Annotated in this window: 107 protein-coding genes, 3 pseudogenes and 1 riboswitch (1 of these 111 cut by a window edge); of the genes and pseudogenes, 52 read left to right on the top strand and 58 right to left on the bottom strand. The window is 72.9% G+C overall.

What is annotated here, in order from left to right:
* The 5 genes from ftsR to IEZ08_RS19555 form a co-directional block, all read left to right on the top strand.
* Positions 1-445, top strand: partial view of a transcriptional regulator FtsR gene (gene ftsR / locus IEZ08_RS19575; RefSeq protein ID WP_229803295.1) — the 3' portion only. The gene continues 206 nt to the left of window position 1, outside the view; the window shows 445 of its 651 coding nt (coding positions 207-651); its start codon lies off the left edge, out of view; its stop codon occupies positions 443-445.
* A gap of 83 nt (positions 446-528) precedes the next feature.
* Complete coding sequence (locus IEZ08_RS19570; RefSeq protein ID WP_141703955.1) at positions 529-1,008, top strand: bifunctional nuclease family protein; 480 nt, start codon at positions 529-531, stop codon at positions 1,006-1,008.
* A 144-nt stretch (positions 1,009-1,152) separates the two neighbouring features.
* Entirely contained in the window at positions 1,153-1,773 is a 621-nt protein-coding gene (locus IEZ08_RS19565) for a MerR family transcriptional regulator (protein ID WP_068923481.1), read from the top strand.
* Positions 1,774-1,788: 15 nt separating this feature from the next.
* Positions 1,789-1,880, top strand: a riboswitch (glycine riboswitch).
* Between the two features lie 157 nt (positions 1,881-2,037).
* Positions 2,038-4,893 (top strand): aminomethyl-transferring glycine dehydrogenase, encoded by a 2,856-nt coding sequence (gcvP, locus tag IEZ08_RS19560; protein ID WP_068923482.1) that lies wholly within the window; start codon positions 2,038-2,040, stop codon positions 4,891-4,893.
* Between the two features lie 117 nt (positions 4,894-5,010).
* Entirely contained in the window at positions 5,011-5,793 is a 783-nt protein-coding gene (locus IEZ08_RS19555) for a YfgM family protein (RefSeq protein WP_068923483.1), read from the top strand.
* A 30-nt stretch (positions 5,794-5,823) separates the two neighbouring features.
* On the opposite strand, the gene IEZ08_RS19550 is transcribed toward IEZ08_RS19555, so the two are convergent.
* Positions 5,824-6,222, bottom strand: coding sequence for a hypothetical protein (locus IEZ08_RS19550; protein WP_084780083.1), 399 nt, complete (start codon positions 6,220-6,222; stop codon positions 5,824-5,826).
* A gap of 80 nt (positions 6,223-6,302) precedes the next feature.
* On the opposite strand from IEZ08_RS19550, the gene IEZ08_RS19545 reads away from it, so the two are divergent.
* The gene (locus IEZ08_RS19545; RefSeq protein WP_068923484.1) at positions 6,303-6,923 is read left to right on the top strand and encodes an alpha/beta hydrolase family protein; all 621 of its coding nucleotides are present in this window, start codon (positions 6,303-6,305) and stop codon (positions 6,921-6,923) included.
* Positions 6,924-6,971: 48 nt separating this feature from the next.
* Here IEZ08_RS19545 and IEZ08_RS19540 read toward each other — a convergent pair whose 3' ends face one another.
* Entirely contained in the window at positions 6,972-7,163 is a 192-nt protein-coding gene (locus IEZ08_RS19540) for a DUF5999 family protein (RefSeq protein WP_068923485.1), read from the bottom strand.
* A gap of 749 nt (positions 7,164-7,912) precedes the next feature.
* On the bottom strand, positions 7,913-8,497 hold the full coding sequence (locus IEZ08_RS19535) for a TetR/AcrR family transcriptional regulator C-terminal domain-containing protein (protein WP_068923486.1): 585 nt from the start codon (positions 8,495-8,497) through the stop codon (positions 7,913-7,915).
* Positions 8,498-8,670: 173 nt separating this feature from the next.
* On the opposite strand from IEZ08_RS19535, the gene IEZ08_RS19530 reads away from it, so the two are divergent.
* From IEZ08_RS19530 to IEZ08_RS19520, 3 genes are all read left to right on the top strand, one after another.
* The gene (locus IEZ08_RS19530; RefSeq protein WP_068923487.1) at positions 8,671-9,069 is read left to right on the top strand and encodes a hypothetical protein; all 399 of its coding nucleotides are present in this window, start codon (positions 8,671-8,673) and stop codon (positions 9,067-9,069) included.
* A gap of 207 nt (positions 9,070-9,276) precedes the next feature.
* A complete protein-coding gene (locus tag IEZ08_RS19525) occupies positions 9,277-9,645 on the top strand; it encodes a hypothetical protein (protein ID WP_068923488.1) in 369 nt (122 codons plus the stop codon).
* Between the two features lie 178 nt (positions 9,646-9,823).
* Positions 9,824-10,600 carry a nuclease-related domain-containing protein gene (locus tag IEZ08_RS19520; RefSeq protein ID WP_068923489.1) on the top strand — a complete coding sequence of 259 codons (777 nt, stop codon included), beginning with the start codon at positions 9,824-9,826 and terminating at the stop codon, positions 10,598-10,600.
* 68 nt (positions 10,601-10,668) lie between these two features.
* Here IEZ08_RS19520 and IEZ08_RS39635 read toward each other — a convergent pair whose 3' ends face one another.
* The 3 genes from IEZ08_RS39635 to IEZ08_RS19505 all read right to left on the bottom strand — a co-directional run bounded on the left by IEZ08_RS39635 (position 10,669) and on the right by IEZ08_RS19505 (position 13,954).
* Positions 10,669-12,093, bottom strand: coding sequence for an RNA polymerase sigma factor (locus IEZ08_RS39635; RefSeq protein WP_068923490.1), 1,425 nt, complete (start codon positions 12,091-12,093; stop codon positions 10,669-10,671).
* A 260-nt stretch (positions 12,094-12,353) separates the two neighbouring features.
* Complete coding sequence (locus IEZ08_RS19510; protein ID WP_141703957.1) at positions 12,354-12,698, bottom strand: hypothetical protein; 345 nt, start codon at positions 12,696-12,698, stop codon at positions 12,354-12,356.
* 50 nt (positions 12,699-12,748) lie between these two features.
* Complete coding sequence (locus tag IEZ08_RS19505) at positions 12,749-13,954, bottom strand: AMP-binding protein (protein ID WP_084780084.1); 1,206 nt, start codon at positions 13,952-13,954, stop codon at positions 12,749-12,751.
* A 78-nt stretch (positions 13,955-14,032) separates the two neighbouring features.
* On the opposite strand from IEZ08_RS19505, the gene IEZ08_RS19500 reads away from it, so the two are divergent.
* Together IEZ08_RS19500 and menD are read left to right on the top strand one after the other, a co-directional pair.
* Entirely contained in the window at positions 14,033-14,962 is a 930-nt protein-coding gene (locus tag IEZ08_RS19500; RefSeq protein WP_373294366.1) for an o-succinylbenzoate synthase, read from the top strand.
* A complete protein-coding gene (gene menD, locus IEZ08_RS19495; protein WP_189242632.1) occupies positions 14,959-16,614 on the top strand; it encodes a 2-succinyl-5-enolpyruvyl-6-hydroxy-3-cyclohexene-1-carboxylic-acid synthase in 1,656 nt (551 codons plus the stop codon). The genes IEZ08_RS19500 and menD overlap by 4 nt, the downstream gene beginning before the upstream one ends.
* Positions 16,615-16,682: 68 nt before the next feature.
* On the opposite strand, the gene IEZ08_RS19490 is transcribed toward menD, so the two are convergent.
* The 4 genes from IEZ08_RS19490 to IEZ08_RS19475 all read right to left on the bottom strand — a co-directional run bounded on the left by IEZ08_RS19490 (position 16,683) and on the right by IEZ08_RS19475 (position 19,772).
* Positions 16,683-17,903, bottom strand: coding sequence for a cupin domain-containing protein (locus IEZ08_RS19490; protein WP_189242631.1), 1,221 nt, complete (start codon positions 17,901-17,903; stop codon positions 16,683-16,685).
* A 22-nt stretch (positions 17,904-17,925) separates the two neighbouring features.
* Positions 17,926-18,249 (bottom strand): hypothetical protein, encoded by a 324-nt coding sequence (locus IEZ08_RS19485; protein WP_068923494.1) that lies wholly within the window; start codon positions 18,247-18,249, stop codon positions 17,926-17,928.
* A 102-nt stretch (positions 18,250-18,351) separates the two neighbouring features.
* Positions 18,352-19,089 (bottom strand): ABC transporter permease subunit, encoded by a 738-nt coding sequence (locus IEZ08_RS19480; RefSeq protein ID WP_189242630.1) that lies wholly within the window; start codon positions 19,087-19,089, stop codon positions 18,352-18,354.
* Positions 19,086-19,772: an ABC transporter ATP-binding protein gene (locus tag IEZ08_RS19475; protein ID WP_189242629.1), complete on the bottom strand. Its 687-nt coding sequence runs from the start codon at positions 19,770-19,772 to the stop codon at positions 19,086-19,088. The genes IEZ08_RS19480 and IEZ08_RS19475 overlap by 4 nt, the downstream gene beginning before the upstream one ends.
* Before the next feature lie 87 nt (positions 19,773-19,859).
* On the opposite strand from IEZ08_RS19475, the gene IEZ08_RS19470 reads away from it, so the two are divergent.
* The 3 genes from IEZ08_RS19470 to IEZ08_RS19460 all read left to right on the top strand — a co-directional run bounded on the left by IEZ08_RS19470 (position 19,860) and on the right by IEZ08_RS19460 (position 22,302).
* On the top strand, positions 19,860-21,068 hold the full coding sequence (locus tag IEZ08_RS19470) for a sensor histidine kinase (protein ID WP_189242628.1): 1,209 nt from the start codon (positions 19,860-19,862) through the stop codon (positions 21,066-21,068).
* Entirely contained in the window at positions 21,065-21,805 is a 741-nt protein-coding gene (locus IEZ08_RS19465; RefSeq protein ID WP_229803293.1) for a response regulator transcription factor, read from the top strand. Before IEZ08_RS19470 ends, IEZ08_RS19465 begins: the two co-directional genes overlap by 4 nt.
* Before the next feature lie 263 nt (positions 21,806-22,068).
* Positions 22,069-22,302, top strand: a complete 234-nt coding sequence (locus tag IEZ08_RS19460; RefSeq protein WP_189242627.1) for a hypothetical protein — start codon at positions 22,069-22,071, stop codon at positions 22,300-22,302.
* Between the two features lie 273 nt (positions 22,303-22,575).
* Here IEZ08_RS19460 and IEZ08_RS19455 read toward each other — a convergent pair whose 3' ends face one another.
* The 4 genes from IEZ08_RS19455 to IEZ08_RS19440 all read right to left on the bottom strand — a co-directional run bounded on the left by IEZ08_RS19455 (position 22,576) and on the right by IEZ08_RS19440 (position 26,668).
* The gene (locus IEZ08_RS19455) at positions 22,576-22,977 is read right to left on the bottom strand and encodes an Hpt domain-containing protein (protein WP_189242626.1); all 402 of its coding nucleotides are present in this window, start codon (positions 22,975-22,977) and stop codon (positions 22,576-22,578) included.
* Positions 22,978-23,083: 106 nt separating this feature from the next.
* Complete coding sequence (locus tag IEZ08_RS19450) at positions 23,084-24,292, bottom strand: response regulator (protein ID WP_189242625.1); 1,209 nt, start codon at positions 24,290-24,292, stop codon at positions 23,084-23,086.
* 89 nt (positions 24,293-24,381) lie between these two features.
* Positions 24,382-25,122 (bottom strand): GntR family transcriptional regulator, encoded by a 741-nt coding sequence (locus IEZ08_RS19445; RefSeq protein WP_068923499.1) that lies wholly within the window; start codon positions 25,120-25,122, stop codon positions 24,382-24,384.
* Positions 25,123-25,357: 235 nt separating this feature from the next.
* Complete coding sequence (locus IEZ08_RS19440) at positions 25,358-26,668, bottom strand: phytase (RefSeq protein WP_189242624.1); 1,311 nt, start codon at positions 26,666-26,668, stop codon at positions 25,358-25,360.
* Between the two features lie 246 nt (positions 26,669-26,914).
* Between IEZ08_RS19440 and IEZ08_RS19435 the strand changes: the two genes are divergently transcribed.
* From IEZ08_RS19435 to IEZ08_RS19425, 3 genes are all read left to right on the top strand, one after another.
* The gene (locus IEZ08_RS19435; protein WP_189242623.1) at positions 26,915-27,910 is read left to right on the top strand and encodes a sugar ABC transporter substrate-binding protein; all 996 of its coding nucleotides are present in this window, start codon (positions 26,915-26,917) and stop codon (positions 27,908-27,910) included.
* A gap of 64 nt (positions 27,911-27,974) precedes the next feature.
* Positions 27,975-29,021 (top strand): ABC transporter permease, encoded by a 1,047-nt coding sequence (locus IEZ08_RS19430; protein WP_189242622.1) that lies wholly within the window; start codon positions 27,975-27,977, stop codon positions 29,019-29,021.
* Positions 29,018-29,887 carry an ATP-binding cassette domain-containing protein gene (locus tag IEZ08_RS19425; RefSeq protein WP_189242621.1) on the top strand — a complete coding sequence of 290 codons (870 nt, stop codon included), beginning with the start codon at positions 29,018-29,020 and terminating at the stop codon, positions 29,885-29,887. The genes IEZ08_RS19430 and IEZ08_RS19425 overlap by 4 nt, the downstream gene beginning before the upstream one ends.
* 14 nt (positions 29,888-29,901) lie before the next feature.
* On the opposite strand, the gene IEZ08_RS19420 is transcribed toward IEZ08_RS19425, so the two are convergent.
* Entirely contained in the window at positions 29,902-30,633 is a 732-nt protein-coding gene (locus IEZ08_RS19420; RefSeq protein ID WP_189242620.1) for a PIG-L deacetylase family protein, read from the bottom strand.
* A gap of 183 nt (positions 30,634-30,816) precedes the next feature.
* Between IEZ08_RS19420 and IEZ08_RS19415 the strand changes: the two genes are divergently transcribed.
* The gene (locus IEZ08_RS19415) at positions 30,817-31,623 is read left to right on the top strand and encodes an anti-sigma factor (protein WP_189242619.1); all 807 of its coding nucleotides are present in this window, start codon (positions 30,817-30,819) and stop codon (positions 31,621-31,623) included.
* Between the two features lie 102 nt (positions 31,624-31,725).
* On the top strand, positions 31,726-32,358 hold the full coding sequence (locus IEZ08_RS19410) for a YigZ family protein (protein WP_189242618.1): 633 nt from the start codon (positions 31,726-31,728) through the stop codon (positions 32,356-32,358).
* Between the two features lie 51 nt (positions 32,359-32,409).
* On the opposite strand, the gene IEZ08_RS19405 is transcribed toward IEZ08_RS19410, so the two are convergent.
* Complete coding sequence (locus tag IEZ08_RS19405) at positions 32,410-33,510, bottom strand: winged helix DNA-binding domain-containing protein (RefSeq protein WP_068923506.1); 1,101 nt, start codon at positions 33,508-33,510, stop codon at positions 32,410-32,412.
* Between the two features lie 513 nt (positions 33,511-34,023).
* Between IEZ08_RS19405 and IEZ08_RS19400 the strand changes: the two genes are divergently transcribed.
* Entirely contained in the window at positions 34,024-34,662 is a 639-nt protein-coding gene (locus IEZ08_RS19400; protein ID WP_189242617.1) for a DedA family protein, read from the top strand.
* A gap of 76 nt (positions 34,663-34,738) precedes the next feature.
* On the opposite strand, the gene IEZ08_RS19395 is transcribed toward IEZ08_RS19400, so the two are convergent.
* Positions 34,739-35,329 (bottom strand): sugar O-acetyltransferase, encoded by a 591-nt coding sequence (locus IEZ08_RS19395; protein ID WP_084780087.1) that lies wholly within the window; start codon positions 35,327-35,329, stop codon positions 34,739-34,741.
* A 188-nt stretch (positions 35,330-35,517) separates the two neighbouring features.
* On the opposite strand from IEZ08_RS19395, the gene IEZ08_RS19390 reads away from it, so the two are divergent.
* Positions 35,518-36,672, top strand: a complete 1,155-nt coding sequence (locus IEZ08_RS19390) for a serine hydrolase domain-containing protein (protein WP_189242616.1) — start codon at positions 35,518-35,520, stop codon at positions 36,670-36,672.
* 2 nt (positions 36,673-36,674) lie between these two features.
* Here IEZ08_RS19390 and IEZ08_RS19385 read toward each other — a convergent pair whose 3' ends face one another.
* Positions 36,675-37,904, bottom strand: a complete 1,230-nt coding sequence (locus tag IEZ08_RS19385; RefSeq protein ID WP_068923509.1) for an isochorismate synthase — start codon at positions 37,902-37,904, stop codon at positions 36,675-36,677.
* Positions 37,905-38,101: 197 nt separating this feature from the next.
* Between IEZ08_RS19385 and IEZ08_RS19380 the strand changes: the two genes are divergently transcribed.
* Positions 38,102-38,941: a GDSL-type esterase/lipase family protein gene (locus tag IEZ08_RS19380; protein WP_229803291.1), complete on the top strand. Its 840-nt coding sequence runs from the start codon at positions 38,102-38,104 to the stop codon at positions 38,939-38,941.
* 7 nt (positions 38,942-38,948) lie between these two features.
* Here the strand turns inward: IEZ08_RS19380 and IEZ08_RS19375 are convergent, their stop codons facing one another.
* Positions 38,949-39,245 carry an MEDS domain-containing protein gene (locus IEZ08_RS19375; RefSeq protein ID WP_229803305.1) on the bottom strand — a complete coding sequence of 99 codons (297 nt, stop codon included), beginning with the start codon at positions 39,243-39,245 and terminating at the stop codon, positions 38,949-38,951.
* Between the two features lie 127 nt (positions 39,246-39,372).
* Here IEZ08_RS19375 and IEZ08_RS19370 point away from each other — a divergent pair, with 127 nt between their 5' ends.
* Positions 39,373-39,792, top strand: coding sequence for a YciI family protein (locus IEZ08_RS19370; protein WP_068923511.1), 420 nt, complete (start codon positions 39,373-39,375; stop codon positions 39,790-39,792).
* Positions 39,793-39,827: 35 nt separating this feature from the next.
* Positions 39,828-41,114 carry an RNA polymerase sigma factor gene (locus IEZ08_RS19365; protein WP_068923512.1) on the top strand — a complete coding sequence of 429 codons (1,287 nt, stop codon included), beginning with the start codon at positions 39,828-39,830 and terminating at the stop codon, positions 41,112-41,114.
* Positions 41,115-41,129: 15 nt separating this feature from the next.
* Here the strand turns inward: IEZ08_RS19365 and IEZ08_RS19360 are convergent, their stop codons facing one another.
* Complete coding sequence (locus IEZ08_RS19360; protein WP_189242615.1) at positions 41,130-41,915, bottom strand: alpha/beta fold hydrolase; 786 nt, start codon at positions 41,913-41,915, stop codon at positions 41,130-41,132.
* Between the two features lie 97 nt (positions 41,916-42,012).
* On the opposite strand from IEZ08_RS19360, the gene IEZ08_RS19355 reads away from it, so the two are divergent.
* On the top strand, positions 42,013-42,969 hold the full coding sequence (locus IEZ08_RS19355; RefSeq protein ID WP_068923514.1) for a helix-turn-helix transcriptional regulator: 957 nt from the start codon (positions 42,013-42,015) through the stop codon (positions 42,967-42,969).
* On the opposite strand, the gene IEZ08_RS19350 is transcribed toward IEZ08_RS19355, so the two are convergent.
* From IEZ08_RS19350 to IEZ08_RS19340, 3 genes are all read right to left on the bottom strand, one after another.
* A complete protein-coding gene (locus IEZ08_RS19350) occupies positions 42,917-44,593 on the bottom strand; it encodes a PH domain-containing protein (RefSeq protein WP_189242614.1) in 1,677 nt (558 codons plus the stop codon). The genes IEZ08_RS19355 and IEZ08_RS19350 overlap by 53 nt on opposite strands.
* Entirely contained in the window at positions 44,590-45,123 is a 534-nt protein-coding gene (locus tag IEZ08_RS19345; RefSeq protein WP_229803289.1) for a PH domain-containing protein, read from the bottom strand. Before IEZ08_RS19345 ends, IEZ08_RS19350 begins: the two co-directional genes overlap by 4 nt.
* Positions 45,124-45,316: 193 nt before the next feature.
* A complete protein-coding gene (locus IEZ08_RS19340) occupies positions 45,317-48,469 on the bottom strand; it encodes a S41 family peptidase (protein ID WP_229803287.1) in 3,153 nt (1,050 codons plus the stop codon).
* A 521-nt stretch (positions 48,470-48,990) separates the two neighbouring features.
* Between IEZ08_RS19340 and IEZ08_RS19335 the strand changes: the two genes are divergently transcribed.
* Entirely contained in the window at positions 48,991-49,275 is a 285-nt protein-coding gene (locus tag IEZ08_RS19335) for a DUF3040 domain-containing protein (protein ID WP_068923518.1), read from the top strand.
* Positions 49,276-49,375: 100 nt separating this feature from the next.
* On the opposite strand, the gene IEZ08_RS19330 is transcribed toward IEZ08_RS19335, so the two are convergent.
* The 5 genes from IEZ08_RS19330 to IEZ08_RS19310 form a co-directional block, all read right to left on the bottom strand.
* Positions 49,376-49,927 carry a general stress protein gene (locus IEZ08_RS19330; protein WP_203863455.1) on the bottom strand — a complete coding sequence of 184 codons (552 nt, stop codon included), beginning with the start codon at positions 49,925-49,927 and terminating at the stop codon, positions 49,376-49,378.
* A 223-nt stretch (positions 49,928-50,150) separates the two neighbouring features.
* Positions 50,151-51,791 (bottom strand): penicillin-binding transpeptidase domain-containing protein, encoded by a 1,641-nt coding sequence (locus IEZ08_RS19325; RefSeq protein WP_229803285.1) that lies wholly within the window; start codon positions 51,789-51,791, stop codon positions 50,151-50,153.
* Between the two features lie 243 nt (positions 51,792-52,034).
* Positions 52,035-52,685: a lysophospholipid acyltransferase family protein gene (locus IEZ08_RS19320; RefSeq protein WP_084780089.1), complete on the bottom strand. Its 651-nt coding sequence runs from the start codon at positions 52,683-52,685 to the stop codon at positions 52,035-52,037.
* Positions 52,686-53,197: 512 nt separating this feature from the next.
* On the bottom strand, positions 53,198-56,194 hold the full coding sequence (locus IEZ08_RS19315) for a poly(A) polymerase (RefSeq protein ID WP_203863456.1): 2,997 nt from the start codon (positions 56,192-56,194) through the stop codon (positions 53,198-53,200).
* Entirely contained in the window at positions 56,191-57,969 is a 1,779-nt protein-coding gene (locus tag IEZ08_RS19310; protein WP_189242612.1) for an RNA ligase family protein, read from the bottom strand. Before IEZ08_RS19310 ends, IEZ08_RS19315 begins: the two co-directional genes overlap by 4 nt.
* A 256-nt stretch (positions 57,970-58,225) precedes the next feature.
* Between IEZ08_RS19310 and IEZ08_RS19305 the strand changes: the two genes are divergently transcribed.
* The 4 genes and pseudogenes from IEZ08_RS19305 (at position 58,226) to IEZ08_RS19290 (ending at position 61,145) form a co-directional block, all read left to right on the top strand.
* Positions 58,226-58,579: a YciI family protein gene (locus tag IEZ08_RS19305; protein WP_068923521.1), complete on the top strand. Its 354-nt coding sequence runs from the start codon at positions 58,226-58,228 to the stop codon at positions 58,577-58,579.
* Positions 58,504-59,412: pseudogene (locus IEZ08_RS19300) on the top strand (RNA polymerase sigma factor); the annotation flags it as partial. The gene IEZ08_RS19305 and the pseudogene IEZ08_RS19300, both read left to right, overlap by 76 nt.
* 494 nt (positions 59,413-59,906) lie before the next feature.
* Positions 59,907-60,500: a helix-turn-helix domain-containing protein gene (locus tag IEZ08_RS19295; protein ID WP_068923523.1), complete on the top strand. Its 594-nt coding sequence runs from the start codon at positions 59,907-59,909 to the stop codon at positions 60,498-60,500.
* Between the two features lie 90 nt (positions 60,501-60,590).
* Complete coding sequence (locus tag IEZ08_RS19290; protein WP_229803284.1) at positions 60,591-61,145, top strand: GNAT family N-acetyltransferase; 555 nt, start codon at positions 60,591-60,593, stop codon at positions 61,143-61,145.
* Positions 61,146-61,200: 55 nt separating this feature from the next.
* Here the strand turns inward: IEZ08_RS19290 and IEZ08_RS19285 are convergent, their stop codons facing one another.
* The 5 genes from IEZ08_RS19285 to IEZ08_RS19265 form a co-directional block, all read right to left on the bottom strand.
* Positions 61,201-61,665, bottom strand: coding sequence for a pyridoxamine 5'-phosphate oxidase family protein (locus tag IEZ08_RS19285; RefSeq protein WP_068923524.1), 465 nt, complete (start codon positions 61,663-61,665; stop codon positions 61,201-61,203).
* Positions 61,666-61,784: 119 nt separating this feature from the next.
* Positions 61,785-63,041 carry an RNA polymerase sigma factor gene (locus IEZ08_RS19280; protein WP_189242611.1) on the bottom strand — a complete coding sequence of 419 codons (1,257 nt, stop codon included), beginning with the start codon at positions 63,039-63,041 and terminating at the stop codon, positions 61,785-61,787.
* A gap of 8 nt (positions 63,042-63,049) precedes the next feature.
* Complete coding sequence (locus IEZ08_RS19275; RefSeq protein ID WP_068923526.1) at positions 63,050-63,394, bottom strand: YciI family protein; 345 nt, start codon at positions 63,392-63,394, stop codon at positions 63,050-63,052.
* A 6-nt stretch (positions 63,395-63,400) separates the two neighbouring features.
* A complete protein-coding gene (locus tag IEZ08_RS19270) occupies positions 63,401-63,742 on the bottom strand; it encodes a YciI family protein (RefSeq protein WP_068923527.1) in 342 nt (113 codons plus the stop codon).
* A 136-nt stretch (positions 63,743-63,878) separates the two neighbouring features.
* Entirely contained in the window at positions 63,879-64,724 is an 846-nt protein-coding gene (locus IEZ08_RS19265; protein ID WP_189242610.1) for an NAD(P)H-binding protein, read from the bottom strand.
* 77 nt (positions 64,725-64,801) lie between these two features.
* Between IEZ08_RS19265 and IEZ08_RS19260 the strand changes: the two genes are divergently transcribed.
* The gene (locus IEZ08_RS19260; protein WP_068923529.1) at positions 64,802-65,398 is read left to right on the top strand and encodes a TetR/AcrR family transcriptional regulator; all 597 of its coding nucleotides are present in this window, start codon (positions 64,802-64,804) and stop codon (positions 65,396-65,398) included.
* 48 nt (positions 65,399-65,446) lie between these two features.
* Here the strand turns inward: IEZ08_RS19260 and IEZ08_RS40280 are convergent, their stop codons facing one another.
* Complete coding sequence (locus tag IEZ08_RS40280; protein ID WP_068923530.1) at positions 65,447-66,421, bottom strand: tyrosine-type recombinase/integrase; 975 nt, start codon at positions 66,419-66,421, stop codon at positions 65,447-65,449.
* Between the two features lie 166 nt (positions 66,422-66,587).
* Here IEZ08_RS40280 and IEZ08_RS19250 point away from each other — a divergent pair, with 166 nt between their 5' ends.
* From IEZ08_RS19250 to IEZ08_RS19235, 4 genes are all read left to right on the top strand, one after another.
* Positions 66,588-67,229 (top strand): LysE family translocator, encoded by a 642-nt coding sequence (locus IEZ08_RS19250; RefSeq protein WP_189242609.1) that lies wholly within the window; start codon positions 66,588-66,590, stop codon positions 67,227-67,229.
* Positions 67,230-67,387: 158 nt separating this feature from the next.
* Complete coding sequence (locus IEZ08_RS19245; RefSeq protein WP_068923531.1) at positions 67,388-67,750, top strand: STAS domain-containing protein; 363 nt, start codon at positions 67,388-67,390, stop codon at positions 67,748-67,750.
* A gap of 25 nt (positions 67,751-67,775) precedes the next feature.
* Complete coding sequence (locus IEZ08_RS19240) at positions 67,776-68,174, top strand: ATP-binding protein (RefSeq protein WP_068923532.1); 399 nt, start codon at positions 67,776-67,778, stop codon at positions 68,172-68,174.
* A 128-nt stretch (positions 68,175-68,302) separates the two neighbouring features.
* Positions 68,303-69,169 carry an SGNH/GDSL hydrolase family protein gene (locus IEZ08_RS19235; RefSeq protein ID WP_068923533.1) on the top strand — a complete coding sequence of 289 codons (867 nt, stop codon included), beginning with the start codon at positions 68,303-68,305 and terminating at the stop codon, positions 69,167-69,169.
* Positions 69,170-69,263: 94 nt separating this feature from the next.
* Here the strand turns inward: IEZ08_RS19235 and IEZ08_RS19230 are convergent, their stop codons facing one another.
* From IEZ08_RS19230 to IEZ08_RS19210, 5 genes are all read right to left on the bottom strand, one after another.
* Positions 69,264-70,019: a hypothetical protein gene (locus IEZ08_RS19230; protein WP_068923534.1), complete on the bottom strand. Its 756-nt coding sequence runs from the start codon at positions 70,017-70,019 to the stop codon at positions 69,264-69,266.
* 30 nt (positions 70,020-70,049) lie between these two features.
* Positions 70,050-71,855 (bottom strand): ABC transporter ATP-binding protein, encoded by a 1,806-nt coding sequence (locus tag IEZ08_RS19225; protein ID WP_084780090.1) that lies wholly within the window; start codon positions 71,853-71,855, stop codon positions 70,050-70,052.
* Positions 71,852-73,600, bottom strand: a complete 1,749-nt coding sequence (locus IEZ08_RS19220; protein WP_068923535.1) for an ABC transporter ATP-binding protein — start codon at positions 73,598-73,600, stop codon at positions 71,852-71,854. The genes IEZ08_RS19225 and IEZ08_RS19220 overlap by 4 nt, the downstream gene beginning before the upstream one ends.
* 308 nt (positions 73,601-73,908) lie before the next feature.
* Positions 73,909-74,622 (bottom strand): response regulator, encoded by a 714-nt coding sequence (locus IEZ08_RS19215; RefSeq protein ID WP_068923536.1) that lies wholly within the window; start codon positions 74,620-74,622, stop codon positions 73,909-73,911.
* Complete coding sequence (locus IEZ08_RS19210) at positions 74,619-76,064, bottom strand: sensor histidine kinase (RefSeq protein WP_203863457.1); 1,446 nt, start codon at positions 76,062-76,064, stop codon at positions 74,619-74,621. Before IEZ08_RS19210 ends, IEZ08_RS19215 begins: the two co-directional genes overlap by 4 nt.
* 136 nt (positions 76,065-76,200) lie before the next feature.
* Here IEZ08_RS19210 and IEZ08_RS19205 point away from each other — a divergent pair, with 136 nt between their 5' ends.
* The 4 genes from IEZ08_RS19205 to IEZ08_RS19190 all read left to right on the top strand — a co-directional run bounded on the left by IEZ08_RS19205 (position 76,201) and on the right by IEZ08_RS19190 (position 82,435).
* Positions 76,201-77,172, top strand: coding sequence for an ATP-binding cassette domain-containing protein (locus tag IEZ08_RS19205; RefSeq protein WP_189242608.1), 972 nt, complete (start codon positions 76,201-76,203; stop codon positions 77,170-77,172).
* Positions 77,169-78,734 (top strand): ABC transporter permease subunit, encoded by a 1,566-nt coding sequence (locus tag IEZ08_RS19200; RefSeq protein WP_068923538.1) that lies wholly within the window; start codon positions 77,169-77,171, stop codon positions 78,732-78,734. The genes IEZ08_RS19205 and IEZ08_RS19200 overlap by 4 nt, the downstream gene beginning before the upstream one ends.
* Before the next feature lie 113 nt (positions 78,735-78,847).
* Positions 78,848-79,870, top strand: a complete 1,023-nt coding sequence (locus IEZ08_RS19195) for a YihY/virulence factor BrkB family protein (protein ID WP_229803282.1) — start codon at positions 78,848-78,850, stop codon at positions 79,868-79,870.
* 84 nt (positions 79,871-79,954) lie between these two features.
* Positions 79,955-82,435 carry a PAS domain S-box protein gene (locus IEZ08_RS19190; RefSeq protein ID WP_068923539.1) on the top strand — a complete coding sequence of 827 codons (2,481 nt, stop codon included), beginning with the start codon at positions 79,955-79,957 and terminating at the stop codon, positions 82,433-82,435.
* 65 nt (positions 82,436-82,500) lie between these two features.
* On the opposite strand, the gene IEZ08_RS19185 is transcribed toward IEZ08_RS19190, so the two are convergent.
* Positions 82,501-83,142, bottom strand: a complete 642-nt coding sequence (locus IEZ08_RS19185) for a class I SAM-dependent methyltransferase (RefSeq protein ID WP_068923540.1) — start codon at positions 83,140-83,142, stop codon at positions 82,501-82,503.
* A 155-nt stretch (positions 83,143-83,297) separates the two neighbouring features.
* On the opposite strand from IEZ08_RS19185, the gene IEZ08_RS19180 reads away from it, so the two are divergent.
* Positions 83,298-84,083, top strand: a complete 786-nt coding sequence (locus IEZ08_RS19180) for a Clp protease N-terminal domain-containing protein (protein WP_189242607.1) — start codon at positions 83,298-83,300, stop codon at positions 84,081-84,083.
* 67 nt (positions 84,084-84,150) lie between these two features.
* Here IEZ08_RS19180 and IEZ08_RS19175 read toward each other — a convergent pair whose 3' ends face one another.
* A complete protein-coding gene (locus IEZ08_RS19175) occupies positions 84,151-84,912 on the bottom strand; it encodes a pirin family protein (RefSeq protein ID WP_068923542.1) in 762 nt (253 codons plus the stop codon).
* 155 nt (positions 84,913-85,067) lie between these two features.
* Here IEZ08_RS19175 and IEZ08_RS19170 point away from each other — a divergent pair, with 155 nt between their 5' ends.
* The gene (locus IEZ08_RS19170) at positions 85,068-85,535 is read left to right on the top strand and encodes a MarR family winged helix-turn-helix transcriptional regulator (protein WP_189242606.1); all 468 of its coding nucleotides are present in this window, start codon (positions 85,068-85,070) and stop codon (positions 85,533-85,535) included.
* Here the strand turns inward: IEZ08_RS19170 and IEZ08_RS19165 are convergent.
* From IEZ08_RS19165 to IEZ08_RS19150, 4 genes are all read right to left on the bottom strand, one after another.
* Positions 85,456-86,331 carry a cytochrome c oxidase assembly protein gene (locus tag IEZ08_RS19165; protein ID WP_229803280.1) on the bottom strand — a complete coding sequence of 292 codons (876 nt, stop codon included), beginning with the start codon at positions 86,329-86,331 and terminating at the stop codon, positions 85,456-85,458. The genes IEZ08_RS19170 and IEZ08_RS19165 overlap by 80 nt on opposite strands.
* Before the next feature lie 5 nt (positions 86,332-86,336).
* Positions 86,337-86,864, bottom strand: coding sequence for a DUF2243 domain-containing protein (locus IEZ08_RS19160; protein WP_068923545.1), 528 nt, complete (start codon positions 86,862-86,864; stop codon positions 86,337-86,339).
* 186 nt (positions 86,865-87,050) lie between these two features.
* Complete coding sequence (locus IEZ08_RS19155) at positions 87,051-89,213, bottom strand: MMPL family transporter (RefSeq protein WP_189242605.1); 2,163 nt, start codon at positions 89,211-89,213, stop codon at positions 87,051-87,053.
* 177 nt (positions 89,214-89,390) lie between these two features.
* A complete protein-coding gene (locus IEZ08_RS19150) occupies positions 89,391-89,960 on the bottom strand; it encodes a TetR/AcrR family transcriptional regulator (protein WP_068923547.1) in 570 nt (189 codons plus the stop codon).
* Between the two features lie 250 nt (positions 89,961-90,210).
* Here IEZ08_RS19150 and fabG point away from each other — a divergent pair, with 250 nt between their 5' ends.
* Positions 90,211-90,972, top strand: a complete 762-nt coding sequence (gene fabG, locus IEZ08_RS19145) for a 3-oxoacyl-ACP reductase FabG (protein ID WP_068923548.1) — start codon at positions 90,211-90,213, stop codon at positions 90,970-90,972.
* A gap of 57 nt (positions 90,973-91,029) precedes the next feature.
* On the opposite strand, the gene IEZ08_RS19140 is transcribed toward fabG, so the two are convergent.
* Positions 91,030-91,983 (bottom strand): adenylate/guanylate cyclase domain-containing protein, encoded by a 954-nt coding sequence (locus IEZ08_RS19140; protein ID WP_068923549.1) that lies wholly within the window; start codon positions 91,981-91,983, stop codon positions 91,030-91,032.
* 189 nt (positions 91,984-92,172) lie between these two features.
* Here IEZ08_RS19140 and IEZ08_RS19135 point away from each other — a divergent pair, with 189 nt between their 5' ends.
* The gene (locus tag IEZ08_RS19135) at positions 92,173-92,781 is read left to right on the top strand and encodes a phosphoribosylanthranilate isomerase (protein WP_068923550.1); all 609 of its coding nucleotides are present in this window, start codon (positions 92,173-92,175) and stop codon (positions 92,779-92,781) included.
* Between the two features lie 17 nt (positions 92,782-92,798).
* On the opposite strand, the gene IEZ08_RS19130 is transcribed toward IEZ08_RS19135, so the two are convergent.
* The gene (locus tag IEZ08_RS19130) at positions 92,799-93,425 is read right to left on the bottom strand and encodes an NUDIX hydrolase (protein ID WP_189242604.1); all 627 of its coding nucleotides are present in this window, start codon (positions 93,423-93,425) and stop codon (positions 92,799-92,801) included.
* 126 nt (positions 93,426-93,551) lie between these two features.
* The gene (locus IEZ08_RS19125; protein WP_189242603.1) at positions 93,552-96,338 is read right to left on the bottom strand and encodes an AfsR/SARP family transcriptional regulator; all 2,787 of its coding nucleotides are present in this window, start codon (positions 96,336-96,338) and stop codon (positions 93,552-93,554) included.
* Between the two features lie 85 nt (positions 96,339-96,423).
* Between IEZ08_RS19125 and IEZ08_RS19120 the strand changes: the two genes are divergently transcribed.
* Both IEZ08_RS19120 and IEZ08_RS19115 read left to right on the top strand, forming a co-directional pair.
* On the top strand, positions 96,424-96,876 hold the full coding sequence (locus tag IEZ08_RS19120) for a carboxymuconolactone decarboxylase family protein (protein ID WP_068923553.1): 453 nt from the start codon (positions 96,424-96,426) through the stop codon (positions 96,874-96,876).
* A gap of 17 nt (positions 96,877-96,893) precedes the next feature.
* Complete coding sequence (locus tag IEZ08_RS19115; RefSeq protein WP_068928804.1) at positions 96,894-97,184, top strand: hypothetical protein; 291 nt, start codon at positions 96,894-96,896, stop codon at positions 97,182-97,184.
* 70 nt (positions 97,185-97,254) lie between these two features.
* Here IEZ08_RS19115 and IEZ08_RS19110 read toward each other — a convergent pair whose 3' ends face one another.
* The 4 genes from IEZ08_RS19110 to IEZ08_RS19095 form a co-directional block, all read right to left on the bottom strand.
* On the bottom strand, positions 97,255-97,782 hold the full coding sequence (locus IEZ08_RS19110) for a pyridoxamine 5'-phosphate oxidase family protein (RefSeq protein ID WP_068923554.1): 528 nt from the start codon (positions 97,780-97,782) through the stop codon (positions 97,255-97,257).
* Between the two features lie 283 nt (positions 97,783-98,065).
* Entirely contained in the window at positions 98,066-98,563 is a 498-nt protein-coding gene (locus tag IEZ08_RS19105; RefSeq protein ID WP_068923555.1) for a hypothetical protein, read from the bottom strand.
* A gap of 394 nt (positions 98,564-98,957) precedes the next feature.
* Positions 98,958-99,395, bottom strand: a complete 438-nt coding sequence (locus IEZ08_RS19100) for an RNA polymerase sigma factor (RefSeq protein WP_084780094.1) — start codon at positions 99,393-99,395, stop codon at positions 98,958-98,960.
* A gap of 122 nt (positions 99,396-99,517) precedes the next feature.
* The gene (locus IEZ08_RS19095; RefSeq protein WP_068923556.1) at positions 99,518-100,474 is read right to left on the bottom strand and encodes a GlxA family transcriptional regulator; all 957 of its coding nucleotides are present in this window, start codon (positions 100,472-100,474) and stop codon (positions 99,518-99,520) included.
* A gap of 71 nt (positions 100,475-100,545) precedes the next feature.
* On the opposite strand from IEZ08_RS19095, the gene IEZ08_RS19090 reads away from it, so the two are divergent.
* The gene (locus IEZ08_RS19090) at positions 100,546-101,199 is read left to right on the top strand and encodes an HD domain-containing protein (protein ID WP_068923557.1); all 654 of its coding nucleotides are present in this window, start codon (positions 100,546-100,548) and stop codon (positions 101,197-101,199) included.
* A gap of 52 nt (positions 101,200-101,251) precedes the next feature.
* Here the strand turns inward: IEZ08_RS19090 and IEZ08_RS19085 are convergent, their stop codons facing one another.
* Positions 101,252-101,773 (bottom strand): 2'-5' RNA ligase family protein, encoded by a 522-nt coding sequence (locus tag IEZ08_RS19085; protein WP_068923558.1) that lies wholly within the window; start codon positions 101,771-101,773, stop codon positions 101,252-101,254.
* Between the two features lie 484 nt (positions 101,774-102,257).
* Here IEZ08_RS19085 and IEZ08_RS19080 point away from each other — a divergent pair, with 484 nt between their 5' ends.
* Positions 102,258-102,614, top strand: a complete 357-nt coding sequence (locus IEZ08_RS19080; RefSeq protein WP_203863458.1) for a hypothetical protein — start codon at positions 102,258-102,260, stop codon at positions 102,612-102,614.
* Between the two features lie 80 nt (positions 102,615-102,694).
* Entirely contained in the window at positions 102,695-103,894 is a 1,200-nt protein-coding gene (locus tag IEZ08_RS19075; RefSeq protein ID WP_176728493.1) for an ABC transporter substrate-binding protein, read from the top strand.
* Positions 103,895-104,203: 309 nt separating this feature from the next.
* On the opposite strand, the gene IEZ08_RS19070 is transcribed toward IEZ08_RS19075, so the two are convergent.
* The gene (locus tag IEZ08_RS19070) at positions 104,204-104,578 is read right to left on the bottom strand and encodes a hypothetical protein (protein WP_068923561.1); all 375 of its coding nucleotides are present in this window, start codon (positions 104,576-104,578) and stop codon (positions 104,204-104,206) included.
* 340 nt (positions 104,579-104,918) lie between these two features.
* Between IEZ08_RS19070 and IEZ08_RS19065 the strand changes: the two genes are divergently transcribed.
* Entirely contained in the window at positions 104,919-105,062 is a 144-nt protein-coding gene (locus IEZ08_RS19065) for a hypothetical protein (protein WP_176728494.1), read from the top strand.
* A gap of 56 nt (positions 105,063-105,118) precedes the next feature.
* On the opposite strand, the gene IEZ08_RS19060 is transcribed toward IEZ08_RS19065, so the two are convergent.
* Positions 105,119-105,460, bottom strand: a complete 342-nt coding sequence (locus IEZ08_RS19060) for an STAS domain-containing protein (RefSeq protein ID WP_189242601.1) — start codon at positions 105,458-105,460, stop codon at positions 105,119-105,121.
* A 295-nt stretch (positions 105,461-105,755) separates the two neighbouring features.
* Between IEZ08_RS19060 and IEZ08_RS19055 the strand changes: the two genes are divergently transcribed.
* Positions 105,756-105,881: a hypothetical protein gene (locus IEZ08_RS19055; protein ID WP_084780095.1), complete on the top strand. Its 126-nt coding sequence runs from the start codon at positions 105,756-105,758 to the stop codon at positions 105,879-105,881.
* The gene (locus tag IEZ08_RS19050; protein ID WP_189242600.1) at positions 105,878-106,141 is read left to right on the top strand and encodes a sensor histidine kinase; all 264 of its coding nucleotides are present in this window, start codon (positions 105,878-105,880) and stop codon (positions 106,139-106,141) included. The genes IEZ08_RS19055 and IEZ08_RS19050 overlap by 4 nt, the downstream gene beginning before the upstream one ends.
* A 144-nt stretch (positions 106,142-106,285) precedes the next feature.
* Here the strand turns inward: IEZ08_RS19050 and IEZ08_RS19045 are convergent, their stop codons facing one another.
* The 3 genes and pseudogenes from IEZ08_RS19045 to IEZ08_RS19030 all read right to left on the bottom strand — a co-directional run bounded on the left by IEZ08_RS19045 (position 106,286) and on the right by IEZ08_RS19030 (position 111,483).
* Positions 106,286-106,669, bottom strand: coding sequence for a sensor histidine kinase (locus tag IEZ08_RS19045; protein WP_229803278.1), 384 nt, complete (start codon positions 106,667-106,669; stop codon positions 106,286-106,288).
* Between the two features lie 52 nt (positions 106,670-106,721).
* Positions 106,722-107,077, bottom strand: a pseudogene (locus IEZ08_RS40640) (transposase domain-containing protein); the annotation flags it as partial.
* A gap of 218 nt (positions 107,078-107,295) precedes the next feature.
* The gene (locus tag IEZ08_RS19030) at positions 107,296-111,483 is read right to left on the bottom strand and encodes a PAS domain-containing hybrid sensor histidine kinase/response regulator family protein (protein ID WP_189242599.1); all 4,188 of its coding nucleotides are present in this window, start codon (positions 111,481-111,483) and stop codon (positions 107,296-107,298) included.
* Between the two features lie 100 nt (positions 111,484-111,583).
* Between IEZ08_RS19030 and IEZ08_RS19025 the strand changes: the two are divergent.
* Positions 111,584-111,766 (top strand): annotated as a pseudogene (locus tag IEZ08_RS19025) (IS256 family transposase); the annotation flags it as partial.

The following is a 111,766-nucleotide window of genomic DNA, read 5'->3' as shown; positions in this document are numbered from 1 at the left end:
AGATCGGCTGGAGGCGGCCGACCGCGAGGAGCGGCCGGTCGCCCGGCCGCGCGCCCTGCCTGCGGATCCGACCCCGGAGGTCCGGCTCAGCCGGGAGGAGCTCCTGGCCGCCGCCGAGATCGACGAGGAGACCCTGGCCGAGCTCGAGGACTACGGCCTGCTCTCCGCGGTGGCCCGCCACTACGACGCCGAGGCGCTGGCCGTGGCCCGCAGCGTCGGCGCCCTGGCGGCCTTCGGCCTGCGCGCCCGTCACCTGCGGGCGGTCAAGGCGGCGGCGGAGCGGGAGGCCGGGCTGGTGGAGCAGGCCGTCGCCCCCCTGCTGCGCCGTCGCGCCCCGGGCGCCATCGATCGGGCCGACGAGACCGCGAGGGAGATATCCGGCCTCCTGCTGGACCTGCACGCGTCCCTGCTCCGCTCCGGTGTGCGTGAGATTCTGGGCAGGTGAGAGGACCTGGCGGGGCGTCGGCCGTCCCCCGGGTGTTACGTTGAAGGAACCGGTCGGAACCCAGCGAAAAGACGGAGCAGCCCGTGTTGCAGATGGAGGTCGTGGGCGTTCGGGTCGAGATGCCCTCCAACCAGCCGATCGTCCTGCTCAAAGAGACGCAAGGGGAACGCTACCTGCCCATCTGGATCGGCATGACTGAGGCGACCGCGATTGCCATGGCGCAGGCGGAGGAGCCGCCCCCCCGGCCGCTCACCCATGATTTGTTCCGGGACGTGCTCGACGCGCTCGGAGTGGGGCTGCGCACGGTGAACATCGTCGCGCTCCGGGAGGGCATCTTCTTCGCGGACCTGGTGTTCTCCAACGGGGTCGAGGTGAGCGCCCGTCCCTCGGACTCGATCGCCTTGGCACTGCGCACCGGTGCGCGTATCTTCGCCAGTGAGGACGTGGTCCGCGAGGCCGGAGTGATCATTCCGGACGACCAGGAGGGCCAGGAAGACGAGGTGGAGAAGTTCAGGGAGTTCCTTGACCAGATCTCACCGGAGGACTTCGGCCGCGCGGGGTAGGAATTTCGGTGCATTTACGCTTCACGACGCGCCGAGTGGGGTCGTTGACTGAGGTGAGTCCCAGTCTTACGGTGCGAGTGAACCTATGGCCGTGTGCAAACCCCCAGATCAGGCCATGGGATGAGAGAAAGCCGGAGGTCCGCAGTGGCGGTCAGCAGCGGCGAAGGAAAGGCGGCCGGCCAGGATGATCCGGTGCGGCGCCGGTCGGCGCGCCAGCGTGCCGGAGAAGAGGGTCTGCTGTTCGAGGGACAGGCGGTGAACCTGCCCGCCGACGTCGGCTATCGAGGCCCTACGGCCTGTGCCGCTGCCGGGATCACCTACCGGCAACTGGACTATTGGGCACGGACCGGCCTGGTGGAGCCCACGGTGAGGGCTGCGCACGGCTCGGGCTCCCAGCGACTGTACGGCTTCCGCGACATCCTGGTGCTGAAAGTCGTCAAGCGCCTGCTCGACACGGGCGTCTCCCTGCAGCAGATCCGCATCGCCGTCCATCACCTGCGCTCCCGCGGGGTCGCCGACCTCGCCCAGATCACTCTGATGAGCGATGGCGTCAGCGTCTACGAGTGCACCTCGCCCGATGAGGTCATCGACCTCCTGCAGGGCGGCCAGGGCGTGTTCGGCATCGCGCTGGGCCGGGTGTGGCAGGAGGTGGAGGGCTCCCTGGCGGAGCTCCCCAGTGAGCGCGCGGAGACCGGCGACGACCCTTTAGCCGGGCACCACGCCGATGAACTGGCCCGCCGCCGCAGGGCGCGCCGTACGGGGTAAAGTAAATCTCGCTGACGACCCTGTGCGGGAGAGACCCCGGCACGACCGGGGCGCCGAAGGAGCAACCTCCCCGGAATCTCTCAGGCACCCTGTACCGCACGGACGAGGCGACTCTGGAAAGCAGGTGCGCCCGCCAGGCGTGTCTCACCGACGGTGAAAGCCGCCCTTCGCGGGGCAGGTGAAACTCTCAGGTCGTGATGACAGAGGGGGAGACGGCACACGCCTGCGCCCAGCGCCGGTCTCCACCGCCTCGGGAGGCTTTCCATGACTGATCTGTCGCCCCTCAGCGAACTCGCTTCTCCGCCGTTCGCCACCCGCCACATCGGCCCCGACGCCGACGCCCGGTCCCGCATGCTGGAGGCGGTCGGCTTCGGCTCCGTCTCCGACCTCATCGCGGTCGCCGTGCCCGAGTCCATCCGGGCCAAGGACCCGCTCGCCCTGCACGACGCGGCGAGCGAGACCGAGGCGATCGGGGAGCTGCGCGCTCTGGCCGCCCGCAACACCGTGCTCACCTCGATGATCGGTCTCGGCTACCACGACACGATCACCCCCGCGGTCATCCGCCGCAACCTGCTGGAGAACCCCGGCTGGTACACCGCCTACACCCCCTACCAGCCGGAGATCTCCCAGGGCCGGCTGGAGGCCCTGCTCAACTTCCAGACCGTCGTGTCCGACCTGACCGGTCTCGACGTCGCCGGCGCGTCCCTGCTGGACGAGGCCACCGCCGCCGCCGAGGCGATGACCCTGGCCCGCCGCGCGGGCAAGGCGGCCTCCAACGTGTTCGTCGTGGACGCCGACGCCCTGCCGCAGACCAAGGCCGTGCTGCGCACCCGCGCCGAGCCGCTCGGCATCGAGCTGGCCGAGAGCGACCTGTCCGGCGAGCTGCCCGAGTGCTTCGGCGTCCTGGTGCAGTACCCCGGCGCGAGCGGCCGCCTGCGCGACGTCCGCGCCCTCGTCGCCGCGGCCCGCGAGCGCGGGGCCCTCGTGGTGGCCGCGGCCGACCTGCTCGCCCTCACCCTGCTGGCCTCTCCCGGTGAGCTGGGGGCCGACATCGCGGTCGGCTCCACGCAGCGCTTCGGCGTCCCGCTCGGCTTCGGCGGCCCGCACGCGGCCTACATGGCGGTCCGCGAGGGTCTGCAGCGGCAGATGCCGGGCCGCCTGGTCGGGGTCTCCCAGGACGCCGACGGGCGCCCCGCCTACCGGCTGGCGCTGCAGACCCGCGAGCAGCACATCCGCCGCGAGAAGGCGACCAGCAACATCTGCACCGCCCAGGTGCTGCTCGCCGTCATCGCGGGCATGTACGCCGTCTACCACGGACCCGAGGGCCTGCGCCGGATCGCCCAGCGGGTGCACCGGCACGCCGTCGTGCTCGCCGAGGCCCTGCGCCACGGCGGCGTCGAGGTCGTGCACGAGTCCTTCTTCGACACCGTGCTCGCCCGGGTGCCCGGCCGCGCCGCCCGGATCGTCGCGGCCGCCCGCGACAACGGCGTGAACCTCCGCCTGGTCGACGCCGACCACGTGGGCGTCTCCTGCGACGAGAAGACCGAGCTGCTCCACCTGGAGCAGGTCCTGGCCGCCTTCGAGGTCAGCGGCGCCGTCCTGACCGACCTGGACGCCGCCGCGCACGACGCGCTCCCCGCCGAGCTGCTGCGCACCGGTGACTACCTGACCCACCCGGTCTTCCACGACCACCGCTCCGAGACCGCGATGCTGCGCTACCTGCGCCGCCTGCAGGACAAGGACATCGCGCTCGACAGGTCGATGATCCCGCTGGGCTCCTGCACCATGAAGCTCAACGCGACCACCGAGATGGAGCCGATCACCTGGCCGGAGTTCGCCGGGCTGCACCCGTACGCGCCCGAGGACCAGGCCGAGGGCTTCATCGAGCTGATCGAGGGGCTGGAGGGCTGGCTGGCCGAGGTCACCGGCTACGACGCCGTCTCGATCCAGCCCAACGCGGGCTCCCAGGGCGAGTTCGCCGGCCTGCTGGCCATCCGCGCCTACCACCGGGACCGGGGCCAGGGCGAGCGCGACGTCTGCCTGATCCCGTCCTCGGCGCACGGCACCAACGCCGCCAGCGCCGTCATGGCGGGCATGAAGGTCGTCGTCGTCGCCTGCGACGACAACGGCAACGTCGACCTCGCCGACCTCGCCGCCAAGATCGACAAGCACCGCGACCGGCTCTCCGCGATCATGGTGACCTACCCGTCCACGCACGGCGTGTACGAGGAGACCATCACCCAGATCTGCGAGATGGTCCACGAGGCGGGCGGCCAGGTCTACGTCGACGGCGCCAACCTCAACGCGCTGGTCGGCCTGGCCAAGCTGGGCGAGTTCGGGGCCGACGTCTCCCACCTGAACCTGCACAAGACCTTCTGCATCCCGCACGGCGGCGGCGGCCCCGGCGTCGGCCCGGTCGCGGTCCGCGCCCACCTGGCCGGCTACCTGCCGGGCCACCCGCTCCGCGAGGGCACCGCGGTCGGCCCGGTCTCGGCCGCGCCGTACGGTTCGGCGGGCATCCTGCCCATCTCCTGGGCCTACATCCGGATGATGGGCGGCGAGGGCCTCAGGGCCGCCACCGAGCAGGCCATCCTGTCGGCCAACTACCTGGCCCGCAGGCTCGCCCCGCACTACCCGGTCCTCTACACCGGCCGCGACGGCCTGGTCGCCCACGAGTGCATCATCGACCTGCGCCAGATCACCAAGGAGACCGGCGTCACCGTGGACGACGTGGCCAAGCGCCTCATCGACTACGGCTTCCACGCGCCGACCATGTCCTTCCCGGTGGCCGGCACGCTGATGATCGAGCCGACCGAGAGCGAGGACCTGGCCGAGCTCGACCGGTTCTGCGACGCGATGATCGCGATCCGGGAGGAGATAGCGAAGGTCGCCTCGGGCGCCTACGACAGGGCGGACAACCCGCTGCGCAACGCGCCGCACACCGCCGACTGCGTCGTGGCCGACGAGTGGTCCCACCCCTACACCCGCACCGAGGCCGCCTACCCGGTGCCCTCGCTGCGCGAGGGCAAGTACTGGTCGCCGGTGCGCCGGATCGACCAGGCCTACGGCGACCGCAACCTCGTGTGCTCCTGCCCGCCCCTGGCGGCCTACGAGGACTGATCCCGCCGCCGGGGCGCGGCCGGGGACGGGCCGCGCATCCGAAGGCGAATGCAGGGGGACGAACACCGCCCCGAGTCGTTAGGCTCGGGGCGATTCCTTACCCGGGGAGGACCCTGCATGCCTGAGGTGGACACGCGTCCCCTGGAGACCGCGCGCCGGCTCGCCGAGGACGGCGACCTGGACGGCGCCGCGACGATCCTCGCGGAACTGGCGGCCGACGCCGAGGGGCCCGATCGCGCCCAGGCCGCGGTGGGCCTGGCGGCGGTGCTCCAGGAGCGAGGAGATGTACCGGGCGCGCGGGCGGCCGCGCGGACCGCGCTGGCGACCGGGCACCCCGAGTTCGCCCCCCAGGCGGCGTGCCTGCTCGCCCGGAGCTTCGAGGCGGAGGACCGGCCCGACCAGGCCCGCGCGGCCTGGCAGGCCGCGCTCGGCCTGGGGAACCCGGCCTACGTGCCGGTGGCGCACCTGGCGCTCGCGCGCCTGGCCGCGGGGGAGGAGGAGGCGCGTGAGGCCCTGCGGGCCGCCCTGGCCACCGGCGACCCCGAGATCGCCCCCCAGGCGGCTCTGTGGCTGGCCGAACTCCTGCTGGCGGACGGAGAGGCCGGGCAGGCGGCTCAGGCGCTCCTGGAGGCTCTGGAGATCCCCGAGGCGGTCGACGGGCCGCGCCTGCGGGTGCTGCTCGGCATCGCGCATCTGGAGCTGGCGTGCGCGGAGTTCACCGCGGCGGTGGAGGACGGCGGGGACGCCGAGACCAGCGCCCTGGCCATCGAGCTCCTGGCCCGCACGCTCCCGTTGCGCGGGCGCGACGAGGACGCCGAGCGGGTGTGGCGCTACGGGCTCGACCACGCCGACGAGCAACTCGCCGCGGAGGTGCGCCTGCGCCTCGACCGCGACATCTGACCGCGACGTCTGACCGGGCCGGGCGGGCCGTCAGTCGCGGTGGTCGCGGTGGCGCAGGTTGCCGAGCGCGTGGGCGATGTTGACCACCGCGATGCCGCCCCAGGCGATCAGGAGCCCCGCGAGACCGCCCTCGGCCGCGGCGATGCCGGTCAGCGGAACGCCGATGCCCAGCGAGCCCAGGGCGATCGGGATCGAGGGGTTGGCGCGCTGCTTCTGCTTCTTGTAGTACTGCTGAGGGGGATAGGAGTAGTCCGGGTAGTGCGGCGCGACCCCGGCGGACTGGACCTCGGCGCGCACACGCGCGGCGATGGTCGCGTCGAGACGCTCGGCGAACGACTCCACCAGCGCGGATTCGTACTCCGGGCCGAGGTCGCGGCGGGCGTCGATGGTGGCGCGCATGTCCTGGCGGATGTCGTTGTAATCCTGCACGCCCCCAGTCTGCATCCGGGGAGCGCGGCCGGGCATCGGCCAACCGGAGGATATTCGTCTCCACCCTGTACGGTCGCCCCATGGAGCTCACGACGCCGCACGGCCCGGCCCTGGTAGAGGTCGACGGGGTGCCGGACCCCCGGTTCCTGCTGGTCCTCACGCACGGTTCGGCCGGGGGAGTGGACGCGCCGGACCTGCTGGCCGTACGGGACGCCGTGCTGAAGATCGGCGGTGTGGTCGCCAGGGTGACGCAGCCGTTCCGGCTGCGGGGGGCGCGGGCGCCCGGATCGGCCGTCAAACAGGACGAGGCGTGGACGGCGGCGGTGGAGGAGATCCGCCGCGGTCACCCCGGGCTGCCGCTCGCGCAGGGCGGGCGGAGCAACGGGGCCAGGGTCGCCTGCCGTACGGCTCGCGCGGTCGGGGCCGAGGCGGTCGTCGCCCTGGCCTTCCCGCTGCACCCGCCGAGGAAGCCGGAGCGCTCGCGGGCGCCGGAACTGCGGGCGGCGGGGACGGAGGTGCTGGTGGTCAACGGGGATCGCGACCCCTTCGGCGTGCCCGAGGCGGCCGACGCCGCACGTCTGGTGGTGCTGGCGGGTGAGGGGCACGATCTGAACCGGGATCCCGCCCGGGTCGGCGAGGTCGTCGCGGACTGGCTGGGGGAGAGGATGCGGCGGAAGGGAACGCGGCCGGGTCCGGCGTGACACCGCGGGGCCGGGCAGCGCCGGCCGCGGTGTCGCCGGCTCCGGTGCTCAGACAGCCTCGGCCAGGGGCCGGTGCGGCTCGATGACGCCACCGTCGGGCAACAGCTCGCCGGTGTCCTCGAACAGCACCACACCGTTGCAGAGCAGGCTCCAGCCCTGCTCGGGGTGGGAAGCCATGGTTCTGGCGGCCTCGCGGTCCCGTGCCTCGGCGGGCGGACAGGACGGCTCGTGCGGGCACATCGGCGTGCCTCCGGATCTCGTATCGGCTCGCCGGGGTCGGCATCAGGCGTTCGGCGGGCACCGTCACCGATGGGACCCCGTTCCCACGCATGACGGGGGACGAGCATCTGGGTTGACATATGGCCGTGCGCGTCTCGAACGGGGTGAGGCGCACACGATGGACAGATCAAGTGTGCGATGGGTCACGCCCGGGCGACATAGTCAGTTAGGACCGTTTCAGAACCACTGGAGGGGTGGCCCGTCAAGACCCGTTCGGGGGGGTGACCTGTAACACATCTGCCCTCTCCCCACAGACTGCCCTATCGCGACATAACAGGCCAAGTGCGACACACCGTAATTCGGTAAATGATCGATTACCAGTTCCTTGTGGACTGCGGTCAGAGTGGGAGGGGAGGTGGAACGGTCCGCCGTGCTACGGAGCCGGGAGGGCGGAGGTGTCCGCGGCCGACGGAATGCGGGGAAGGCAAAGCCGATGTCACAATACATTATCAGCCAATTACTCCGGGTAGTACGGTAGACGGTAGTGCGATCCGTCGCTGCGCCGGACGGACCCCGGCCCGCCCTCCCTACCCCCGAAGAGCAGGATGACGCCGCAGCGGCCCCCTACGGCGCGAGCACACCGCGCGAACCACTTCTCCGGCACGGGCGCCCCGCTCCCCGGCGCGACAGGGGGGCGAGCCCGGTCCCGCGCCGCGCCGGGCGTTCAGCCGCCGAGGCCGGCGGTGTTCGGGTCCCGAGGCCGGCGGTGTTCAGGTCCCGAGGCCGGCCAGCAGGGCGTTCAGGCCGCGCTCGAAGTCGGCGTCCGACGCGGTGCTGCCGCCGCCCCGCGACGGGGGCCGCCAGGGTTCGTCGTCGTCACCGGGCGGTTCGGCCCAGCCCGACTGCTGGACCTCCACCGCGACGGCGCCCAGGACGTAGGCCCGCAGCGCCCGGACGGCCTCCGGCGCGTTCTCCAGCCCGCCCTCGGCGAGTTGCTCCGTCTGCTCCCTGATGGCCATCGCGGCCCGGCCCTTGGGCTGCTTGGTGAGGGCCAGCGCCAGCACCCCGGGGTGCTCCCGCAGCGCCTCCCGGCTCGCCCGGCACCACGCTCGCGCGGTCTCCTGCCAGCTGTCGGCGGGTTCGGCGTGGACGGCGGTGACGTGCTCGGCCAGGGCGTCCATGAGCGCGTCCTTGCCGCGGGGCAGGTGATGGTAGATGGCCATGGCCTCCACCTGGAGGGCGTCACCCAGCCGGCGCATCGTCAGCCGCCGCAGCCCCTGGCTGTCGGCGATGTGCAGGGCCGCCTCGATGATGCGCTCCCGGGAGAGCGGGATCGGAGGTCGCTTGGCAGGCATGGGCGATCATCCTGCCAGGTGATGCCTTACTGTGTAAAGGGAGGCGCGCCGACGTGACACGACCCGCCCGCGGGGCCCGGGACGGCCTGAGTGCGTGGGGCGGACGCCGACGGCGTAGGCTGCGCAATGATGTGCGCCGGGATGTCCGGCGCCGGGGTGAGAAAGGGCAGACGATGGCGTTTTTCCGACCGCGGGTGAGCCGTGAGGCGGAGGTCCGTTACCACGCTGACCGGGAGGTCGGGAAGAGCTTCCCCGAGCTCCTGGAGAAGGCGCGGGCGGCGGAGGCCGAGCTGCGCCGGTTGCAGTCCCTCCCGGCCTCCACCGGTGAGCTGCGGGCGGCGGGCCTGGTCCTGGACCGGGCGATCACCGAGGCGCTGCGCGCCGCCGAGGCCTGCCGGCGCGCCGCCTTCGGCGTCAAGGCATACGACGACCGGATCCGCCGCCGCAAGGCCAGGGCGACTCCGACGGGCGCCATGTGGACCACCGAGGTCGAGCGCCTGCGCACCCTGCGCGAGCAGAACCGGCTCACCGGCATCCCCAAGGACATCCTCCCCATCGGCACCGCCCACTGAGCCCCGCTCTCCACCGATCTCCGCTCTCCACCGATCTCCGCTCTCCGCTGAGGTCTGCTCTCCGGCCCCGGCACGCCGTGCCGGGGCCGAGTGCTGTGCGCGGTATCCCTCCGGGGTGAGGACCGCCCGCATCCATGACGAAGAGTGTCCAATCCTTTACTCCAGGTGAGACCATGGCTTCTCCTGGTCACGGAGAGGAGTTCATCTGTGGAGGACAGGGTCGTGGTGGCCGCCGTGCTGACGGGCACGTTGCTGGCCAGTGCATCGGCTCACGCGGAGACGGGCCGGGCCCCCTGGATCGGCGGGCTCGACGGCGTCGGGGAAGTGGAGATCAGCGGCGACCGCGAGAATGTGACGCTGTGTGACCACTCGACCGACGATCGCAGGGTGGCGGTGCAGTATCGCACGACGATGGGCCGGGTGGTCGTCGTGCAGGCCGGACCTGGCCGGGGGTGCGTGGAGGACTCGGTCGTCGTCGGCTCGATCGAGCGGGCGAAGTTCTGCTACGGACTCGGCGGCGCCGACCTCGGCGATCCGGCCGCCTCGCGCTGGTGCGACGAGCCGGAGAACATCTGACGCCCCACGTGTGACCCCGATGGATACCCATTGTACTTGCCGTGTCACGATATGGAGTTAATGAGGGGTGATCGCCGGAGGGGGCCGGACACGCACGGTGTGTGCGGAGAGTTCGGGCCGGTGACGCCCGATCCAGTCGCTCGCACGGCCGTGCGGCCGCTCCGGGGGGAGTCCGGCGATGATCAACTCATCGATGCTGACATCGGGGATCAGATTCAAAAACCGCTACAGAGAGTCACAGGACCTGGGGTGGCGGGGGCGCCTGGCCCTGCGCGCGGCGGCCACGGTGGTCGCCTTCGCGGCGTTGGCGCTGGTCTGGGACTGGCACGCCGGTCTCGTCGCCGCGGGGCTCGCCGCCCCGGCCGACGTGGTGTACCGCCGCTGCATGGACCTGCCGGCGGTGATCCGGCGCGGAGGGCTGTCCGGGGAGCGGGCTACCGCCCGGATGCTGCGTCCCCTGCTCCACCGCGGCTACGTGGTGCTGCACGACCGCGCCCTGCCGTGTTCGGGGAAGCGCGTCGACCATCTGGTGATCGGCCCGCGAGGGATCTACGTGGTGGAGTCCAGGCGCTGGCGCCGGTGCGTCCGGGTCGCCGTAGGCCGGGGCCGGTTGTGGATCGGGCGCAACCCCGCCGACCGCGAGGTCCGGGCGGTGGCCGCCGCGGCGCGGGAGGTCGCCGAGGCTCTGAGCGGCGAGTACGGCCGCCGGGTGGAGGCGGTGCCGCTGCTGGCGGTCCACGGGGCGCGACTGCCCCGCTGGGGCGCGATCAGGGCGTCGGGCGTCCTGCTGATGCGCGCGCCGAGGGTACGCCCCTGGATCACCGGCCAGGCCGTACGGCTCGACACGGACCAGATCGTCGCCCTGGGCGAGGCCGCCGAACGGCTGCTGCCGCCGTACGCCGGGGACGGGGGATGCCTGGCCGCGGCCGGAGGCGGGGGCCGTACGGGCGAGTAGGCGGCGGACGTCCTCCGGGGCCGGACGGGCCGGCTCGTGTCAGCCGGTCCGTCCGGGCCCGGGTGGCCTCAGCTGGCCCAGTCGAGCAGCGGGCGGGTGTTGCTCGGGTGGCGCAGCTTGGACAGGGACTCCTTCTCCAGCTGGCGGATGCGCTCGCGGGTCAGGCCGAGGTGCTTGCCGATCTCGTCGAGCGTGTGGGGCTTGCCGTCCACGAGGCCGAAGCGCAGCGCCATGATCCGGGCCTCCCGCGGGGAGAGGTTGCCGAGCACGCCGCGCAGCTGCTCGCCCAGCAGCTGGCGGTCCACGACCTCCGAGGCCTCCAGGGAGTCGACGTCCTCGATGAGGTCGCCGATGGTGGTCTCGCCGTCCTCGCCGATGGTGGCGTTCAGGCTGATCGGCTGGCGGCTGGTGCGCAGGAGCTCCTCGATCTGGTCGGGAGTCTTGTCCAGCTCGACCGCCAGCTCCTCGGGCGTGGGCTCGCGGCCGAGACGCTGGTGCATGTCGCGCTCCACGCGCGACAGCTTGGAGAGCATCTCCAGCACGTGCACGGGCAGCCGGATGGTGCGGGCGGAGTCGGCGAAGCCGCGCTGGATGGCCTGCCGGATCCACCACATGGCGTAGGTGGAGAACTTGTAGCCCTTGGTGTAGTCGAACTTCTCCACCGCGCGGATCAGCCCGAGGTTGCCCTCCTGGACCACGTCGAGCAGGGCCATGCCCCGGTCGGTGTACTTCTTGGCGACGGAGACCACGAGCCGGAGGTTGGCCTCGAGCATGTGGTCCTTGGCGCGGCGGCCGTCCTCGGCGATCCACTCCAGCTCGTCGCGGACGTCGGCCGGGAGGCCGGGCTCGGACTCCAGCTTGTGCTCGGCGTACAGGCCGGCCTCGATCCGCTTGGCCAGCTCGACCTCCTGGGCCGCGGTGAGCAGTGTCCGGCGGCCGATGGACTTGAGGTAGGTGTGCACCGAGTCACCCATGGCCGAGGACTGGTCGTCCAGGTCGGTGGAGGCTTCGGCCTCCAGCTCGGCCTGGTCGGGGGCGGCCCACTCCTCGCCGTCCAGCTCCACCTCGGCGTCGAGGAGGTCGGCGGGCAGGTCGGCCGGCTCGCCGTCCGGGGTGACCGCCCCGGCCTTGTCCTCGGCGGCCCTGCCCTTGGCGGGCGCCTCGGCCGCGGAGGCGGCCTTGCGGGCCGTGCCCTTGCGCGCGGTGCTCGTGGTGCTCTTGGCGGCGGGCTTGCGGGTGGCGGTCTTCTTGGCGGCGGTCTGCTTGGTGGCGGCGGCGAGCGTGGGCTCGTTCTCGGCGGCCAGGCTCACCCCCGCCTCGGTGAGCTCGCGCAGGATCGACCTGCCCTCGACGGGGCTGATGCCCGCCTCGGCGAAGGCGTGACGCAACTCTGCGAGAGAAAGGTGACCCTGAACTCGCCCTCGCTCAAGAAGCTGGTCGAGGGTCGTCGGGGCCTCAGGGTGAGATGAGGTCGCGGCGGCGATTTGGGGCATGAGGACACCTCCTCCATCACGGAGTCGTCGTTTACAGGTTGTCGGATTGGATTGGGTGGGGCGGCTGGGGAGCCGCTCGGCGCACCAGTACCAATAACCCCGTCAGAGGTCTTTCTGTTCCCGACTTGACGCGGAAAATATGATGGGTGGATCGGCCGCGTACCGATCCACCCGCCGATGAGCCCGCGGCCCGCCCGCGATCACCCCCGCGATCACCCCGGTGGGCTCCCGCGCGCCGCGGGGCCGCCCACCGGTCCCCGTCAGTTCCCGCTGCCGGGCTTCACGTCCACCGGGCCCTCGGGCATGGGCATCGGCTCGGCCTCCTCCATCCGGTCGTCGGTCCAGTAACGGGCGACGTCGTCGGGGTCGGGGTTGACGTCCTTGGTGACCACGTAGTCCTCCGCCGTCGGGGTCTCCTCCGGGGACGGAGGCGCGGCCGGAGGGGCCTGGTCCCGGGCGGCGGGGTCATTCGGTTCGATCGCTGGCACGGGCTTGCCGTCCTTCTCGAGCCTGCCCGCCGAGGCGGCCGCCGAGACGGACACGCCGCCGATGAGGATCACGGCGACGGCTCCGGCGGAGGCCCACATCTTGCGGGTTGGATTCATCAGGCCCGTCCTTCCTGGCTCGGTTACCTCTATGACGTGCTCAGGCGCCGTCATGGTTCCCGTATACGACCATAACGGAGGGCCGCCAGATCTGGCTTGCCGTTGGCCAAAAGTGGTATTTCGGTCACAAGGACCAGCTCGGCGGGGGCGGCGTAGGCGGGCAGCCGCTCCTTGACGAAGGCCCGCAGCTCGGCCAGGGAGGGCGGGTCGGGGGAGACGACGACGGCGACCACCCGCTCGCCCCACTCCGGATCCGGCCGGCCCACCACGACGGCGTCGGCCACCGCGGGGTGCCCGGCGACCACCTCGGCCACCGCCGCCGCGACGACCTTCTGCCCGCCGGTGTTGATGACGTCGTCGGCCCGGCCCAGCACGCGCAGCCGGTCGCCGTCGAAGGCGCCGAGGTCTGAGGTGACGAACCAGCCGTCCTCGCGGGCCGCGGCGGTGAGGTCGGGGCGGAGCCGGTAGCCGGAGAACAGCACGGGGCCGGCGATGCGGATCCGGCCGTCGTCCCCGATCTTCAGATCTACTTTGTAAAGGGGGTGGCCGTCGTAAACACACCCGCCGCAGGTCTCGCTCATGCCGTACGTGGTGACGACCCGGGCACCGGCCGCGCGGGCCGCCGCGAGCAGGTCAGGGGGAGCGGCGGCCCCGCCGAGCAGGATCGTGCGGAACGCCGACAGGTCCGCCGAGACGGCCAGGAGCCGGCGGAGCTGGGTCGGGACCAGGGAGACGTGGGATGCGCCGGAACCGAGCACCGCCTCCGGCGAGAAACCGTCGTGGATGATCGGCTCGGTCCCGCCCAGCAGGGACCTGACCAGCACCTGCAGGCCCGAGACGTGCGAGGGGGGCAGGCAGCAGAGCCAGCGCTCGCCGGGCCGGGCCGCCAGGCGCTCCAAGGACGCCGCGGCCGAGGCGCGCAGGGCGGCGGCCGACAGCTGCACGCCCTTGGGGACGCCGGTCGTGCCGCTGGTGGCGATGACCACGGCCACCTCGGCGGGGACGCCGACGCCGCCGGCCTGCCGTACCCCGTCCAGGCGGGTGGGGCGCAGGGCCTCCAGAGTCGCCCGGAGCGCGGGGGCGGGCAGGCCGGGGGAGAGGGGCAGGACGGCGGGGCCGTCGCCGTCGAGCGCCGCGGCGACCGCGCGGAACAGCTCGGGACCGGGCGGCAGCGTGAGGGCCTGCAGCTCCCGCTCCCCGGGGGACGAACCGGCCGGTGGCGCGGAAGGCGACTCCGCGTGCACGGGGGCAATCATCACAGTCGTAAGGTTAGTCCGGGCAATGCGGACAGCAGCCGGGGGCTGCCCCGGCGTGACGGAAGGGCGATAACGATCGTGGCGGTCGGCGCGCTCCGGGTCTTCCGGATCCCGATGCGGACGCGTTTCCGCGGGCAGACCGTGCGCGAGGGCATCCTGCTCCACGGCCCCGCGGGCTGGGGGGAGTTCTCCCCGTTCCCCGAGTACGGCCCCGCCGAGTGCGCGCGCTGGCGGGCCTGCGCGGAGGAGGCCGCCTTCACCGGCTGGCCCGCGCCGCTGCGCGACCGGATCCCGGTCAACGCCATCGTGCCGGCCGTCGGCCCCGAGCAGGCCCACGCGATGGTACGGCGGGCCCGCTGCGAAACGGTCAAGGTCAAGGTCGCCGAGCGGGGCCAGGCGTTCGCCGAGGACATGGCCCGGGTGGAGGCCGTACGCGACGCGCTCGGACCGGGCGGCCGGATCCGGGTGGACGCCAACGGCGCCTGGGACGTCGCCACCGCGGTGGCCCGGATCACCGAGCTCGGCCGCTTCGGCCTGGAGTACGTCGAGCAGCCCTGCGCCACCCTGGAGGAACTGGCCCGCGTCCGCAGGAAGGTCGAGGTCCCGGTCGCGGCCGACGAGTCGATCCGCCGCGCCGAGGACCCGCTGAAGGTCAGGGCCGCCGGGGCCGCCGACATCGCGGTGGTCAAGGTCCAGCCGCTCGGCGGGGTCGCCGCCGCGCTGCGCGTGGTGGAGGCGTGCGGGCTGCCCGCAGTGGTCTCCAGCGCCGTGGAGACCTCCGTCGGCCTGGCGGCCGGGGTGGCGCTGGCCGCCGCCCTGCCCGAACTGCCCTACGCCTGCGGCCTGGGGACCCTGTCGCTGCTGGAGGGGGACGTGGTGACCGACCCGCTCGTCCCCGTCGACGGGGTGCTCCCGGTGCGGCGTCCCACCGTGGACGAGGCCGCTTTGGCACGCTATGAGGTGGAGTCGCCCGCCTGGGTGCGACGCCTGGAGGAGGCAAGCCCGTGAATCCCGCGACCGCGCTCGCGACCGTGCTCATCGACGAGCTGGTGCGCTGCGGCCTCACGGAGGTGGTGCTCGCGCCCGGCTCGCGCTCGGCTCCCCTGGCTCTGGCCGCGCACGCCGACAGCCGGGTCCGGCTGCACGTGCGCATCGACGAGCGCTCGGCGTCCTTCCTCGCGCTGGGCCTGGCCCGGCGCGGTGAGCGCCCGGTCGCCCTGATCTGCACCTCGGGCACCGCGGCGGCCAACTTCCACCCGGCCGTCCTGGAGGCGCACGAGTCGGGGGTGCCGCTGCTGGTGCTCACCGCCGACCGGCCGCCCGAGCTGCGTCATACCGGCGCCAACCAGACGGTGGACCAGATCAAGATGTACGGCACCGCGGTGCGCTGGTTCAACGAGGTCGGCGTCCCCGAGGAGCGGCCCGGCCAGGTGGCCTACTGGCGCTCCCTGGCCTGCCGCGCCTACCAGCGCTCGCTCGGCCCGGCCGATCCCGGCCCGGTCCACCTGAACCTCGCCTTCCGTGAGCCGCTGATCCCCGACGGGGACGCCTCCTGGTGCGAGCCGCTGGACGGCGGCCCGGGCGGGCCGTGGGTGCGCGCCCGGGTGGCGCCGCCCGCGGTCGCGCTGCACCTGCCGCCCACCCGGCGGGGCGTGCTGGTGGTCGGCGACGGCGCTCCCAACGTGCGCAGGTACGTGGCGGCGGCGGGCATGGCCGGCTGGCCGGTCCTGTCGGAGCCGCACGGCGGCGCCCGCTACGGCGACCACGCGATGTCGGCCTACCACTTCCTGCTGGGCACGCCGGAGTTCGCCGACGCGCACCGCCCCGAGGTGGTCGTCACCCTGGGCCGCCCCGGCCTGTCCAAGCCCCTGCTGGCCTGGCTCGGGCACGCGGCCGAGCACATCGTGGTCACCCCGGACCTGACCCGCTGGCCCGACCCCACCCGCTCGGCGACGCAGGTGGCGCAGGCCGTGGAGATCCCGATCGCCGCCGGGGACGACGAATGGCTGCACTCCTGGCGCCGCGCCGACGCCGCGGCCAGGGAGGCGATCGACGAGGTGATGGACGCTTCGGGGCTCAGCGAGCCCAGGCTCGCCCGCGACCTGGTCGACGCGCTGCCCAACGGGTCGCTGCTGATCTCCGGCTCCTCCATGCCGATCCGCGACCTGGACCAGGCGATGCGTCCCCGGCGGGGCCTGCGGGTCATGGCCAACCGGGGCGCCGCCGGGATCGACGGGACGGTCTCGACGGCGATGGGCGCGGCGCTGGCCCACCACGGCCCGTCGTTCGCGCTGATGGGGGACCTGACGTTCCTGCACGACCAGAACGGGCTGGTCCTCGGTCCCCGCGAGCCCCGTCCGGACCTGTGCCTGGTCGTGGTGAACAACGACGGCGGCGGGATCTTCTCGCTGCTGCCGCAGGCGTCGCTGCGGGACCCGTTCGAACGGGTCTTCGGCACCGCCCACGGGGTGGACCTGGCCTACGCGGCCGCGGCGACCGGCACGCCGTACACGTTCGTGGGCGATCCGGACCAGCTGCCCAAGGCGCTGCGCGGGGAGGGGGTGCGGATCGTGGAGGTCCGCACCGACCGCGAGGCCAACGCCGCCCTGCACGCGGCCATGCGCGAGGCGGCGCGGGCCGCGGTCCTCGGCGCCGTGTAGCCCCGGGGACGCGGGGCGGCGCGGGCCGTCGCGGTGCACCCGGCGCCTCACCGGCGGGGACGAGCCGATCAGGCCGGGACGAGGGGGTCGGCGAACTCCAGCAGCCCCTCCCGGATCAACCGTTTGATCAACACCAGTTTCCCGCTGTCGTCGATCCCGGCGGGAAGCTGGGCGGCGCAGACGGCGGCGCCGTTGCACAGGACGCGCAGCGGCGCTTCGGTGAACGAGGGGAGGGTGAGCGCCGTGCGCCCGAAAGACAGCATGACGCGATCACCGGACCGGCTCAGGTCGACCTCGACCGGCTGCTTCAGCCGGACCGGGGTCGTCAGCGTGACCTGCTCGGCGTGCGTGAGCTGTGCCAGCAGCCCGCGTAGCGGCACGCCGCCCGTCCGATCGACCGTGGCGACCTGGCGGTGGAGGGCGCGACGGGCGCGTCCGGCGTCGACCAGCCGCGCCGCCAGCATCGTCAGGGTCTCGGCGAGCCGCTCCTCGTCGAGGGCGGCGCGTCCCAGCTGCGGGGCCACCGTCCGCCGGAAATCGACGTCGTCGCGTTCCAGTTCGTCCAGCACCCGGTGCAGCAGCCAGGACCAGGGATAGGGAGTGATGCCGAGGGTCAGGTGCACCGACGCGGCATCGGTCGCGATCCCCTGGTGGACGAAGCCCCGGGGGATGTACAGCAGCTCGGCCGAGCGCAGCGGGACCTCGGTGACGGGACCGGCCGGGGCGGCGCCGTGGTCGTGCATCGCGGGGGTGGGCAGCTGCACCGGCGGCGGCTGGACGCGCCAGCTCTTGGCGCCGGCGAGCTGCAGGAGGATCACGTCGTGGGTGTCGAAGTGGGTGGGGAAGCCCTGGGCGTCGGCCGGCGTGAGGTAGGCGTTGGCGTGCACACGCACCCCGAAGAACGCCGACAGCTCATCACACAGCCCGCCCACCGCGGGCAGGGCCTCGTGGACCCGGTTCAGCGTGATCGACGCGCCGTGGCGGTACAGCGTCAGCACGCGTTCCACATCGATCTGCACGAGCGGTTGCCCCGCAGTGGACCGCAGGTAGTCGCCCGGCGTCAGGACACGCCCGTCCCGGGTCAGGCACAGGGCGTCGGAGCGGTGGGAGCCGGTGGCGTAGGTGACGGTGAGCAGCTCGTCCAGATCCTCGACCGACACCAGCGCGGGCAGCAGCTCACGCAGGGCGGGATTGTCGGCGCGGCGGATGTGCAGGTAGTCCTGTTCCCAGAAGCGGGAGAAGAACGTCTGCGGGTCGTGCGGATACAGCAGTTTCTTCAGGATGCTCATGCCCTGGCACCTGCTCGCCGGGTCAGCCGAAAGGGCTGAGGTCGCCGACGTCGACGCCGTGCGGGGTGAGGGGATTCCAGTCGGCGCCCGCTCCCCGGTTGCCGTGGTTGCCGAACGGCGGCAGCATCTCCTGGTCACCCATGATCTTGTACATGACCGTCATCGCCTGATGCATCGTCCTGAGCGTGTCCACCGGGACGGTGACCTGCTCGGACCCCTCCGCCTCGCGGGTGCCGTCCACCAGTTCCCGGGCCTGGCGCAGGGCGCCGAAGAAGAAGTCGGTGTTGTCCCTGAAATAGTTCTGGATCTCTTCTTTGCTGAGAGACCGCTCTTCTCTGTCAGACATGATCGCTCCCCTGGACGGACCGCATGGTTACCGTGGGTGCCCTTTCGAGCACATTAACCGAGACGGGATGCCGCGTCGATGCCCAATTCCGGAGAAGAAGGGTCAGGTGATGTCACGGCGGAGGGTGATCAGGCGGGCGGCGAGGACGGCGGCCAGCACGTAGGCGGCGAACAGCGGCCCGCCCGCCCACGCGGGCAGCAGCTCGGCGTTCTCCATGCTCACCCCGGCCAGTGCGCGGGCCGCGCCGGTCGGCAGCCAGCGGCCCAGGCCGGGCAGGAGCATCGTGAGCAGGTAGTCGGCGTACATGAACCAGATCAGGGCCACGGCGACCGCCGCCGTCTGGTTGCGGATGAGCGCGCCGAGGCCGACGCCGAGCAGGCCGTACCCGGTGACGGAGAGAACCGCGCCGAGCAGGACGCCCGGCACGCCCGGCGCCATGACGGGATGCCCGCCCAGGTGCAGCAGCAGCGCCCCGGCCGCGACGGTGGCCAGCGCCGAGACGGCCCCGACGGCCAGTCCTGCGATCCCGTACGCGGCCAGCTTGGCGTTGACCACCCGGCCGCGGTCCGGGGTCAGGAGGAACCGCCAGGTGATCGTCTGGTGGCGGAACTCCCCGGCCGTGCCGAGGATCCCCAGGAGGAGGGTGAAGACGTAGGCCTGCTGGGCCATGGCGTAGACGTTGCGCACCCGGTCCTCGGCGGGCATCCCGCCCTCCAGCCCCATCAGGGCGACCCCGAGCCCCGCCCAGAGCACGCAGGTCACCGGGGCCAGGGCGGCGAGGACCCGGACGGTACGGCTCGCGCGGGCCCTGATCAGTTCGGCGTGGACGAGACGCTTCACCGGGTCGCCTCCAGGTACAGCTCCTCCAAGTCGGAGCCGGAGGCCAGCGGGCCGGTGAAGACCATCCGCCCCTCCGAGATGATGATCACGTGGTCGGCGATCTGCTGGATCTCCGTGAGCACGTGGGTGGAGACCAGGACCGTACGGCCCTGCAGGGCGTAGGCCCGCAGGAATCCGCGCAGCCAGTGGGCGCCCGCCGGATCGAGGCCGTTGGCGGGCTCGTCGAGGATGAGCACGGCCGGGTCGCCGAGGAGCGCGGTGGCCAGGGCGAGACGCTGGCGCATGCCCAGGGAGAACCCGCCCGCTCTGCGGCCGGCCGCGCCGGTGAGGTCCACCTGGTCCAGGACGTGGCCGACGCGGTCCGCGGCGAGCCCGGCGGCGGTGCGCAGGATCTCCAGATGGGTGCGGGCGGTCAGGCCGGGATGGAAGGCCGCGGCCTCCAGCACCGCGCCGACCTCGCAGACCGGGTCGGCGAGGTCCCGGTACGGTCTGCCGCCGATGAGGGCCGCTCCCGAAGTGGGGGTGACCAGGCCGAGGAGCATGCGCAGCGTGGTGGTCTTCCCCGCGCCGTTGGGGCCGAGGAAGGCCGTGACCGTGCCGGGTTCGACGGTGAACGACAGGTCGTCCACGGCCGGTACGGTCCCGAACGACTTGCTGAGACGGGTGGCGGTGATGGCTGACATGCCCTCGACGGTGCCGGATCGGGCCGGGGCGGTTCATGACCCCCGGGGCGGACGTCTCCGTCTCCGGCCGGGGCGGGACCGCCGCCGGTGAGGGTGGAGACGATCTCCACCCACGGGTCCATGGCGGAGCCGTTCGGGCGGCGCTACCGTGCGGCCGTGGCCTTCTTCCGTCGCCCCCTCGTGCGCTGGACCTTCGTGGTGCTGCTCACGGGACAGATGCTCTACGGGACGGGGTTCGCGACCGTGGCGGCGGCGGCGCGGTGGGGATGGCCCGGCGCCGCGGCGGTCGCGGCGGCCGGCGCGGCGGCGGCCGCCTGCTGCCTGCTGGCGCTGGCGCGGGAGGGGGAACGGCGCAACGCGGCGCTGCTCGGCCTCACCCTGCTGGGCGGGCTGGCCCTGAACGCGGCCGAGGCCTACAGCGGCATGGCGTTCCTCTACATCGCCGTCTACGCGCTGCCGTTCCGGACCGGGCCGCCGCCGGCGGTGGCGCTGATCGTCTCGGGCGTCGCGGCCTTCGCGACGGCGTCCCCGCTGTCCGGCCTGGCGGGCTGGGAGCTGGTGGGCAACCTCCTGGGCCTCGGGTACGCGGCGATCCTGGCCTTTCTGATCCGGCAGCTCGTGGTGACCCGGGAGCGGAGCGCGGAGGCCGCCGAGGCCCGTGCGCGGGAGGCCGTGCTCGCCGAGCGGACCCGGCTGGCCCGTGAGGTGCACGACATCCTGGCGCACTCCCAGTCGGCGCAGATCGTGTACCTGGAGGGCGCGCGGCTGCTGCTGGAACGGGGACGGGACCGGGCCGCGGCGCTGGACCGGGTCAACCGCGCCGCGGCATTGGCGAGGACGAGCCTGGAGGAGACCCGCCGGGCGCTCGACGCGCTGCGCGGGCAGGAGCTGTCGCTGGCCGAACGGCTGGAGCGGCTCGCGGTCGAGTACCGATCGGTGACCGGGGCTGCCTGCACCGTCTCGGTCGCGGGAGACCCGGGACCGCTGGAGGCCGAGGCCCGCCTGGCGGTGGCGCGGACGGCGCAGGAGGCGCTGACGAACACGCGCAAGCACGCTCCCGGCGCGCCGGTCACGGTGGACCTGCGTCTTGGCGGGGACTGGTGCGAGCTGGAGGTGCGCGACACCGGAGGAGCGGCGGGGCGGCCGTCGCCGGCGGGGTCCGGATACGGCCTGGTGGGCATGCGGGAACGGGCCGAGCTGATCGGCGGCTCGCTGACGGCCGGACCCTCCGGGGAGGGGTTCGGGGTGCTGCTGCGGGTGCCCGTACGGCGTGCCGGGGAGGACGGGGCGACGTGAGCGGGCGGGGCGAGGACGGCAGGCGGGGCGAGGACGGCAGGCGGGGCGAGGACGGCAGGCGGGAGCGCCGCGTGCGGGTGGTGGTCGCCGACGACCAGACCGTGGTGCGGGAGGGGCTGGTGCTCCTGCTGGGCCTGCTGCCCGGCGTCGAGGTGGTGGGCGTGGCGGCCGACGGGGAGGAGGCGGTCAGGGCCGCCGAGGCGGCCCGGCCGGATGTGGTGCTGATGGACCTGCGCATGCCCCGGGTGGACGGGGTGGAGGCGACCGGGTGGATCCGTTCCTCCTGCCCGGAGGTCCAGGTCCTCGTGCTGACGACCTACTCCGACGACGAGTCGGTGTTCGCCGCGATCAGGGCCGGGGCGCGCGGCTACCTGACCAAGGACACCGACGCCGAGGGGCTCGCCTTCGCGCTGTCGGCGGTGGCGGAGGGCAGGACCCAGTTCGACCCCGAGGTGCAGCGCAGGCTCGCGGAGGCCGCGACGGGGGCCGCGACGGGGGCCGTGACGGGCCCGCGGCGGGCCTCGCGGCTGCCGGACGGGCTGACTCCGCGGGAGGCGGAGGTGCTGCGGCTGATCGCGGCCGGCCGGTCCAACGGGGAGATCGCCGGGGAGCTGTTCATCTCGGAGGCGACGGTCAAGACGCACATCAACAACCTGTTCGCCAAGGCGGGCCTGCGCGACCGGGCCCAGGCGGTCACCTACGCCTTCCGGAACGGGCTCACGCCGGACGAGAGCTGACCGCCCGCGCGCACTCGCCCGCCCGCGCGCACTCGCCCGCCCGCGCGCACTCGCCCGCCCGCGCGCACTCGCCCGCCCGCGCGCACTCGCCCGCTCGATCGGCAGGGCGGAGATGAAGGGCGACTATCGGCTGACTTTGCCGGGATATGAGGGTTCTCGAGGGTCGGCAACCTTTCTGCACCTTTAGTGCACTTTGGCCGCTACGTCCGAGCGGCTCACTGGAGGAAGAACGAGATGTTCCGCCTCCGCAAAGGATCTCCGCCATGACTCTCACCGCCACTCTCAGCCTCGTCCTCCGGGTTCTGGTCAACGTCCTGGGCCTGCCCGTGGTCGCCGGAGTGATCCTGACCCTCGGCGGTGCGACCGGCACCACGACCGACCTCGGGGTCCAGGCCGAGACGGCGCCCACGGTGACGGTCGAGGACCTGCTGCGGCTCACCGAGAAGGAAGTCGTCGAGAAGGTGAAGTCCAAGAACGGCGCCAAGTCCCGCGCGTGACCCGCTTCCCGCCCCGGGGGAACCGTGGACCGGCGGGAACCGTGGACCGGCGGGAACCGTGGACCAGCGGACATGGTGAACAGGGATGAACCGACCGGCCTGACCGGCGTGTGGCGGACACGCGGGAACAGTCGCCGGGATCGGGCAGACCCTTGAGCCTGCTCGGCATGACGAGCCCTACGTCAGAAGACCGGCCAGTCCATCCGGCGGATGCCGGGACCGAGCCGCGGCTCCGGGGCGGACCGCCCGGGTGCGTCCCGACGGGCTCCGCCGTCAGGCGGGCCGGGGAACGATCGGCAGACCCGAACGGAGGTCGCCGAGGACCTCGGTGAAGCGGTCGCCCGCCTCGGCCAGGGCCGACCTCAGCAGGCCGGGATGGCCGAGCGCCTCGCCGAGCCGTCCCGCGTCGGCCAGGCGCTCGGCCTCGGCGCACAGGCCGGCCACGCCGCTCACCCCGAGGTTGGCCGCGGCGCCCTTCAACGCGTGCGCCCGGTGGGCCGCCACGGCGGAGTCCCCGGCGGCGATGGCCGCGTCGAGATCGGCCAGCATGACCGGTGCGCGCTCCAGGAACGAGGCGACCAGCCGCTCGATGAAGGCGATCTCGCGCTCGTCGCCGTCCACCAGCAGGTCCGCGATGCGCGCGCGGATGCCCGGCGCGGTGCCGCGGGCGGTCACCGGGGGCTCCCGGGCAGGAGGGCGCCGCCACCGGTCACGGGTGCGGCGGGGAGGTGGGGGAGGGCGCCGCCACCGGTCACGGGTGCGGCTGGCAGGCGGGGCGGCCTCACGCCGCCACCGCCGGCGCGGCCGGGTCCGGGACGACGGCCCAGACCGGCTCGACCAGTTCCACGATGTGCTTGTAGTTGGTCAGCCGGTCCAGGAGCATCTCGGTGACCGTGATCCCCCGGCCGATGAGCACCAGGCCGTTGACGGCCACGATGTCCTCGGCGATGCGCATGCCGACCTCCAGCTCGCCGACGCGGAAGGCGCGCGCCTCCTCCTGCTCCGTGGTGATCCCGCGGATCCGGCGGAGCGCGGCCAGCGCCGCGACCTCGTGGTCGCCCTGACCCCCCATGGCGACGATGGCGTTCTCCGCGGTCACACCGCGGCTGATGAAGCTCTCGAACTCGATCGCCGCGCGCAGCACGCCGACGGCCATCGTCACCATCGGCTTGTCGACCGCCACCAGGGTGTGCTGCCCGCCGGCGGGCCGGAGCCCGCGGACGATCTCGACGACGTCCTCGAGCATCGGCACCTCACCGAGCAGCCGGGCCGCGATGCCGGGCATGGCGTCGATCATCCTCTGCTCGTCGTCCGGCAGCGGGAGCCCCCGGTCCAGCTTCTCCAGCACGCTGGGGGGCAGGGTCACGGCGCCCAGCTGGGAGGCCATGGCCGCGACCTCGATCTCCCAGACGTTGTCCAGGCCGAGTTCCCGGCAGAGCGCGCCGACCAGGTCGCGGATGCGCCCCGCGCGGGCGAACGCCTGCGGGCTGGCCAGCTCCAGACAGCCGAAGAGCGCCTGCAGGCTGGTACGGAGGGTCTTGTCCAGGATCTCACGCTCGGCCGCCACCAGCCGGTGCTGCTCCATCGCGTCGCGGACGGTGTCGCGGAGCTCCCGGGTGGGGCACGGCTTGCACAGGAAGCGGAAGACCTGCCCGGTGTTGATCGCGGAGATGGCGGAGGCGAGGTCGCCCTGGGCGGTGTGCAGGATGCGGGTGACGCCGGGATGCTTGAGCCGTACGTGACCGAGCAGTTCGATGCCGTCCATGTCCGGCATGCGCATGTCGCTGATGACGACGGCGAAGGGGCCCTGCCGGTCGAGCGCCTCCAGGGCGCCGTGCCCGTCGGTGGCGGTGACGACACGGTAGTCCGTGCCCAGCTGGTGGCCGAGCGTCTCCAGCACGGTCGGCTCGTCGTCCACCAGCAGGATGGAGGGCGTCTCGCTGGTGAACACCGAGCGACGACGCCACAGTTCGTTCAACTCGTTCGACATTGGTGGTCCCGTCCTCTGCGTCTGCCTTTCCGTCGGCTCCGCCGCGCGGCTTCTGAGGACAACCACGGGACCGTTTGAGGGCGGGCGGATCAGCGCTCGATGAGGGTGACCTCGAGGGAGTAGTGCGAGGCGCGGTAGATGTGGGAACCGTGCTCCACGGCCCGGCCCTGGTCGTCGTAGGCGGTGCGGACCATGGTGAGCAGCGGCGCGCCGCGCCGCTCGTCCAGGAGACGGGCCTCGACCGCGGTGGCCGCCCGGGCGCCTATCCGCTGGTTGGCCACGCGCATCCGCACCCCGGCCGAGCGGAGCAGTTCGTACAGCCCGCGCTCGGACAGGTTCTCGGCGGTCAGCGGCGCCAGGCCCGCGGGCAGCCAGTTGTGCAGCAGCGCCAGCGGCTCGCCCGCCGCGTAGCGGATGCGCTCCATGCGCAGCACCTCGGCGCCGGGTTCGAGGCCGAGAACGGCGGCGACCTCCTCCTGCGCCGGTACGGCCTCCAGCGCGAGCACCCGGGTGACGGGCTCCTGCCCGGCGCGGCGCAGGTCGTCGTAGAGGCTGGTGAGCTCCACCGATCGCTTGACCTGGCCGTGGACGACCTGGGTGCCGACGCCGCGCTTGCGGACCAGCAGGCCCTTGTCCACGAGGTACTGGATCGCCTGGCGGATGGTCGGCCGGGACAGGCCCAGCCGGTCGGCGAGCATGATCTCGTTGTCCAGCCGGGATCCGGGCGGCAGGTCACCGCTCCGGATCGCCTCGGAGATCTGCTCGGCCACCTGGAAGTACAGTGGCACGGGGCTGGACCGATCCAGATCGATGGCGAGCTTGGCGGTCATCGGCCCCTCCCGGTGGATGCGCTCCGTAGCGAGGTTAGCGGACATCAGAATGTCATGACAAACGTGCCACGCCTGAGTGTCCGTTCCGCGGGACGGCCGGGAACCCGCGGGACGGCCGGGAACCCGCGGGACGGCCGGGAATCCGCGGCGCGGCCTGAGACGGGCCCGCCCCGCGCGGGCCGCCGGCGGCCGTGCCGCGGGCGCCGCGCGGGACGGGCGGAAAGAGCGGTGGAGATCAGCGGCGGGGGTTCCAGCCCCTGGTGTCGACGGCCAGATCGTGCAGGTCGGCGACGTCGTCCCACTCGACGAACTTGAAGTTGGTGTTCTCCCGGTCGCCGTCGGCGGGGAGGTTGGCGCCGTCGTGGACGACCAGGATGCCCTCGTCGAAGTCCTCGCCGAGCGGCACGTTCAGCACCATCGCCCCGTCGCTGTGCTCGGCGGCGTCGATGCCGTCGTCGGCGCCGACGCGGAACCGCCCGAGGTGGGCGTTGGAGCCCTCGCGGCGGTAGACCGAGAAGGTGCTGTCGCCCTGGCTGGAGGCGAGCAGGTAGCCCTTGCCGTCCCTGCGGTAGTAGATGGTCAGGCCCTCGGCGTCGGCCGTCAGGTTCTCGCCGCCGAAGCCCGGGTCCTCGCCGAAGGTGCACTCCTCCGTCTCGGCGTCGTAGGTGCCCGGCACGCCGTACCCGCGGACCTTGTCCATCAGCACCGGCGTGCCGGTCAGGTCGGCACGCATCTTCCAGATGCCCACCGTCTCCTGCGCGGCGTAGAGCACGTCCCGCTCGACGTCGACGACCATGCCCTCGACCTGCGGGAGCTCGTCCGGCTCCAGGCACGGGCTCCAGGTGGTCCCGCCGGGCAGGGTGAAGGAGGCGGGCAGGCTGATCTGGCGGACCTTGTCGTAACCGATCTTCCCGTCTGCGGCGGCCTTGAGCTTCAGCAGCGCGACGGTGGTCCTGTGCCGCTGGCTGACCAGGACGTAGGTGCCGGTGGAGTCCTTCCAGGCGGCCAGGCCGTAGGCGGTCTCGGCGTCGTTGACCTGCTCCTGGGTGGTGTTGAAGACGAACGGCGCCGCCGGGTCGGTGACGTCGGTCAGCGGGGCGCGGCCGGCCGCGGCGAGCGAGGCGTCGACGGCGTAGAAGCGGATCTGGTCGCGGCCCCGGTCGGAGACGACGGCCAGGTCCCTGCCGCCGAAGCCGTAGACGATGTCGGCGTTGTTGAAGCGGCCGGGCTCGTCGTCCTCGCCGGGAGCGGCGGGGGCCGGTATGTGCTGGACCTGGGCGCCCTTGAGATCATAGGCGTACAGGCCGCCCTCCTTGGCGGTGGCGATCACCAGGCTCCGGCCCGGCCTTCCCGGGTGGACCCAGATCGCCGGGTCGTCGCCGTTGGCGTTGCCTCCCGCCGCGTCGTCGAAGAGGGCGGGGGTCTCGACCTCCGGGTGGACGGTGGGGACGTCCGCGGCGTGCGCCGCGGGCTGGACGGTCGCGGCCAGGCAGCCGGCCAGGCACGCGGCCAGGGTGGTCAGGACGGGACGGGACAGGGGACGCATGGCGCCTCCACGGTGGGGGTCGGGATGATCGGTGCCCGATCATCGTGATGTCACGTTAACGAGCGGTTAATGACTGAGCAATAGAACATACGGATGTCATGACATAGCGATGAATGCTGAGCTTGTGGCCGGCGGGGAGCGCGACCATAGGTCCTAATGTCACGACAAACTGTTGACACAGAGGTAATGCCGCGGTTACAAACCAGGGACGGGGGGTCCAGTGGAGCGACGCCCGGGAGGCTACCGATGAAGCGGACGACAGGGCTGGTCGTGGCGGCCATGCTGGGATTCGCGGCCCTGGGCGGCTGCTCGGGCGCCGAGGGAGGTCAGCAGACCGCGGGCGCCACCACCGGCGCGGCCACCGCGCCCGCCCCGGCGGGCGGAGGGGCGAACTTCGCCGTCATCACCCACGCCGCCGCGGGCGACGCCTTCTGGGACGTGGTCAAGAACGGCGCCGAGGCCGCCGGGAAGCGGTACGGCGTCTCGGTGAGCTACCAGGGCGACGGCGACCCGGCCCGGCAGTCCCAGCTCATCGACCAGGCCGTCAGCCAGCGGGTCGACGGGATCGTGGTCTCCATGGCCAACCCGGACGCGCTGAAGGAGTCCGTCGCCAAGGCCGTGACCGCCAAGATCCCCGTGATCACCATCAACTCGGGCGGTGACAGGTCCAAGGAGTTCGGCGCCATCACCCACGTCGGCCAGTCCGAGGACGTGGCCGGGCGGGGAGCCGGCGAGCAGCTCAAGGCCGCGGGCGTCAGGAAACTGCTGTGCGTCATCCACGAGGCCGGCAACGTGGGCCTGGACCAGCGTTGCAACGGCGCCACCGAGGGGCTCGGCGGTGGCGTCGAGCGGCTCCAGGTGGACGTGGGCAACCTCGCCGACGCCACCTCCAAGATCACCGCCAGGCTCCAGTCCGACACCTCGATCGACGGCGTGCTCACCCTGAACCCGGCCGTCGCCGTCGCCGCCCGCGACGCCATCGCCGACGCGGGCTCGAAGGCCAGGCTCGGCACGTTCGACCTCTCGGGCGACGTGGTCTCCGCCATCCAGAACGACGAGATCCTGTTCGCCGTGGACCAGCAGCAGTACCTCCAGGGCTGGCTGCCGGTCACCTTCCTCACCCTCTACAAGCAGAACCTCAACACCGTCGGCGGCGGCCTTCCGGTGAACACCGGCCCCGGCTTCGTCACCAAGGACAACGCCGAGCAGGTGGCCAGGCTCGCCGAGAGCGGCACCCGGTGACCGAGGGACCGTACGGCGCGGCGGGAGAGCGCCAGGCGGCCGGGAACGGCGCGGGGAGCGGGGCATGACCGTCAAGACCGCCGGGCCCGGGGCCGACGAGCGCCTCGCCTCCACCGGCCTGGCCCGCAGGCTGCTGATCCGGCCCGAGCTGGGCGCGGTGGTCGGGGCGGTCGTGGTGTTCGCGTTCTTCGCCGGCCAGTCGGAGACGTTCCGCTCCGTCGACGGCGTGGCCAACTGGCTGGACCCGGCCTCCACGCTCGGCATCATGGCCGTCGCCATCGCCCTGCTGATGATCGGCGGCGAGTTCGACCTGTCGGCGGGGGTGCTCACCGGGACCACCGGCCTGATCACGGTCATCCTCGCCACCCGGTACGGCTTCTCGATCTGGACGGCGATGCTCGTCGCGCTCGCCGTCGCGCTGCTGGTGGGGTTCCTCAACGGGTTGATCGTGGTCCGCACCACGTTGCCGAGCTTCATCGTCACCCTCGGCACGTTCCTGATGCTGCAGGGGATCAACCTGGGCGTCACCAAGGCCCTCACCGGGACCGTCCAGGTGAGCGGGCTGCGCAGGGCCGAGGGGTACGAACAGGCGCGGGCCGTGCTGGCCGGGACGTTCTCACTCGGCGGCGCCGACTTCCGGGTGGCCATCCTGTGGTGGCTGGGCGTCACCGCGCTGGCCACCTGGGTGCTCATGCGCACCCGGCCGGGAAACTGGATCTTCGCGGTGGGCGGCGACGACCGGGCCGCGCGGGCGGTCGGGGTGCCCGCCGAGCGCACCAAGATCGCGCTGTTCATGACGACCGCCGGGGCCGCCTGGCTGGTCGGCTCGATCCTGGCGCTGCGCTTCACCTCGGTGCAGGCGAACGCGGGGCTGGGCCAGGAGTTCGTCTACATCATCGCGGCGGTCATCGGCGGCTGCCTGCTCACCGGCGGGTACGGCTCCGCGATCGGCGCGGCCGTCGGCGCCCTGATCTTCGGCATGGCGGACAAGGGCATCGTCTTCCTCGGCTGGGACGCCGACTGGTTCCGGTTCTTCCTGGGGGCGATGCTGCTGCTGGCCACCCTCGCCAACCGGCTGGTCCGCCGCTACGCGGAGGAGGTGCGGCATTGACCGGGACGGGCGAGCCGCCGGCCGGTGCGGACAGGACGCCGTCCGGGGCGGGCGCGGGCCCCGGGGCGGACGGGGCCGTACCGCTGCTGGAGACCCGCGGGTGCGGGAAGACGTTCGGCGGGGTGATCGCGCTGCGCGACGTCTCGACGCGGGTGCGCGCGGGGGAGGTCACCTGCGTACTCGGCGACAACGGCGCGGGCAAGTCCACGCTCATCAAGATCCTGGCGGGGGTGCACCCGCCCGACTCGGGGGAGTACCTGGTCGACGGCGCCCCCGCGGCCTTCACCAGTCCCCGCGACGCCCTGGACCGGGGCATCGCCACCGTCTACCAGGACCTGGCGATGATCCCGCTGATGTCGGTCTGGCGGAACTTCTTCCTCGGCTCCGAGCCGTCGCGCGGCTGGGGCCCGTTCCGCCGCTTCGACGTGGCCGAGGCCAGACGGACGGTCCGCCGGGAGCTGCGCTCCATGGGCATCGACATCCGCGACGTGGACCAGCCCGTGGGCACCCTGTCCGGCGGGGAGCGCCAGTCCGTGGCCATCGCCCGCGCGGTGTACTTCGGCGCCCGCGTGCTCATCCTCGACGAGCCGACCTCCGCGCTGGGCGTCAAGCAGGCCGGGGTGGTGCTGCGCTACATCGCCCAGGCCCGCGACCGCGGTCTGGGCGTGGTGTTCATCACGCACAACCCGCACCACGCCTACCCGGTCGGCGACCGCTTCCTGCTGCTCAACCGGGGCGGCAGCATGGGGGAGTACGGCAAGGCGGAGGTGACCCGTCAGGAGCTCATCTCGCTGATGGCCGGGGGAGCGGAGCTGGAGCAGCTCGCCCACGAGCTGAGCCGTGAGGAGCCGCCCGTGAAGCCGTGAGGAGCCGCCCGGGGTCAGCGGGGGAACAGCTCGAAGCTGACGGCCGGGCGGCCGCCGAAGCGGTCGGCGGCCGTGGAGGTGACCTGGTCGATGAAGGCGCGGCAGTAGCTCTCCGGGTCCTCGTCGGTGAGCGCCTCGATGTAGGTGCGGTGTTCCAGCAGGGACAGCACGGCGCGCTCGATGCCGCCGCTCACCTCCACGGCGTGGGTCGGGTGCGGGGACCCGCTCACGGCCACCCAGCGCACGCCGTTCCACGGGGAGAGACCGCGGTCGCCCAGCTCGGGGAAGATCCACCGGTTGCCCGCGTCGGCGGCGGCGTCCAGGACCGCCCGGCCCACCGCCCGGTGGTCGGGGGTGTTCCAGAAGGTCCCGCCCCAGGTGTCGTGGTGGTTGATGGTCAGCACCAGCTCCGGCCGGTGGCGCCGGATCGCCGCGGCGAGGTCCCGGCGCAGCGCCGGGCCGTACTGGATCACCCCGTCCTGGTGGTCGAGGAACTCCACCGACGTCACCCCGACCACCGCGGCGCTCGCCCGCTGCTCCCGCTCGCGCACCTTGGCCGCCCTCGCGGGGTCGAGGGTGTCGATCCCGGCCTCGCCGCGGGTGACCAGCAGGTAGGAGATCTCGCGGCGCTCGTCGGTCCAGCCGGCGATCGCCGCGGCGGTGCCGTACTCCAGGTCGTCGGGGTGGGCCACGATCGCCAGGGCCCGCTGCCAGTCGGTGGGCATCGTCTCGAGTCGCGCGGTCATATCGGGGCTCCTCAGGAAATCTACAGTGTAAAGGCGATGGGTTGACGGACCCCATCCGATCAACGATGGAAACCAATCATGCGACAGGAAAAGGCGGAAATCACGATGCCGCCACAGGTTGATCCACCCGCTGATCGGCTCCGAAGTACGGGTATCGGCCCGTGTCGGCGGAGAGGAGGCCCCATGAGATCGCAGCAGGAGCCGTGGCACGCTCTGGCGGGGGCATACACGCTCGACGCCGTCGACGAGGCCGAGCGGCTGGGCTTCGAGGATCACCTGGGCCGCTGTCCCGAATGTGCGTGGGAGGTGCGGGAACTGGCCGAGGCGGCGGCACGGCTCGGGGAGGGCCTGGCCCAGGCGCCCCCGCCCCGGATACGGCGGCGGGTGATGGAGGGGGTCCGCCGGCCCGGCGGGCGCTTCCGGGCCCCCATGTCCCTCGTGTCCCCCGTGTCCCCCGTGTCCCCCGTGTCCCCCGTGTCCCCCGTGCCGGCCGTCCCCCGCAGCCGGCCGGCGCGGAAGGCGGGGAGGTGGACGCAGGTGACGAGAGGGCTCGCGGCGGCGAGCCTGGCCGCCGCGGTGGTGCTCGGGGTCGTCACGGTCCGCACGCAGGATCTGCTGGAGCGGTCGCGGGAGGACACCCGGCGGATCGCCTCCGTGCTGGCGGCGCCGGACGCCCGGTCGGTCACGGGCACGGCGGAGGGCGGCGGCGGTGGCGGGGCGGTGGTCTCCCGCGAGCAGGGCAGGTTGGTGTTCGTCCCCTCCGGGCTGGAGGAACTGCCGGAGGGCCGGACGTACCAGCTGTGGCGGATCGGTTCCTCGGGGATCACCTCGGCGGGGCTGCTGCGGCCCGGCGAGTCGGGGGAGTCGCCGCCCGTGGTCGTCGAGGGGATCGGCGGGACCGAGTCGATGGGGGTGACGGTCGAGCCCGCGGGAGGGTCGTGGCAGCCGACCTCCACGCCGCTGCTCCTGCTGGAGCTGCCGGCCTCGTGAACCGGCCTCCGCGGACGCGACCCGTGAGGTGCCTCGTGGGCGCGGCCGCGGGATCCGGCCCGCCCCGGTCGTGGCCGTACGGCCCGCCGGTACCCTTCGGGGGTGGCAGAGCCGTACCTGACGCTGGAAGAGCGGATCGAGCACGAGATCGAGATCAAGGGATCGCGGTTCATCTGCGTCCTGGCCCCCGTCTCCTCGGAGGAGGCCGCTCGCGCGGTCGTGGCGGGGCGCAGGGAGCTTCACGCCGACGCCACGCACAACTGCTCCGCCTACGTGATCGGCGGGGACCGGAGGGTCCAGCGCTCCGACGACGACGGCGAGCCCGGCGGCACGGCGGGGGCGCCGATGCTGGAGACGCTGCTGCGGCGGGGGATGAGCGATGTGGCGGCGGTGGTGACGCGCTACTTCGGCGGGGTGAAACTGGGCGCGGGCGGGTTGGTGCGCGCCTACGGCGGCGCGGTCGCCAAGACGCTGGACCTGGCGGCCACGGTGACGATGGTGCCCGCGAGAGTGATGACGGTGACCGTGGACCACGTGCTGGCCGGGCGTCTGGAGAACAGCCTGCGGGCCTCGCCGTACGAGGTCGGGAAGGTCGCGTACGGCGCGCGCGTCGGCCTGGAGGTGCTGGTGCGCGAGCCGGAGCTGGAGGCGTTCTCCGCCTGGGTGGCCACCCTGACGGCCGGCCGGGCCGCCGTGGAGCCGGGGGCGGCGGTCCACCTCAGGGAGTCCCGCTGAGCCCCGGGCGTCCCGGGAGGGCCGGCGGGAGCCCGGGGGAGCCGCGCCCGGTCACGGCAGGGCGACGTACAGACCGGGGATCGCCGCGGCGACCTCGTCGGGGAAGGACTCGAACGGCGCCGTCGCGATCGTCCGCTTCGCGCCGCGGCCGGTGTGCTTCCAGGTGCCCAGGACGCGGCCGTCGCCGATGACCGTCGGCTGGAAGACGCCGTTGCCGCCGGGGACGATACGGCCGGCGAACTCGGCGGGCAGGACGGCGCCGCGGTCCTGGTAGCCCAGGATGAACTCGTCGAACCCGGGGAGCAGGAAGACGCCCCGCGCCCGGTCGCGGCAGGCGGCGAGCAGGGCGGGCGCCCTGGGGTCCATGAGGTGCTCGACGCCGTCGACGTCGAGGCGGGCGAGGTGGGGCCGGGCGAGCGCGAGCCCGGTCCGGACGTCGGCCGCCAGCAGGCCGGTCCACCGGGTGAAGTCCTTGACGGTGGCCGGGCCGTGGCCGGTGAAGTAGCGCAGGGCCAGCTCGCCGAGGGCCTCCTCGCGCTCGGGGCGGCGGGGGTGCGGGATCCACTCCTCGGCGAGCACGAGCAGGTGCTCGCCGTCGCGGACCGGCCCGAAACAGAGCACCCCGGCCTGGGCCAGGTAGCCGAGCATGTGATAGCCGCGCTGCCCCGTCGTCTCCAGGCCGCCCTCCCGCCACGCGGCGAGCAGGTCGTCGCGCCGGAGCCGGTTCCCGCCCGCCAGCGCCTCCGCGGCCAGCAGGCGGGCCCGCTCCAGCGTCGCGGCGTCCAGCCCGAGCTGGTCGCGGCGGGCGGCGAACGAGGCCAGCATCCGCGGTGCGGTGAGGTCCAGGATCCAGAGCAGGTCCTCGGCCGCGACGAAGTGGAGGGTGCCCCGCATCGGCCAGGATTTGACGATCTCGCCGGCGTCGAGTGCGGCCTCGACGGCCTGGCGGGTGCCCGCGGCGGTGCGCAGCGCGACCGAGGTGAGCGCCCCGCCGTGGTCCTGCGCCTGCACCGCGGTCAGCCGCCGGACGACCTCGGCGGGGGTGGGCAGGCCGGGGCCGGCGATGTGCTGGGCGGCGAGTCTGAGCAGGGCCACCTCGTGCGGGGTCGCCGTGGGTGCCCCCTCGGCGGGCGGGGCGGTTCTCTGGGGCATGGTTCCTCCTGGCGTGCGCCGGATGTACAGAGTAGATCGTCCGGCGGGCAGGGGGCGATCTTGTTCTCCGCCCGTCCCCGGAGTTCTCTCCCGGCTGTCCCTGCGGGCTTTCCAGCCGTCGTGGAGTCTGCTGCGGATGATCGACAGCTCGGGGCCTCGGCGGGGAGGGCGGTCCGGGAAGCCTCCGGGCCGGATCTTGGGGCGGTCGACCGAAACTATGAGATGGGTCACAGTCGGCTGCGGTCGTGTGACGGTATCGATCGGCGGAGGCGGTCGCCAGCGGTGACGGCCCGGCCCGGTGGATTTCCCCGGAATACTCTCTCGCTACGGATGATCAATCCTTGACCTGCGGAAATGTCGGTGTTTGAGGGATGGCCGGGCGGGTTCGCCCGCCGGAGTGGCCGTACGGGCCGCCACTGGGGTTTTCCGCACCCCGCGCGCTGGGGGCTCCGCCAGGAGAGAATGGCGGCACGCCTCATGCGCGGCGTATCCCGATGTCCCTAGCCTTGAGGCATGAGTTCATCGACTGTCGACGGGGTCGCCGGGTGGGCGATCAGCATCATGGAGACCCTGGGGGCGCCCGGGGCCGGAATCGCGATCGCCCTGGAGAACCTGTTCCCTCCGCTGCCCAGCGAGGTGATCCTGCCGCTGGCCGGGTTCACCGCCAGCAAGGGGAACATGACCCTGTTCGACGCCGTGCTCTGGACCACCCTCGGTTCGGTGATCGGCGCGCTGGTGCTCTACGGGGTCGGCGCGCTGCTCGGCCGGGAACGCGTGATCCTCATCGCCTCCAAGCTGCCGCTGATCAATATCTCCGACATCGAGAAGACCGAGGCGTGGTTCGCCAGGCACGGGAAGAAGACGGTCTTCTTCGGGCGGATGATCCCTATCTTCCGCAGTCTGATCTCGATCCCCGCGGGGGTCGAGCGCATGCCGATCTCGATCTTCACCATCCTCACCCTGGCGGGCAGCCTCATCTGGAACACGGCCTTCATCATGGCCGGATACGCCCTCGGTGAGAACTACCACCTGATCGAGCAGTACATGGGGATCGTCTCCAAGGCCGTGCTGGGCATCGTCCTGCTCGCCATTGTGATCTTCATCTGGGTCCGGCTGATGGACCGGCGCAAGGGCAAGCACCACGCCCGCTGACGGCGCGAGCCGCGAGGGCTCCGGCGGGCCCCGCCCCGGGATCGTCTCGATCCGGGGCGGGGCCGATCGATGGAGGTCAGGGGCGGTAGCCGGTCCTGTCGGCCTCGGTGATCGCACGCAGCACCCGGGCGGGAGAGCCGACGGCGACGACGCCGGGCGGGAGTGAGCGGGTGACCACGCTGCCGGACCCGACGACCGTGTTGTCGCCGATCGTCACCCCCTGGTTGATGGTGACGCCGCCGCCGATCCACACGTGGTTCCCGATCGTCACCGGCTTGGCGTAGCAGGCGCCCGCCGCGCGCTCGGCCGCGTCGAGGGCGTGGTTCGTGGTGTAGATCCCGACGCGGGGCCCGAAGAGCACGTGGTCGCCGATGGTGATGCCGCCGCCGTCGAGCATGACGCAGTCGAAGTTGGCGTAGAAGTGGTCGCCGATGCTGATGTTGAAGCCGAACTCGCAGCGGAAGGTCGGCTCGAAGTAGCAGTCACGCCCGGCATCGCGCAGCAGGCGGCGCAGGATCGCCTCGCGCTCGTGCTGCGGTCGCCCGAAGCTGTCGTTGTACTCGGTGGTCAGGAGCACGGTGCGTCGCCGCGCCTGGACCAGTTCGTCGGTGAGGTCGTTGTACATCCGCCCCGACAGGATGTGGGCGCGCTGGTCCTCAAGCGTCACTGCGTGGTCCTTGCCTCGTCGTCTGTGCGGCGTCGTCGCCGGGGCGGGCACCCCGGTCGCCCGAGAGAACTGGATACCACGGCACCCGGCGGCTGTTTTCACCGCATAGCCCCTTATGTGCGAACACTTTCCCCTTCTCTACAAACCGACTAGTCGGTACGGTAAGGCGAACGGCAAGGAGGCGGATCATGGTGACCATCCACGGCGACTGCGACGACCGTTTCGACGGCGTCCGCAAGGCGTTCGAAGAGAACTTCTCCACCCGCGGCGAGCTCGGCGCGGCGGTCGCGGTGACGGTGGACGGCACGACCGTCGCCGACCTGTGGGGCGGGCACGCCGACGAGGCGCGCACCCGGCCGTGGGAGCGTGACACCCTGGTCAACGCCTGGTCCACCACCAAGGGGATCGTCGCGCTCTGCGCCCACATGCTGGCCGGCCGGGGCCTGCTCGACCTCGACGCGCCCGTCGCCTCCTACTGGCCGGAGTTCGCCGCCGCGGGCAAGCAGGACCTGCCGGTGCGCTGGCTGCTCTCGCACCGGGCCGGCCTGTCCGGTCCCCGTGAGCCGACCACCGGCGACGACCTGCTCGACTGGGAGCTGATGACCTCGCGGCTGGCCGCCATGGAGCCGTGGTGGGAGCCGGGCAGCCGGTCCGGCTACCACGCGCTGACGTACGGATACCTGGTCGGAGAGGTGATCCGGCGCGTCGACGGCCGGACCGTCGGGCACTTCCTGCGCGAGGAGGTCACCGGCCCGCTGGGCCTCGACTTCGCCGTCGGGCTGCCGGAGTCGCAGGACGGCCGGGTCGCCGAGCTGGCCCAGGAGCCCCCGCCCGCCGGGAGCGAGCAGGCGGAGATCTACGCCCGGATGCATCCGGCCGCGATCGCGGCCCTGGCCAACCCGCTCTTCGGCGCGCAGGGGGCCAACGCCCCGGCCTGGCGGCGTGCCGAGGTCCCGGCCGCCAACGGGCACGGCACGGCACGGGCGGTGGCCGCGCTGTACGGGATCATGGCGTGCGGCGGGAGCTGGGACGGCCGCCGGCTGCTGTCGGCGGAGGCGGTCGAGCGCGCCCGGCAGGGCCAGGGCTCCTGCGTCGACCTCGTGCTCGGCGCGGGCTTCGGCGGGGAGACCGAGATCGCACTGGGCTACTGGCTGAGCGGGGCCCGCGCCTCCTACGGGCCCAACCCCCGGGCGTTCGGGCACGACGGCTACGGCGGCTCGTTCGGGCTGGCCGACCCCGAGGCAGGGGTCTCGATCGGCTACGTGATGAACCGCATGGGCTCACTGATCGCCGACGACCCCCGGAAGATGGCGCTGATCGAGGCGGTCTACGCCGCCCTGTGACGTCAGCCCTCCAGGGCGTACTGCATGACGCGGAGCTTGGCCTGGGCCTCGGCCAGTTCCGAGGCCGGGTTGGAGCCGGCCATGATGCCGCAGCCGGCGAACAGCCGGGCGCGGGTGCCGGTGATCTGGGCGCAGCGCAGGGCGATGCCCCACTCGCCGTCGCCCCGGGCGTCGATCCAGCCGACCGGCCCGGCGTATCCGGCCCGGTCCATGCCCTCCAGCTCGCGGATGACCTCCAGGGCGGTGGCCGTGGGCGTGCCGCCCACGGCGGCCGTGGGATGCATGGCCGCCACCACATCCAGCACCGAGGCGCCGGCGGCCAGACGGCCGGTGACCGGGCTGGCCAGGTGCTGGACGTTGGGGAGCACGAGCAGTTCGGGCTCCTCGGGCACCTTCAGCTCGGAGCAGAGCGGGGTGAGGGCCTCGCGGACCGACTCCACCGCGCAGGCGTGCTCCTGCCGGTCCTTCTCCGAGGCGAACAGCGCCGCGCCGCGGGCCAGGTCGTCGGAGGCGTCGGTGCCCCGGGGGGCCGTCCCGGCCAGGACCAGGGACTCGATCGTCTCGCCGGTCCGGCGGACCAGCAGCTCCGGGGTGGCGCCGACCAGGCCCGCGCAGGAGAAGGTGTAGCACTCGGGGAAACGCTGGGCCAGGCGGGACAGGAGCAGCCGGACGTCGATGGGCCGCTCGGCGACGGCGGTCAGGTCACGGGCCAGGACGGCCTTCGCCAGGCGGCCGGAGCGGATCAGCCGTACGGCGCGGGCCACCGCGTGCTCCCACTCGGGGGCGGTCAGGCTGCCGTCGCCGTAGCGGATCCTGCCGGGGTCGTCGAACGGGAGGACCGGGTCGAGGAGATCCTCGCCGACGGTGGTCAGCCATGCCTGGCCGTCGCGGCGGACGAGGACGGCCCGGGGGACGACGAGCACGGAGCCGGGGGAGGCCGGGTCGAAGGTGAAGGAACCGAAGGCGACCGGGCCGGAGCCGGGTGCGCGCACCTCGTCCTCGACGTCGGTCTCGCCGAAGGTGGCCGAGAGCCAGTCGTGGGCCCACTCGAAGCGCCCGGGGCCCGGGGGCACCGTCACCCGCGCGGCCTCACCCCACGCCACCAGCCCCTCACCGTGCCTGATCCAGGCGTAGGGAGCCGATCCGGGAAGACGTGAGACCAAGTCGCCGGGGTCGCCGACGAGGGTGGTCTTCGCCACGAGAGGACGGGTCGATCCGAGCGCGACTCTCACCTACACCACTCTATGCGGAAACTGAACGTGTTCGAGAAGCGCCCCTGGGCAAGCATGCGCACCGACGGCTGTCAAGGAAACCAAAGCAGTTGGTCAACCTTCGGCGCGTCTCTGTACTGCGGTGATACATCCAGACCAGAAGTGATCTCATGACCGGAGGCCCGATGACCCGCAGGACTGTGACCACACTCACAACGGTGACGGCCTTCCTGTCTGTCACGGCCGTCTCGGCGGGCCCGGCGGCGGCCGTCCCCGAGCGGCCGTGGCGGCCCGCGGTCATGGCGGCGCTGGGAGACTCGATCAGCGCCGGGTTCAACGCCTGCGGCTGGTACGTCTCCTGCACCTCCCGCTCCTGGTCGGCGGGGGACCATACCGACGTGCGCAGCCACTATCTGCGGCTGCGGGCCGCGGACGGGGCCATCGAGGGCAACAACGTCAATCTCGCCGTCCCCGGGGCGACGAGCGCCAATCTGGCAGGTCAGATGCGGCAGGCGGTCGCGCGGCGGGCCGACTACGTGACGATCCTGATCGGCGCCCAGGACGCCTGCGTGCCGGAGGAGCGGAGGATGACGCCGGTCGAGGTCTACCAGCGGCGGGTGGCCGAGGCACTCCGGCTGTTCCGCCAGGGGCGGCCCGCCGGACGGGTGTTCGTGGCCAGCATTCCCGACATCAAGCGGCTGTGGCAGGTGGGCAAGGACGATCCGATCGCGCGCGGGTTCTGGTCGGTCGCCCGGATCTGCCCGACCATGCTGGCCAGGCCCACCTCCACGACCGAGGCCGACCGGGCCCGCCGGGACCGGGTGCGCGCCCGGGTGGCCGCCTACAACGCGGCCCTGGCCCGGGTCTGCGCCGACTACGGCCCGGCCTGCCGCTTCGACGGCAACGCCGTGTTCGGCTACCGGTTCACGCTGGACCACGTGAGCCGGTGGGACTACTTCCACCCCAACGCCGACGGTCAGAGGCTGATCGCCGCGCAGACCTTCGCCGCGGTCGACGACTGGGTCGGCGCGCCCGCCACGGAGCCGGCGGAGCCCTGACCGGCCGTCATGAGGGGAGGACCTCCGAGTCGGCGACCAGGCCGGTCGTCTGATCCCAGCCCATCTCCCCGCCGACCCGGAACCCGGCGAACCCCGCCGACAGGCTGCGGCCGATCTCATCCCGCAGCGCAGTGATCATCGCGTCGGGATCGAACCGGCCGGACACCAGGCAGCCGTCGTCGGCCGACCGGATGTCCAGCCGCCCCGCCGCGGTGGCCTCCGCGACGTCGACGCCGCTGTCCCGCAGCCACCGCCGCACCCGGTCGCCCGCGGGACCGTCGGTGAAGGTGAGGGACGAAAACACGATCAACTACGCTGCCGGAGATCCTCGAAAAAAGAATCGGCGGTCGTGTTGATCCGCGCCGCTCCCGTTCGACCTAGGGATGAGAGGGCCCGGGAGACGGGCCCGGACAGTCCAGGAGACAGAGATCATGAAGTACATGCTGATCTGGCGCGCCACCGACGAGGCCCTCGCGGGGATGGCGGACGTCGACTTCGGCAAGATGCTCGAGACCGTCGGCAGGTTCAACGACGAGCTGATCCGGGCCGGTGTGCTGGTCGCCGCGGAGGGGCTGGAGGACCCCTCGGAGAGTGTCGTCGTGGACTACTCCTCCGAGCCGCCTGTGGTCACCGACGGCCCGTACGGTGAGACCAAGGAACTGTTCAACGGGTTCTACATCCTCAACGTGTCCTCGAAGGAGGAGGCCGTCGAGTGGGCCAAGCGGGCGCCGCTCACCGGTCCGGGCTTCAAGACCGAGATCCGCCGGATCCCCACGATCGACGAGTTCCCGCAGGACAACGAGTGGATCCAGAAGGAGCGGGCGTGGCGCGAGGCCACCGGCCAGCTCTGAGCGGACCGACGGGAACCGACGGAGGCTGACCGGGCATGGCCGACCACACCGGCCGCGAGGCCGTCGCCGCCGTCTGGCGGATCGATTCCGCGCGGATCGTCGGTGCGCTCGCGCGGTACACCGGGGACTTCGCACTGGCCGAGGACCTGGCCCAGGAGGCGCTGGCCGAGGCGCTCGTGAACTGGCCGCGCGAGGGCGTCCCGCACAACCCGGCGGGATGGCTGCTGACCGTCGGCCGGCGCCGTGCCATCGACGCGTTCCGCCGGCGCTCCGCCCTCGACGAGAGGTACGCCGCCCTCGCCCACGGCCTGGGCGAGGGCGGCGTCGTCTCGGGGGGCGCCCCCGCCGGTCCCGCCCGTGAGGGCGAGGACGTGCTGTGGGATCCGGACCAGATCGACGACGACGTGCTCGCGTTGATGTTCGTCTCCTGCCACCCCGTGCTGCCGCGGGAGGCGAGGGTGGCGCTCACCCTGCGGGTGGTCGGCGGTCTGACGAGCGACGAGATCGCCAAGGCGTTCCTCGTGCCGACCGCCACCGTGCAGGCCCGCATCACGCGGGCGAAGAAGACCCTGGGGGCGGCCCGGGTGCCGTTCGAGGTGCCGCCGGCCGAGGAGCGGATCAAACGGCTCGGCTCAGTGCTCAACGTGATCTACCTGATCTTCACCGAAGGGTCCTCGGCCAGCTCCGGTGACGATCTGATCCGGCTCGACCTCGCCAGCGAGGCCCAGCGTCTCGCGCGGGTGCTGAGCCGGCTGATGCCGGAGGAGCCCGAGGTCCACGGCCTGCTGGCGCTGCTCGAACTGACCGCGGCGCGCTTCCCCGCCCGTACCGGCCCGGACGGTGAGCCGGTGCTGCTGGAGCGCCAGGACCGCCGCCGCTGGGACCGCGCCGCGATCCGCCGGGGACAGGCCGCCCTGGCCCGAGCCGAGAAGGCCGGCCGGGGCCTGGGCGCCTACGGCCTGCAGGCGGCGATCGCCGAATGCCATGCCGTCGCCCCGTCGGTCGAGGCGACGGACTGGGAACGCATCGTGCTCATCTACGAGGCGCTCGGCCGGCTCGCGCCGTCACCGGTGATCGACCTCAACCGGGCGGTGGCGGTCTCCATGGCGCGGGGACCGGCCGCGGCGCTGCCGATCGTGGACGAGCTGGCGGACGCCGGGGCGCTGCCGGACTCGCACCTGCTGCCGAGCGTCCGCGGGGAGTTGCTCGCCCGTCTGGGGCGCGCCGGTGAGGCGCGCGCCGAGCTGGAGCGCGCCGTACGGCTGTGCGGCAACGAGCGCGAGCGGACGGTGCTGGAGCGCAAGCTCGCCGGCCTCGGCTGACCGGCGGCGGACCGGCTACTCCGCCAGGGCGGTGAGGGCGGCGGCGGTCCGCTCCGGCTCGGAGAACATCGGCCAGTGGCCGGTGGGCACCGCCGCGAAGCTCCACTCCGGGCCGGCCAGCGCGGCGAAGAACGGATGCCCCGCCTCGATCATCGCGTGGACCTGCTCCAGCGGGAAGGAGCAGGTGATGAGCGTCTTGGGAAGCTTGTCCGCGCCACCGGTGAGCCGCAGCGGCTGGGTCATGGTCCGGTACGGCTGCGGCGTCGCACGGGAGGCGAACCACTCCCGCTCGGCCTCGCCCAGACCCTCCAGGCTGGCTCCCGCCCGTTCCTGCTCCTCCCAGGAGATCAGCGGATAGCCGGTGCCGCCACCCGGTCCGGCGACGCGCTCCTCGACGAAGGCGTTCCACTCGGGCTCGTTCATGTCCATCTGGGTCATGCCGTCGGCGAGCGGGCCGCTGTCGAGGTAGACCACGCGGGCGATGCGCTCGGGGATGCGGTCGGCCGCGCCGGTGACGGGCGCCCCGCCGCCGCTGTGCCCGACGAGGATGACGTCGTGCAGGTCGGCGTAGACGACGGTGTTGACGATGTCCTGGATGTGGGTCTCCAGGTCGGTCTCCGGGGTGGCCAGGTGCGCCCGGTCGCCGAGCCCGGTGAGGTTGACGGGGTGGACGTCGTGGCCGGCTGCGCGCAGGTGAGAGGTGACCTTCTCCCACGCCCAGCCGCCGAGCCAGAAACCGGGGACCAGGACGTAGGTGCCCTTCGCGTGCGGCTGGACGGTCCCGTCGGCGTGCTCGTTCATGCTCTCTCCTCACGGCGTTTCCGCTCGTCGTTCTCGCTGTGGTTCCACCGTATGATCGAATCCGGGCAGTTCCGGTCCGGATTTCTCAGGGATTTTCATGACAGTCGTCCGCGTACTCGCATTGCTGGAGTTGCTCCAGGCCAGTCCCGGCCTGACCGGGCCGGAGCTGGCCGAACGGCTGGAGGTCGACGAGCGCACCGTGCGCCGCTACGCGGTGAAGCTGAACGAGCTCGGCGTGCCGGTGGAGGCCGAACGGGGCCGGTACGGCGGCTACCGGCTGCTGCCGGGCTACAAGCTGCCGCCGCTGATGTTCACCGACGACGAGGCGACGGCCGTGCTGCTGGGGCTGCTGGCCGGTCAGCGGACCGGACTGGCGGTGGGGGAGACGGCCACCGGGAGCGCGCTGGCGAAGATCCAGCGCGTGCTGCCGCAGGCGCTGCGCGAGCGGGTCGAGGCGGTCACGCGGACGCTGGAGCACACCCGCGCCCCGGCGGCGGCGAGCACGCCCCGGGCGGGACCGCTGCTGGCGCTGGCCGACGCCGTCCGCAGGCGGCGTACGGTACGGCTGGCCTACCGGTCCTGGAGGGGGGAGCCCTCGGAACGGGACCTGGACCCGTACGGCATCGTCTTCCACTCGGGCCGCTGGTACGTCACCGGGCTCGACCACCGCAGCGGGGAGGTCCGCACCTTCCGGGTGGACCGGGTGGCGGAGGCCGCCCGGACCGGGCGGGCCTTCACCCCGCCGGAGGGCTTCGACGCGGCGGAGCACGTGGCGCGGTCGTTGTCGGCGGTTCCGTACCGTCACGAGGTGCGGGTGCTGCTGGAGACCACGCTGGAGCGGGCGCGCCGCCGGATCCCGGCCGAGACCGCCACGCTGGCCGAGGACCCCGGCGGGGTGCTGCTGACGGCGCGGGCCGAGCGGCTGGACGGGATGGCGCAGATGCTGGCCGGACTGGGCTGGCCCTTCACCGTGCTGGAGCCGGACGGCCTGCGCGCGGAGGTCAGGGCACTGGCCGCCCGGCTGGCGGGGTACGCGGATCCGGGAGACGGGTGAGCCGGGCCCCGGACACGGGCGTTCCCGCCTCGGTCGTTGCGAGGCCGGGGGTTGCGGAGGCAGGCGTCCCGGGAGCGGGCGTTCCGGGCCCGGGCGTGCGGAGGAAGGGGCCGAGCAGATCCGGTACGGCCCGCGCCGCCAGGCCCAGGCCGTCCTCCGTGCCCGCGTCCAGCACGTCGTAGTGGCCGTCGCCCGCCGCCGTCGTCGCCGAGACCGTGATGAGGCCGAGTCTCCGCTGGAAGTACGACTCGCTGACGGTCCAGCCGACGATGCCGCCGCGGTCGAGCGCGACGGTGCGCCGCGCGACCGAACCCGCGCGTGTCACCAGGTGCCGCTCGCCCAGCGCGTGGCCGAGTCCCCGTGCGGCGTCCACCGCCAGCCACAGCGTGAAGGGCAGGGCGAGCACCGGCAGCGTCCACGACCAGGCCCAGGGGGACGGCCAGGACCACGACCAGGCCGCCGCCGCCGTCACCGCCGCCAGGAACGCGGTGGACAGGACCGTCGCCCGCAGCCGCCTGGTCATGGCGGCCCGGGGGTGCGGGCGCAGGCCGGGGCGCGGGTGGGAGGGCGGACCCGGAGCCGGGGAGGAGAGCAGGCCCGGGGTCGCGGCCCCGGTGACCTGCTCCGCCACCCGTCCGGCCGCCTCGCGCGGCATCGGGGGAGTGAGCATGGCGACGTCGTCGGCCTCGTTCTCCTCCTTCTTCCGCAGCCCGGTGGCCACCGCCTTGACCCGCGCGCCGCCGCCGAGCCGGAGCAGGAGGGGTTCGGTGAGCTCCACCCCGCGCAGCCGGCGCTCCTCCAGCGTCAGTGAGCGGGTGGTGAGCAGGCCCCTGCTCAGCCGCAGCCGGCCGGGCTCCCGTTCCAGCCGGTAGCGTCCCCAGGCGGTGGCGAACGTCGCCACCGCGCCGGCCAGCCCGGCCAGGACGTTGACCGCCAGGAGGAGCGGGACCGCGAACCACGGGCGGGTGGTGACCCAGTCCCACAGCTCCGCGGCGGCGCCCGACTCGACCAGGTCGACGCCGAGCGCGTCCAGCGGCTTGTAGGCGATTCCCATGATCAGTACGCCGCCCGCGGCGGTCCACACGGTCAGCGGCGCGAGCCTGAGCCACGACCAGTCCAGCTCGGCGAGGGGGACGTCGCGGGACGGGGCGTCGCCGGGCTCCTCCCCGCTGCCCCGCAGCAGGACGCCGCGCAGTTCCTCGGCCTCTCTCCGGGACAGGGGATCGAGGGTCAGCGTCGTGCGCTCACCGGAGGCGTGCTCGCCCGTGCCGATCTTGACGACTGCCAGGCCGAGTAGGCGCCGTACGGGATCGGCCGTGAGATCGACGCTGCGCACCCTGTCGCGGGGGACGGAACGGTGCGTGCGGAAGGCGATTCCCGAGCGCAGTTCCAGCCGTTCGTCGGTGAGCCGCCAGGCCGTGGTGCGCAGCCGTGCCAGGTCGAAGACCAGCACCCCCGCCACGACGAGCACCGCCGCGCCCGCGATCACGCCGGTGCGGGCCGCAACCGGCCAGTCGCCGGGCAGTGCCCTGATGAGGACGGCCACGACGGGAACCACGATCGTCGTCGACATCACCGCCGAGGCGGCCAGGCTCCGCGGGTGCAGGGACCGCCAGGCCGTCACGTCGCATCACCCGGCGTGGCCTGGGTCATCGCGGTCAGCCGCTCCACCAGCTCGGCGGCCAGCTCGTGGTCCAGCGCCTCGATCTTGATCGCCCCCGCCGCCGAGGCCGTGGTCACCGTCACGTCGGCCAGCCCGAACAGCCGCTTCACCGGCCCCCGCTCGGTGTCGACCGTCTGGATGCGCGACATCGGGGCCACCCGCCAGACGTGGGTGAACCAGCCCGTGCGGGTGTAGACCGCCTCGCCGGTCACCTCCCACCGGTTCAGCCGGTGGTAGGCGCGCGGGGCGGCGACGGCGAGCCCCAGGAGGAGGAGGGCGAAACCGGCGGTCAGGACGCCGAGCCACACCGGACGGGAGGTGAAGACCCAGTAGGCGGCCACGGCCGCGGCCACCACGGGCACGGTCAGGAACAGCAGCTCGATGGTCCACACCGGGACCGCCCGCCGGTCCATCTGCTCGCGCGGCGGGCGCAGCATCGCCGCCGCCCCGGCCCTGGGCCGGTCCCGGCGGGCGTTCGTAACCGTTCTCATGGAGGAACAGCCTGGCAGCCGTGAGGGCCGCGCCGCTTCGTGCGGAGGTCGACGCCGGCACCTACTTTGGTCGCCGTCCCGGTCACGGAAGCCGCCCCGGTCACGGAAGCCGTCCCGGGTACGGAAGCCGCCCCGGACGCCGAGGTCGTCCCGGGTGCGGAAACCGTCCCGGACGGCCGGGATCGTCCGGCGCTCAGCTCGGCGGCAGGGTGGGCACCGAGACGCGGGGCCGGTCGGCGAGGTCGGGTGTGTGCGGCGGATGCGTCGCCAGGCGTTCCAGGGCGACGTCGATCGCCTTCTCCAGCTGGGCGTCGACGCCCCTGGCGTAGTCCTGCGGGGTGATGTCCACCTCGATGTCGGGGTCGGTGCCGTAGTTCTCCACCTTCCAGCCCACGTCGTCGAAGGCGAAGGAGAACTCCGGCTGGGTGGTGACGGTCCCGTCTGCCAGCTGGTGGCGGGGCCAGATCCCGATCACGCCGCCCCAGGTGCGCTTGCCGATCAGCGGGCCCAGGCCCAGCAGCTTGAAGGTGTGGCTGAAGATGTCGCCGTCGGAACCGGCCCACTCGTTGGTGATGGCGACCATCGGGCCGCGGGGCGACTCGCCGGGGTAGGGCTCGGGCGTGCCCCAGCGGGGGAAGTTGTAGCCCAGGCGGCGCCGGGAGAGTTTCTCCAGCAGCAGCGAGGAGACGTGGCCGCCGCCGTTGAAGCGCACGTCGACGACGAGGCCCTCGCGGTCGTACTCAGTCAGGAACCCGCGGTGGAACTCGGCGTAGCCCTCCGGCCCCATGTCGGGGATGTGCAAGTAGCCGATCCGGCCGTCGCTGCGCTCGTGGCAGCGGGCACGGTTGCGGCGCACCCAGTCGCGGTAGCGGCCCGGCCGCTCGTCGGAGATCGCCCGTACGACGACGGTCCGCTTCTCTCCGTCGCGGCCGATGGTGAGCTGGACCTCCTGGTCGGCCTGGTTGACCAGGAGCTCGCCAGGGCTGACGGACGGGCCGACGGGCTGGCCGTTGACGGCCAGGATGGTGTCGCCGGGCCGGACGTCCACCCCGAGCCGGTTGAGCGGCGAGGTGCACTCGGGATCCCAGCGGTCGCCGTCGACGATGTGCCGGATCGTGTAGACGCCGCCCTCGAAGGACAGGTCGGCGCCCAGCTTGCCCTGACGGTAGTGCGGGCGGGCCCGGTAGGCGCCGCCGCTCTCGTAGGCGTGGGAGGTGCCGAGTTCCCCGAGCAGCTCCCACAGCAGGTCGGAGAACTCCCCCCGGGTCGTGACCTTGTCCACCAGGGGCAGGTAGCGCTCGTAGACGCCGTCCCAGTCGATGCCGGCCATGTCCTCGGTCCAGAAGTTCTCCCGCTGCAGCCGCCAGGCCTCGCGGAACATCTGCCGCCACTCGGCTTCCGGGCAGACCGAGACCTTCACCCGGGACAGGTCGATCCAGCCGCTGGAGCGGCTCGGCGCGTCGCCGTCGTCGTCGGGCTCCTCACCCGCCTTGATCACTCGCAGCCGGTTCCCGGACCGGTAGAGCATGGTGCTGCCGTCGCGGCTGAGCCCGAACTCGGAGACGTCGGTGGCCAGGACCTCCTGCTTCTGCTTGGCGAAGTCGTAGGCGTGCAGGGTGCCGTCGGAGAACTCGGCGTACTCGTCGCCGAGGGCGCCCTCGACCGGGAAGGTCAGGTAGATCGCCTTGCCCTTGACGGCGGCGACGGCCTCGTAGCGGCACTCGGGGAGGGGGAAGACGACCAGGCGGTCCTGGATGCCGTCGGTGTCGATGACGAACTCGACCTCCTCGTCCTCCTCGTCGTCGCCGTCGCTCTTGAGCGGGCGGGGCTCGGGGACGAACGGGGAGGCGGCGTCGGCGCGCAGCGCGACGGCGTAGGGGCGCGAGCCGAGCGGGAAGCCCAGGGCGAACTGGAGCTCGTCGTAGACGGGGTTGAAGACGCGCTGGCCGATGAAGTAGAGGTACCTGCCGGCCGGGTCGAAGGCGGGGCAGGTGTCCCAGAGCACGGGGCGGGTGGCGGGGAACGCCTCGCCGGTCTCCACCCGGTACAGCTTGATCGCCATGGTCTGCGCGGTGTCGTGGCAGGCGTAGGCGAGCCAGCGGCCGTCGGGCGACCAGGTGACGTCCTCGACCGCGCCGAACCGGTTGGACTCGATCACCGTCAGAACGGCCGGCTCGGCGCTCAGGTCGACGGTGAGCAGCTGGTTGCGGTGGTTGGTGGCGGCGATCAGGTCGGCCGTGGGAGAGATCTCCAGCGAGGCGATCCGCCCGGTGTCGAGGTGGTCGAGCCGGACGGGCGGGGCGCTGCCGTCGGCGGTGAGCACGGTCAGGACCTCGCGATCGCCGTCGTCGCTGGCCGCGCTGATCAGCCGTTCCCCGTCGTTGAGCCAGGTCAGCAACCGGTAGCGGACGCCGGAGGCGGCGCCGTGCTGGCGGACGGAGCCCTCCCAGGCGGGGAAGGAGAACGCCTTGCCCCGCGTGGTGATCGCCAGACTGCTGCCGTCGGGGCTGAGGGTGGCGCTGTCGAGGAAGTCGGCGGCCGGGACGAACCGGCGGTTGCGCTGGGTGCGGGAGCTGCGCAAGGTGACCTCGACGTGGTGGGACTCGCCGTCCTCGACGAGGTAGAGCTCGCCGCCGGCGTGGTAGACCAGCCTGCGGCCGTCGCCGGACAGGTTGCGGGCGTAGTAGCCGTCATGGTGGGAGTGGCGGCGCAGGTCGGTGCCGTCGGCGGTGCAGGAGTAGACGTTGCCGACGCCCTCGTGGTCGGAGATGAAGTAGACGCGGTCCCCGGCCCAGCAGGGGGAGGCGAGGTTGCCGGGCAGCGCGATCAGCCGCCGGAAGCCGTCCGCTCCGACGCCGATCCACAGGTCGCCGACGGTGCCGCCGCGGTAGCGCTTCCAGCGTGCCGGGTCGGCGGTGTTGCGGCCGAGCACGATCCGCGGGCCGTAGGAGATCGAGTTGGCCGGGCCGTACGGCAGGCGCTCGGGGACGCCGACGTCGTGCGGCAGGACCCGGTGCAGCCATTTGTGGCCGTCGAACGGCTGGCCCTCGTCACTGGCGTAGACGATCGCGCCGTCGGGGTCCCAGCCGGCGACCGTGGACCGGCCCCCGTGGTAGGTGATGCGGCGGGCCGAGCCGCCGTCGGCGGGCATGACGTAGACCTCTTCCGGGCCCTCCTCCCGGCCGGCGAATGCGAGCTGGTCACCGCGCGGAGAGAGCCGGGGGTAGCCCGCCTCGGCGACCCCGGCGGTGAGCCGGAAGGCCCGCCCGCCGGCGGCGGGCACCATCCACAGGTCGTCCTCGGCGGCGAAGACGACCACGTCACCGAAGATCGTTGGGAATCGCACGTAGGCGGACATCGTCTCACTCCGTGATGGGCGGTCCACTCCATGGACGGGCGGGCGTGACGGCGGCCGGCTGACCGTGACGGCGGCCGGCTGGTCGCGACGGTACCCCGGCCGCGGCCGGGGTACCGGTCCGGGGCGCCGCCGGGCGATCACCGGGTGTCGTCACCCGGGGCCGTCACTCTTCGGCGTCGGAACGCCTGGCCTGTTTGGCCTGTTTGGCCTGGCGGGTGGCCTTGATCGCGGCCTTCTTCTGCTTGCCTGAGGCCTTGGCGGGTTTCTTCTTCTCTGTCACGTTTCCCCCGTTGAACGTCGTGTGGCGATGTGCCCGATCGGATACATCGAGGCCGTTAATACCCTTTGCGGACATCAATCACCCGTCGTCCAGAAGACGGCCGGCGGGTGTTTTCGGGGCGGGTGGCGGCCGGGGAAAGAAGAGGTAAATCGCAGCCCTCGGAAAGGATAATGATCTTTACGATTGGGCAGAACGTCGGCACACGCCTTGCGTTCCGGGGAGGTGCGGCATGGCCTGGTCGCAAGACGAGGAGCGAATGCTGCTGCAGATCGAGCGTCACCTCATCGATGAGGATCCGCGGCTGGCCGCGCGGCTGGACTCGTTCAACGAGCGCGCCCGGCGCCGTGAGGACGGCCGCCGCAGGCGGGAGGCCAGGGATCAGGAGCCGCCCTCGCGCAGGCGCCCGCGACGCTCGACGATCATCATCATGATCAGCTGGCTGGTCATCGCGACCCTGATCGCGACGCTGCTCGTCCTGGTCCTGCGGCACGAGGCGGCGGCGTTCCCGCTGTGACGGTCCGCCCGGGGCACGGGAGCCGTGCCTCCTCCGCCGCGCCTCTCCGAAGCGGCGGCGCCACAGCGCAGGAGCGGCCGCGCCCCCCGGAGAGGCCGCGTCACGGAGTCTGACCGCTGAGCCGGCCCCGGCCGGGAGCGTTCGGCGCCTCCAGCAGTTGCGCGACCTGCTCGGCGACGTCGACGTCGGCCAGCACGTCATAGCTGTCGGCCCGGACCCCGGCGACCGGCCCGGAGTCCCGCCGGCCACCGGTGACCGCGTGCCCGGCCAGGCCGAGCAGCGCGCCGACGACCGCGCCGATGAGCGCGCCGAGGACGGCCCCGTACAGGACCAGCAGCGGACCGGAGATCAGCGGGCTGACCCAGCCGAGCACGCCGGACAACCATCCGAACAGCGCACCGGCCACCGCGCCCGGGAGCGCCGACTGCACCGCCGCCCGGCCCGGGGTCAACCGGCCGGTGACGGGCTCGACGCTGTCGAGCCCGCGCCCGACGACGGTGAGGCGCTCGACCGGGAAGCGCTTGTCCGACAGGTAGTCCACCGCGCGCTCGGCACCGGCGTAGCTGTCGTAGGAGCCGACCAGCGTCTGGTCGGAGCCCGTCGCGGGCGACAGCCGGGTTCCACCCGATCGGTATGTGTACGGCCGGCTCATGGTCGCATCCTCCTCGCGCGTGCGGTCGTCCCCGGAGACGACCGCCTTCCCCCGGTGCCGGGAGGTTAACCGTCCGTCGCCGGCGAAACCCGGGGACGGAGGCCGACGCGGCGGAGGAGATCCTCGACGGCCGGCGACGCGGATCACCCCGGAGCGCGCGGGAAGGTGGATCACCCCGGAGCGCGCGGGGAGGCGGATCACCTCCAGGACCGCGGGAGGCGGATCACCCCAGGGCGCGCAGGAAGTCCGCCGCCACCGGGGCGGCGACCGCGCCGCCGCCCTCGCCCTCCTCGACGATCACCGCGAAGGCCAGGTCGTCGCGGTAGCCGATGAACCAGGCGTGGGTCTTCAGGTCGCCGGCCGGGCCGAACTCCGCGGTTCCGGTCTTGCCGCGGGTGCCCCGCGGCAGTCCCGCGTCCTTGGCGGTACCCCTGGTGACCACCGCCGACATCAGCCGGTGCATCGCCTCCGTGACGCCCTCCGGCAGTTCCTGCGGCTGGTTCTTCTGCTCGATGGAGGGGACCAGGGTGGGCGGACGCCAGGTGCCGTCGGCGAACGCGGCGGCGACCGAGGCCATCAGCAGCGGGCTGGCGGTGATCCGCCCCTGGCCGAACGACTCGGCGGCCAGTTCGGCGTCGCTCTCGGCCCGGGGGAAGCTCCCCTTGGCCGCCGGGACGCCGATGTCGAGCGGCTTGTTGAAGCCGAACAGCTCCGCCGTGCGCAGCAGCTCGTCGGCGCCCAGGTGCTCCTTGGTCAGCGGGGCGAAGGTGGTGTTGCAGGAGTGGGCGAAGGAGTCGGTGAAGGTGACCGAGCCGTAGGCCGAGTGGTTGGAGTTGCGGATGGGCAGGCCGCCGACGTTGACGTCCTTGGGACAGGTGACCCGCTCGCCGGGGTCGATCCCGGCCTGCAGCAGCCCGACGGCGGTGATCGCCTTGAAGGTGGAGCCGGGCGGGTAGTTGCCGTCCAGGGCGCGGTTGAAGCCGCCCCTGTTGTTGACCACCGAGAGGATCTCGCCGGTGGAAGGCCTGATCACGACCATCGAGGCGGTCTTGTCCAGGTCGCGGACGGCGCCGACCGCGGCCTGGTGGACCCGCAGGTCCAGAGTGGTCTGGAGCGGCTCGCCCTTCTCGCCCTCGATCTTGCCGACGACCTTGACGGTCTTCTTGTCGGCGCCGGTGATCTGGATCTCGGTGGTGGGCGTCCCGGCCAGCCGTTCCTGGAAGGTCTCCTGCAGGCCGCCGCGCCCGATCGCGTCACCCGCCTTGTAGGAGGGGCCCAGTTTCCTGACGTCCTTGGCGGTGGCCTTGTCCAGGAACCCGACGAGCTGCTGGATCGAGCCGCTCACGTCGGCGCCGTCGATGCGCTCCCCGCCGGCGGCGGTGATCGCCGCCCGCTCCGGCCACTTGGCCTTCAACGCGAAGGAGGAGCCCGCGGCCAGGTCGGGATGGACGGCCTCGGGGGACCAGCGGACCCGCCAGTGCCGGTCGACGACCGCCAGGTCGATGGTCCCGGAGTAGCTCCACTCGCCGACGTTCTTCATCGTCAGTGTGGCGCTGTAGGCGGCCTGGGCGGTGTCGTCGCCGGTCTCCCGTACGGTGCCGAGCCGGACCGCGGTGCCCTCCACGGCCCAGCCCTCGCGCATGGCCTCGTAGGTCCGGTCGAAGGCGGGGTCGGGCGCGCCCAGCTCGGCGCGCATGGCGGCCAGGTCGCCGCGCTGCCAGGCCTGGGCGAAGCGCTGCGCGGTCTCCTGCGGGGTTCCCCGGGTGTGCAGGTACCACCAGGCGCCGCCGCCGGCGGCCCCCGCCACCAGTGCGACGCTCACGGCCGTGATCGCGATCGTTCTGCCGCTCGGCACCCCGTCCACCCCCAGATCGTCCGGTTGCGCGGACGCGTCGCGCGGCCCGCCGCTCCGGCCGTGGCCCGGCCATCGGGGGACCCCGCGGGCGTCCGCCCGAGTTCTGCAGCGTAGGCCAAGATCCACCGGACGCACCAGGGCGCGTCGGACCGGTCACCCGACCCGGCCGGCCCGCCACGCTCCGCGACGGCACCCGGCGGGTCGCCTGCCGTGCGTCGTCCGGCGGGCCACCCGGCACGCGTCGTGCGGGGGTCAGACGCCCTGGGCGCGGCTGGGCGCGTAGCTGGGCACGTACTCCTGGCCGGAGAGCTTCTGGATCGCCACCATGATCTCGTCGGCCACCCGGCGCCGGTCGCGGGCGCTGGTCTCCGAGCCCGTGAAGGTCATCGGCTCGCCGATCCGCACCCCGACGCGGCCCAGTCTCGGCCGCGAGGCGCCGATCGGCAGCACCTTGTCGGTGCCGGACATGGCGACCGGGACCACCGGCGCCTTGGTCGCCAGGGCCAGCCAGGCGACGCCGACCTTGCCGCGGTACAGCCGGCCGTCGGGGGAGCGGGTGCCCTCCGGATAGATGCCGAACAGCCCGCCCTCCGCGAGCACCCGGGCGGCGGCGTCGAGCATGTCCTGGGCGGCGGTGGGACTCTGCCGGTCGATGGGGATCTGCCCGGTGGCCCGCATCCACGCCGCGGTGACGGGGTTGCCGGTGAAGTACTCGGCCTTGGCGACGAAGCGCACCTGGCGGGGGAGGACCAGCGGCAGGAAGGTCGAGTCGAGGACCGACAGGTGGTTGGAGGCCAGGATGGCCGGGCCCGAGGCGGGTACGTGCTCGACACCGGTGGCGTCCGTCGGCCACAGCAGGTGGAGGAAGGGAGCGCTGACGATCTTGGTCAGGCGATAGAGCACGGACTCTCCTCACAGGGCGGGGTCACCACATTAGGCGGTGATCACACGGCCTGCGGGTGTGGGGAATCGACAAGCACGATCCGGGTGTTTGTAGGGCTCCTCCAAAGCCTGGAGGGACCTGCGCGGCGGCCCGGCCGGGGGACGGCGGGCCCCGGAACGGGGACGGCCCCGTCAGCGCGGAGCGCTCACGGGGCCGGAAACGTTTAGGGCCGATGTGGCGGTCGCCTCCTCGGCGAGAGGCACAACACGGCTCCAGCCGAACGGTATTCCGTGAAGGCGGTAATTTGCGGCCCGGGGGACACAAACCACATCGGCACGATGACTCTAACGGACGTTGGGGGGTGCTTATTCCACTTCCCGCGTTGCCGGTGTGGCGGACGGGTCCGCACCGGTCCTTTCCCGTGCGGGATCCGGCGCCCGTTCCGGTGATCCGCACACCGTACGGCCACGCTTCCGCCCGCCGTACGGCACGGGTCCGGCCACCGGCGCGCGGGACGGGAGAGCGGCCGTGATCAGCGCAATGTCGGCACCTCGCCGCCCTCGGCCCACGCGACACCGGCCCCGCGCAGGCCCGCGGCCCACGGAGCGGCGACCGCGGCGAGCCCGGCCGCGTCCGGGGGCGTGCGGCCGAGCCCTATCGCGAACCGCGCCAGATCCGGCCCGATCTCGAACGGCCGGGGCCACGCGTGCGCGTCCGGCACTCCCGCACGCTCCAGGGAGGTGAGCAGCGCGCGCACCCGGCCCCGGACGCGGCCCAGCGTCACGTCGAACTCCTCATCCCGTCCGGCCCGGACGGTGACGACCGCCCACGCCGCGTGCCGGCGATGCATCGGCGGCGGCGACACCAGGGCGGGCCAGGGGTCCCGGCCGCTCCCCGCCGCCGCGTCGAGAGCCTCCCAGCAGGCGTAGAGCTCCTGCGTCAGGAGGTCCCTCCAGCCCGCGCCGACCTGCTCGCTGCAGAGACGGACCGGGGCCGTCGGGGTCAGGATCCGCACGGCCGCGCCGGAACCGCCGTCCGCATCCGGGGAGAGAGCGTCCCGGGAGGGAGAGTCCCGCAGGACATCGTCCGGCCAGAGCCCGGCAGGACGGCTCCAGTCCCATGCGGCCCAGGTGCCGAAGAAGCGCCGCAGCAGCTCGTCGGGGGGCAGGTCCCCGGCCTCCCGCACCGTCCGGGCCGCCAGGACGGTCCAGGCCAGGCCGGGCAGTCCGCCGAACGGGGCCGAGTCCAGTCCCCGCGCCCGCGCCCACGCCTTCACCCGCCGGGCCAGCCCGGTGAAGGCGGTACGGCTCGCACCGGCTGCGGCGAGCACCGCGCCGGCGTCGCTGACCGCGCTCAGCGCGATCGCGGCGGCCTCGCCCAGCTCGGCACGGCGCGGCACCGCCTCGGCGGGGGCGATCTCCCCGGCGGCGACGACGACCAGATCGACGTCCAGCCCCGTGCCGGGGACGCCGCCCGGGGCGGCCCCCGGTTCCCGCCCGGCGAGCCGCAGCCGCAGGCCGGGCACCCGGGCGCCGGTCACGCGGCGCATCATGGTCACCTCCGGCAGCGCCGCCCGCACCCGTGCCCCGACGGCGGCGGGATCCGGCGCCCCCGGCAGCACCGCGACCAGGTCCAGATCCGCGCCGGGCGGCGCACAGCCCAGCCGCCGCGACCCGGTCACATGCACGACCCCCTCGCCCAGCGCGTCCCGCAGCCGTCCCACGACCTCCTGGGCCCGGACCTCGTCCGCCCGCGCCGCACCGTCCACTCCGCCCGTCTCACCGTCCGCCCGCGCCTCGCCCTCCGCCCCGCCCGTCTCCTGGTCCAGCCAGCGCACCTCGCCCGTCCCCAGGGCGACGGCGGCCCGGGGCCGCATGGGTTCCTCCCCCCGGCGTGACAGCAGGACCAGCTCGCCGACGCGCGCGGACAGCGCGCCGAGCCGTACCCCGGCATCGGCGGTGAGCCGTTCGGGGTCCCGCGTCCGGCCCAGGGTCAGGTGCGGGGTGTAGCCCCCGGAACGGCCCCGGCAGCCGGGGAAGCGGCGCTCCAGCGCACCGCGCAGCCCGGCCCACGGCTCCGGACCGGCCGCGGCCGGATCGAGCCAGACGGTGAAGCCGTCCCGGTGCGGGAAGGCCTGGACGCCGTCGAGCCGGGCGGTGAACGGTGCGGTCTCGGCCGCGGCGGCGGCCAGGAGCGGCACCGCCTCCTCGAAGCGGGACTCCGGGACGAACCCGAACATCACGGTGACGTGCGGCGGCCACCTGCGGACCCCGGGGTCGTGCTCCCGGCGGATCTCCTGGATCACCGGCCACAACCCCTCCGGCGGGATCCAGACCACCGCCGTGCGCGCCGTCGGCCGCGCGTCGAGGACGCCGGAGGACCCGTGCCCGTCCCCGGCGAGGTCGGCGGCGAGGTCGGCGGCGAGATCTACGGTGAGGCCGTAGTGGTCGGAGACGAACAGGCCGTCCGGGGTCGCGGGGGAGTCCCCCAGCAGGGCCGCCGTCCCGGCCCGCAGGCCGGTCCCGCGCAGCAGCACCCGGTCGAGCCGGGAGGCGCGCCCGGACAACGAGGAGAGCGCCGCCAGCGGATTGGCCCGCGGGTCGAAGGTGGGCGTCCGGTCACCGGGCCCGTGCACCTCCGTCCAGGCGTCGCGCAGCCCGAGGACCCGGGCGGGCCCGCTCCCGCCGTCGTTGAGGTCGCCCAGCAGGATCACCTCGCCGTCCACGGAGGCCAGCACCTCGGCGAGCCGGGTCAGCTCGGCCTCGCGGCGGGCCGGGCCGTCGTCGGTGTGGTCGCTGGTGAGATGCGTGGCGGCCACCACGACCGGTCCGGCGGCGGACTCGACCGTGACCGCCGTGACGGCCTTGTGCGGGCCGAGGACGTGGTGGCCCGCCTCCCGCACGGGCAGGCGGCTGAGCAGGAGCAGCCCGCTGTCGTCGACGTCGCGGCCCGCCGGGTCGGTGCCCAGCGTGTAGCCGGAGCGCACCCACCGGGCCCGCAGCAGCGCCTCCAGCAGCCCGGTCTCGACCTCCTGCAGAGCGATGACGTCGGCGTCGGCCCGCTCGAGGGCCTCCAGCAGCAGCGGCCTGCGCCGGGCGGTGGAGATGCGGTCGCTGTCGTAGCGGTCCCACAGGGTGTTCCAGGTCAGCACGCGCAGCCGGGCACCGGCCGCCGGCGCCCGCCCGGCCGGTACGGCCTGCGCCGGCCGCCAGCCCGCGACCGGGTCCCAGGCGAACGGCGTGCTCGCGGTGAAGAACGGCGCCCGGAGCCTGCGCGGCTCCCGCACCCGCCCGGCCCGCGTCGCGTCGATGCGGTCCAGACCCGTCGCCCGGTCCCAGACGACCTCGCCGTCCGCCTCGACGAACAGGATCCGGTGCCAGGGGATGTCGCCCCCGGGCACGAAGACCGGCAGCGGCACGCGCTTGGGAGCGGCCCCGCGCACGTTGATCCCCAGGATGAACCGGGCCGGGTCGAAACGCGGGTCCCAGCGGATCCGGTGGTAGATCTCCTCGCTCGTCCGCATGCTCATCCCCCCTCGTCGCCGTCCAGGGTCCCGGCGGTGTCGCGGACGTCCCCCTCCACCCCGATGTACCACGTACGGTGCGCCTCCCCGGGATAGGGCGGGACGAAGCGGCGGAGCTGGGCGGAGAGCACCTCCTCCGGCACCGGGTGGGCCCGGCCGCGGTTGCGCCGGGCCAGGACGTCGCCGGGGACCAGCATGACCGCGTGCGTCGTCAGCGCGTCACGGCGGCGGGCGACCGCGTGCACCAGGGAGCGCTGGTGCCGGTTCAGGGCCGTGGCGTCCCAGACGACGGCCCTGCCCTCCGTCAGGAGAGCGTCGAGCCGGTCCAGGCCCTCGCGCAGGACCGCCTGGTTGGCCCGCTGGTCGGCCCGGGAGCCCCGGGCCTCGCGCAGGTCGTCGAGTGAGATGACGGCGTCGGCGCCCGCCAGGCGCCGGGCGAAGGTGCTCTTCCCGCTGCCCGCCGGTCCCACCGTGACGACCAGCCGGGGGAAGGCGCCGGACCGCCAGCGCCGGGTCAGCGCCAGGGCCCCCTCGGGCGTGGTGATCCGGCTCAGCGCGTAGGCGTCCCTGGCCTCGGCCCAGCACCGGTCCGCCACGTCGGGAGGCTCCCGCAGCGCCCGGCGCAGTCCCGCGCGCAGCGGCTCCAGGGGGGCCTCGCCGAACAGCCCGGCCTCTTCGGCGTGCAGCTCGGACCAGGCGACCTGCTCGCGTGCCTGGGCGGCCCCGGCGTCGTCACGCCCGGTCAGGACGGCGGCGGCGACCGCGTGCAGGACACCCAGGTCGGCCGCTGCCGCCAGCCGTACCAGGCCGGTCCTGCGCGCCTCGTCGGGGAAGGGGAGGTGCAGGCGGGCGTGGAGCCCGGCGAGGTCGGCGATCCGCCGGGCCAGGGGCACGCCGAGCGGGGCCGCCAGCCGGGGCGCCAGCCACGCCCGGTGCGCCGTGTGGAACAGGGCCGCCAGCACGCCGGCCAGCCGGGCGTCCCCGGAACGTTCCAGGAGGTCGAGCCGGGCGGAGACGTCGGCCGCGACCGCCTCGGCATGCTCGGCGGCCGGAGCGCCCCCTGGCATCGCCGCCGTGGCCGGGTCGTCCGCGGACATCCCGGTCGCGGCCAGCAGCGATGGCACGTCCGCCGCTCCCCCGGAGCGGACCTCCCACAGGACGGCGGCCGGGCCCAGGCCGTTCTCGACGACGGGCGCGAGCATCCAGTGCTCGTCCGTCCGCACATGCCCCGGGCGCACCCACTTGGCCACCCGGCCGGGGAACTCCTCCCGGTCGAAGCCCTCGACGGTGCGCACGACGTACCCCTCCTGCCGCGCCGTGTCCAGGCGCAGGGCGCGCAGCGCCCGCTCGTCGAAGACGCCGCGCCACAACACCGGCGGGACCGGGACGCCCAGCCGCCGGGCGAAGCGCACGGTCCGGTCCCAGTCCAGGCAGTGGCTCCCGTCCCAGACGGAGAAGGCGTAGAACCAGCTGTCCAGGTCCCGGTACCCGATGGAGTGCCGGGCGTAGAGGTTCTCCCCGCACACCCGCCGGCCCGGCGGGATGGACCGGGCGATCCTGCCGTGCAGGGCCTTGATCCAGGCGCGGGACGGGTGGTGCGCCGAGTCGGGGGAGCGGGCGTGCAGGCCGTCCGGGTACAGGGTCGTGTTCTCCCCGTCGAGCTTCTCGGTGACGACGACCTCCCGGCCCGCCAGCCCCGCCAGGCTGCCGGCGCGCACGTCGTCCGGGGCCGCTCCGGGGGACCAGGGCAGGTGGGGGGTGCGAGGGTAGTGCACTCGCATATCTGCTCCCGGTGACGATGCGGCGTTGCGGTGACTGTAGGGGGAGGCGGGCGGACGGATCCATCGAATATCCACTGGGCGGACCCGGGTGGCACGGCGCGGCGCCGGTGGAAAATTTTCCGGGACGCGCTCGTGTCTCCTGTCGATTCGGGCCGGAGCCGTTCGTGTAGAGGGTGAGAGACCGAAGACGGCGCCGGCCGCACCGGCGGATCGGGAGACCGTACGGCCGCGCGCCGACGTTCAGGAAGGGACCGAGATGAAGCAGTATCTGCTCAACATCTACCAGCCCGACGGAGGGACGCCTCCGCCCGATTTCCTGGAGAGGGTGATGCGCGACCTCGACGCCCTGAACCAGGAGATCAAGGCCGCGGGCGCGTGGGTCTTCGCCGGTGGGCTGCACCCGCCGAGCACGGCCACCGTGGTGCGTGCCCGGGACGGTGAGACGCTCATGACCGACGGCCCGTACACCGAGGGCAAGGAGCACATCGGCGGGTTCACGGTCATCAAGGCGCCGGATCTCGACGCCGCGCTCGAATGGGGCCGCAGGCTCAGCGAGGTGACCACCCTCCCGATCGAGGTCCGGCCGTTCCACGACGAGGCCGAGGGCTGATCATCGGTATGCCGGTCCTTCCCGCCTCGGAGATCGAGGACGTGTTCCGCCGCGAATACGCCCGCGCGGTGGCCGTTCTCGTCCGCCGCTTCGGTGACATCGACATCGCCGAGGAGGCGATCCAGGACGCGTTCACCGAGGCCGTACGGCGGTGGCCGTCCGACGGGCCGCCGCCCAGCCCGGCGGGGTGGATCATCACCACCGCCCGCAACCGGGCGATCGACCGCCTGCGCCGGGAGGCGTCCCGGGAGGACCGGCATGCCCAGGCGGCCCTGCTGCACGCCCATGACGAACCACCCGAGGAGGGTCCCGTGCGCGACGACCGCCTCCGCCTGATCTTCACCTGCTGCCACCCCGCGCTCGCCGTCGGCGCCCGGGTCGCCCTGACGCTGCGGCTCCTGGGCGGGCTCACCACCGCCGAGATCGCGCGGGCGTTCCTGGTGCCCGAGGCGACCATGGCACAGCGGCTGGTCCGGGCCAAGGGGAAGATCCGCGACGCGCGCATCCCCTACCGGGTCCCGGCCGAGGCCGACCTCCCGGACCGGCTCCGGGCGGTGCTGGCCGTGATCTACCTGATCTTCAACGAGGGGTACACGGCCAGTTCGGGGGAGTCGCTCGCCCGCGACGACCTCTGCGCCGAGGCCGTGCGCCTCGGGCGGCTCCTGGCCGAGCTCATGCCCGACGAACCGGAGGTCATGGGCCTGCTCGCCCTCATGCTGCTCATCGAGTCGCGCCGGGCCGCCCGTACCACCCCGGACGGTGACCTCGTGCTCCTGGCCGACCAGGACCGGGGCCTGTGGGACCGTGACCTCATCGCCGAGGGCCAGGCCATCGTCCGGCGGTGCCTGCGGCGCGGCCGGCCGGGGCCGTACCAGATCCAGGCGGCGATCAACGCCGTGCACAGCGACGCGCCGTCCGCGGCCGCCACGGACTGGGAGCAGATCGTGCGGCTGTACGACCAGTTGCTCTCCTGCAGCCCGACTCCGGTCGTCGCCCTCAACCGCGCGGTCGCGGTGGCCGAGACCCGGGGAGCGGAGGCGGCGCTCGCCCTGGTCGACGGCCTCGACCTCGACGGCTACCACTCGTTCCACGCCGTCCGGGCCGAGCTTCTCCGGCGCCTGGGCCGCGTCGGAGAGGCGGCGGTCGCCTACGAGGCGGCGATGGCCCGTACCGGGAACGCGGCCGAGCGCGACTTCCTGGAGCGCAGGCGCCGGGCCCTGCCCCGCTGAACGCGTGGCGCGACCGGCGCCGGGCCGGTCTCCGTCATGCCGGTCAGGTCTCCGACATGAAGGGAAGATGACCCGATTTATGAGATATTTTCTCATATATGGGAAACGTTGAGGACTCCACGACTCCGGCCCCGGGGGACGACGTGGAGGCCCGGCTGGCCGCACGCCTGGCGGAGCTGAGGGCGGAGCGGGGCTGGCCGCTGGAGGAGCTGGCACGGCGGTCGGAGATCAGCCGATCGACGTTGTCGCGGCTGGAACGCGGTGAGATCAGCCCGACCGCGGCGCTGCTGGGCAGGTTGTGCGTGGTCTACGGGCGCACGATGTCGCGGCTGCTGGCCGAGGTGGAGCCGGAGCCGCCGCAGGTGGTGCGGGCCGGAACGCAGACGGTGTGGCGGGACGAGGCGTCGGGTTTCGAGCGCAGGTCGGTCTCCCCGCCCCACCCGGGCCTGCGGGGCGAGGTCGTGGAGGGAAACCTCCGCCCGGGTGCGGACATCGCCTACGACGGGCCGCCGGTCCCGGGGCTGGAACAGCACATCTGGGTGCTGGAGGGGGCGGTGGAGATCACCGCCGACGGCCGCGCGCACGAGCTGGCGGCCGGGGACTGCCTGCGCTTCCGGCTGTGGGGCCGCTCGCGGTTCCGCTGCCTGGGTTCCGGCCCGGCGCGCTACGTGCTGCTGGTCGTCCTGCCGTGAGCGGCTCCCCCACCGGCTTCCCGCCCCGAGCGGCTCCCCCCTGCGCCGCCGCGCCGCCTTCACCCGCCCCACCCGGAAAGGATCCCCTCCGTGAGCAGCACCTCCATCGGCACCGTCGACCGCCTGTCCGCCGGTGAGTTCTCCGGCAGCGTCGGGGAGCTCGCCGCGCTCCTGGCCGACACCGTGGCCGACGGCGCCTCGCTGGGCTTCGTGAGCCCCTTCGACCAGGAGGCGGCGGCCGCCTGGTGGCGGACCCGCGCTCCGGCGGTGGCCGACGGGAGCCTCGCCGTCTGGGTCTGCCGCGACGCCGGCGGCATCAACGCCACCGTCAGCCTGGCCCTGACCGGCAAGCCCAACGGACGGCACCGCGCCGAGATCGTCAAGTTGATGGTCCACCCCGGCGCGCGCGGCAGGGGGCTGGCCCGCGCCCTGCTGGCCACCGCCGAGGCGGCCGCCGCAGCGGCCGGGATCACCCTCCTGATCCTGGACACCGAGACCGCCAGCGCCGCGGAGCACCTCTATCTCGCCGAGGGCTGGACCCGCTACGGGATCGTCCCCGCCTACGCCGCCTCGCCGGACGGCTCCCTGAAGGACTGCAGTTTCTTCTACAAGGAGCTCACCTCAGGACCGGGCGCCCCCGCATGAGGCGGTCCGCCGCGGACCCGTTCCCACCGGGGACGGGTCCGCGGCGGGGCGGGGATCACTTGCGCCGGACGACCTCCACCGGCCGGCCGGGGCGCCAGAACCGGATGACGAGCTCGTCGCCCTCGACGGAGGTGAGCACGACCTCGCGGAGGTCGAGGCGGAAGGCGTGGGAGCCGTCCGGGGGCTGCGCCTCGGTGGTGTGCCCGGCATCGTCCCCGGGGCCGCTCACCTCGATCGCGACCCCGGAGACCTTGGCGTCCCCGCCCTGCTTCGGATCGGGGTTCGGGTGGGCGTGGATCGCGCACCGGCCGTCGCGCCGGAGGTCCAGCGCCTTGACCGCGCCCGCCATCGAGCCGAACATCAGGTCCGGTCCCTGGAACGCGACCTCGCTCCCGCTCACGCGGGGTGAACCGTCCTTGCGCAACGTCGCCAGGACGTGGCTCTCCGCCGCCTCGAACCGGGCCCGCACCGCGGAGGCGAGGTCTCCGGCCTCGCTCTCGAACTGCTGCCATGTCACCATGCCCGCAGTATGACGACCGGGGCCGACAATCGAAGGCCCCGCAGTGACGACGGCGCAGGTGACGCGTTCCGGGGTGCCGGCCCAGCGCGGTGGCCGGGCGCTCACCGGTGGGTCGTCCCTCACCGGATGGACAGATCCGCCCGGCGGGACAGCAGGAACGCCCGCTCCGGGTCGGTGCCGACGACCTCCAGCGCCCGCTCGTAGGCGTCCAGGGCCTCCCGTTCCCGGCCCAGGCGGCGCAGGAACTCCGCGCGGGTGGCGTGGAGCAGGTGATGGCGGCCCAGCATGCGGTCCAGCCCGTCGAGGAGCTTCAGCCCGTCCCCGGGCCCGGAGGCCTCGGCGACCGCCACGGCACGGTTGAGCCGGACCACCGCGGAGCCGGTGATCTGCTCCAGCTCGCCGTAGAGGCGGGCGATGGCGGGCCAGTCGGTGTCCTCCGCGCGTACGGCGGCCGCGTGCTCGGCGGCGATCGCGGCCTGCAGCAGGTAGGGGCCGGGGAAAGGATCCCCGCCGGAGGCTCCTCCTGATTCCGTCTGCCCCGATCCCGCTCCTCTCGGATCTGCCCGCTCCGAGACCGCCGCCAGCAGCGACAGCGCCTCGTGGATCTCCTCCCGGTGCCAGCGGGAGCGATCCTGGTCGGGCAGGCGGATCAGCTCGCCCGAGGGGCCGAGCCGGGCGTCGCGCCGGGCGTGGTGGCACAACATCAGTGCCAGCAGCCCGTCCACCTCGGGGTCGGCGGGCAGCAGCTCGCGGAGCATCCGGCCCAGCGCGACCGCCTCGGCGGCGAGGTCGGCGCGGATGAGCCGGTCCCCTCCCGTCGCCGCGTACCCCTCCGTGAAGATCAGGTAGACCGTCGCCAGCACCCCGTCGCGGCGCTCGGCCAGCTCCGGCCCGGCCGGGACGCGGTAGGGGATGCCCGCCTGGGCGATCTTCTTCTTGGCGCGGGTGATCCTGGCGGCCATGGTGGCCTCGGGCACCAGGAACATCCGGGCGATCTCGCGTGTGGTCAGGCCGCCCACGCAGCGCAGCGTGAGGGCCACCCGGGCGTCCATGGACAGGGCCGGGTGGCAGCACGTGAAGATCAGCCGGAGCCGCTCGTCGGGGATGACGGAGGGCGGCTCCGGGTCGTCGACGATCAGCAGCGGCAGCTTCCTGGCCGCGAGGGCGCCGCGCCGGAGCCGGTCCAGCGCACGCCGGCGCGCCGTGGTGAGCAGCCAGGCGGGCGGGTTGCCGGGCACCGGGGGCCAGGCCGAGACGGCCGCGGCGAAGGCGTCCTGCAGGGCCTCCTCGGCCAGGTCCAGATCGCGGACCTCGGCGGTGAGGAGGGCGAGCAGGCGTGCCCAGTGCTCCCGGTACGCCTGCTCGACCGCTGTCATGCTCGCACTCACCCTTGGTATTCGACCACGGGACGGATCTCCACGATCTCCTCGGGACAGGCCGTGGCGAACTCGATCGCCTCGTCCAGGTCCCTGGCCTCCACGAGGTAGAAACCGCCCAGGTGCTCGACGGTCTCGGCGTAGGGGCCGTCGGTGCGCAGCGTCCCGCCCGCGCCCTCGCGCAGGGTGACGGCGGCGGAGGAGAAGTCGAGCGCCTCGCCGCCGAGGTAGGCCCCGCGCTCGGTGAGCATCTCGGTGAACCGGCCGTGCGCGGCGTAGGCCTCCTTGATCTGCTCCTCGGTGGCGGAGGCCCCGGCCTTCTCGTTGCCGTACAGCAGCAGTGCGTATTTCACGGTTCCCTACCCCTGATCCGGAACGGGACGGATCTCCACGATCTCCGACGGGCACGCCTCGGCGAACTCGATCGCCTCGTCCATGCTCGCGGCCTCGATCGTGACGTATCCCCCGATCTGTTCGACCGCCTCCGCGTAGGGGCCGTCGGTGACGACCGCCTTGCCGCCGGTCTTCCTGACCGTGGTGGCGGTGCCGGACGGGGCCAGCTCGTTGCCGCCCCGGCCCGCGTCCCTGGCCGTCAGCAGTTCCTCGAAGCGGCCCCACCGGGCGTAGATCTCCTCCCGCTCGGCCGGCCCGGCCTCCGCCCAGGGCTTCTCGTCCCCGACGGCCAGCAGCACGTATCTCATGGAATCTCCCTTCGATGTCCGGGTCTGTGTCCCGCGCCTCTATGACGTACGGCCCCCGCCGGAATCGACAAGGGAGAGAAGAAATTTTCCGTGATCGGCCGGACGGCCGGAACGGGCGGGCCGATCACGGATCGGCTCAGCGGAAGGCGGCGGCGTTGCGCCGGGCCCAGTCGGTGAAGGGACGGGGCGCGCGGCCGAGGACGCGTTCGACGTCGGGGCTGACGCGCCGTTCGGCGGCGGTGGGCTCGCCGAGGATGGACAGGGTGGTCTCCACCACGGGTCCGGGCATGAACCGCAGCATCTGCGCGCGGGCCTCGTCGCGGGTCTGCTCGGCGAACCGGACCGGCTCGCCGATGGCGTCGCCGATCGCCTCGGCCTGCTGCCGGGGCGTGACGGGGGCGGGGCCGGTCAGCTCGTAGACCTGCCCGGCGTGGCCGTCCTCGCGCAACGCCGCCGCGGCGACCCCGGCGATGTCGGCCGGGTCGATGACCGGCAGGCCGACGTCGCCGAACGGCGCGGCGACGGTCCGCGCCGTGCGGACCGACTCGGCCCAGGCGTAGGCGTTGGAGGCGAACCCGCCGGGCCGCAGGATCGTCCAGTCCATGCCCGACTGCCGGACGGCGTCCTCGATGGACCGCATGAGGACTCCGTGGGAGGCCGACTGCGGCCGGGTCGCGACGCCCTGGGAGGACAGCAGCACCACCCGCCGGACTCCGCCGGTCCTGGCGACGTCGAGGATGTCCTGCGGGCTGAGCGAGTGCGCGCTGGGCCCGCCGTTCTGCAGGAACAGCGCGTCGGCGCCGTCCAGAAGGGGGCGCAGGCTCTCGGCGTCGGCCAGGTCCGCCCGCAGGTGCCGGACGCCCTCCGGCACGTCCGTCTCCGAGATCGCCCGGGACGTCGCCGTCACCGGCTCACCGGTCGCCGCCAGCGCCTGCACGAGCGAACGCCCGACGTTGCCGGTCGCGCCTGTCACCACGATCATGTCAATCTCCTAAGTAAGTTGACTAACTAAGTAAGACCCTAGCATGCGGCCCAGGACGGTTGTCTATAGTCAGTCGGGTGACTGACTCAGCGGCATCCCGGGGACGGAGCACCGACAAGCGGCGGCGGCTGACGGCCGCGGCCGCCCGCGTCCTGCACGAGCAGGGGGTGGAGCGCACCACCATCGCCGACATCGCCAGAGCCGCCGACGTGCCCGTCGGGAACGTCTACTACTACTTCAAGACCAAGGACGACCTGGTCCAGGCCGCCCTGGCCGAGCACACCGGCCACCTGGCCGAGCTCACCGGCCGCCTCGACCGGCTCCCCGACCCCCGCGAGCGCCTCAAGGCCCTGGTCGCCGCCTGGATCGAGCAGCGCGATGTGGCCGCCCGCTACGGCTGCCCCACCGGCACCCTCGCCGTCGAGCTCGACAAACGCGCCGACGGCACCCTCGACCAGGAGGCAGGCCGGGCCATCCGGCAGCTGCTGGACTGGGCCGGAGCCCAGTTCCGTGAGCTGGGCCTGCCCGATTCCGACGACCTCGCCCTCACCCTCGTCGCCGGCTACCAGGGCATGTCCCTGCTGGCCAACGCCCTGCGCGACCCCGACGTCATGACCCGCCAAGGCGCCCGCCTGACCCGCTGGCTGGACTCCCTGACCCCGGAGGGCGGCTGAAGGCCGGCCTCCGGCGCCGAGGCGGGCGTGTTCACAAGGCGGGCGTTCTCACAGTGGCCGGGACGCCGGCAGGGTGATCCGGTCGACGGCCTCGCGGCGGCGCCGTTCGGGGCGCCGGTCGTAGCGGGCCGTGGTGGCGGGGGAGGAGTGGCCGACGAGGGCCTGGGCGGTGGCCAGGTCCACGCCCGCGTCGAGCAGCTCGCCGATGAAGGTCCGCCGGAAGTCGTGGGGGGTGCGCGGCATGGCCCCGGCCTGGGCCAGCCGCCGGGTGAGGATGTCGGCGACGGCCTGCCCGGTCATCGGGGCGGGCCCGCCCCCGCGCATCCGCAGGAACCCGTGCTTGTTGATGGGGCAGAACAGGGCTCCGGCGGGCCGGCCCCGTACCGCCAGCCACCGCTCCATCCGCCCGACGGCCTGGGCGGTGAGATAGACCATGCGTTCCTTGTCACGCTTTCCGCGCACCCGCAGTGAGCGTGCCCCGGGGTCGTAGTCGGCCAGCGTCAGCCCGGCGATCTCGGCGCGACGGCAGCCGGTGGAGTAGAGCACCGCGAGCAGCGCGGCGTCGCGGACTCCGGCGGGGGAGTCGTCGCCGTCGCACGCGGCCAGGGCCGCGCCCACGACCTCCGCGGGGACGTGCTGGCCGGTGGGCAGCCGGGTGTGGTCGAGAGTCGGCAGGTCGGCGGCGCGCTGGTAGTCCTCGGCGGTCATCTGGCCGAGCCGCCAGGCCTCGCGCAGCACCCGGCGCAGCGCGACGAGGTGCTTGTTGACGTAGGCGGGGGACCAGCCGCGCTCGATCATGAGGGCGCGCAGGCGCACGGTGTGCTCGTAGCGCAGCAGGTGCCAGGGCCGGCCCGCGCCGGAGGAGGCCTCTCCGCCGGAGACGAGGGCGGCCAGGCGGTCCAGGCAGCCGCGCATGGTGCGGCGGGACTCGGCGCTGGTGAGGGAGTCGAGGTACACCCGGTAGGGGTCGCGCGCCGGCTCGATGGCGGGATCGGGCGACTCGGGTACGGCGGGCAGGCTCACCCGCCCGATCTTATCCCGCGATGTTAATCTACATTGTAAAGGCAGGAGATTTTTTGGATCCACTCATCGCTCCGACCGCAGCGAGAGGAAGACGGGCCCGCGGTTAAGGGCCACTACCGGGAATTGGCCGTTTTCGGGGGACCGAAGGGTTGATCACGATGTGTTCATGGTGTCTGTCAGTGCGGTTCTCGGGATCACGGTGGTCGCCCTGGGCATGGTTCTCACCCCGGGCCCGAACATGATCTATCTGGTGTCGCGGTCGGTGACGCAGGGGCGGGCGGCGGGGCTGATCTCCCTGGCCGGTGTCGGCACGGCCTTCCTGGTGTACGTGGTGGCGGCCGCGGCGGGGATCGCGACGGTCTTCGCGGTGGTTCCTGCGGCCTACACGGCGCTCAAGCTCGCCGGTGCGGCCTACCTGCTGTGGCTGGCGTGGCAGGCGGTGCGGCCCGGTGGGCGGGCGGTGTTCGCGCCGGGACGGCTGCCGGTGGACCGGCCGCGCAGGCTTTTCGCCATGGGGCTGATGACCAGCCTGCTCAACCCCAAGATCGCGATTCTGTACGTGTCGCTGCTCCCGCAGTTCGTCGATCCCGCGCGGGGTGACGTCGCCCTGCAGAGCGTGCTGCTGGGGATGACCCAGGTGGTGATCGCGGTGATGGTCAACGGGATGATCGTGCTGGCCGCGGGGTCGGTGGCGGCGTTCTTCTCCGGGCGGCCGCTGTGGGCGCGCGTGCAGCGGTACGTGATGGGCACCGTGCTGGGCGGGCTGGCGGTGCGGGTGGCGACGGACCGTTCGCCGACTGGGGGGTGAGCGCGGGGGTGATGACAAGGGAATGACTCCCACTGGTGGATGGATCGTGACACCCTGGAGGCGGTGAGCAGGGCTCGGGGTTCGCCGGCGGGAGGGGTGCCGGCGGGGTCTCTGCCGCCGCTGCGTGGCTGGATCCGAGGGAGGCCGGAGGTGTCCCGGTGACCGTTGCCGTCGAGCTCGCCGTCGTCCCCGAGGGGGCACTGGAGCGGGTGGCCGTACTGGCGCTGGCGGGGGAGCTGGATTACACCAATGCCGAGCAGTTGCGTCAGGACATCGTCGAGGCGTTACCGGCCGACGGTCGCGACCTCATCGTGGACCTGACCCATCTGAGCTTCTGCGACTCCACGGGGATCAGGGTCTTCCTGGGACTGCGCACGCTGGTGGGCGAGCGGGGCGGGGTGGTGGCCCTGGCCGGCATGCAGCCGCGCCTGATCAGGATTTTCCGTACGACGGGGCTGATGCACTTCTTCAGGGTGGTGCCCACGGTGCCGGACGCGGTCGACTTTCTCCGGTCGCGATAGCCGTGGGGCCCCGGCAGGAGGGATCATGACCGCCACCGGCGATCGGCGCTGGCCGATCACCTCTGACCTCGCGGGGCTGCGCGAGCGCATTCAGCTTTCCGCGACCCGTGCCGGGCTGAGCGGGGAGCGGCTGGACAACCTGCTGATCGCCGCGAACGAGGCGGCGATCAATGTGCTGGAGCACGGCGGAGGCAGCGGCACCGTGTCGATCTGGCAGGACGACTCCTTCCTGACGGTCGATGTGACCGACAGCGTGGGCAGCCTGAAGCCGCAGGACGCGGTGCGCGGCCGCCCGGAGAGGGGCGCCTCGCGCGGGTTCGGGTTGTGGCTGATGAGCCAGTTGTGTGACCAGCTCAACATCCATCAGGGGCCGGACGGCTCACGGGTCCGGCTGCGGATGCGGCTGCATCCGTCCGGGTCGTGAGACTCCGGGACCCGGGAACCGACCTTACTGGCGGGTAACGGGTGTGTGATGTCGGCTTGTCAAGCTCGTGGTGCGGGCGGACATTTGAGCGATGAGCCGATCGGGGGAGACAGCCCGAGGAGGCATGTATGAACGTCCCGCGCCGGATCCTCGTCCTTCTGACGGCCCTCGCCGGGGTGATGGCCGTGGCGCCGGTCCCGGCGCACGCGGCCGGCGGTGCGCCGGCCCGGGGCCCGGCGGCCGTCCGGACGGCCCCGGTCGCGGTCGCGCAGACCGTGATGGCGTCGCTGGGCGACTCCATCACCCGCGGGTTCAACGCCTGCGGCTTCTACGTCGACTGCCCCTCCAGGTCGTGGTCCACCGGCACCAGCGCGCGGGTCAACAGCCACTACCTGCGCCTGCGGGCCGACGATTCCTCTCTGGTGGCCTACAACGACGCGCGCTCGGGGGCCAGAATCGCCGATCTGCCCGGACAGGCGGAACAGGCCGTCTCGCAGCGGGCCGGCTACGTCACGATCCTGATGGGCGCCAACGACGCCTGCACCTCCTCGGAGGCGGGCATGACATCGGTGGCGGATTTCGAGGCGTCGTTCCGTACGGCGATGCGGACGCTCGTCACGGGCCTGCCGGAGGCGTCGATCTTCGTGGCGAGCATCCCCGACGTCGGGCGGCTGTGGGAGGTCGGCAAGGATGACTCGTCGGCCCGCGCGGCGTGGGCGGCGTTCGGGATCTGCCAGTCGCTGCTGGCCAGGCCGCGCTCGACCGACCAGGCCGATGTGGACCGGCGCGCGCGGGTGCGCCAGCGGGTGGCCGATTTCAACGCGGTGCTGGCCGGGGTCTGCGCCGAGCAGGTCATGTGCCGCTATGACGGCGGTGCGGTGTTCGGTTATCCGTTCGAGCTGTCCCACGTGAGCCCGTGGGACTACTTCCACCCGAACACCGCGGGGCAGCGCCTGCTGGCGGAGGTGACCTATCCGGCGGCCCTCGGCCGGTGACGGCCGGGGGTCCCGGCCGGTGGGCGGGCGGGATGTTTCCCGGTCCTGCCGGCCGACGGCGTCGTCGCCGGGGCGGGTCTCCGGCGACGGCCTCTCACCGCTGGCCGCGTCGTGGGGCGACGAACCGCAGGATGGTCTCGACGAGCCCCCGCCCCTCGGACGTGCTCCAGGAAGTGCCGCAGTAGGGATAGCGCACGTCGGTCAGGGGGATGCGGGCGCAGGAGGTGCTCCTGTCGGGCCTGCTGGGCCGGGCGGGACGGCCGGTGGTCTCATGTGTCCCGCCGGACGGGCGCCGGCCGGTCTCCGCCGGGCGGGCCGTGTCCTTCGCCGGCCGGGCGGTCTGGGACCGGTGCCCGGAGCGGGCGGCGGCCCGGTTCCGGCCGGGCCGTTCGGAGTGGCCGGCGCGCCCGGCGCGGGTGGCCGGCCGGTCGTCGTCCCTTCCGGCCGCCTGCCCCGGCCGCCGGTCCACTCCTTGCCGCCCGCCGTTCTGGACGGCGGGCGCGCGTACGTCCGTCCCGTGCCCGGAGGGGAGGACGGGCAGGCCGGAGCGGCCGGACGGCTTCCGCGGCTCCGGCCCGGGCGGCGGTTCGGCGGCCACGGCGGCGGGGACGGCGGAGGCGAGCTGCGGCAGGAGCGGGAGGGCCGGGAGCCCGGTGGCCCGGGGGGCGGGCCGCTCCAGGAGCCCGGCGGCCGCGGGCGGGGCCATCGCGGATCCGGCCGATCCGTATCTGCCGGAGTCCACGGCGAACGCGGCGATGACGACGGCGGTGGCCGCGAGGGCCGCACCGGCGGTCAGGTACGGCCGCCAGTCGTGCGCCCGAGTCTCGTTGCTCTCATTGCCGTACGGCACCGGCTTCCCCCCCTTTGTTACTGATAGTCATCAGTCTGTCACCGTGAGTCTTGAAGAAGGGTGATCTCCGTGGTCGCCGGGCGCGTCGGCCTGTATGGCCGCCGCTCTCGCCCCGGCCGAGGGGCGCGGCTCCTCCAGCGGGGTGAGCGACCACAGCCGCCGCATCTCCGGGCAGGTCTCCAGCAGTTCCTCCAACCGGCCCCGGCCGGTCACCCGGCCCCGGTCCAGGACGATGACCTGATCGGCCCGCGCCAGTACGGCGGGCCGGTGGGAGACGACCAGCAGCGTGCAGGCTCCGGTGATCCGCTCCCACAGCTGCCGCTCGGTCTCCACGTCCAGGGCCGAGGACAGGTCGTCCACCACGAGCAGATCCGGGGTGCGGACCAGGGCCCGCGCGGCGGCCACCCGCTGTGCCTGGCCGCCCGAGAGCCGCACGCCCCGGGGGCCGACGACCGTGTCCAGGCCATCGGGCATCCCGGCCAGGTCGCGGTCGAACGCCGCCAGTTCCAGCGCCCGCTCCAGGTGGTCGGCGGGCCGGCCGAGCAGAAGGTTCTCCCGCAGGGAGGCGGAGAACAACCGTGGCACCTGCCCGACGTAGGCGGTCCGGCCGGGCACCAGGAAGCGGCCGGGGTCGGTCACCGGCCCGCCGTTCCAGTGGATCGTCCCGGACGTCAGCGGTTCCAGCCCGAGCAGGGCGCGCACCAGTGTCGTCTTGCCGGAACCGACCGCACCGGTGATCACCGTGAACGATCCCCGTCTGACCTCCAGGTCCACCCCGTGCAGGCCGTGCCCGGTGGTGAGTCCCCGGGCCCGCAGCACCCGCAGCGGATCGTCGTGGGCCGGGCGGGGCGCGGCGGGGTGGTCCCGGTGGAGCCGGGCGCCGGTGTCGCGGGACAGGTCCTCTTCCGGCCCCATCAGCTGCGTGAGCCGCTCGACGGAGACACCGGCCTGGGGCATCCGCGACATGATCACGCCGATGGTCCGCGGAAGCGCGGTCAGCCATCCGACATAGGTGGTGAACAGTGCCAGGTCGCCCACGGTGAAGTCGCCGCGGCGCATGGCGGGGGCGGCCAGCAGCAGGACCAGACCGATGCTGATCTCGGCGGTCGCGCCGGTCGCGGCGTCCAGCAGGTCGGTCGCGAGCCGGTCCTTGACCGCCGCCTCGCGGCGCAGGCGGTTGTGCCGGCGCAGGCGTTCCAGCGCCGCCTCCTCGGCCCCGGCGGTCTTGATCGCCAGCACGCCGCCGAAGATCTCGCCGAGGTGGCCGGTGACGGCCGCGCCGAGAGCGCGGGAGTGCCGGTGCAGCCGCCTGATCGTCCGGTTCAGCAGGCGGCTCAGCACCCCGACCGCGATCACCGGCAGGACCAGGACCAGCGTGACGGCCGGGTCGATGGACGCCATGATCGTCAGGGCGGCGGTGCTGAACAGCACGGCCCCGGCCAGCGGTACGGACTCGTCGACGAACTGCACCACGTCGCCCGTGTCGTCGCGCAGCCGGGAGAGCCCTTCACCGGGGGAGCGCGGCGCCCGTCCCCGCCCGGCCAGGACCGAGCGCAGCACGTTGGCCCGGAGCAGGGCCGCCGCCGCGCTCCACCAGTAGTCTCCGTAGGTCCAGGCGATGACGATCGTCACGCCGCGGACCAGTTCGATCCCCGCGAAGGCCGCGCACAGCAGCAGCGGCACCCGGCCGGCGACGAGGTGGTCGAACAGCTGTTGCAGGATCAGCCCGCCGGCCAGCGGCAGGACGCTGGCCGGCAGCCACAGCAGACCGCCGACGAGGTAGCGGCGCAGCTCGAAGCGGGCCAGCGCGGCGGCCACTTTCATCAGTGGTCTCATCGGCGTACCCCCGCGAGCATCCGCGCGAAGTGGCCGGCCGGGTCGGCGAGCAGGTCCTCGCGCCTGCCGTACTCGATGATCTTCCCGTCGGACACGACGGCGATCTGGTCCACGCGCGACAACGACGCGAGCCGGTGCGCGATGAGCACGCCGGTCCTACCGGTCAGCAGCCGGGTGATGCCGAGGTCGACGCGGCGCTCGGTGGCCGGGTCGAGCCGGCTGGAGGCCTCGTCGAGCACCACGAGGCCGGGGTCGGCGAGGAAGGCCCGTGCGAGGGCCAGCAGCTGCGCCTCCCCGGCCGAGACCGTGCCGAGCTCGGCGTCGAGGTCCCAGTCGTCCAGCCCCACCTCGGCGAGAGCCTCCAGCAGGCGGTCGTCGCCGGGGTACGGCCGGAACAGGGTGAGGTTGTCGCGGACGGTGGCGGTGAAGACCTGCACGTCCTGGGTGACCATGCCGATCCGCCTGCGTACCGACGCGGTGTCGGCCTCACGCAGGTCCAGGCCCCCGACGCGGACGGTCCCCGCCGTCGGGTCGTACAGGCGCGCCACCAGGCGGGCGATGGTGCTCTTGCCGCTGCCGGTACGGCCCACCAGGCCGAGCGTCTCGCCCGGCGCGAGACGGATCGTGACGCCCGCGAGCACCGGTTCGTCATCGCCGTAGGCGAAGTCGACGGCGTCCAGCTCCAGACTGAGCGGCCCGGCGCCGGGCAGTTCCGCGGCGGGGGAGGGCTCGGGCACGGTGTTCCGTACGGCCAGCAGGTCGCCGATGCGCCCCAGCCCGGCCAGGGCCGTCTGGTAGTGGCGCAACTGGTTGACCAGCCGCTCGAACGGCGTGCGGATCATCAGCGTGTACTGGAGGAGCAGTACCGCGGTCCCGGCGCTGAGCGTGCCCGACAGGGCCAGCATCAGCGCCGTGCCGGCGGCGAACGCCACGCCGGTGGCGGCCAGCACGGAGCTGCCCACCGCGTCCCCGTGCCGCTCGGCCCGCCACAGCGCGGCGCTGAGCTGGTGGAACCGGCGGACGGCGTGCTCGCCGGCGCCGTTGGCGCGCAGGTCCTCCGCCCCGGCCAGCCGCTCCTCCAGGTAACCGGAGAGCGCGGCGTTCATCTCCCGCGCCCGGGTGGCGGACGGGACGGCCAGCCGCTGCGCGCGGACCATGCCGAGGCCGATCAGGGCGCAGTAGGCCAGCAGGACCGCGCCGACGCCCGGGTCGACGGTGGCCGTCACCACGGCGATCACGCCGCACAGCAGCAGCACACCGGCCACCACGTCCAGCAGGAACGCCACGACGAAACCGGCGACGGCGGCGACGTCGCCGTCCACCCGCTCGATCATCTCGCCGGGCGTGTGCCTGCCGTGGAAGGCCATGTCCAGGCCGAGCGCGTGCCCGGCCAGCCGTTCACGCAGCCGGTCGGTCCCGGTCCAGGCCAGTCGGGCGGCCAGCCAGGCGGTGAGGATCCGGGCGGCCTGCCCGGCGACGGCCAGGCCGAGGTAGCCCAGCGCGATGAGCGTGAGCCGGTCGGTGCCGGCGCCGGCGGCCGCGTCGTCGACGAACCGGCGGGTGAGCTGCGGCGCCGCCAGCGGCAGGGCCGTCGTGACCGCGATGGCGAGAGCCAGCAGTACGGCGGGGCCGGGTCCCGGCCAGAGGGAACGGAGCCGCCGGAAACGGAACCGGTGGAAACCGAGGGCGTGCCTACCGGGGGCCGCCCTCCTCGATGATGGTCTCGATGGTGATGAGGCCGACAAACGTCATGTCCTTCGCATGGGTGATCAGGGTGTTTCGGCTGGACATGAACGTGTGCCTCATTTCGCCTCCTCGGCAGACGGATCCACTGATCACGAGTAGAACAGGCGGCCGCCGCGGCGGGCAAACGGTTATCCGGACAGCCGGATGAGGGGGCCGGTGAACCGGTCCGGCTGCTCGGACATCGGCCCACGCCGAAGGCGGCTCCGGCGGACATCGGGTTCTGTCCCATGGAGATGGACGTTCCCGGGCATGTGATGAAGGGCGGGGAACGGTCTGCCTCGTCGCCCCCGGTGGGCGGGACGCCCTCTCAGGCGGAACGCCCCGGCCCCCGGGAGCCGGGGACGACCAAGCCCGTCTCGTAGGCGGCGATGACCGCCTGCGTCCGGTCGCGCAGCCCGAGCTTGTTCAGCACGCGGCTCACATGGGTCTTCACCGTCTCCTCGGTGACCGTCAGCCGGCCGGCTATCTCCGGGTTGGACAGGCCCTCGGCGACCAGGCGCAGGACCTGCGTCTCGCGGGGGGTGAGCGCCGCGAGGGCGGTCGAGACCGGGGCGTCGGCTGCGGCGACGGTCCGGGCCCGCAGGCGGGTGAACTCGCCGATGAGGCGGCGGGTGACCGCCGGGGCCAGCAGGGCCTCACCGGCGGCGATGACGCGCACCGCGTCGAAGAGCCGCTCGGCGGTGACGTCCTTGAGCAGGAACCCGCTGGCCCCGGCGCGGAGCGCGTCGTAGACGTACTCGTCCAGGTCGAAGGTCGTCAGGATGAGCACGCGCGGCCCGGCCTCCGCCGAGACGGCGAGCCGCCTGGTGGCCTCGATGCCGTCCATGCCCGGCATGCGCACGTCCATCAGGACGACGTCGGGGGAGAGCTCGCGGCAGACCCGGACGGCCTCGGCCCCGTCACAGGCGGTCGCCACGACGGTGAAGTCCGGCTGGGTGTCGAGCAGCGCGGCGAACCCGGTACGGACCACCAGGTGGTCGTCGGCGACGACGATCCGGACCGCCGGGGGAGAGACGCTCATCCGGACACCCCGCCCCCGGCCGGCAGTCCGGGCACCCCGCCCCTGATCGGCGTTCCGGGGACCCCGTCCCGGGCCGGCAGACGGGCCTCGACGAGGAAGCCGCCGCCGGCGGCCGGACCGGCGCGCAACCCGCCGCCGACGGCCATGGCGCGCTCGCGCATGCCGGACAGCCCGTGTCCGCCTCCGGTAACCGCGGAGCCTTCACGCGCGCCGGTCCGGCCGGCGGCGGCCGTGGCGGGTTCGCGCGCGCCGGACGGCCCCTGCCCGCCCGGCGCCGCCGAGGCCGGACCGGGCCCGTTGTCGCGGATCACCAGGCGCAGCGCGTCACCGGTGTAGTGCAGCTCCACATCGACGGCCGCGCCCGGCGCGTGCCGCCGGGCGTTGGTCAGGGCCTCCTGCACGATGCGGTAGGCCGCGAGCTCGACGCCGGGGTCGAGCGGGACCGGCGGACCGCTCAGGATGAGGCGGGTGCCCGTCCCGGAGGCCTCCCGCGCCTCGTCGAGCAGTTCGTTGAGCTCCTGCAGGCGCAGGCCCGGCTGGGGCCGCCGGTCCGCCGCCTCGGCTCCCGCGTCCTCGCGCAGCACGCCGAGCAGCCGCCGCATCTCGGTCAGCGCCGCCCGGGCGGTGTCGCCGATGGCCGACAGCCGCTCCGCGCCGGCGGCGGGCATCCCCGGGGTGGTCAGCCGGGCGGTCTCCGCCTGCACCGCGACCATGGAGATGTGGTGGGCGACGATGTCGTGCAGCTCACGGGCGATGCGCGCGCGTTCACCGCGCGCGGTGTGCTCCAGGAGGGTGTCGGCGATGGCCCGGCGGGCGGCGTCTTCACCCAGCGCCCGGGTGTGCGCCCGCCGGGCGATCCCGGCCAGGGCCGCCGCCGGTGCCAGGCAGGCCGCCAGCAGGATGGGGACGTCCGTCACGCCGAGCGCCGTACCGGCCAGGGCGGCCGCCACGAACGGCACCGCCAGCAGGACGGCCAGCGGCTGCGAGCCGGCGCGGCCGAGCCGGTACCCGCACACCAGCTGCGCGGCCACGCCCGCCGCGGTCAGCGTGTGGAAGGCCGCCAGTGTCAGCAGGCCCGCCGCGGAGACGGCGACGGCGGCCACGGCCGGCTGCGCCCGCGCGAGCGCCGCGGGCAGCGTGCCGGCCAGGCCGAGCAGACCGGAGACCACCAGAAGCGCCGGGGCGCCGGGACCCCGGTCCTGCGGCGCGTCCGCAGGACGCACGACCGTCTCGCCGGCCGGTTCCCCCGCAGGCGCGCTCACGGTCTCCCCGACGGCCCAGGAGGGCGGCGTGCCCGCGACGTGCGTGACCGACTCGGCCACCGCCAGCACCGCGAGCAGGACGGCGGCCACGACGGGAGCGTGCGGGGCTGCGGCGATCCGCCGCCCCCCGCCGGCCCAGCGGGCGGCCCGCCCGTGCCGCCGGTCATGCGCTCGTTCCACGGGGATCATTGTTCCCGCGGCGGGAGACTCCGGCATCCCTCGCGTGAGGGACGGAGCATCCCGCACACGAGCGACGGGGAAGATGGCTCCGCTCCGGGACGACCGCGGCCCCCGCCGCTGCCTAGGGTGCCGAGGCATGGAGGCAATCATCGAAGTCACCGGGCTGCGCAAGCGGTTCGGCCGGGTCGTCGCCCTGGACGGGATGTCGTTCACCGCGGGACCGGGGCAGGTCACCGGCTTCGTCGGTCCCGACGGCGCGGGCAAGTCCACCACGATGCGGGTGATCCTCGGCCTGGACGCGGCCGACGAGGGCAGCGCGCTGGTGGGCGGCCGGCCGTACCGCAGTCTGCGCCCCCCTCTGCGGCACGTGGGGGCGCTGCTGGACGCCGGCGCGCTGCAACCCGGCCGCACCGGCCGCGGCCATCTGCTCTGGCTGGCCCACTCCCAGGGCCTGACCGCCCGGAGGGTCGAGGAGGTGGTGGAGCTGGCCGGCCTGGGAACCGCGGCCCGGCGCAGGGCGGGTGGCTGCTCTGCGGGCGTGCGGCAGCGGCTCGGGGTCGCCGCGGCGCTGCTCGGCGACCCGCCGGTGCTCATGCTCGACGAGCCGTTCAACGGCCTGGACCCCGAGGACATCGTGTGGATGCGCGGCCTGCTGCGGTCGCTGGCCGCCGAGGGCCGCGCCGTCCTGGTCTCCAGCCGCCTGATGGGCGAGCTGCAGGACACCGCCGACCATCTCGTGGTGGCCGGCCGCGGCAGGGCCGTCGCCGACGCCGGCGTGGCCGATCTGATCGCGATCGCCTCGGCCCGCCGGGTCGAGGTGCGCACCACCGACCGCCCGGCGGCGATGACCGCGCTGGCGAACGCCGGGGCCACCGTGGCCGCCACCGGCCGTGACACCCTCGTCGTCTCCGGGCTGGCGGCCGAGCGCGTCACGGCGCTGCTCACCGCGGACGCGGTGCCGTTCTCCGGGGTGGCGGCCTACCGGGCGACGATCGAGGAGGCGTACATGGATCTCACCAGGGACATGGATCTCGCCGGAGAAACGGATCTCATCGGTGAGACGGATCCCGTCGGGGGCACCGCCGGGGGACGGGAGGCGGCACGATGAGCACCGGGACCGTCACACCGTACCGATCGTCTCCGCGGGCCGGGCGCGACGGCTTCGCCTGCCTGCTGCGCGCTGAGTGGACCAAGTTCCGCACCGTCCGCGGCTGGGTGCTCGCCACGGGCGGCGCGGCGCTGGTCACCGTACTGCTCGGCGCGCTTCTCGCCACGGGCATGCGCGCCACGTGCAGCAACGGCTCGGCCGAGATCGCCTGCCCCGCCCCTCCGACGGGCCCGGGCGGTGAGGCGGTGGAGGACAAGTTCTACTTCGTGTACCGGCAGCTGACGGGGGACGGCTCCATCACCGTCCGGGTGACCTCCATGACCGGCCAGATCCGCCGGCCCGACGCCATCCCCGGGGTCCGGAACGTCGTCCCCGGCGTCGTGCCGTGGGCCAAGGCCGGAGTCATCGTCAAGGAGAGCGGTGAGCAGGGATCACCGTACGCCGCGGTGATGGTCACCGGCGAGCACGGGGTGCGGATGCAGCACGACTTCACCCACGACACGGCCGGCCGGCCGGGCAAGGTGTCCGGGGAGTCACCGCGCTGGCTGCGGCTGACCCGCACCGGCGGCACGCTGACCGGCTACGAGTCCGCCGACGGCGCCGCCTGGGCGGTGGTCGGCACGGCCCGCCTGGCCGGGCTGCCGGACACGGTGCGGATCGGGATGTTCGCCACGTCCCCCGGCGACATCACGGCGACGGGCCGTTCCGGTGCGGCGGAGCGCTTCGCCGAGGTCACCGCCGTCTTCGACCGGGTCAGCCTGGAGGGTACGGCCTCCGGCGGCGGGTGGAACCGCCAGGACGTGGGGGTCACCATCGGGCCCGACGGCTCACCCCACCATCCGGGCGGGCTCACCGAGTCCGGCGGCACGTTCACCGTGACCGGAGTCGGCGACATCGCACCCCTGCTGCACGGCGCCAGGATCGAGACTCCGCTCATCGGCGTGGTGATCGGGCTGATCGTCGTGATCGTCGTGGCGGTGACGTTCGTCACCGCCGAGTACCGGAGAGGACTGATCCGCACCACCCTGCTGGCCAGCCCGCGGCGCGGCCGGGTACCGGCGGCCAAGGCCGTCGTGATCGGCGCGGTCGCCTCCGTCGCCGGGCTCGCCGCGGCCGGGGTCACGGTCCCGCTGGGCACGCGGATCCTGCGTGGGGGCGGCACCCCCGTCCTGCCGGTGGGCACGCTCACCGAGATACGCGTCATCGCGGGATGCGCGGCGCTGTTCGGCGCCACCGCCGTCCTCGCCCTGGCACTGGGCCTGCTGTTCCGGCGCGGCGTCGCGGCCGTCACCGCGGCCATCGTGCTGATCGTCGTTCCCCACGTCCTCGCGATCGCGTCCGTCCTGCCCGCGGAGGCGGCGCAGTGGCTGCTCCGGCTCACTCCGGCCGCGGCCTTCGCGGCCCTGCAGAGCATCCCGCGGTACCCGCAGGTGACCTACCACTACGTGCCGGCGGCCGGCTACTACCCCCTGCCTGCGTGGGCGGGGCTGGCCGTGCTGTGCGGTTACGCGGCGCTCGCCCTGGGCCTCGCGGTCCTCCTGCTGCGCCGGAGGGACGTGTGATCCCGGCCCTGCCGAAGACGCCCTGTTTCTCGATTTAATGGGCATTTCACGATTTTTCCGGCATCCTGCTCATCGATATGGGAACCGCAACACAGGTGCCGCAGACCCGGAGTATGAGCGGCGAAGAACTCTCCGCCGACCACGCCTGGGCGACACTGCGTGCGTACGGCGGCTGGCATCTGGTCCGCGACTCCTACACGCGGTTCCGGTACGGCGACGGCCTGACCAACTCCCGCGCGCTGGCCTTCCAGATCTGCCTGTCGATCATCCCCGGCGCCATCGCCCTGGTCGGTCTGAGCTCGGTGATCGGCCAGGAGCAACTGGGCCGGGTGCTGGGGCTGACGCTGAGCCACCTGTCGCCCGGACCCGGCGTCGCGGCCGTCCAGGACGTGCTCGGCGGCAGTCACGCGCAGGCGAGCCGGGCCGGCGGGACCCTGGCCCTGTGGCTCGGCCTGATCACCGCCCTGGCCTCGCTGACCAGCGCCATGGCGCAGATCGAGCGCGGGGCCAACCGCATCTACGGCGTCGAGCGCGACCGTCCCTTCCACCGCAAGTACGGCCGGGCCCTGCTGCTGGCGCTGAGCGCGGGCGCCTTCATGACGGCGGGCTTCGTCGCGATGGTCGGCGGCGACGCGATCGGCCGGGCCCTGGCCGAGGTCTACCGCTGGGACGAGGGCATGAGGGACGCCTTCGCCCTGGTGCGGTGGCCGGCCGGGTTCGTCCTGGCGCTGCTGTCCACCTCCGTGCTGTTCCGCGCCTCCCCGCGCCGCAGGCAGCCCGGCCACACCTGGCTGGCCTTCGGCGCGCTGGTCGCCCTGGTGCTGTGGACGGCCTTCACGTTCCTGCTGGCGCTCTACACGGTCAACAGCGGCACCTTCGGCGCCACCTACGGCCCGCTCACCGCCGTGATGGCCCTGCTGCTGTGGTCCTTCCTCGGCTCGATGGCCCTGTTCCTCGGCCTGGCCTTCGCCGCCCAGCTGGAGGCCTGCCGGGCCGGGGACTCCACGCCCTGCACGCCCGACCCCGGTCCCACCGCCGAGCAGGAACGCGAACCCCTGGTGGGCGCGGTGGGATCGGCGGTGCTCGCGGCCGTGCAGGCCGTGTTCCGGCTCTGGCGGCGCAGACGGGCCGGGTGACGGCACGCCTCCTCCTGCGGCACACAATGTGTGCGACCGGGCACTTGATGTAATGGTGTGACCGGAAGCCGCAGGAGGGTGCTCATGGGATCAGTGGCGCAGCTGGGTGAGAGCGCCGTCCTGCAGTCGATCCTGGAACGGGCGCACGACGCGTTCATCTCCCTGGACGGCACCGCCACGGTGCGGGCGTGGAACGCCGCGGCCGAGCGGCTGTTCGGCTGGAGCGCCGAGGAGGCCATCGGCCGCGACGTGAGCGACCTGATCGCCCCGCCCGCGCTGCGCCGCCGTTACCGGGAAGGGCTGAGCGTCCTGTACGAGCACGGCCCCGGTGTGCTGCCCGACCGGAGAGTGGAACTGGTCGTGGCCGACCGTTCCGGCCGGGAGTTCCCCATCGAGATGACCCTGCAGATGGACGACGACGCCCGCGGCGCGACGGCCGTGCACGCGTTCGTCCACGACATCAGCGCCCGGCAGGAGGCCCAGCGGCAGCTGGAGGCCGAGCGCACCTTCCTGCAGGCGCTGCTGGACAGCCTGGACGTGGGGGTGGTCGCCTGTGACGCCCGGGGCCGGGCGACGGTGACCAACCAGACGACGCGCCAGATCTACGGAGACATATCCGATTCACCGGTGCCTCCCGAGGCCTGGCCGGAGACCTACCACCTGTTCACCCCCGACGGGCGCACCCGGCTCCGTCCCGAACAGGTGCCGCTGGCCCGGGCCCTGGCGGGCGAGCACGTCGACGGCCAGCAGGTGATGATCTGCCCGCCCGGGCAGGGGGCGCGCCGCTGCCTGGTCAACGCCCGGCCCATCATCACCCGTGACGGGCATCATCTGGGCGCGGTGCTGGCCATGCGCGACATCACCGACCAGCACCGCGTCCAGGTGCAGCGGGAGGCCCAGCACGCCGTGGCCCAGGCCCTGGCCGAGGCCTCGTCGGCCGAGGCGGCCGCCACCGGGGTGCTGATCGCGGTGGTGCGGGCGCTGGGATGGACCTACGGCGAGTACTGGCAGGTCGCCACCGACCGGCAGAGCATGGTCCGCACCAGCTGGTGGAGCCGGCCCGATCGGGACGTGTCCGGCTTCGCCGGCGACCGGCACGCCCGCGTCCGGCGCGGAGAGGACCTGCCCGGAGGGGTCTGGGACACCGGTGAGACGACATGGATCCCCGATCTGGGCGCCGAGCCGCGGCCGTTCCTGCTGAAACAGGCCGCCCTGGACGCGGGCCTGCGCGCGGCCATCGCCCTGCCGGTGCGCAGCGGCGAGCAGGTCCTCGGCGTACTGATCTTCTGCGCCGACACCGTACAGGAACCCGACGACCAGCTGGCCGACCTGCTGGACGGCACCTGCGCGCACGTGGGCCGCTACCTGGAACGGCGCCGCGCCGAGGAGCTGGCCACGGATCTGGCCGAGAGCCGCCGCCACTTCGCCCGGGTCGTCGCCCAGCTCGACGACAACATCTGGACGGCGCAGGTCACGTCCGACGGGCAACTGCGCTCGACGTTCCGGGGCTCCAACATCGGCACCGTGCTCGGGGTCGAACCGCCCGGAGACGTCAACGTGGGCATACTGATCAGCGAGCGGACCCACCCCGAGGACCGGGCGCTGTGGGCGGGCTTCCGGGCCGAGCTGATCGCCGGGCGGCCGGCGCAGGCCGAGCTCCGCATCATCGGCCTGGACGGCGTCACCCGCTGGATCTGGATACGGGGCACCCCTCGCCGTGAGGGGGAGCAGACCTTCGTCGACGGCATCTCCACCGACGTCACCGAACGCCACCGGCTGGCCGACGAACGCGACCGGGTGAAAGACGAACTGGTGGCGCTGGTCAGCCACGAACTGCGCAATCCCATCGGCACCATCCGCGGTTATGTGGAGATGCTGCTGGAGACCGCCGGTCTGACCGAGACCCAGCGCAGGTTCGCCGACGTCATCGACCGCACCAGCGCTCACCTGCTGCACCTGGTCGACGACCTGCTGGACCTGACACGCCTGGACGCCGGGCAGATCAGTGTCGAGGCCCGCCCGGTGTCGCTGACCCGGCTGGTGCGCGAAGCGGTCGAGGACCACCGCGGCGCCGCCGAGGCCAAGCGCCTGGCCGTCTCCGTCGAGACGACCCCGCCCCTGCCGGTGCACGCCGATCCGCTGCGGCTGCGCCAGGTGCTGGACAATCTGCTGTCGAACGCGATCAAGTACACCCCCGAGGGGGGTGCCGTCACCGTCACCGCCGCGCCGTACTCCGCGGGGTTGGCGAAGTACGCGGAGCCTGTGGAATTCGCGGAGCTCGGTGATCCGTACTCCGGCGGCGCGGACCCGGCCGGGCAGAGCGCGGTGGTCACCGTCTCCGACACCGGCATCGGCATCCCGCCCGAGCAGTACGGCCAGCTGTTCTCCCGGTTCTTCCGCGCCTCCACCGCCCGCGAGGCCGGGATCAAGGGCACCGGCCTGGGCCTGGCCATCACCAAGGCCATCGTCGAAGCCCACGGCGGCACGATCGCCGCGGGCCCGCGCGAAGGCGGCGGCACCGTGCTGACCGTCCGTCTCCCCATCGCCACGGTGGAGTCCTCGTGACGCGGTGGGTGCGCGGTCGCCGGTGAACGGGGTCCGGTCTCCCGGCCGCGGCCCACCCGCCGCCGTCACCGGGGCTGCCCGGCCGGCTTCCGGGCGGCCAGCCGTTCCACGATGCCCAGGTTGAAGCGATCGCGGAGCTCGACGGACAGGCCGTGGGCGGAGAGGTGATCGAGGGGACGGCGCAGGTAGTGCTCGCCCGCCATGGGCACGGTCACCGCCTGCAGCAGGCGTTGCGCCGCGCGCACGGGCCAGGACGATCCGGCCACGTGGTCGGCGAGCAGCAGGACCCCGCCGGGACGGAGCACGCGGACCATCTCCGCGATCGCCCGCCGATGGTCGGGGATCGCGCACAGGGAGAAGGTGCACACGACCGTGTCGAAGGCGGCGTCGCCGAAGTCCAGCGCCTGCGCGTCCCCCTCCCGCAGATCGGCCCCGAGGCCGAGGCCGGCGGCCCGGCGCCGGGCCCGGGCGAGCATCCCGGGGCTCCACTCGATGCCGGTCAGCCGTACCCCAGCGGGGTAGAGGGGGAGGTTGATGCCGGTGCCCACGGCGACCTCGAGCGTGTCTCCGCGGGCCCGCCCGCAGATCCACGAGCGGGTGTCACCGAACAGTCTCCGGTCCCAGAAGTCCATCTGCCGGTCATAGGAGGCGGACGCCCTGTCCCAGTAGCGGCGCAGACGCTCGTCGCGCGCAGTGGAGCTGCCCATCGCGCCTCCCGTACGGCCGGTCGGACGGCGGTCGCCGTACCCCTGAGCCTACAGAGTGCCAATAATGGGGTTATGAGGTATGGACAAGAATCGCTTGTAAGGGTTATACATATGACGTAACCCCTTAATAACCCCATAGAACGGCGGAGTTGTCCATGCCGAAGGTCAACATCTACCTGCCGGACGAACTGGCGGAGGCGGTCAAGGACGTCGGCGTGCCGGTGTCGGCGGTCTGCCAGCGGGCTCTGGAGCAGGCGGTGCGCCGGATCACCGCCATCCGGCAGACCGCCCTGGGCGAGCTGGGGTCCGACGACCTGAGCGAGCGGCTGCCCCAGTTCACCGCCCGAGCCCGCGCCGTCATCAAAATGGCGATCGACCAGGCGCGCGCCGACGCCGCGCCGAACGTCGGGACCGGGCACCTGCTCGCCGCCATGGTGACCGAGGGCCAGAACCTGGCGCTGCACGTGCTCCGGGCGATAGAGATCGATCCCGCTCAGGCGCGGCGTGACCTGGAGCGGCAGACGCCCCCCGAGGAGGAAGGGGGCGGTGAAGGCTCGTCGGCGCACTTCAGCCGTCCGGCCGCGGGTGCGCTCGAGCTGGCGGTGACGGAGGCGACCGCGCTGGGGCACAACTACGTGGGGTGCGAGCACCTTCTGATCGGCCTGGTCTCCGAGCCCGACGGCGTCGCCGGGCAGGTGCTGCGGGCGCTGGGAGCCGAACCCCGGCTGACCCGCCGGGCCGTGACGGCCGCCCTGGCCGGCTACGTGCACCTGCGCGCCCAGACCGTGCCCACCACCGGGACGGCCGCCGGGGGCGCCGCCGGGGCCGACCCCATGCAGGCGCTGGCCGCTGCCGTGCGCCGGCAGGTGCAACCGCTCATCGAGCGCATCGAGCGGCTGGAGCGGCGCCTCGACCCCGACCCCGGCTCCGGCGACCGGTGAGCACGACGGTGCGCACGCTGGTCGCCGTGGTGGCCGTATGGTTCCTGCTGTTGCTGCCGATCCTGCTCTAGGCGAGGGTGGCGTGCATCTCCCACACCAGGATCTCGGCCGGTTCGGCGGCGGTGACCCTCTGGCCGCCGGTGGCGGTGAAGCGCACGGCGTCGCCGGTCTCCAGGCGCCCGGCGCCTTCGAGCTCGACGGTGCCGCGCGGGACGAACAGATGCACGAACGGCGCCTCGGGCAGCTCGACGTGCTGTCCGGGCTGCAGGCGGGCGGCGTACAGCGCGGCGTAGCGGTTCTTGATGCGGATGGCCGCGGCCCCGCCGTGCTTGTCCATGCCGGAGGCCACCGGCACCAGACCGCCGCCGAGCAGCTCGGCGTCGATCTCCAGCTGCTCGTAGCCGGGGGTGATGCCGGCCTCGTCGGGCACCACCCACATCTGCACGAAGTGCACCGGCTCGTCGTGGACGTCGCCGGCCAGGCGCCAGGAGTCGTTCTTCTCCGAGTGCAGGATGCCGGTCCCGGCGCTCATGCGCTGGGCCAGGCCGGGGTAGATGACGCCGTTGTGGCCTTCGGAGTCCTGGTGCACCAGGGAGCCCTGCAGCACCCAGGTGACGATCTCCATGTCCCGGTGCGGATGGGTGTCGAAGCCGAACCCGGGGCGCACGACGTCGTCGTTGTTGACCAGCAGCAGCCCGTGGTGGGTGTTGGCCGCGTCGTGGTGGTGGCCGAAGGAGAAGGAGTGCTTGGAGTCCAGCCAGCCGATCTCGGTGGTGAACCGGTCGGCGGCGCGGCGGACGTCGGTCTGCGGGATCAGCGGAGTACGCATGGCAGGGGTCCTTCCAGAGGCAGGGGCGGGCGAACCGGGACCGGCGGCGCCACCGACAGAAGATGATGCATCATGTATCTGCCTCAACCCATATGACGTGTCATGTATTCCGGAGACTTCATGATGTGTCATGCATGCTTGGGTAGGGTGACGGCATGAGCGCCCCTCGATGGCTCGACGACGACCAGCAGCGCGCCTGGCGCGCCTACCTGCGGATGCAGGGGCGGCTGAGCGCTGCGCTCAACCGGCAGCTGCAGGCGTCCTGCGGCCTGTCGCTGGCCGACTATGACGTGCTGGTGCACCTCACCGACGCTGCCGAGGGCAGATTACGCCCCTACGAGCTGCAGCGCGCCCTGGACTGGGAGCAGAGCCGCCTGTCGCACCACCTGAGCCGGATGCACCGCCGCGGCCTGGTCGAACGAGAGGAATGCGCCGAGGACGGCCGTGGCGCCTTCGTCGTCCTCACCGAGGCCGGCCGCGAGGCGATCACCACCGCCGCCCCCGGCCACGTCGAGACCGTCCGGAACCTGTTCTTCGACGTCCTCAGCCCCGACCAGGTCGACGCCCTGCAGCGGCTGGCCACCCAGGTGCTGACCCGGCTCGACGCCGCCACCGGCGAGTGAGGCGCGGCCCGGCCGCCGGCTCACCCGGCGCGCCGTGGGGGGACCGGCCGGGTGCGGGCCGCCAGGTGACCAGCAGCGCCAGGGCGAGCAGAAGCTCGGCGATGTCGCCGCCGTAGTACATCAGCTCGGCGCCGCCCCGGCGCTGCGCGTCCGGAACGCCCGGAATGAACACGATGCCGGCGTACATCAGCTGGGACAGCACGGCATGCCCGGCGACGGCCACCCCGAGCACGACCAGGCGGGAGGGGACCGACGGCCGGTGCGGGGCCGGGTCCGGACCGGCGATCACCCAGGCGAACAGGTAGCCGGAGGCCAGGAAGTGCGCGTGCACCAGATGGTGGGCCCACGGGGTGGCGGTGGTGAGGCCGTACAGCGGGGTGCAGTACAGCACGACCAGCCCGCCCAGGGTGAGCAGCAGGGCGGTGACCGGATGGGCGATCAGGCGGGCCGTACGGCTGCGCAGGAGACGGGTGAGCCGGCGGCCCCGGTGCGGCGGGAGCACGCCCAGCACCAGGGTGAACGGCGCGGCCAGCACCAGGGCGAGCGGCGCCAGCATGCCGATCAGCAGGTGCTGCAGCATGTGCCCGCGGAAGTCGCCCTCGCCGAAGGGCAGCACGTGTCCCAGGGCCAGGGAGAGCAGCGCGCAGCCGGTCAGGAAGGCTGAGCTGCGCCAGGGGCTCCAGGACCGCCCGAGGGCGCGGCGCCGGGCCACCAGGAGCAGGTAGGCGGCCGCCGCCAGGAGGGGCGCGAAGGCCGCCAGCGCGTCCGGCCCGGCGTGCGCGTGAGGGGCGGACACGGTGGTCAGCGCGCCGCGACGCCGGTCTCGGCCGGGTCGGCGGCCGGGGGACGGGCGCCGCGCTGCAGCAGCCAGCCGCCGGCCACCAGCAGCGCGCCCAGCGCCAGGAATCCCAGGTCCCACCAGAGCTGGCCGGGACCGGTGCGCACGTGGTGGATGCCCAGCAGGTGGTGGTCGATGACGCCTTCGACCAGATTGAACAGCCCCCAGCCGACCAGCACCCAGCCCCACAGGACCCGGGAGGCCCAGACGCGGCCGCGGCCGCGGGTGATGCGGGAGTACAGCAGCGCCAGGCCGGTCAGCACCGCCAGCCAGGTGAAGGTGTGGAACAGCCCGTCCCACAGGGTGTTGATCCGCAGCCCGTGCACGGTGGTGGCCGGATAGGGGGCCACGCCGATGTTGTCGGTGTCGGTGCTGGTCAGCATGTGGTGCCACTGCAGGATCTGGTGGAGCAGGATGCCGTCGAGGAACCCGCCGAGACCGACGCCCAGGACGATGCCGGGCAGGGTGATGGTCGGGCGCGTGGTGGCCATGGAGCCTCCAGGGATGGATGCCGGTACCCCGGCGCCTACCCCGAAGAGTCCGATCAATCGCCCGCCGTACGGCAAATGCCGGCAACCCCGAGGTCGGCGGCGGCGAAGGCCGCTACGGCGAACGGGCACGGCACCCGGCCGGGGTTTCCCGGCCGGGTGCCGTGCCCGCGTGGGGCGTCCGGCGTGCTACGCCATGGAGTGCTCGCGCTCGGCCGTCGCGGGGGCGGTGGTGAGGCTCTCCCCCTCGATGTCGAGGTTGGGCAGGGCCCGGTCCAGACCGCGGGGCAGCCACCAGGCGGCCCGGCCGAGCAGGGACATCACCGCGGGCACCAGGGTCATCCGGACGACGAAGGCGTCGATGAACACGCCGATGGCCAGGGCGAAGCCGATGGACTTGATGATGGGGTCGTCCATGAGCACGAACCCGCCGAAGACCGCGATCATGATCAGGGCGGCGGCGGTGACGACGCGGGCGTTGTGGCCCAGGCCGTTGACGGTGGCCTGCTGGGGGGTGTCGCCGTGGACGTAGTCCTCACGCATGCGCGAGACCAGGAACACCTGGTAGTCCATGGCCAGGCCGAACAGGATGCCGATCAGCAGGATCGGCAGGAAGCTGACCAGCGGGCCGGGGGTGTCGACGCCGACCAGGTCGGCCAGGTGGCCCTGCTGGAAGACCGCGACGGTGATGCCGAAGGTCGCGCCGACGGTGAGCAGGAACCCGGCCGCGGCCTTGATCGGCACCAGGATGGACCGGAAGACCAGCATGAGCAGCAGGACCGAGAGCCCGACCACGAGCAGCAGATAGACCGGGAGCGCGTCGGAGAGCTTCTCGGAGATGTCGATGCCGATCGCGGTGACGCCGGTGAGGGAGACGTCGGCGCCGGTGATGGTGGCGACCTTGTCGCGGATGGCGTGGACGGCGTCCTCGGTCGCGGCGTCGGTGGGCCCGCCGGTGGGGATGACGGCCAGCAGCGCGGCGGTGCCGGAGGCGTTCAGCTGCGGCGGCGCGACGGCGAGCACCCCCTCGGTACCGGTGATCAGCTTGGCGGCCCGGGCGGCCGCGGCGGTGGTGGCCTCCTTGTCGGCGGCGGTGACGACGGCGATCAGACGGCCGTTGAAACCGGGACCGAAGCCCTCGCTGGTCAGGTCGTAGGCCCGGCGGGCGGGGGAGTCCTCGGCGGCGGTGCCGGCGTCGGGCAGGGCCAGGCGCATGTCCTGCATGGGCAGCGCGAGCGCCCCCAGGCCCAGGACGCCGGCCAGCAGGATCGGCACGCGCAGGCGGATGACCATGCGGCCCCACCGGAACCCGAACGCCTCCCGCGGCGCCCGCCGGGACGACTCGGCCTGCCCGGCGCGGTGCTTACGGGGCAGGACGCGCTCACCGGCGAAGCCGAGAACGGCCGGCAGGAGGGTCAGCGCGACGGCCACGGCCACGGCCACGGTGGCGGCGGCGGCCAGGCCCATGGCGGTCAGGAACGGGATGCCCACCACCGACAGACCGGCCAGGGCGATGATCACGGTGACGCCGGCGAAGACCACGGCCGATCCGGCGGTGCCGGTCGCGCGGCCCGCGGCTTCGCGGGCGTCCATGCCCTCGGCCAGGAACTGCCGGTAGCGGGAGGTGATGAACAGCGAGTAGTCGATGCCCACGGCCAGGCCGAGCATCAGCGCCAGGGTCGGGGCGGCGCTGTTGAGCTCCACCACGCCGGTCAGGGCGAACAGCCCGGCCATGCCCGCGCCCACACCGACCAGCGCGTTCACCATCGTCATGCCGGCGGCCACCAGGGAGCCGAAGGTGACGACCAGCACCACCGCGGCCACCAGCACGCCCAGCGCCTCGGACGAGCCGACCTCCGGCGCGCCGCCGGCGACCGGTTCGCCGCCGGGCTCGACGCGCAGACCCTCCAGGCCCTGGCCGACGTTCTCGTAGGCCTCGCGCTGGGCGTCGGTCAGATCGGTGACCTTGGCGGAGAACTGCACCTGGACCAGGGCGTAACGGCCGTCGGGGGAGATCGACCGGGCGGCGAACGGGTCGACGGCGGCCAGCACGCCGGGCACGGCCGCCGCCTGGCTCACCACGGGCTCCACCTGGTCGGGGGTCAGCTTCTGCGCCGTGGCCGAGGCGATGACGATGGTGCCGGTCGCACCGCCGGCCTGCGGGAACTGCTGCCGCAGGGTGGTCATCGCCCGCTGGGACTCGGTCCCCGGCATTTTGAACTCACTGCTGGTGGAGCCGCTGAACGCCGCGGCGGCGCCGCCGAGCAGGGCCAGCAGCAGCAGCCAGACGGCCACCACCCGGCCCCGCCGGTGGAAGGAGGACCGGCCGAGCCGGTAGAGCAGAATCGCCACTGTGGGACACCTTCGATGAAGAACGACAGTCGGTCGTGAGGGGCTGTGGTCGGGGGGGTGAAGTCCATGCCGGGACGACCGCGTGCGGCGGCGCGTCTCGGTGCTCTCCCGGTGCTCTCCCGGTGTTCTCCGGGGACCGGCGTCTTCCGAGGAGCCGGTGTTCTCCGAGGGCCGGGGTCAGTGGCCGGGGCGGCCCGGGTGGCCCAGGGCGTCGTAGCTGACGTCCACGAGGTGGCCTGCGGCGGTGTCGGGGAGCAGGTGCTCGCCCAGCGCGGTGCGGGCCACCGCCAGCGCGCCGATCGCGCCTGCGACCCGGACCACTCTGTCCATGTCCGCGTCGGGATCGAGCAGGAACGCCTCGACGATCACATCGGCGACGGGCTGCAGCGGGACGCTCTCGCCACCCACGGGGTCACGCAGCAGCGTCGCCAGCAGCAACGCGATGAATCCCGGGCGGCGCATCGCCAGTCGTGCCAGGGCGGTCAGCGCGGTACGGTCACGCCGCGGCCCCGGTGCCTGACCGCTCGCCTCGCCGAGGGCGTCGCGCAGCTCGGCCAGGCACCGGACGACGACCTCCTCCTGCAGCGCCTCCTTGGAGGGGTAGTGGCGCAGCAGGCCGCTCTTGGAGTAGCCGACCGCGTCGGCGACACGCTGGATCGAGGTCTCGGCGAAGCCGTGGCGGGCGAACAGCAGGGCGGCGCAGTCGATGATCTCCTCATCGATCTGCTCCCGGGTCTGGCGAGGCATGAGACCAGGATAGGCGCTGTGCGACCGTTTTGGTCGCAATGAGACCGTGATGGTTCCCACAGCGGAAAAGCCTCAGGACGGCCGATCCGCCACGGTGACTTTCCCGGAGGACACGCCGGGAGGCCGCCGTGCGGGCGATCTGCCCTCCGGAGAGCGTCTACTTTCGGGAGAGACAAGATCTTGCCCCGAGGCGACGGCTGTCCCACCCTTTGAGAGCAGGCGTTCCCTCTCGAGCACACCGGGAGACCCCATGACCCAGCAGGCACCCCGTACGGCCATCGTCACCGGCGCGGCCCGGGGCATCGGAGCCGCGACCGCCAGGCGCCTGGCCCGGGACGGCTTCGCCGTGGCCGTCCTCGACCTGAACGCCGACGCCTGCAAGCCGGTCGTCGACGAGATCACCTCCGCCGGCGGGCGGGCGCTGGCCGTCGGTGCGGACGTCTCCGACGAGCAGGCTGTGGCCGATGCGGTGGCGCGCGTGGCCGACGGGCTCGGCGCGCCGACCGTGCTGGTCAACAACGCCGGCATCATCCGCGACAACCTGCTGTTCAAGATGAGCACCGATGACTGGGACGCCGTCATGGGCGTGCACCTGCGCGGGGCGTTCCTGATGAGCCGGGCCGCGCAGACGTTCATGACCGAGGCCGGGTGGGGCCGGATCGTCAACCTGTCCAGCACCTCGGCGCTGGGCAACCGGGGCCAGGCCAACTACTCCGCGGCCAAGGCGGGTCTGCAGGGCTTCACCAAGACCCTCGCCCTGGAGCTGGGCAAGTTCGGTGTGACCGTCAACGCCATCGCCCCCGGCTTCATCGAGACCGAGATGACCGCCGCCACCGCCGCCCGCCTCGGCGTGCCGTTCGAGGACTTCAAACTGGCGGCAGCGTCCCAGATCCCGGTGCGGCGGACCGGCCGGCCGGAGGACATCGCGCACACTGTGTCGTTCTTCGTCAGCGAGGACGCCGGATTCGTCTCCGGCCAGGTCATCTACGTGGCCGGCGGGCCGCGCACCTGACCGCGGAGCTGCGGGGCGCGAGCGGCCACCCGGGCCTCGCGCGGTGGCCGCGCCGCACTACCGGCGCGGGTTCCTGGTGACGGTGGAGGGCACCAGCTCGCCCAGCCCCCGCACGACGAGACGGTCCATCGGCCGGAGCGTGAACGCGTCGTCGCCGGTCAGCTCCTCCGCCATCGCGGGGTCGACCAGCACGGCGCCGGTGGCTGCCAGGGCGGTGAGCCTGCTGGCCAGATTGACCGTGGTGCCGAACACATCGCCCATACGGCCGATCACCTGGCCGATCGCGAGCCCCACCCGCAGCGCGGGCGTGCTCTTGGACCGGGAGTGGGCCTCCACGAGCCGCAGGGCGATGTCGGCCGCGGTGGCCGCGCTGTCGGCGACGAACAGCACGGAGTCGCCGAGCGTCTTGACGACCCGGCCCTGCGCCGAGGTGACGACGTCGGCCGAGCGGCTCTCGAACCGCTCGACGAGGGCGGCCAGCTCCTTCTCGGAGATCTGGCGGCTCAGCCGGGTGAACCCCACCAGGTCGGCGAAGCCCACGGCCAGCCGTACGGTGCCCGTCTCCTGCTCGACGACGCGGCCCGCGGCGGCGGCCAGCTGCCGCCGCCAGGCGTAGACCAGGAGCCGCTCCAGGTCCGGCACCACCCGGTCGGCCCGCGCGCGCCAGGTGTCCACGCGCTCCTCCCGGGGGACCCCGGCCTGGTCGAGCGCCTCGGCGCCGATCACGGCCTGCGACTCCGCGAGCCGGGCGGTGGCCCTGCCCAGGGACCGGGTCACCAGGAGGGCGTGCTCCTCGTCGTAGGTCCCGTCGCGCACCAGGCCGACCAGTGTCAGGAGCGCCTCGACGTCGGAATCGGTGAACTCCACCGCGTCGTCGGCGACGTTGGCGAAACCGAAGGCGCGCCAGAACCGCCGCGCGCGGTACATCGGTATGCCGGCCATCGCGGCCACCTGGCGGCTTGTGTAGCGGCGGTGCTGTCGGAGGAACGCCCCCGCCAGATCGTCGGCCACCGTATCCTCAACCGTTGTCGATTTCCCTTTGGGCCCCTTAACCGAGAATCGCACCATACATCCCACGGGTTGCCGAATGCCAGAACGGAGCGGTCCGGCGGCTCCTCGCGGGCCGCAGGACCCCGGTCACCGGTCCCGGCCCGCTGCGGATCTCTCCCCGGGTCCGGTGTTGCCGCTACCCTGCGCAGGATGTATGTGAAGATATGCGGGCTGCGCGAGCCCGAGCATGTGGCCGCCGCGGTCGAGGCGGGCGCGGACGCGATCGGCTTCGTCCTGACCCGCAGCTCCCGGCGCGTCACCCCCGAGCGGGCGCGCGAGCTGGCCGCGGCGGTGCCCCCGCACGTGCTGACCGTGGCGGTGTTCGCGGGGGAGGCCCCCGCTCAGGTGCGGGCGGCCACGCTGGCCTCGGGGGTGCGCGCCGTCCAGCTCCACGGCGACCATCCGCACGGGGACTTCACCGCGCTGCGCGACCTCGGCGTCACGCTGGTGCGCGCCGGAGCCGCGGAGGTGGACCCGCGCTGCGGGGCCTTCGACGAGGACCTGCTCATCATCGACGCGCCCCGGCCCGGCTCGGGGGAGCCCTGGGACTGGGCGGCGGTGCGCGGGCGCCCGTCGGGCCGCTGGATGCTCGCCGGAGGGCTCGCCCCGTCGAACGTGGCCGAGGCGATCGCCGCGGCCCGTCCGTGGGGGGTGGACGTGTCGAGCGGGGTGGAGAGCGCGCCGGGGATCAAGGACGCCGGGCTCATCCGGGACTTCGTCGCCGCGGCCCGGGGAACCGCGGCGGGACCGCCCGCCTGAAAGGCATCGATCTCCGTTCAGCGATGCGTCCACTCCGGCTGCAGGAAGTCGGCCACCCGTGCGGTACGGCCGAGCAGCACGACCTCGCGGAACTGCCACAGCAGCGCTCCGGTCGGAGCGTGCACCACCATCCGCGGGCCCAGGTGCATCTGCAGCAGCTGTCCGCCGTCCGGCTGCGGCACCCATCGCACCGCGTCCGGCGCGGCCAGCCGGTGCAGTGGCACGTGGTGCACGGAGTGGACTTCCTCGGCGCTGGGTGTCAGCGGTCCGGGATCCCGCACCGCCACGACGAGCGGGGTGATCGTGAAGTTCGAGGCGGCGGGGAAGTCGTCCAGCCGTCCCAGCACGGCGTCCGGGGCGGCGGTCAGCCCGATCTCCTCGTGCAGCTCGCGCAGTGCCGCCTGCAACGGGGTCTCGCCGGCCTCCAGGCGTCCGCCCGGCAGTGCCCACTGGCCCGCGTTGCGGCCCCGGTAGGCCCGCTTGATGACGATCACCGAGGGGGCGCCCCCGTGTCCGACGACGCACAGCGCCACTGCGGCCCGCCGGATGCCCGGCGTGTCGGGCAGGGTCGTGTGGCGGTGGGCCGACAGCCGGGCGGCGGCGTGCGCCCGCAGTGCCTCCAGGTCGTTGAGGGGATCGTCCATGGACGAATCATGCCAGACGATCATTCGTCCGCCGCCGGGAGCCGGGGCAGCCGGGCGGCGCGGGTCCCCGGGTGCGGCGCTCGGGGTGTGCTCGGGGTGTGCTCGGGGTGTGCTCGTGATGCGGTCCTATCCGGCGTGTTCGAGGAAGGCGCGCACCTCGTCGGCCTCGGGCACGCCGAGCTGCCCGTAGAGGTCCAGGGCCAGCCGTCCGTGCTCGCGGGCCTGGGCGGAGTGCCCGAGGGCGAGGTGGGCACGGGCCAGGCCGTCGTGGGCGCGGGCCTGTTCGGGGCGGTTGCGGGATGCCCGGGAGAGGGTGAGCGCGGCGGTGTGCTCCTCGATCGCCCGGCCGGGGTCGCCGGTGGCCTCGGCGAGCCCGTTGAGCGCGGTCGCCTCGCCGGCCGGGTTGCCGATCTTCCGGTAGAGGGCGGCGGCCTGCTCGTGGCGGGTACGCGCCTGGTCGGGGAGGCCCTGGTGGCGCAGGACGACGCCGAGGTGGTTGAGGATCAGCGCCTCGCCGGCCGGGTTGCCGATCTTGCGGTGGAGGGCCAGCGCGAGGTCGAGGTGCCGGCGGGCGTCGTCGGGACGCCCGGCCCGGTCGAGGACGAGGGCGAGGATGCCGAGCACGTGTGCCTCGCCCCAGGTGTCGGTGCCGATGCGGGTGAGGTCGAGCGCCCGCTTGAGGTACTGCTCGGCCTGTGCGTCGTGCCGCCTGCGCAGGGCGAGGTTTCCCAGGGTCAGCAGGGCCCGCGCCCGCTCGGAGGCCTCCTCGCACGCTTCGAGGGCCTGGCCGGCGTACTCTTCGGCCTGTCCGTACTCGCCGCGCCGCCAGTGGGTCCAGGCCAGGTCGGTGAGCGCCCGGGCCTGGACGGCGCGGTCGCCGAGCTTGCGGCTGCGCTGGAGCACCAGGGTGTGCAGGGTGACGGCATCGTCGTGGTGCACGTACCGGTCGAGGTAGGGGCGCATCGTCAGGCCCAGGAGGCCCAGGCAGATCTCGGGGCCGTGGACGGCGGCCGCGATGATGTTGGAGCGCTCGGCGTCGAGCCAGGCGAGGGCCTCCTCGGGGCTGCCGACGGGCGGGACGGGGGAGGCGGGCTGGGGGATGCCCTCGCGCTGGACGACGCTGTCGGGGAAGAGCCGGTCCATCGCCGCACGGGCACGGTGCAGGTAGTAGACGAGCAGCCGCAGGACGGCGCCGTCGTCGTCGGCGATGGAGCGGGCGTGCTCGCGGAGCAGATCGTGGAAGGTGTATCTGCCCGGTTCGTACTGCAGCAGCATGTGGGCGTCCAGGAGGCCTTCCAGGAGGTCCTCGGCTTCGTCCTCGGGGACCCCGGCCAGCGCGGCGGCGCCGCAGGCGTCGATGTCGCGGCCGGGTACCAGCCCGAGCAGGCGGAACATGTGCTGTTCCGCGGTGCTGAGCTGTTCGTAGGAGACGGTGAAGGCGGCCGACACCCCGTCCAGGAGCCGCCGCCGGTCCCGTAGCCTGCCGGCCAGGTAGGACACGCTCCACCGCGGCCGGTGCTGGAGACGGGCGGCCGAGATCCGGATGGCGAGCGGGAGGTGCCCGCACAGCTCCAGCACCTCGCGTACGGCGTCGGGCTCGTCGTGGGCGCGCTCGCCGACGATCCGGCCGAAAAGTTCGGCGCCGTCCCCGGCTGTCAGGACGTCGACCGACAGGGCGTGGGCGCCGTCCAGGTCGACGAGCCGCCGCCTGCTGGTGATCAGGACGAGGGTGTCGGACAGACCCGGCAGCAGAGGGCGTACGTGGTCGGTGTCGAGGGCGTTGTCCAGGACGGCGAGCACCCGGCGACCGGCCAGTTCGGCCCGCCACAGGGCGCTCCGCTCGGCGAGCGTGGCCGGGATCAGGTCGGCGGGCACTCCCAGCTGGCGCAGGAGGGACTCCAGCGCGGCGGAGGGATCGACGGGCGTCCGGCCCGCGGTGTGGGCCTGCAGGTCGAGGAAGAGCTGCCCGTCCGGGTAGCGGCCGGCCAGCCGGTGGGCCGCGTGGACGGCGAGGGTGGTCTTGCCGATCCCGGCCATGCCGTCGATCGTGACGACCGTCGCCTCGTGTCCGCCCGCGAGCCGTTCCAGCTCGGTGGCCCGTCCGGAGAAGTCCGGAATGTCGTAGGGCAGGAAGGAGCGGCGCGGTGCCGCGGGCGGCGGTGGTCCGGCCGGCTGGACGGCCGGTGGCGTCGCGGCGCCGGGCAGGCGCAGCGCCGGATCGTCGGCCAGGACGGCCCGTTCCAGCTCGGTGAACGCGTGGCCGGGGTCCAGGCCCTGCTCCTCCGCGAGAGCCGCACGGTAGGCACGTGCCGCGGCGAGGGCGTCGGCCTGCCGCCCGGAGCGGTGCAGGGCCAGGACCAGGTGGCCGGTGAGCCTCTCCCGGATCGGGTTGGCGGCCACCTGGGCGGCCAGCTCGTCGAGCAGGTCGCCGTGGCGTCCGGCGGCGAGCTCGGCCTCCACCAGGCGCTCGTAGGCCGACAGCCGCCGGTCGTGCCAGAGGTCCCGGGCCCCGGCGACGTAGTTGGCGTGCACGTCCTCGAGCGCTTCACCGTTCCACAGTTCCAGCGCCCTGCGCAGTTCGCCGGCCGCCACCAGCTCGGTGAACTCCTGGGCGTCCACCTGTCCCGGCGCCGGGTTCGCGACATAGCCACCGGCTCGCGTCTCGAGCAGTTCTCCGCCGCCCGCGCCGCGCAGTGCCTTGCGTATCGCGGTGATGGAGGCGTGGACCTGCGATCGGGCGGTGTCGGGCTGGTCGTAGCCCCACATGGCCTCGATCAGGCGCTCGATGCTGACCACCCGTCCGGCGTTGAGCAGCAGATAGGCCAGGACCGCACGGTGACGTGGGGCGACGCCCGCCAGCGGCGCCCCGTCGACGATCACTTGGACGGGCCCGAGAAGCGTGAAGCGCGGCATCGTCCCTCCATCGTCGTCGCATAGCGAATCTATCAACCCGGGCGACCAGTCTGATCTCACGCCAACCACGACAGAGGAGAACGGAATGGAAGCCCGGATGAAGAACCCGGCGACGATCATCCCCGCGGCGATGAAGCCGATCATGGAGCTGGTCGGGGCCGCCCAGTCGCAGGGCCTTCCCCAGGAGCTCATGGAGATGATCCACCTGCGGGTCAGCCAGATCAACGGCTGCAGCTTCTGCGTCGACGCCGGCCTGAAGAACCTGCGCAAGCTCGGTGAGAGCGACGAGCGCATCGGCCTGGTGGCCGCCTGGCGGGAGGCCCCGTACTACACCGAAACGGAGCGCGCCGCGCTGGAGCTGGCCGAGGCGGCCACCCGGCTGGCCGACCGCGCCGACGCCGTCCCCGACGAGGTCTGGGACAACGCCGCCGACCACTTCGACGACAAGCAGCTGGCCTCGATCCTGCTGATGACCGCCGTCACCAACCTCTTCAACCGGCTCAACGCCCCGATCCGGCAGATCGCCGGCTCCTGGTGAGCGAGAAAGAGACCACCATGCCTGCCGTCCGCTCACACCGCTACTCCGTCGCCGAGTCCGACCTGGAGGAGTTCCTCGCCCGCCGCAGCTCGCTGATCGCGACCGTCCGCGAGACGCACCCCGGTCTCACCCGTGCCGTGCTGATCCGGCTGGAGGACGGGGCCTACGACGACACCTGGTACTGGGAGACCGCGGAGCAGATGGACGCCGCGCTGGCGGCCGTCGCCACCTTCCCCGAGGCTCCCCTGACCATGGCCCTCACCAGGGACGGCACCGTGCTGAACGGCCGGGTCGTCGATCAGCGCTGACCCTCCGCCGGGCGGGCGTGGGCCCGCCGGCGGCCGCGGAGCCGCCGGCGGGCACGCCATCCGGTGCGGGTCAGGGCCGGGACGCCGTGAGCGTCGCGCCGTCGGGGGCGTAGACGGTCATCCAGTGCGGGTGCAGCCGGTAGTAGACCACGTCGTTGTCCCAGTCGAAGGCGTCGTCGCCGTAGAAGCCCTTGAAGTACGCCAGCAGGCCGGGCCAGTCCGCGGCCGGATCGCCGTCCCGGGGGTTGAGGATCTCCACGGTGCCGTGGGTGAACACGCCCAGGTCCTCTCCGCGCATGTGCGCGGCGCTGACGGCGGGCCGGGCGGCGAGGTGACGGGCCTTGGCGGCGTCGCGTGCCGTGCCGAAGTGCCACTTCCCGTGCAGGAAGTGCCCGTCCGCGCCGCTGATCCGCGGCTCGCCCTTCGCCGTCACGGTGGACAGGGCGAGGGTGCACATGCCGGTGAGGACCCGGGTGAGCTGCTCCGCGGTCAGGGTGCGCTCCCGGTTGATGATCGAGCGGAGGTGTGAGGTGGAGCGGGAGAGAGAGGAGTCGAGGAGCGCCTGGAGCTCTCCGAGCTCCTCTGGCGTTTCGTGCATCGAGGTCCTTGCCTATCCGTAGGAGTGGTCATCTGCCGGCGGACGCGCCCGCCCGTTCGTCCTGCGGGCATGCTCGTCCGTTCGTCGGCCCGGTCCGCGTCCGTCGCCGACCGGGGAAACCATGCTCGGCCCGAAACCCGACACCCTGTGTCATGTTTCTTCCCCGTCCCGCAGGCGGGGTGACGGGGAAGGTGTACGGCTGCGACGACACGAACTGCCGCTGACCGGCAGGCACCGGCGCGGGGTCCCCGCGCTGGCCTTCGCGCCGAGACGGGTGAGCGGTTCAGTCCCGGTGCCCGGGCATTTCCGGGCGTTCGTCGGTCCAGCCGATGGCCTGGAACGAGGTGGAGTGGCCGATCTCCACCTGCCGTCCGTCCGCGAGCCTGCCCGCGTGCGTCCACACCTCGGCGAGGGGGAGGCCGGTGCCGGGATCGACCACGAAGCGGATCTCGTTGAACAGGCCCGGCTCTGCCTCCACCTGATAGCCGAGCGCCTGCCCACGCCGGCCCAGCGGATCTGTGACCTCCCCCTCAGCCCGTATGCCGGGCAGCGACGCCAGGATCCGGTACGCCGACGCCCGAGCCCCGGACGAGGCGGGCAGGCGGCTGATGACGTCCACGCAGCCTTGCCGGAGGAGGGACGCCCTCAGCTGCTCGATGTCCGTCCCGGGGGCAGGGTCCGCCGCTTCCAGCCGCCGGGTGATGCGGTCGATGCGCTCTTGCAGGTAGCCGCGGAGCTCGGCGGGCTCGCCGGGGATCGTACGCACCTGCTTCCAGGTCATCCGTTCCCCCAGCAGATCACCCGCCGAGCCCTTCCATTTGCCGTGGAGCCGTTCGGCGGTCCGCTCACCTGCCGCGGCCTCCTGCGGCGAGGGGATGGGGGACGTCTGCTCCCACCTGTCCTCGGGGTCTCGCCAGTTCTCGGGGTACCGCCAGCGGGTGGGCGCGCCCGCCGCCCGCCAGGCCGCCTCGTCCTGCGGGGTCGCGGGCCGGGTGCCCAGATACTGGCGGATCCACGCAGAGCGCGGCCGGGAGAGGGCAGGAACCGCCGCCGCGCCGGAACGCGCTCCAGTGAGACGATCTCCGCCAGCAGCGCGTCCGCCCCCGCGGTGGACGCCCGGCCGGCCAGGTCCTCGTCCAGCACCCGCGCCCGGTCCTTGAAGATCTGGTCGCTGTTCACCCTGACTCCTTCTCGACGAGCGGCCGTGACGCGAAACCGGCGGCCGATGGGCGGGTCTTCTCCAGGGCCTCGGCGAAGCGCCTGCGGGCCCGGTGCAGGCGGATGCGGACGGCGTTGCGGGAGCAGTCCAGCACGGTGGCGATCTCGCCGGGATCGAGCCCCTCCCACAGGGCCAGGGCCAGGAGCTCACGATCGCTGCCGGAGAGCATGCCCATGGCCTCGTCCACATCGTGCCGTCCGCTGTGGCGGGAGGGGGCGGTGTAGAGCTCTTCGATCTCACCGGTGAGTTCGGTGTGCCGGGTGAGCCTGCGCCGCTCGCTCCGGCGGTGGTTGGCCAGGACCCGGCGGGCCACGCCGTACAGCCACAGTTTGCCGGCCTCGCCGTCGGGGAGTTCGGCCATCCGCCTCCAGGCGATCGCATAGGTCTCGGCCACGACGTCGGCGGCGTCTTCGGGGGAGGAGCATCCGGGAACTTCGGCGGTACCGGGTCCCGCTCCGGGATGCTGTGGTGTCCGGGGCGGAAACGTTTCGCTCCGTAGCCGTCATGCCCGGCAGCTCAGGGACGAGCGCGGAAGGTGGTGCGGTAGGTCTGCGGGGAGGTGCCGACGGCGCGGGCGAAGTGGGCACGCAGTGTCGCGGGAGAGCCCATGCCCACCGCTTCGGCGATCTGGCCTATCGGCAGATCGGTGCTTTCCAGCAGGTGCTGGGCGCGGCGGATGCGAGCGTGCAACAGCCACTGCAGGGGAGTGGTCCCGATCTGCGCACGGAACCGGCGCGTCAGCGTCCGCACGCTGACGCAAGCGTGACGGGCGATGTCACCGAGGCTGAGCGGCCGGTGCAGGTTGGACTCCATCCAGGTGAGGACAGGTTGGAGCGCGGTCCCCGGGTCGCGGGGGTCGGTATGCCGGATGAACTGCGCCTGGCCTCCGTCGCGCTGGGGTGACATCACCATCCGGCGAGCGGTCTCGGCGGCCACCGCCGAGCCGTGGTCGCGCCGGACCAGATGCAGGCACAGGTCGATTCCGGCCGCCACCCCGGCCGAGGTGAACAGGTCGCCGTTGTCGGTGAACAGCACCGCGGCGTCGACCTCGACGGCGGGGTGGCGCCGGGCCAGCTCGGCGGCGTAGGTCCAGTGCGTGGTCGCCCGCCGTCCGTCGAGCAGCCCGGTGGCGGCCAGCAGGAACGCCCCGGCACAGATCGAGGCGATCCGTGCGCCGCGCCCGGCCGCGGCCCGCACCGCCTCCAGGACCTCCCCGGGCGGCTCCTCCAGGAAGTTCCAGTGACCGGGGAGCACAAGGGTGTCGGCCGCTGCGAGGTCATCGAGGCCCCATGCGGTCTCCAGCCGCATCGCGCCGAAAGGCTCCGAGGTCCGGACGGCACCGCCGACGGTGCACACCCGCGTCTCATACAGCGGCTGGTACCGATCACCAGTGGAACTGCCGAAGACCTGGGCGGGCACCGCCATGTCGAAGGCGACCACTCCGTTCATCGCCAGCACACCGACCACATGCATGGCCAGAATCTAGCGCAGTACGGCATTACAGCCACTTTCCGCACGGTCTCCCGGTGGCCACGATCAAAGCCATGACAGATCACTTCACCGGCTTCGCGATTCCCGACACCCCGCTGACCCGCAAGGCGCACGGGTTCGTCCAGGGGATCACCACGCAGGCCGTCCTGACCCACAGCGTGCGCAGCTACCTGTTCGGCAGGGCCATCGGGGAGCGACACGGCCTCCGGGCCGAGCACGACTACGACGACGAGGTCCTGTTCCTGGCGTGCGTGTTGCACGACGTCGGGCTGACCGAGCGGGGCGAGCGAGGCGGACGGTTCGAGGTGGACGGCGCGGACCTGGCCGCGGAGTTCCTCACCGAACACGGGCTGGCCGCGGACCGGACCCGCCTGGCCTGGGAGGCGATCGCCCTGCACACCAGTCTCGGCATCGCCGACAGGATGCGGCCCGAGATCGCCCTCACCCATGCCGGCGCGGGGGCGGACGTGGCGGCGTTCGGCGCCGAGGAACTCCCCGCGGGCTATGCCGACCGGGTGCACGCCGCCTATCCGAGGCTGGGCGGTGGCGTCGAGTTGACCGAGCTCATCGTCGGCCAGGCCGCGCGCAACCCGGCCAAGGCCCCGCCGTTCTCCTTTCCGGGGGAACTGCTGCGGCAGGATGTTCCCGGCACGGCTGTCCTGCCGTGGCGTGAGGTGGTCACCGCGGCCTGGTCCGGCGTCGCCTGACGGGCCGGCCCTCATCGGCCCCGCGCACGAGGGGCGGCGGTGACAGACCTGGTCAGCCCTGCCCCGCCAGGGGGACGGTCGTGCGGAGCGCACTGTCGTAGCTGCGCGCGCCGGAGAACGCCCCGGTGGCCTCGGCCAGTCCGTCGAGCACCGTGACCGCCTGCGCCCGGGTCGCGGTGTCCAGGCTGCGGGCCAGCGTCACGTGCGGGAACCACCGTCCCGGCGCGTGCAGCGGGTTGCCGCCGCAGGAGCCGCCCAGCACCCGCCACACCCCCGCGTGGACGGCCAGCAGCCGGGTCTCCGGCACCACACCCCAGGCCAGCACCCGCGCCCGGCCGGCGAACAGCAGCAGCGGCCCCAGCCTGACCGGCACCGGCAGGTCACCGAAGGCCTCGGCGAACGCGGCCGGCGTGTCGGGCGGCAGCCGTTCGCAGACCGCCAGCGTCAGGTGGGGACGGTTGGTCGGGTGCGGGTGCCGCGCCTGGCTGGGCAGTCCCTCGGCCGCCAGCCGGTCCCAAGCCGCGCGCACCGCCGAGTCGAGCACGTCGTCGCAGGTCAGCTCGATGGTGTGCATTCGGCAACGGTAACGGGTGCACCGTGTCCGACCGTGGATCTCCCCTCCGCGGGCGCGAACCTTTCGCGTGGAACGCCTGTCGCACCCGTGCATGGAACCGGAACGCGGATAGCGATTGACCAACCTTTCGTGAAGTGACTTCCGGGCGATCCGTCTGTTCGGAGGCTGTGGTCGGCATGGGACTCGGCTTCGTGCAACGCCAGTTCAGTTCACGGAAGGGCCGTTTCCTGAAGTGGAGCAGTAGGGCCGTTGCGCTCGGTGCTCATCTTGTCTGTCCCCGCTGACCTGCGGACTGCGTCTTTGACGCTTACTCGGTCCGCCTCCCCGCCGCTGCGTCCGATCGGAGATCCACAACCTTTACCATTCCGATGACGGTGAGTGACAGATCCATTACTATCTGCATCGGCTGGCCGCGCGATGCGACCGGCTTGCCCACCTTCCCCCAACCGAGGCAGGAACAATGCAGACGATACGAAGGATCGCTGTGATCACGGCGGCCATGGCGGCGATCACGGCCGCGCCCGCGGGCATCACCTCCGCCAGCGCCGGGACGGGCGACCGCGACGCCGGTCCGGGCGGACTGCTGTCCAACATCTCCGGAAGAAACTCCTCCGGTCACGCCAACCTCTGCGGTACCGGCAAGCTCGCGCTGCTCAAGGAGCGCACCTGCATTACCGAGGACCGTCACCACCCCGGCGGGGGCGGTGACATCACCGGTCCCAGCGGCGGCGTGCTGTCCAACCTGCTCTTCGCCCGCAACGCCTCGGGTCACAGCAACAACTGCGGCAACGAGACGATCTCCATCATGAGCCGCACCACCTGCATCACCGTGCACGAGTAACCGCCGAGCACACGCCCGGGGGCCTGCCCGCCCAGGCCCCCGCACTCCTCCCGCGACGGCCGTACACCGAGGTGATGACGATGGAACCCGATCCGCAGCTGCGCGTAGGCGTCGTGATCGCGCAGACCGGGCGGCTGTCCCGGCTCGGCGATCCGCTGGCGTTCGTCCTGCGGCGGCTGACGCCGCAGCTGGCCCACGTGCGCAACGGAAACCGACGCCTCCCGCTGCGCATCGCGGTCCGCGACAGCCAGTCGGACCCGACCCATGCCCGCCAGGCCGTACGCGAACTCGCGGCCGAGGAGGGGGCGCACATCGTGCTCACCATGGCCGGCACCCAGGTACTGCCCGCGGTGGTCGACACCTGCGAGGAACTCCAGGTGCCGTGCGTGTCGACCACGTTCCCCTGGCAGGCCTACGTCCACCGGCCGGGTGCCAGGCAGCGCAAACGCTTCGAATGGACCTACCACTTCGCCTGGGGCCTGGACGACATCGCCGCCGTGTTCGCCGACATGTGGGAACGCCTGGGTCCCGCGCGGACGGTCGGCTGCCTGTGGAACGACGACCTACAGGGCCGGCTGCTGCGCCACGACCGCGACGGGTTCGCGCCCGTGGCCGAAAGACGCGGCCACACCCTGATCGATCCCGGCGGCTACCGGGAACCCGCCGCCGACCTCCACGCTCACATCGACCATCTGCGCCGTCACGGCGCCGAGGTCGTCACCAGCGCGGCCACCGCCGCCGACTTGGCGCTGTTCCACGGCCAGGCCCGCCGGTCCGGGCTGCATCCGCGGCTGATCACCTGCTCGCGGTGGCTGGCCTACCCCCACGCCGGAGTCGCCGGCTCCTGCGCCGCAGACGAAGGACTGGCGCAGGCGCGAGTGGCCACCCTGGTCTACTGGACGCCGAACCACCCCTACCGCTCCAGCCTGGACGGCGCCACCGCCGCCGACCTGGCCGAGGCCTACCAGCGCGACACCGGCAACCCCTGGCTGCAGCCCCTCGGCCTGGCCCACGCCCTCGTCGAGGTCGCCCGCCACGCCCTGGCCGAGGCCGCCGATCCCACCGACCGCCGCGCCATCGCCCAGGCGATCGCCCGCACCCGCATCGAGACCATAGCCGGGCCGCTGGACTGGACGAGCGGTCCCACCCCGAACATCGCCCTCGTTCCACTGGTCGGCGGCCAGTGGCAGGAGACCCGCCACGGGCACGACCTCGCGGTGGTCACCAACACCGCGCTACCGGACCTGCCCGTCACCGCGGATCTGCTGGCGGCACGATGACCCAGGTGTCCCAAGTGTCCCAAGTGTCCCAGGGGAACGGGCCCACCCTCATGGCTGCCTGACCTGGCCGACCCGCAACGGCCCGGAACGGGGACAGACCGAGTACGCGGGAAGGGACCAACTGCAGGCTAGGGGCTGGAGGTAGGGGTCGGGTTTCGGCTGTGGGTAGCCGTCCCGAGGTAGGGCCGGATCGGTTCTCGCAGCGGCCTGGCTGCGCTGGCCTGGGCAGACGCCGTCTCAGGGACCGGACAGAGTGGACGTTCTGTCTGACCAGCCCTACTTTGCCCCTGGCCGCAGCTAGTGGAGATGTCACCCCTCGGGGAAGATACGGTTGTACAGCCAGCCGACCGGTGAGCACCCGCCGTAGCGGGAGACGGGAGACGGGGCGATGAAGCGGCCGCACTCCGATTCGTTGATCACTTCATCGAGATGCACCCATGCGAACCACGCCCAAGCCAGTGGCCCGTTCAGGGATTCGGTGCCCCGGGCCGGGAACCGGAAGCCCAAGCGGCATCCCGGACGGTTCTCGTGCTCGAACAGCACGACGATCTCGCCTGGCGACCCCGTGCCCTGCAACTCGATCGACTCCAGGCTCAGACCGAACGGCTGATCCTGCAGGATCTGCTTCAACATCGGGATCAGATCGCGCTCGTAGGCTTGAACATCGATCTCCCTGCGCGTCATGCCCCCAACGATAGGTGGCAGACGACGCACGCTGGACGTCCCGAAAACGATCGTTTTCAGGACGCATGCGGATGCGCTACCTGTGAGAACCATTCAACAGATCGCCTCGATGAAAGCACCCGCGAGGCTGCCCTGCCGCGCTCTTCTGCATTCCGGCGAACGTGCTTGGCGGCCGGGACGGAAACCTTCCCGCATGATCGGAATGGTCGGCGTCCAAGGTGAGCCGGATCGAGCATGTAGGTCATCGGCTTGGCACTGCGTCGTAGCAGGCCTCAGTCTACTGAGCCGGTGTGTGTCTCCCGGGTCTGACAGCTCGTCACTGCAACCCGCAAGGAACACCGTGCTCACGATCGCTCTGCCTGCTCCCGACGCCCTGACCCGCCGCTGTATCTGGCTGGTTATCGTGATCGTCGTCGTGCTGGTCGTGCTCACCCAGTACGGCGCGGCGATCGACTTCTCCTTCGCCATCGGCGGCCAGCTGTAACCGCGGCCTGTAGTTGAGTGCGACGAAGGCGGCCTCTCCGGCGAGGGCCGCCTTCGTCATCGCGGCGGAGCATCACCAGAGGCCTCTGGGCCCGGCCGGCGCGCCACCAGCAGCGCATCCTCCAACACCTCGCGCACCTCGAAGTAGGCCAGCAGGTTGGTCAGCGTCAACAGCCGCCGGGCCCGGCCCTCGGATGGCACCACCAGCACCAGCCTCCCGCCGGCTGCCTCGACGGCCAGGCGGGCCTGGACCAGGGCACCCAGCGCGGCTGAGGAGGCGAACGTCACCGCGGTCAGGTCCACCACCAGTGATAGCGGCCCGCTGCTGTCGGTGAGGTTGGCCAGCTTGGTCTCGAAGGCCGGGACGGTCAACGCGTCCAGTTCGCCCACCAGACGCAAGATCCACGAATCCGGCCCGAGGCGCCAACTGCGGACCTCGGCCCGGGGAGGGTGCCCCTCGGTCATGCCGTGCTCCTGCCCGCGATGATCACCGCACGGAGTGTTCCGGCTGCGCCCCGGCCCGGCCCGATCCGGCCATGCACCGCAGGCCCGACGGCGCGCCACTCTTCAGCGCAGGCCAGCCGAGCCGCGGACGGTATTCGGGGAGGCTGAGCCGTACGGCCTGGCCCGACGTGCCGGATAGTTCCAGGCCTACGAGTTCTACGGCGGTTTCTACAGCCTCAGCCCCGTCGTCTTGGAGACGCCCCACGACGGCTACTGGTACCTGGTCGTCGACAGCTACCCGCACCGGATCAAGGTCTCAGTCACCGCGGCGGGTGCGGCGGTGACGGCGACCGTGCCGCCGGCGGCGACCGGGTGACGATCGCGGTGATCGACCGCGGGGTCGGCATCGACGCCGAAGACCTGACGCGTGCGTTCGAGCGCTTCTACCGCACCCGCTACGCCCACGACAACGCCATCCAAGGCGTCGGCCTGGGCCTGTGGCTGGTGAAAACGATCGCCGAGGCGCACGGCGGCACCATCACCGCCACCAGCACGCCGGGGGAGGGCTCGACCTTCACCCTCACCCTGCCGGTTCCTTCCGCCGGTCACGACACCGAGGCAAAGGCCCCGCCCTAGCGGGACGTCATGCCCTCCTCACGACGCGATCCGCCCAGGGCGGTACGGTGCCCCTCCCCGGCAGGCCGCCTGATCGCCGGTCCTGGACCGGCCCGGAAAGCACCGGTGGCGCTCCGCACGAGCGCCATGGCCCCGCGCGCCGCTTCAGGAGGAGGCGGCGGGCAGGCTGAAGGTGAACCGGGCGCCGCCGCCGGGGTTGTCACCGGTGATGATGGTGCCGCCGTGCCGCTCGACGACCCGCTGGCAGATCGCCAGGCCCAGTCCGGTGCCGCTGTAGGCGGTGGCGTCGGCGGCGCGGTGGAACCCGGTGAAGATCGCCCGGTGCTCCCCGGGTCGGTGCCGGGCCGGGATTCGGCGGCGGCGACCATCGCCATGCGCAGCGGTTGGTAGAGCGTGAGCACCGGCCACATCCAAGGGGTAGCCACCGTGGCTGGCGGAGCCGAGCCACGTCCGGTTGCGGTTGGTGTCGGGAGCTTTCAGAAAGCTGCAGCCGTCGAAGGAGACCATGCGGTAGGGCCCGAACCTCACTTCCGGGGTCCTGAGTCGGGCCAGCGGGTGCGCGCAGTACTTCGAACAGGCGGCGCATCGGCGCGCTACCGACTCTGCGGCGCAGGTCGCGCAGGGCTTTGGCGGTGGGCGTCGCCACCGCGAGGCCGGTCAGTCCCGCGGTCAGCTTCCGCCAGACCAGTTGGTAGCCGACTTCGGGGAACAGGCACATCGCCAGCAGGAAGTAGAGCCCGACCCGCGAGGGAGCTCACGCAGGCGCCGCTGTACGGTGCGCGTCTCGTCAAGGATGGCATCGACGAGTTCGAAGGGCGCGAGAGTGGTCAGCTCGCCCAGGTGCCCGGGAGCGAATACGTATCGGCCACGGGGCGGGGGTGAGTGGCCTGTCTCGGTAGCGCTGGAGGTAACGGGCCTGGCAGACTCGGTGATCAACGGAGACCCAGTTCTTCGGCAGACGGTTGTGGAAGATCACCTGTCTACTGGATCTCCGTTCCCACGTCCCGGGGACTCACGTGCTTGACAGGGCCACGAGCGCCTTAACTACCCGGCCTTGGGGCAAGGGCCCCAGGTCGGTCGCACTCGACCTCGCCAACTCGAACGAGAAGAGACACGGGCCGCTCACCGCAGTGCTGGCTGCGGGCCAGAGCTCATCAGCCGTTGCTGGGCGTGAACGCCTCACGCAGCGCCTGACAGGTGGCATGAGTCTGCTGCTCGACAACGGCGGCCAGCGCCGCAGCCGCAGGGAGGTCACCGCCGTTGGCGGCCTGCTCCAGATCGGCGCAGGTGCCGGAGAGCAGTTTCCCGGCCAGGGTGCCGCTACTGCCGCGTAGTTTGTGGGCGAGGCGGGCGAGCTCGGTCATGTCGTGGCGGGCAGCGGCCAGGCGGATCGCGGCGGCGGTTTCGGGTGCGGTGTGCAGGTAGCGGGGCAGGATGAGATCGGTGAAGGTCGCTCCTGTCTCCCGTAGCTCATCCACCATCACCGGATCGAGCAGATGGCTGAGCCTGCCATCGGACGGCTGCCCGATAGCGGAACCGCTCTGCGCCGGACCGACCTGCGATGGGCGGACCTGCGGCGTACCGGATCCGGTAGTGGTGGTGACCGGTGGACGGGTGGTGAGAAACCGCCGTAGGACGGTGTCGAGGTGCTGTTTGCGCAGCGGTTTGCTGAGAAAGTCGTCCATGCCGACGGCCCGGCAGCGTTGCTCGTCAGAGGCCAGGGCCGAAGCGGTCAGGGCGATGACCGGAACAGCGTTCAGCGGTGCGGGCAGGCGCCGGATGTGTTCGGTGGCCTGGAAGCCGTCCATGACGGGCATCTGGCAGTCCATGAGCACGGCGTCGTAGGGCCGGTCCTGCACCATCCGCAGGGCCTGCTCGCCGTCGGCGGCGATGTCGGCGGTATAGCCGAGGCTGGTGAGCATCTCCACGACGACCTGCTGGTTGACCTCGTTGTCCTCGGCGACGAGAATCAGCTGGGCCGAGGCGGTGGGTACGGACGCGCGGGCAGCGGGCGCCGGCCACGTGCTGCCCGCACCCGGATCGGCGGCCCGGCCGAGCAATTGCAGCAAGATGGCGCGCAGCTGCGTTGAGCGGACGGGCTTGGTCAGATATCCCTCGATGCCGCAGTCACGGGCCGTGTGAGCCTCACCGGCCTGGTTGGTGGAGGTCAGCATCGCCAGGCGGGTGCCGGTCAAGGTGGCGTCACCGGTGATGATCCGAGCCAGGTCCAGACCGTCCAGGCCGGGCATATGCATGTCCAGCAGCGCGATGGCGTACGGGTCGCCGACCCGGGTGGCTTCGCGTAGCGCGGCCAGGCCGCTGTGTCCATCGGGCACGGCATCCACACGCACGCCCCAGGTGGTCAGCAGGCCGGTCACCACGGTGCGGTTGGTGGCGTTGTCGTCGACGACCAGCACCCGCACCCCGGCCAGATCAGTCGCCGAGGAGACGGCGTTCACCGGTGCGTTCGCGTCAGGCAGCGGCAGGGTGAGATGGAAGCGGCTGCCCCGGCCGGGTTCACTGTCGACCCCGATGGTGCCGCCCATGAGTTCGACCAGCTGGCGAGTGATGCTCAAACCGAGGCCGGTGCCGCCGTAGCGGCGGGTGGTGGAGGCGTCGGCCTGGGTGAAGGCATCGAACAGATCGGCTTGGCGGTCGGCGGGGATGCCGATGCCGGTGTCGATGACGGCGAAGTGCACCTGCCGGATGCGGTCATCACCGACAGCCGGTCCGATGTCCGTCGTGACGACAATCTCACCGTGCTCGGTGAACTTGACGGCGTTGGAGACGAGGTTGGTCAGGATCTGCCGGATGCGGTGCGCGTCCCCGCACACCGCCGGCGGGACGACGGGGGCGACCAGGGCGGCGATCTCCAGGCCCTTGGCCTGCGCGGCGGGCGCGTTCAGGCTGACGACGTCCTCGACCAAGGCCCGCATGTCGAAGTCGACCGGGTCGATGTCGAGTTTCCCGGCTTCGATCTTGGAGAAGTCCAGAATGTCGTTGATCACGTTGAGCAGCGCGTCGGCGGAGTTCTGCACCGTGGTCAGATAGTCGCGCTGCCGATCGTCGAGATCGGTCTCCAGCAGCAGGCTGGTGAGGCCGATGACCCCGTTCATGGGGGTGCGGATCTCGTGGCTCATGTTGGCTACGAACTCCGACTTCATCCGGGAGGCGGCCAGGGCGGCGTCACGGGCGGTGGCCAGCTCGGTCTCGGCCCGTTTGCGATCGGTGATGTCACGCACGAACGCGTTGAAGGTCATCTCTCCGCCGGCGGTGGAGGCCCACAGGGTCATCTCGGCAGGGAAAAGCGTGCCGTCCCGGCGGCACAGCTCCACCTCACTCTGCCGGTTGATCATGTGAGACTGGCTGTCAGCGTGAAGAAGAGCGAACCTGGACCGGTAGGCCTCACGCCGGTCGGCGGGAGCGATCACGTCGCTGAACGGACGGCCCAGCGCCTCAGGTGCCGGCCGGTCGAAGACGATCTCGGCACGGGAGTTCCACCGGATGACGCGACCGTCGGCGTCGACGGCCACGAATGCGTCACCGGCCGCCTCCAAGATGGCGCTGACCTGCTCCTCACGTTGGAGGAGGTCGGCTTCGGCGGCGCGGCGGCGCCGTTCGGTGCGCGCGGCCAGCAGCAGCCCACCTAGCAGCACCTGGGCCAGCAGAGAGGCCATCGCCAGCACCCGGCCGGTGAACTGGTTCACGGCGGCGAAGGCCTCGGCGGCGGGGACCTCGGCGACCACGGCCCAGCCCAGGTCGGGGACGGTCCGGTAAGCGGTGACCGTGTCCGCACCGGCCTTGATCGTGCGGGCGGTGCCGTTGCCACCGGTCAACGCGGCCTGGATATGCTCATCGGCCAGGCTTGGGAGTAGGTCCGGCTGTCGGTTGCTCGAGCCGGCCAGCAGCACGCCGTGGCGGTCGGCCACCCGCAGCCGCACGTTCTGCACGTCGGCCAGTCGGCCGGTGAAGGCCGCGATCGCATCCAGCCGGTATCCCAGACCGATCACCCCGGCGACCTGCCCTTCCCAGAACACCGGCGCGGCGACGGCCACGATCTTCGGACGGCCGGGCAGCGCGGCTTCGAATGCCTGCGACACATACGGCCGGCGAGTGGAGACGGCGCCCTGGAAGTAGTCGCGGTGGGCGAAGCTCTTGCCGATCACGCTGGGCTGGGCCGGGTCGAAGGCGAGCATGATGCCGGAGGCATCCAGCACCCACGCCCCGATGAAAGCGGAGTCGCGCGACTCCAGGGCCGCCACGTGCTGCTGCAGTGCCGCGGGGTCGGCCTGCGTGCCCCGGGCCAGCTCTGCGGCCAGCAACCGCCGCTCGGCGTAGGAGGCGACCAGAGCGCGCAACGAGGCCAGTTTGTCGCCGAGATGGGTCGCGCTCACCTCGGCGCTGGTGCTCAGACGCCGGTCGACGTCCGCCTCGGCCGCCACGCTGGCCTGGCTCACCGACAGGTAGGCCAGTCCGGCCAGCGGCAGCAATGCCAGGACCATGATGGCCGCGCACAGGCGCATCAGTGCGCGGCGCAGAGCCGCCCGCGCGACACAGCTGATCTTGGCATCCTGGTCGAACACCGACAGCCGTGCCACGGTCAGTGCCGTCACCACCAGCGAGCCGCCCGCGATCACGGCCACGTCCGCGCTGGAACCCTGCACCGCGCGGATGACCAGCAGGACCGGCAGCGGCAGAACCACGAGCAGCAGCGCCGCGTGCCGCGCCCATCCGGGCATGACGGTCGCCCGTCCGCTCTCGGGCGCCAGAGCCGCCGCGCTCAAGGCTGCGAACGACACCAGCCACCAGGCGAATCCCGGGCCGCCGAGATTGAACGAGCCGTCCAGCACCGCGATGTTATAGACCACGTCCCCGGCCAGCTGCAGCAGTATCCAACCGGCCAGCAACAGCGAGCGCAGGCAACGCTGCCCGGTGAACACGAGCAGGGTGGCGGCGGCCAGCAGCACCACATCAAGCACCGGATAGGACGCGTTCACCAATCGCGCGGCCAGACTCACCCCCGGCGCGCTGGCGTGGTCGGCGACGAAGAACACCCACACCACCACCGCGGCCGCCGTGGTCAGACTCGCCGTCTCCAGCACCGACGCCCGATCGGCGCCCTGCGCCCGAGCCAGCAACGTCAGCCCCAGCGCCGAGACCGCGTACGACGACAGCCACAGCACGTCCCCGGGCGACGGCGCCGCCAACGTCACTCCGGTGGCAAGCGGGTACAGGTAGAAACAGGCCCAGGCGGCGGCATTCAGTCCTTGCCCGATCGCCAGTACGCACCACCCCGCCGAGCTCGGATGCCGCCGCCGGGCCGAGACCACCAGCGCTGCCACGCACAGCCCATGGTGGCGTCCCGGATGCGGTGTAAAAGACAGCGGGCGTAGGTTGCCGTGTTGAACCGACCAAAGTTCGCACAGCAGGAGACCTACGCCCGTGGCACGCAGACTATCGCCCACCCAGGCCATCCGCGCCGAGATCGACGCCCTGTTCACCGCTGACCGTGACCTCGTCGAGGTCCTCGAAGACGTCGCCCGCCTGGGCGCCCGCCTGATCATTCAGACCGCCGTGGAAGCCGAGGTCGAAGCATTCCTCGGCCGCGCCCGCTACCAGCGCACC

The organism is Planobispora rosea, from assembly GCF_014648175.1.
Lineage (GTDB): Bacteria > Actinomycetota > Actinomycetes > Streptosporangiales > Streptosporangiaceae > Planobispora > Planobispora rosea.
Note: the sequence above shows the minus strand (reverse complement) of the source record. Positions and strands in the feature narration are given on the sequence as shown.

Coding starts and splice junctions, on each gene's coding strand:
- IEZ08_RS19215 (WP_068923536.1), bottom strand. CDS start 74,622: ATGAGCGTCTCTCCCCCGGCGGTCCGGATCGTCGTCGCCGACGACCAC.
- IEZ08_RS19510 (WP_141703957.1), bottom strand. CDS start 12,698: ATGAATCCAACCCGCAAGATGTGGGCCTCCGCCGGAGCCGTCGCCGTG.
- IEZ08_RS19520 (WP_068923489.1), top strand. CDS start 9,824: ATGATCAACTCATCGATGCTGACATCGGGGATCAGATTCAAAAACCGC.
- IEZ08_RS19430 (WP_189242622.1), top strand. CDS start 27,975: ATGACCGTCAAGACCGCCGGGCCCGGGGCCGACGAGCGCCTCGCCTCC.
- IEZ08_RS19115 (WP_068928804.1), top strand. CDS start 96,894: ATGCCTGCCGTCCGCTCACACCGCTACTCCGTCGCCGAGTCCGACCTG.
- IEZ08_RS19405 (WP_068923506.1), bottom strand. CDS start 33,510: ATGCCCCAGAGAACCGCCCCGCCCGCCGAGGGGGCACCCACGGCGACC.
- IEZ08_RS19450 (WP_189242625.1), bottom strand. CDS start 24,292: ATGTCGAACGAGTTGAACGAACTGTGGCGTCGTCGCTCGGTGTTCACC.
- IEZ08_RS19545 (WP_068923484.1), top strand. CDS start 6,303: ATGGAGCTCACGACGCCGCACGGCCCGGCCCTGGTAGAGGTCGACGGG.
- IEZ08_RS19175 (WP_068923542.1), bottom strand. CDS start 84,912: ATGCGTACTCCGCTGATCCCGCAGACCGACGTCCGCCGCGCCGCCGAC.
- IEZ08_RS19235 (WP_068923533.1), top strand. CDS start 68,303: ATGAACGTCCCGCGCCGGATCCTCGTCCTTCTGACGGCCCTCGCCGGG.
- IEZ08_RS19105 (WP_068923555.1), bottom strand. CDS start 98,563: ATGACCTGGAAGCAGGTGCGTACGATCCCCGGCGAGCCCGCCGAGCTC.
- IEZ08_RS19460 (WP_189242627.1), top strand. CDS start 22,069: ATGACTCTCACCGCCACTCTCAGCCTCGTCCTCCGGGTTCTGGTCAAC.
- IEZ08_RS39635 (WP_068923490.1), bottom strand. CDS start 12,093: ATGCCCCAAATCGCCGCCGCGACCTCATCTCACCCTGAGGCCCCGACG.
- IEZ08_RS19535 (WP_068923486.1), bottom strand. CDS start 8,497: ATGCCTGCCAAGCGACCTCCGATCCCGCTCTCCCGGGAGCGCATCATC.
- IEZ08_RS19285 (WP_068923524.1), bottom strand. CDS start 61,665: ATGGTGACATGGCAGCAGTTCGAGAGCGAGGCCGGAGACCTCGCCTCC.
- IEZ08_RS19345 (WP_229803289.1), bottom strand. CDS start 45,123: ATGAGAACGGTTACGAACGCCCGCCGGGACCGGCCCAGGGCCGGGGCG.
- IEZ08_RS19125 (WP_189242603.1), bottom strand. CDS start 96,338: ATGCCGCGCTTCACGCTTCTCGGGCCCGTCCAAGTGATCGTCGACGGG.
- IEZ08_RS19555 (WP_068923483.1), top strand. CDS start 5,011: ATGCCTGAGGTGGACACGCGTCCCCTGGAGACCGCGCGCCGGCTCGCC.
- IEZ08_RS19090 (WP_068923557.1), top strand. CDS start 100,546: ATGACAGATCACTTCACCGGCTTCGCGATTCCCGACACCCCGCTGACC.
- IEZ08_RS19160 (WP_068923545.1), bottom strand. CDS start 86,864: ATGGCCACCACGCGCCCGACCATCACCCTGCCCGGCATCGTCCTGGGC.
- IEZ08_RS19070 (WP_068923561.1), bottom strand. CDS start 104,578: ATGACGCGCAGGGAGATCGATGTTCAAGCCTACGAGCGCGATCTGATC.
- IEZ08_RS19085 (WP_068923558.1), bottom strand. CDS start 101,773: ATGCACACCATCGAGCTGACCTGCGACGACGTGCTCGACTCGGCGGTG.
- IEZ08_RS19195 (WP_229803282.1), top strand. CDS start 78,848: ATGAGCGGCGAAGAACTCTCCGCCGACCACGCCTGGGCGACACTGCGT.
- IEZ08_RS19270 (WP_068923527.1), bottom strand. CDS start 63,742: ATGAGATACGTGCTGCTGGCCGTCGGGGACGAGAAGCCCTGGGCGGAG.
- IEZ08_RS19120 (WP_068923553.1), top strand. CDS start 96,424: ATGGAAGCCCGGATGAAGAACCCGGCGACGATCATCCCCGCGGCGATG.
- IEZ08_RS19330 (WP_203863455.1), bottom strand. CDS start 49,927: ATGAGCCGGCCGTACACATACCGATCGGGTGGAACCCGGCTGTCGCCC.
- IEZ08_RS19530 (WP_068923487.1), top strand. CDS start 8,671: ATGGCGTTTTTCCGACCGCGGGTGAGCCGTGAGGCGGAGGTCCGTTAC.
- IEZ08_RS19095 (WP_068923556.1), bottom strand. CDS start 100,474: ATGCATGTGGTCGGTGTGCTGGCGATGAACGGAGTGGTCGCCTTCGAC.
- IEZ08_RS19130 (WP_189242604.1), bottom strand. CDS start 93,425: ATGGACGATCCCCTCAACGACCTGGAGGCACTGCGGGCGCACGCCGCC.
- IEZ08_RS19475 (WP_189242629.1), bottom strand. CDS start 19,772: ATGTCAGCCATCACCGCCACCCGTCTCAGCAAGTCGTTCGGGACCGTA.
- IEZ08_RS19420 (WP_189242620.1), bottom strand. CDS start 30,633: ATGACCGCGCGACTCGAGACGATGCCCACCGACTGGCAGCGGGCCCTG.
- IEZ08_RS19445 (WP_068923499.1), bottom strand. CDS start 25,122: ATGACCGCCAAGCTCGCCATCGATCTGGATCGGTCCAGCCCCGTGCCA.
- IEZ08_RS19485 (WP_068923494.1), bottom strand. CDS start 18,249: ATGTCTGACAGAGAAGAGCGGTCTCTCAGCAAAGAAGAGATCCAGAAC.
- IEZ08_RS19280 (WP_189242611.1), bottom strand. CDS start 63,041: ATGACAGCGGTCGAGCAGGCGTACCGGGAGCACTGGGCACGCCTGCTC.
- IEZ08_RS19205 (WP_189242608.1), top strand. CDS start 76,201: ATGGAGGCAATCATCGAAGTCACCGGGCTGCGCAAGCGGTTCGGCCGG.
- IEZ08_RS19075 (WP_176728493.1), top strand. CDS start 102,695: ATGGAACCCGATCCGCAGCTGCGCGTAGGCGTCGTGATCGCGCAGACC.
- IEZ08_RS19435 (WP_189242623.1), top strand. CDS start 26,915: ATGAAGCGGACGACAGGGCTGGTCGTGGCGGCCATGCTGGGATTCGCG.
- IEZ08_RS19355 (WP_068923514.1), top strand. CDS start 42,013: ATGACAGTCGTCCGCGTACTCGCATTGCTGGAGTTGCTCCAGGCCAGT.
- IEZ08_RS19190 (WP_068923539.1), top strand. CDS start 79,955: ATGGGATCAGTGGCGCAGCTGGGTGAGAGCGCCGTCCTGCAGTCGATC.
- IEZ08_RS19540 (WP_068923485.1), bottom strand. CDS start 7,163: ATGTGCCCGCACGAGCCGTCCTGTCCGCCCGCCGAGGCACGGGACCGC.
- IEZ08_RS19295 (WP_068923523.1), top strand. CDS start 59,907: ATGGGAAACGTTGAGGACTCCACGACTCCGGCCCCGGGGGACGACGTG.
- fabG (WP_068923548.1), top strand. CDS start 90,211: ATGACCCAGCAGGCACCCCGTACGGCCATCGTCACCGGCGCGGCCCGG.
- IEZ08_RS19305 (WP_068923521.1), top strand. CDS start 58,226: ATGAAGCAGTATCTGCTCAACATCTACCAGCCCGACGGAGGGACGCCT.
- IEZ08_RS19310 (WP_189242612.1), bottom strand. CDS start 57,969: ATGCGAGTGCACTACCCTCGCACCCCCCACCTGCCCTGGTCCCCCGGA.
- IEZ08_RS19335 (WP_068923518.1), top strand. CDS start 48,991: ATGGCCTGGTCGCAAGACGAGGAGCGAATGCTGCTGCAGATCGAGCGT.
- IEZ08_RS19370 (WP_068923511.1), top strand. CDS start 39,373: ATGAAGTACATGCTGATCTGGCGCGCCACCGACGAGGCCCTCGCGGGG.
- IEZ08_RS19240 (WP_068923532.1), top strand. CDS start 67,776: ATGACCGCCACCGGCGATCGGCGCTGGCCGATCACCTCTGACCTCGCG.
- IEZ08_RS19265 (WP_189242610.1), bottom strand. CDS start 64,724: ATGATCGTGGTGACAGGCGCGACCGGCAACGTCGGGCGTTCGCTCGTG.
- IEZ08_RS19315 (WP_203863456.1), bottom strand. CDS start 56,194: ATGAGCATGCGGACGAGCGAGGAGATCTACCACCGGATCCGCTGGGAC.
- IEZ08_RS19135 (WP_068923550.1), top strand. CDS start 92,173: ATGTATGTGAAGATATGCGGGCTGCGCGAGCCCGAGCATGTGGCCGCC.
- IEZ08_RS19400 (WP_189242617.1), top strand. CDS start 34,024: ATGAGTTCATCGACTGTCGACGGGGTCGCCGGGTGGGCGATCAGCATC.
- IEZ08_RS19440 (WP_189242624.1), bottom strand. CDS start 26,668: ATGCGTCCCCTGTCCCGTCCCGTCCTGACCACCCTGGCCGCGTGCCTG.
- IEZ08_RS19360 (WP_189242615.1), bottom strand. CDS start 41,915: ATGAACGAGCACGCCGACGGGACCGTCCAGCCGCACGCGAAGGGCACC.
- IEZ08_RS19505 (WP_084780084.1), bottom strand. CDS start 13,954: ATGATTGCCCCCGTGCACGCGGAGTCGCCTTCCGCGCCACCGGCCGGT.
- IEZ08_RS19170 (WP_189242606.1), top strand. CDS start 85,068: ATGAGCGCCCCTCGATGGCTCGACGACGACCAGCAGCGCGCCTGGCGC.
- IEZ08_RS19110 (WP_068923554.1), bottom strand. CDS start 97,782: ATGCACGAAACGCCAGAGGAGCTCGGAGAGCTCCAGGCGCTCCTCGAC.
- gcvP (WP_068923482.1), top strand. CDS start 2,038: ATGACTGATCTGTCGCCCCTCAGCGAACTCGCTTCTCCGCCGTTCGCC.
- IEZ08_RS19200 (WP_068923538.1), top strand. CDS start 77,169: ATGAGCACCGGGACCGTCACACCGTACCGATCGTCTCCGCGGGCCGGG.
- IEZ08_RS19415 (WP_189242619.1), top strand. CDS start 30,817: ATGAGATCGCAGCAGGAGCCGTGGCACGCTCTGGCGGGGGCATACACG.
- IEZ08_RS19225 (WP_084780090.1), bottom strand. CDS start 71,855: ATGAGACCACTGATGAAAGTGGCCGCCGCGCTGGCCCGCTTCGAGCTG.
- IEZ08_RS19185 (WP_068923540.1), bottom strand. CDS start 83,142: ATGGGCAGCTCCACTGCGCGCGACGAGCGTCTGCGCCGCTACTGGGAC.
- IEZ08_RS19365 (WP_068923512.1), top strand. CDS start 39,828: ATGGCCGACCACACCGGCCGCGAGGCCGTCGCCGCCGTCTGGCGGATC.
- IEZ08_RS19150 (WP_068923547.1), bottom strand. CDS start 89,960: ATGCCTCGCCAGACCCGGGAGCAGATCGATGAGGAGATCATCGACTGC.
- IEZ08_RS19390 (WP_189242616.1), top strand. CDS start 35,518: ATGGTGACCATCCACGGCGACTGCGACGACCGTTTCGACGGCGTCCGC.
- IEZ08_RS19250 (WP_189242609.1), top strand. CDS start 66,588: ATGGTGTCTGTCAGTGCGGTTCTCGGGATCACGGTGGTCGCCCTGGGC.
- IEZ08_RS19490 (WP_189242631.1), bottom strand. CDS start 17,903: ATGAGCATCCTGAAGAAACTGCTGTATCCGCACGACCCGCAGACGTTC.
- IEZ08_RS19180 (WP_189242607.1), top strand. CDS start 83,298: ATGCCGAAGGTCAACATCTACCTGCCGGACGAACTGGCGGAGGCGGTC.